Here is a 113,581-nt window from a genome sequence, read left to right on the forward strand (position 1 = left end):
GGTGACGTCGACACTCACGTCCGCCCGGCGGCCGTGCACGCCAGCCGAGCCTTTCACGGCGCGGGCCTGGACTCCGGCGCCCGTCCCCGGGCCGGGCACGGCCTCGGTGGCCGCCCGTTCGGCGATCTTGCGGACCGCCTTGTCCGAGACGGTCGTGGTGCCGCGTCGGCCCGCGGTGGTCATCGACGGCTCCGCTCGAAGCCGTCGCGCAGATCCTGGACGCGTCCCCCGTGGTCGAACCAGTGGCCCGCGGCCCACCCCAGGCCGCCCAGTGCGGCCACGAGAAGGAACGCCCCGAAGCCTCCGAAGAAACCGGCGAAGGCCAGCGCCATCCCTGCGATCATTCCGACGAATGCTCTGGTCACGTCCATGTCCTGTCCTCTTTCACCAACCGGGCGCCCTCTGGTGTGTGGCAGCCGCTCACTCCACGCGGGAGTCCGTCGTCGGCGCCTCGCCGTCCTCCTCGGGCAGATGCACGTCATTGACCGTGACGTTCACCTCCACGACGTCCAGGCCGGTGACGCGCTCGACCGCGGAGATCACGTTCTCCCGCACGTCGCGCGCCACGTCCGTGATGGGGACGCCGTACTCCACGACCAGGTCGAGATCGATGGCCGTCTGCCGCTCGCCGACCTCGACCTTCACTCCGCGCCCGACGTTCGGCCGGCCGCCCGGCACCCGGTCGCGCACGGCGCCGATGGTGCGGGACAGGCCGCCGCCCATGTCGTACACCCCCGGGATCTCCCGGGCCGCGATGCCCGCGACCTTCACCACGACGACATCGGCGATCGACGTCCGCCCACGGTCCGCGGCCGGCTGGTCGGCCCCGGTGACACCGCCGGACAACGCCGTCGTCGACTGTGTCGTCTTGTTGCCCTGCGGGACCGATACGTCCTTCACGGTCGGTGCGGTCTGCGTGGTCATGGCTGTCCTTCTTCCTGTAGCCGGTCAGCTGCTCTCACTTCGATAGACCCGCCGCGGCCACGCCTGTGACGCGGATACCCGGAAAATCTCCGCTCAGCTGTCGAGACCCGCACCCGTACCGCGACCCGCAGCCGCCGGCCCCACCGACGTGTCGTACGGGAATCCCCAGCCGGACGCGAGCCATCCGCAGACGCCCGGGGAACGGATCACTGCGAGGACACTCCTGTCCCACGGGCCGCTGCACGAGATCGCGCGCAACAAAATGCGGCACACGCGTAACAAGAGACGGCGCCGACGTGTCCAACCTGCAGAACCGGACGAGAGGAGCCGCCCAGTGGCGGGGGCCCGCAAAGAGACCGCACCACCGGACATCGAGGGCGAGATCGACGACGCCCTGCTGACGGTCCGGGCCGCGGAAGGGGACGAGGACGCCTTCGCCGTTCTCGTACAGCGCCATGCCCCGGCACTCATCCGGCTGGCCACGCGCCTGCTCGGTGGGCGGGCGGAAGCGGAGGACGCCGTGCAGGACGCGTTCATCAACGCCTGGAGACGGCTGCCGGAGTTCCACAACCGGTCGTCCTTCGGCACATGGATATACCGGATCGTCACGAACCGCTGCCTGAACGTACTGCGCTCCCGCAAACCGGTGGCGCCGCTGGAGGCCGCGGGTGACCTAGCGGCGCCCGAGCACTCGGCCTCCCCGGCCAGGATCGCCGAGGCGCGCGGCGCGGTGAGTGCGCTGGGCGAAGCTCTGGACCTGCTGTCGGTCGAGCAGCGCGCCTGCTGGGTGCTGCGAGAATTGGACGGTCAGTCCTACGAATTCATCGCGGACGCGGTCGGTATCAGCCAGGAGGCTGTGCGCGCCCGTGTCTTCCGCGCACGACGCTGCCTGACACAAGCAATGGGGGCCTGGCGATGACCGCTCACACCGACCCGCCCAACCCGACCACCGGCAGCGTCAGCGACGACGAGCAACTGCCGTGCGGCAGACTGCTCTCCCGGGTCTGGGACGACTGGGAACAGCAGACCGACGCCCCGCACCGGCAGACCTGCCCGCACTGCAGGCAGGCCGTGCTCGATCTCGACGAGCTGGAGTCCGCGGTCCGCGACCTGCGTGACGAGACGGCGGACACCGCCGCCTACGACGCGACGACGCTGACACAGCGCGTCATGGACGTCGTGCGCCTCGAACTGCGTCCCGGCCGCCCCCTGTCCCTCGGCGAACCCGTCGAGGACCTGTGGATCATGGAAGCGGTCGCTGCCCGCACGCTGCGTGCGGCGGCCGAGACCGTGTCCGGTGTACGGGCCGGTTCCTGCCGCCTCCTTCCCCTCACCCTCCCGGTCACCGACACCGACACCGACACCGACGAAAGGCCGGTCTCCGACACCTTCGCAGGGCTGGTCGAGGTCCGCCTCGCCATTCACGCTCCGGCCGGTGTCTCGCTGCCGGAGCTCGCCGAAGAGGTTCGCGGACGGGTCCGGGAGGCGGCTGACCACCAGTTGGGCATGGCCATAGCGGCGGTGGACGTCCGTGTCACCGACCTGATCGACACGATCGACATCACGGGCGGCAACGCCGACAGCGCCGACAGCGCCGACAGCCAGGAAGGTCGTACCTGATGTCTCGCGACACCGCACGCACGGCAAGCACCGATCCCACCGCGCACACCGCACAACCGTCGTTGGCGGAGGAGATCGCCCGGGTCGTGGAGAGCGTGCCAGGGGTGGCTTTCCTGCGGCCCGGGGTGGCCGGGCGGCTGCGCTCCACCCTGGCCCGGCCGTCGCGGCAGCAGGGCAAGAGCGGGCCGTCGGCAGCCGGAGTCCGGCTGACCGGGCCGGACGGCACCGGGCGCCGGAACGTCGAGATACACCTTGTCGTGCTCAGGCAGGCGCGGGCATTGGATGTCGCCCGCGCCGCACGTCGTGGTGTGGAGCTTCATCTGGTCGAGAAGTTCCCTGCGGAGGCCGCACCGGCGCGGGTCACTGTGACGGTCACCGGTCAGGTTTGAGGCAGATCGGGTCTGGCGTCGGGCGGGTTTGAGGCCGATCGGGTCTGGCACCGGCAGGCCTGACGGCGGTCCGGTCGAGCACCGGGCAGGCCTGACGACGGTCCGGAGGCTCGTTGCCGAGACCTTGGGGGCTTGCTTGGTCATGCGGGGAGGCTCAGCAGGGCGAGCGGGGTGGAGGTCGGTTCCTCGGAGCCGCCCTCCGGCTCGACGGTGACCCCCATACCCGAAGCCCCGTCGACGGCGCCTCGCATCAAGACGGCCTGACTGGTGCGTGCGGGGTCCATCAGACCGGCGGAACGCATGGTGCCACCGTCATCGAACCACAGCTGGTAGACCTTGCCCCGAGGCGGCTCGGTCATCCCGGAAGCCATGAAGACTGCCCTGTCACGGCTGTCGGAGACGACGACGGTGCCGGTGGCGCCGCCGGCCAGTTTCACGGTGCGGCTCCTGGCGTCCGGGGCCGTGAGTACGGCCGCGATGCCGGTTGCTCCCCGGTCGGCCCGCCGCGCCTGCTCCAAGGCGTCCTCGGCACGTTCGTGCTGCCACACCGCGGTACCGCCGAGCGCGGCGGCCGCCGCGAGGCAAGCGGCCAGTGCCCAGCGCGACACCGGACGTCCGCGCCGCTTCGCACGTGCGCGGCGCGGCAGGGTCGGGCCGCCGGATGCCTCCTGCCTGACGGTGGTGATCTGCTGGAGTACGCGTTCCCGCACGACGGGGCGGGGCGTCACGGAGACGGCGAGTCCCAGACGCGCGGCAGTGGCGGACAGCTCGGCGGTCTCCTGCGCGCACGGCTCGCACTCCCTGAGGTGTCGCTCGAATGCCTCGCGCTCCTCGTCGGACAGGGCGTGCAGCGCGTAGGCACCGGTCAGTGTGTGCAGATCCGCGGTGCTCACGCGGTCACCCCCAGGCAGTCGCGCAGCCGTATGAGGCCGTCCCTCAGACGGGTCTTGACCGTTCCCAGCGGAAGAGCCAGGACTTCGGCCACCTCCCGGTAGGTCAGCCCCCGGTAGTACGCGAGATCGACGGACTGGCGCTGGATGTCGGTCAGGGTGCGCAGACAGCGGCGCACCTGCTCCCGCTCCAGCCGTGCCTCCACCTGCTCGGTCACCTCGTCGTACTCGGACTTGGGTTCCAGTCGGGCCGCCTTTTGGTCCCGGGCCACCGCGGCCTCCACCGAGCGCACACGGTCGACCGCCCTCTGGTGGGCCATCGTGAGAACCCAGTTGATCACCGTGCCACGGTCGGAACGAAAGCGCGGGGCGGTGCGCCACACCTCCACCAGCACCTCCTGGGCCACTTCCTCCGACTGGGCCCGGTCACGCAGGACCGCGCGGACCACGCCCAGGACCGGGCCCACCACAGCGTCGTACACGGAGGCGAACGCCTGCTCGTCACCCAGGGCCACACGCCCCATCAGCTCCTGCAGATCAGGTTCGGCCGAGTGGTGCCTGCCGATCTGGGCGACTTCGTTCACCGGGGCCCTCCCTCGCTAGGACATGTGTCGAAGGACATCCGTAAAGACATCTCCGGACGTAATCCGATGCCGGGGTCCCTGCGGATTGGTCCCGCCCATCCATGAAATCGCAGGTGAAGCCCGACGGCGCGGGCAGGCGGACGAGAGTGTGAACGGGCGCGTGTGTGAACGGGCGTCCCCTCGGCCTGCCGACCAAGCCGGCGGCCGGTCGGCAACGAATGACCAGTGAGACGCGTTCAGTGAGCGATGGATACGGCGGATGCGGTGGATGCAGCAGCCGGTCTCGACGCGAGCAACGAGAACACGACAGCTCGACAGGCGACAGGCGACAGGCGACAGGCAGGAGTAGGGATGACAGTGCACGAGCAGGCTTCCACCGCTGATCCGGCGGGCGCGCACGCTCCCGCGCTGGCGGTGCGGCATCTCCCGCGCTCACCTCGTGCCGCCGTCGTGTTCCTGCACGGCGGCAGGGCCGACAGCCGGGCCCGGTCCCGTCCCTGGCACCTCGCGGCCCTGCGTATGAAGCCCGTCGTGCGAGCCGTCGCCCATGCGATACCCGACGACGACGTCCTGCTGGCAGAGGTGCGCTACCGCGTACGGGGGTGGAACGGGGGTGACGCGGACTCCCTGCGGGACGCGCGGCGGGCGCTCGATGAACTCCGCCGCATCGCTCCGGATGTCCCGGTCGTCCTCGTCGGCCACTCGATGGGCGGCCGGGCCGCCCTGCGTGCCGCGGGCGCACCGCAGGTCCGCGGCGTCCTGGCGTTGGCTCCCTGGTGCCCCGACGGCGAGCCGGTTGCGCAACTGCGGGACAAGGAGGTCGTCGTGCTGCACGGGGACCGCGACCGCGTCACGGACCCCCGGCTGTCCAAGGCGTTCGTGCACCGTGCCCGTGCCGTGGGCTGCCGGGCGTCGTTCGTGGGCATGGCGGGCGGTGACCACGCGATGCTCCGCCACACCGGGGAGTGGCACCGCGTCGCGGCCTCCACCGCCCTGGAGATGCTGCCGCCCGCTACCGGGGCGTCAGCACACGGAACTCGTTGCCGTCCGGATCGGCCATCGCCACGCCGCTGATGTCACCCGTGATCTCGCCGCTTATCTCACCCGTGATCTCGCCGCTTGTCTCGCCCTGACCCGTGTCGATGCGCTTCGCCCCGAGGGAGAGCAGGCGGTCGACCTCTGCCTCCCGGTCGCCGTGGACGGCCGGAGCGAGGTCGAAGCGCAACCGGTCCCTGCCTGTCCTCGGCAGCAGCGGCGGGCCGCCCCACGTGATCTTCGGTCCGCCGTGCGGGGAGCGGATCGCGGTCTCCTGGTCCTGGTCCCAGACCAGGGGCCACCCGAGTGCTTCGCTCCAGAAGTACCCGACTTCCTGCGAGCCGTCGCAGGCCAGCGCTCCGATGAAGCCGCAGTCGGCGAGGAAGTTGTTGCCGGGCTCGATGACGCAGAACTCGTTGCCTTCGGGATCGGCGAGCACCACATGTTTCTCTTCCGGCAGCTGGCCGATGTCGATGTGTTGTGCGCCCAGTCCCAGCGCCCGCTCCACCGTCTGCCGCTGATCCTCCAGGGACGTACTCGTCAGATCGAAGTGCATCCGGTTCTGGCCGACCTTCTCCTCCTGGGACGGCAGGAAACGGAGTCGGAACCCGGTGTCGTCGCTGGGCAGGAGCGCGATGCCGTCGTGTGGCTCGTCGACCGTCTCCCAGCCGAGAACTCCTGACCAGAACCGCGCGAGGCTCGCGGGCCGACTCGCGTCGAAGCTGAGCGCGAACAGGTGACAACTCGTCGTTCGGTCCATTTCCGGTCCCCCTGACTACCGCTGGCGGCGGGCACGTCGTCAGCCCCTCTCACAGGAGCCTAGGGGCGCGCCTCCGTCACCCGCATCCAGGTTTCGCGGGCGATCAGACCGAAGGACGGGAGGTCGAGCCGACATCGGAGCCAGGACCGGAGCCCGGTTCAGAGCCTGAGCCCGGTTCAGAGCCAGAACCAGGGCCGGAGTCGGAGTCGGAGTCGGAGTCGGAGTCGGAGTCGGAGTCGGAGTCGGTCGAGTGTGCGGCGCGGTCGGGCCAGATGCCCACATGGTCCGGTTCCGCTGTCAGGCGGACGCGGCCGCGCAGACCGTAACGCTCCACGTGGTCCCGGGGCAGTTGGAGGCGCCCGGCGCGGTCCAGGACGGTGTACTCCTCGGCACCCCCGCCGCCGGGCCCGCGCAGTGTCTCCGTCGACGTACGGCCGTCACGGATGCGGACCGTGCGGCGGACCTGCCCGGAGACCAGGGGGTCATGGGTGACGACGAGGACGGTGGCACCGAGTTCCTCGTTGGCGCGGCGCAGTGCCGCGAAGACCTCCTCGCCGCTCGCGGTGTCGAGTTCGCCGGTGGGTTCGTCGGCGAGCAGCACCCGCGGCGCGTTGGCCGTGGCGACCGCGACGGCGACGCGCTGCTGTTCGCCCCCGGAGAGTTCGGCCGGGCGACGGTCGCGGCAGTACGCGACGCCGAGTACGTCGAGGAGTTCGGCGGCGCGCGCGGCACGCTTGCGGCGCGGTACCCGCAGGTACTTCATCGGCAGCGCCACGTTCTCCAGCGCCGTCAGATACGGCAGCAGGTTGCGTCCCGTCTGCTGCCACACGAATCCGACCGTGTGCCGGCGGTAGCCGAGCCGCTCGCGCCGTCGCAGGGCGAGCAGGTCGTGCCCGGCGACCCGGGCGCGGCCCGCCGTGGGCAGATCGAGGCCGGAGAGGATGGACAGCAGGGTCGACTTGCCGGATCCGGAGGCGCCGACGAGCGCCATGCACTCGCCCTCCTCGACGACGAGGTCGAGGCCTTGGAGAGCCTGTACCTCGACCTCGTCGGTGCGGTAGACGCGGACCAGGTTGTCGCAGACGACGAGCGCGTCGTCCGCGTCCGCGTGCGTGCGCCGGGCGTCGCGGGCGCGCTCCTCCAGCCGCCGCAGATCGTTCACCTGCCGCAGATCGCCGAGTTGCCGCAGACCGCCCTCGTACGGGCTCTCGTGCGGTGGATTCCCGTGCGGGTCAGTCACCGTTTCTCCCCAGTCGCAGGACCGCGCCGAGCCCGCGGCGCCGTCCGATCCAGGTCTCCACGCCGACCGCCGCGAACACCAGCGCTCCCACCCCCGCGCCCAGGGCGGCGGTCAGCAACAGGTCGGGGTGGGGTGTGGGGGCGGCGGGCCCGCCCGTGAACTCCCGCAGGTCCAGGGCCGGTCCGAGCAGCGCGGGCAGCGTCAGCCCCAGTGCGATGCCGCCCGTCACGGCCGCCAGCACCATCGGCAGCAGTTGCAGCAGGTGCAGCCCCGAGGTGGCCCGGTCGCCCAGGCCGAGGGTGCGCAGATACGCGGTGGTGCGGCCGCGTGCCGGTGCGGACAGCAGCAGTTCGAGAACCAGCGCCAGCAGGGCGAGGAGTACGGCGAGGGCGGTGCACGTGGTGTGCGCGGCCCGCAGGACGTCGATCATGCCGTCGGCCGCGGCGTCGGCCTGTTCCTCGGAGCGGATGCGCAGTTCGCCGACCGCGGCGTCGTCGGTGACGCGCGGCACCAGGGACCGCAGGGTCCGCACGTCCAGGCCCGGGCCGTACAGCAGCAGTGAGGTTCCCTCGAAGTCGTCGGCCCCGATGGCCGCGAGGTCGCGGTTGTCGGTGAGCAGGAGTCGTTCACGGGGCGGGGTCGTGCCGCGGACGGGGCCGAGCGCCGCGTCCTGGCGTACGTCCTCGGGGAGTCCGCCGACGACACGCAGGCGCAGTTCTCTGCCGTGGGAGGTGATGGTGAGCAGGTCGCCGGTGCGGGCTCCGGTGGCCAGGACCCGGATGTCCTTGCCGGTCCGTGGGCCGGTGAGTCCGGCGGTGTCGAGCGCGCGTGCCGCCGGTGAGTCGGGGGCCGCCGCCCGGAGTCGGGCGCCGTCGACGCCGACGAGGCTCGCGACGCCGTACCGGTTGCCGCTGGTCGCGCTCGTCGGGTCGACGCGCAACTGCCGTACGTCGACCGTGTGGTCCACCCCTCGCACCTGGGCGAGCCGCTCGGCGATGTCGGGGTTGCGGCCCGCGCCGAGGTAGGAGGCGTCGGCTCCGACCTGCCACGCGGCGGCGGTCCGGCGCCCGTCCGCCAGGGTCCCGGCCACCAGGCCGCCGAAGACCGCTCCGGCCAGCGTCACCACCAGGACCAGCAGCGCGAGTGCCCGGGCGGGCGCCTCCTTCGCGGCCCGGGAGAGCGCGACGAGTGTCACGACACCGCGCCGCCTTGCCGACCAGCGCGCCAGGATCCGTACGGGCAGCGGATAGCAGCGCACCAGGACGGCGACGGTGGCCAGTCCCAGGAGCGCGGGCACGGCGGCGAGCAGCGGGTCGGGACCGGCGTCGCCGGCCGTACCCCGGGTCCGCAGCGCGAACACACCGGCCGCGGCGAGAAGCAGTACCGCCGCCTCGGCGACGAGGCGGCGCCCTGCCGCGTACGGGGTCGGGTCGTGCCCGGTGCGGACGGCGCGCTCGCGCAGGGCGTGCCAGGTGAGGGCGGGCAGCAGCAGCCAGACGAGTGCGGCGACCAGCAGTCCTTGCCGGTACGCGGGTGCGGGGTCCGGCAGCGATCGTGCGGCGGCGATGCCCGTCACGACTCCGAGCAGCACGGCCGGCGCGGTCTGTGCCGCCCTCGCCAGCGCGAGACCTGTCGCGGAGGCGCCGCGAGCCCGCTGCAGACGGTGGGCGTCGAGGCCGCGGCGTACCGCGAGCAGCGCGGTGACGGCGGCGGCGAGCAGGCCGACGACGAGCAGCGACGCGAGCGCGAAGGAGATCACGACGCGGCCCTGACGCCATTGCCGGCCGAAGTCGGTGAGGGTCTCGGGCAGGTGTGTGCTGTCCCGCAGTGTGGAGGCGGGGTGCGGGCCGATCTCGCAGTACATACCGCCGAAGTCGGCGATGTCACCGCAGAAGACGGACCGTGCGTCGTCCGGGTAGGTGGTGAGCAGTCGCTGGAGTTCGCGCTGTCCCTGGTCGTCGGCGAACCGCGCGGCGGTGCCGGTGTCGAGGTCCAGGCGCATCCCCCAGGTGGCGGTGAGCGGGGCGCCGGACTGTGCCTGGAGATCGGTGACGGTACCGGGCGCGACCAGGGCGCGGGCCTCCCAGTCGAGTCCGGCGGCGCCGCGCGGCGGATGCCGGGCAGCGCGTGTCAGCGCGGGCTGTTCGCGCCACAGCCGGTCGCTGCCCGACGCGTCGGCGCCCTCCGTCGTGAAGAAGCCGACGACTACGGCGGTGGCCTGCACGTTCTCCAACGCGCCGGGGCTGAGCGGGAGTTGTTGTCCGAGCCGCAGTCTCAGCGCGTCACGGGTGCGGGTGGAGAGGGCGATCTCGACGCGCTGCTCGTCGTGCGGGGCGGGCGGTCGCCCCTCGGTGTAGGCCCGGCGCCCCGGCGCGTCGGAGGCGTACACCAGGCCGAGTCCCACCTTCCCGGCGGCCGTCACGGTGTCGAGGGTCGGCAGGGCGACGCGGGTCGAGTCGTGTACGAGGCCACCGTTCAGGGTGTCGGGGGCCGCGTCGGCGAGTACCTCGGTGACCGGGAGCAGGTCTTCGTCCAGTTCGGTCGCCCAGGCCTCGGAGTCCGTGCTCGTCGCGGGCTCGAACTGCGCACTGAGCTGGATTCCGGGCTCGGCCCGTTGCTCCAGCTCCAGCCGGGAGGCGAGTGCGCGCCCGGCGAGCCGGTCGAGGAGCGTGGGGCCGGCGGCGGCGACCGCGGTGAGCAGCGCCACCAGCACGGCGAGGCAGACCAGCAGCGGCAGGTCGGCGCGTACCTCGCGCACGGTGACGGAGCGGAGCGCTTCGGAGGGGCGTTTCCCCGGTCCGCCCCCGCCGCGCGCTACGACGGAGCGGAGCGCTCGGGAGGCACGGGGGTCCCGTGAGGAGCGGAGGGCTCGGGAGGGGCGGGAGCGTGTCACCGGTCCTCCCCCGCCCGCAGCACCCGTGCCAGGTCGACCCGTCCCAGGAAGCGGGCCGCGACCGTCACCACCGCGCAGATCACGAGGGTCGTCGCGCCCGCGGTGAGCGACACGCGCGCCCACGGCACAGCGGTGAGCAGCCCCGGGTAGACGGGGCTGCCGGCGTCGTCGACGGTGACCACCGGCATGATCGTGGCGGCCAGCAGGGTGCCCAGCAGCGTGCCGAGGACCGCCGCCACCGAGGCCAGCGCGAGTTGCTCCGTCCACAGATACGCGGCGAGCTGTCCGCGCCGTACACCGAGCGCGCGCAGCAACGCGAACTCCCGTGTCCTGGCCCGCGCCGAGAGGGCGGTGTGCAGGGTGAAGCCGACGACGGCGAACGCCGGGGCGAGGACGAAACACAGCGTGAGCGCTCCGCGTGCGCCCTGCCGCAGGGGATCGGCGGCCAGCAGGGCCCGCATCCGCGGCACGTCGATGGCTGTGCCCAGGCGGGGATCGGCGCGGACGGCGTTCAGGGCCGCTGTCGCGTCCCCGTGGTCGGTGGCCACCCACCAGGCGGACTCGGCGGCGGGCAGGGTTCCGGCGAGTACGAACTGGGCGGCCATGGCCCGGGAGTCGGCGAGCAGACGTGGCCGGTCGCGGTCGGCGCCCGGTACGGCATCGATCTCTCCGACGATCCTGATGCGGGCGGTGCCGCCACCGGCGCGCTGCATCGTGATCGTGTCTCCCACGCGGGCCACGCCGGAGGCGAGCAGTCCGCGGTCGGCGAGTGCGGGCAGGGCCGCGCGTCCCTTGGCGCGGTCGGTGCCGAGCCGCATGCTCCAGGTCGGGTACTTGAGTTCGGTGTCCGGGCCGCGCAGCACCGCATCCAGGAGTGTGCCGGGCGCCGGGCGGTCGGAGCAGAGCACGGGGCCCGGGGCGCTCCCGGGCGGTCGGCGCGACGGGGCGCCGGGGCATCCGCCGATCTTCCGGTCGGGGGTGTCGGCGCGCAGGTCGCGCCAGTCGGCGGGGCGGGTGAGGCCCGGCACGCGGTCGACGGAGAGCCGGTAGGTACGGCGGACCGTTTCGCCGGTCATGCTCAGGCCGAGCTGGACGATACGTGCGCCTTCACCGCCGACCGGCACCTTCAGGCGTACGGTACGGGGCTTGCCGCCGGTGTCTTCGAGGACGGCCTCGCTCGCGCGGGTGAGTCCGTCGGCGTCCACGAAGTGCACGGTGAGGGTGACCGGCACAGGGGTGCCGGGCCCGTCGGCGGACAGCCTCACCCGCAAGGGGAGTTCACGCGCCGAACCGCTGAGCGGCAGTCCGTACGCGGGGATGTTCCGGTCGAGCGGGGCGACGAGTTCGGACACCGGCCGGTCGCCGAGGTCGGGGCGCAGGGTGGGTGCCGGGCCGCGTGCGGTGTTGATGCCGGTGACGGTCGTCCAGCTCTGGCCGAGATAGCCGTTCGCGTCGACGACGGGGGTGACGGCCCGGGCGCCGGGCAACGCGGTGTAGGCGGCGCGGCGTTCGGCGGTGGCGAGTTGCCGGCCGGGGTCGATCCGCAGGTCGGCGCCGACCTGGAACACCGCCTGGTCGTGGTCGCCGCGGTCCAGGATGGCGAGTGCGGTGCTGCTGAGCGCGGCGACGGCCAGGGCGAGGGTCACCAGCAGCGCGGGACCGGCGTGCCGCGCCGCTCGCCGGGCGATCTGCCAGCCGCCCAGGGGCAGTACGAGTCCGGTGCCGCGCCGGGCGAGGGGGTCGGTGATCCGGGCGGCCAGGGGCAGCGCCCGCAGTACGAGCAAGGCCGCCGCGCAGGTCATCGCGACGGGTGCGAGCACCAGCACCGGGTCGACGCCTCCGCCGGTGACCGGTGAGCGGTACTGCCGCAGTTGCAGCCAGCCGACCACGGCGACGGCGGCGAGCGCCAGGTCGGCGCCGAGCCGCTGCGCCCCCGCGAACCGGCCGAGGCGCAGCCGGAGTCCGCGCACCGCTTGCCGGTCCCGGACCGTCCGTACGGTGGGCAGCAGCAGGGCGGCGCCGTGCACGGCGACGGCGAGCAGCGCGGCCACCCAGCCCGCTGTGAGGGCCGCCGTCCCAGGTACGTCGCCGGGGATCAGCCCGGCCCGGTCGAGGAGGCGCAGCAGCGGCCCGGCGAGGAAGGGTGCGGCCAGTCCCGCCGGCAGCGCGACTGCCGCCCACTGCAACGCCGTTGCCGAGACCAGCCGGGTGGTTCCGGCGCCTCGGGCGGCGAGCAGCGCGAGTTCGGGCCGGCGGTGCTCGGCGAGCTGGCGCGCGGTGAGCACGAGGGCGGCGGCCGCGAGGGCGGCGAGCAGTGTCGCCGGGATGTAGAGACCTGCGCGGGCCACGGCGATGGGGGTGGTCAGGTCGTCGAGGGCGTTGTCGAGGGTGGCCCTGACGTCGAGGTCGGTCGTGACGGGCGCGCCACGGAACACGGAGAGCGAGACGTCGCTGCCGCTGAAGGCGTCGGTGCGCCGTTGCAGCGGTCCGATGTCGCCGAGCCGGAGTCCGCCGGTGTCCGGCACTCCCAGCCACAGCGCGTCGGCGTCCTTCGCCAGCCCCGGGGTCGCCGCGAGGGTCTGCCGTGGCACCAGCACCAAGGAGTCGGGCGTGGCGAAGGTGGGGCTCAGTTCCGCCCAGACGGCCGGGCTGCGGCCGCCCGTCCGGTACAGCCCGGCCACGCGCAGCCGGACCTGCCGCCCGCTGTCCGGCTGCACCCGCAGTTCGTCGCCCGGCCGCACCGCCAACTCCGCGGCGAACACATCGGTCAGCGCGGCCTCGACGGCCCCCGAACCGGCTGCCCGCGGCCAGCGCCCCGCCACCAACTCGGCGTGCCGCCCCGTCTCCTGGAGCGCGACGAGAGTGGCGAGGGTGTCGTCGCGCCGACGGCCGTCGGCCTCCGTCACGCTGAGCGCGGAGGAGCGGCCGGCCGGGACCCGTAACGCGGACCAGGTGTGATGCGGTACGCCGTCGAAGGCACGGCCGACGGCTGCGCGTACGAGGCCGTCGACTTCACCCGCCCCATCTGGCCGGTACGCTCCGGAGACCTCGACGACCGCTTCCGGGTCGCGGGCGAGCCGCTGCTGTATTCCGCCTTCGACGGCCTTCTCGGTGAGCGCCGCGAGCGCGGCCAGGACGGTGGCGGCGAGCAGCACGGCGAGTGCCGCGGCACCCAGCACCAGTCCGTGGTGCGCGGTTCCACGCACTGCCGTGGGCACACGTCTCCCGCTCAACTCGCCGGCCTCCCCCCGTACGGCCAGCCACAGTATGGGACTGTCGGTACGGGGCCCGCAATCGTCAGGATCATCCTGGCGAGATGAGATCCGTACCGGGTGTGGCCTGAACCATCCGCCGGTACCGGCTTTCCCGACGCCATTGCCGGCGTGGGGCGTTGCGGTGCTCCGGGCGCCGTCGTCGCTGCCGGATCCCGGCTATTCCGGGAGTTCGAGCATGGGTTCGCCGCAGGACTGGCACTCGGCGTAGACGTCGAGCTCGTTGAGTATCTCCGCGTAGTCGGGGTGTCCTTTGAGGGCCGCCATGGCGGCGAGCAGATAGCGGGTCGTGATCTGGTCGTGCTCCCCCGCAGCCAGCGTCTCGGCCAGGAGACCCAGGGCGTCGGGGAGGGCCTGCCGGTAGGCGTCCGCGATGTCGTCGGGCAGGTCGTCGGGCACGTACCCGAGTTCGCCGGAACAGATGGCCACGAGGCCGACGACGTAGAGGTAGTCGTCGCGCTCGGGACCGGCCGGAGGAAGGCCGCGCGCGATGGTGACGAGGTGGGGCACGGCGGCATAGGCGGCCGGCCAGGCGGTTCCCTCGGAACACAGGTAGGGCCACAGGTCGGTGAAACGCTCACCGTCCGTGGGATCCGCCACCAGGTGCCGCAGCTCGTCCGGGACGAAGGGCGCGTCCGGCGCACCCTGCCCTTCGGACCAGCCGCGGTGGTCGAGGGCGGGCCAGCGCGGGTCGTCCAGAGAGATCATGGGCGAGAGTGTAAACGGCGTGCAACTGGCGTGCTTACAAGGGTTTTTGGCACACCAGAAGGGCTCAGCCCGGGGTGGGGACCGAGCTTCCCGCCGGGCTGTCCCTGGAGGACAACCGGCGGGTCGCGCGGTTCCGGGCATCAGGCCGCGGCCGCCGACTTCACCGCGTGGGCGACCTGCGCGCGCAGGTCGACGAACTCACGGGACTCGCGCAACTCGTCCGCGTCGACAGCGCCCCGCGGAAGCGTGATCGGCAGGTCCAGGGCGACGGTCCCGGGGCTCTTCGTCAGCACCACGATGCGGGAGCCGAGGAACACCGCCTCGTCCGCGGAGTGGGTGACGAACACCGTGGTCCGTCCCGTCTCGGCGGTCACCTGCCGTACGTCCTCCTGGAGCCGCTCCCGGGTCAGCGCGTCCAGCGCCGCGAAGGGTTCGTCGAGCAGGAACAGCGGGTTCTCGGCCGCGAGGGCGCGGGCGATGGCGACGCGCTGCTGCTGACCGCCGGAGATCTCCCAGACGCGTCGCCTCCCCGTTCCTTCGAGACCGACGCGCGCCAGCAACTGCGCCCGCCGCTCGGGCCATTGGGACCGGTCGACCCCCGCGTACCGCAGTGCCAGGTCGACGTTCCCCTGCACCGTCCGCCAGGGGAACAGGCGAGGTGTCTGGAACACCACTCCGGCGGTCTCGCCCGGCCGGGGTGCGGCGCCGGAGACACGTACCGAACCGTGGGTGGGCTGCTCGAAACCGGCGATCAGCCGCAGCAGCGTGCTCTTGCCGCAGCCGGACGCGCCGACGAGAACCAGGAACTCGCCGGCGGGGACGGTCAGATCGACCGGTCCGACGGCCGTGACGGTCTCGCCGCCCCGGCCGTACCGGTGGGTGACGTGGTCGAGCCGGACGGATCCGGCCCGTTCGGCGTCCCGCGCCTCAACTCCCTTGCTGACTGTTTCACTTGAGGACATCGGGCAGTCCCTTCAGATAGAAGGCCTTGCGAACGGCGTCCGCGGACGGCGCGGCGTCGATCTGCTTCTGGTCGGCCAGGAACTGCGCGGTGTCGGTGACATAGGTCAGCAGTTCGCCCGGACTCCCCTCTGTGCCCAGCCAGTCGGCGGAGGCGACCTCGTCCGGGGTGAGGAACACCCCTTGTGCGAGCTGGGCCTTGGCGTCCGCCGTGCTGATGCTCAGCTCGGCGGCGACGGCCTTGACCGAGCCGTCCGGGTCGGACTTGAGAAGGCTCAGGGCCTGCGCCTCCACCTTCCGCCAGGTGTCGATCGCCTTCGGGTCCCTGGCGATGAGTTCGTCGGACACGACGGCCAGGTCGAGGGTCGGTTTGCCCGCCGCGCCGATCTCCTTGCTGCTGGTGAGCTGCGTACCGGTCTTGCGCAGCTCGTCCAGGGTTGGCAGCCACACGTATGCGGCGTCGATGTCCCCCCGCTGCCAGGCGGCGATGATCGCCTGCGGTTGCAGGTCGACCAGCTTGACGTCGGACGCCTTGAGGCCGGCCTTCTCCAGCGCCGCCAGCAGGCTGTAGTGCGAGGTCGAGGCGAAGGGGGTGGCGATCGTCTTCCCCTTGAGCCCGGCGACGTCGGATATACCGGCGTCCTTGCGGGCCACCAGAGCCTCGTTCTCGCCCGCCACGTCGAGAACGAACGCGACCTTGTACGGGATCGGTGAACTCCCGGAGATCCCGCGGGCGAACGGGCTGGAGCCCAGTGCGGCGATGTCGAGCGACTTGCCCAGGAAGGCCTGGTTGACGCTGGCGCCGGAGTCGAACTTGATCCAGGTGATCTTGTAGTCCGGAAGCTCCTTCTCCAGCAGCTTCTTGTTCTTCACGAGCAGGTCGCCGCTGGGGAAGGCGAAGTAGCCGATGCGCAGCCGCTTGGAGCCGCCGGACGAGGATGCCTCGCTGTCGGAGGAGCAGCCGGTGACGGCCGCGGACACCGCTGCCAGGGCGCCGGCGAGCAGCAGGCGTCGGGATGGGCCTTGAGGGAGGGAGCGAGACATGGTGAGGCCGTTTCTGTTCAGGGGAGCGGAGTTCCTGCAAGGTGACGGAGGCTGCTCAGGGACGAGAGGGGCGGGACCTAGACGTGCCCGCGCCAGGGCACGACGGCGCGCTCCAGCCGGAGCAGCAGACCGTCGATGACAAGCCCTGAGATCCCGATGGCGATGATGCCGACGAGTACCACCGGGGTGTTGTTGTAGTTGGCGGCGTCCTTGACCATGCCGCCGATACCGGGCAGTCCGTTGACCAGCTCGGCGGCGACGAGGGAGGAGTAGGCGACGCCCACGGCCAGTCGGATGCCGGTGAGTGTCTCCGGCAGGGCGGACGGCACGATGACGTCCTTGACGACGTCCCACCGGGACCCGCCGAGGGCGCGTGCGGCCTCGATCAGGCTCTGCGACACGGCGGTCACCGCGGTGGTGGTGGACACCGCCACCGGCGGGAAGGCGGCCACGGCCAGCAGGGTGATCTTGGGTTCCTCGTTGATGCCCAGCCAGATGATGAGCAGTGAGAAGTACGCCAGCGGCGGCAGCGTACGCAGGAAGGTGATCCAGGGCTCGAAGAGCGAACGGACCCAGCCGACGGTGCCCATGACGAGGCCGAAGACCACCCCGAGGGCGATGCCGATGCCGGCGCCGAGTGCGATGCGCCGCAGGCTGATGCCCAGGTGCTCGATGAGGGTGGTGCCGTTGTAGCCCCGTACTCCGTCGTGGGTCGTGGACACGTCGATGAACGCGCTCCAGACCTTGGCCGGGGGCGGGACCAGCGTCTCGCTCCACGTTCCGCTCGCCGCCAGCAGTTGCCACAGGAGGAGGAAGAGCAGGAGTGAGCCGAAGGGCAGAGCGATGTGGCGGACGCGCGCTGTGCCGCGGCGACGTCGCCGCACCGGCGGCTGGCCGGACGGCGGAGTGAGGTCGGTCTGTGGCAGGGAGGGGATGGTGGACATGGGGACAGGGCCTCCATGGGCGCCGGAAGACGATCGGTTGAGGCCGGCGGGGGCCGGGAAACTCGGAGAACGCACCGAGGTGCGAGAAGGGGTGCGGGAGAAGAGGTGGCCGCCGGGCACATCACCGGACGGCGGAGCGCGTCAGAAAAGCGCGGTCAACAAGACGAACAACAACACGAAACGGGGCATCGGCACAGGTCGATGACCAGGCGTCGCACCAGCGGTTCGTGATTCATGGGGCCCATTTGTACAGCAGCCACGGCGCTTCACCAAGTGGTGTCCCACAACCTGGGACCAAGTACCGCCGCGGGTACGGCCGCAGCGCCGCGGAGGCATGTCGGTCAGTGGGGCTGGTGGGTTCCCGGGGTGGGCCCGAAGATGCGGCGGAAGACGTCGATGAAGGCGCTGGCGGACGACCAGCCGCAGTGGTGGGCCACGACCGTCACGGGGGTGTTCCCGGCCAGCAGGATCAGCGCGTGGTACAGGCGCAGTTGGGTGCGCCACTGGGGAAAGCTCATGCCGAGATCCGCCTTGAAGAGCGGGAGAGGGTGCGGCTGCCCGCCCTGAGCTGGCTGCTGTTCCGCACCCTGCCGGAGCCCACCGCACCGAAGCCCGCGACGGCGAGGACGACGGCCTGAACGCCGTTACACAGCCGCCATACGGTTGTCATGTACGAGCCGGAATGACGGGCGTGAGACCGCCCGTTGCCGTGTATATGACCATCGGAGCAGCACTCTCCCCTCAGAACCGGATCGACAGTACGGTGCGACTCGCGCGAGAGGCTCACGAGGCCGGACTGCACTCCGCGTGGTTCGGGCAGACCTTCGGCTACGACTCCCCCTCGCTCGCCGCGATCGTCGGCCGCGAAGTGCCGGGGCTCCAGGTCGGGACCGCCGCTGTCCCGGTCTTCGGCCGTCACCCGCTGCTCGTCTCCAGCCAGGCACAGACGGCCCAGGCCGCGACCGGAGGCCGCTACCACCTGGGTCTCGCGCTCGGCACGAAACAGCTGACCGAGGCAGCCTTCGGCATCCCGTACGAGCGCCCCATCGGCCGGCTCCGTGAATTCCTCACCGCTCTGCGCCCATTGCTGGAAACGGGCAGTGCCGACTTCCACGGCGAGCTGCTGAACGCCACCACGCCTCTGTCGGCGCGAGTGCCGGGGGCCGAGCCGCCGGTACCGCTGCTGGTGGCCGCCATGGGTCCGCAGTCGCTGCGTGTCTCGGGTGAACTCGCCGACGGCATCCTGCCGTTGCTGGCCGGGCCGCGCGCGCTCGCCGAGCACATCGTCCCGGCCGTCACCGCGGCGGCCGAGGCCGCGGGCCGTCCGTCGCCCCGGATCGTGGCCTTCGTGCCCGGCGTGGTCACCGCCGACGTGGAGGCGGTACGGGAGACCGCGACCGAGTCGCTCGCCTTCTACGAGCAGTTCCCCTCCTACCAGCGAGTCATCGAGCTCTCCGGTGGCACCCGCGCCGTCGACCTGGCGGTCATCGGCGACGAGGAGACCGTCGCCGCCGAGGTGCGCCGGTATCGCGAGGCCGGGGCGACGGAGGTGGTGTTCACGGCGACGGACCTGGGCGGCGAGGCGGACCGGCGGCGTACCTGGAAGCTGCTCGGGGAGCTGGCGACCGCCTGAGACACGTCCGTAGCGGTGAGTCTGTGACTGTTCGTCCCGGCCGTGCGTTCGCCCGCAGCCGTCGGTTCGTGCGCGACCGTCCGTTCGTCCACGGCCGTCCGTTCGTACCCGTTCGCCATAGGGAGCGATGACCAGGAGCGCGTTGGGGCGATACGCCGAGATCCGCAAGATCCCCGGACTCGCGTCGCTGCTCGTGGCGGGAGCCGTCGCACGGCTCGGCAGCGGCATGACGCCGCTCGCACTGCTGCTGCTGCTGCTCGCCGAACGTGCGACCGGGCGGTACGCGTACGCCAGCCTCGCGGTCGGCCTGTACGCCCTGGCCGGTGTGTCGGTCAGTCCGGTGATCGGGCGGCTCGCCGACCGGCTGGGGCCCTCCCCGGTCCTTCTCGTCGCCGCGGTCGCCCATGCCACCGCTCTCGCCGGACTGGTGCTCGCGGCCGACGGGGGCAGCGCGCTGTCCCTGATCTGCGCGACGGCCGCTGCCGCCGGGGCGACCTATCCACCGCTCACCCCTGCCGTCCGCGGAGCATGCGACCGGCTGACCGAGCCGAGTACCGGTTCAGGTGGACTGCGGGGGACCGTGCTGGCCGCGGACACGGCGTTGTACGAGTTCGTCTTCGTCATCGGTCCCCTGCTGGTGGGGCTGTCCGGGATCGTCGCCACCCCGGCCGCGGCGATCGCCGCGGCCGCCGGTGTCACGCCGGCCGGAACGGTCGCGGTGGCCTGCGGAACCGTGATGCGGGCCCGGCGCCCCCGCCCCTCCCACGTCAGGACGAACGGCCTGGGCCCCCTGCGCCTCTCCGGCTTCACCGTGCTCCTGGGATGCGTGGGCGCACTGGGGGCGGGCTTCGGCGCCGTCAGCGTGGCAGTGCCCTCCTACGCCACCGAGCAGTCGGGCCACGACTCCGCCGCACTGGCCGGACTGCTGCTCGGGGTGTGGGGCCTGGGGTCCGCACTGGGCGGCCTCTGGTACGGAGCCCGGCCACCGCGCTCTCCCCTGTCCCGCCAACTCGCGTGGCTGCTCGGCTGCGTGGCCGTGAGCCTTGCGGCGCTCGCCGTCATGCCGGGTCCGGCGGCGCTGGGTGCCGCACTCGCACTCGGCGGCGGCGTCATCGCCCCCTCCCTCACGGTCTACATCTCCCTCGTGGGCCGGATCGTACCGCCGGGCATGCTCACGGAGGCACACACCTGGATCGCCGCCGTCCCCGTCGCGGCCAACGCGGTCGGCGGGGCGGTGGCGGGCACCGTCGTGGACAGACCGGGCGGCGTGACCTGGGCGTTCGTCATGGCAGGGACGATCGTGGCCGTCGCGGCGATGACGACCGCATGGCCGTCCGGACCGATCACCCGGGCGGACAGCCGAGCCGAGAACTCGCGAGCCTGTCGTCGAGGTCGTGCTTCTCCGTCATCCGGCGACCCTTCAGCAGCCTGGCCCGGCGGCCGCCCTCACTGAGTGCGATGCCTGCGTCGTGCGGACAGGTTGGCTGCCAGAAGTGCCACCCACAGCAGAACCTGGCACGCCGACACCGCGACGCTTCCGGTACCGGCTCCGTCGGCCACCCGCCACACGAGGTATCCGATGCTTGTGCAGAGCATCGGCCCGTAGAGTCACGGTCCCCACCGAGTGCCGGGCCTGGCCCACGACGGTACGGCTTCCGGACCTGAACGGTGTGGCATAGCGTCCCCCTGGCTCTTGGCCGGCCTCGGAGCACAGAGAGGGAAATCCCTCAGTCGGCTGCTCGGCCGGCGGCCTCACCTGCCGTACGCCCCAGTTCAGGCGTTGGCGTGACTGCCAGCGGGTGCCCTGCGCGGAGCGGCGTGATGCGCGGGCTTGTCCGCGCCCGTGCCCTGAAGGCGCCGCAGCCACAGGGATGTCACGGCCAGCAGGCCCATGAAGACCAGCGTGAAGAGAGCGGACACCCACATCTGGCGACTGCCGGGATGTTCCCAGCCCACCCAGGCGGCCGACGCCGCCCACAGCAGGACGGCGGCCGCGTAGAAGGTGCGCATCCGGTGCAACTGCCGCACGGCCCTCAGGGACATGGAGTGATCTTTCTTCGGTGCCATGCCGAGCCGTGTACCCCCGATACTCCGCGATTCACTGGTCATGCGCTCTCCTCCCCGAGAGTCCGGGACCCACCACCTGATCGCGGCTGACCGTCACGGCCTTCGAAGGCGCGTCGGACCGCGGCGCCCTCGTCCTCGACCAGCCCGGACGGATCCGGGAGTTCGAGCACGGCTCTGCAGTGCTCGCACACCGTTTCGTTCGCGGCGGGCCTGCTGCCGCACGCCTTGCAACGACGTCCCGTTTCCCGGTCGTCACCGCTGTCACTGTCAATGCCGCTGTCGCTGTCGTTCGTCGTCATGACATCTCCCGCTCGAAAATGGGTCCGCCGGCACTCGTGCGGCTGCCGGGTTCCCTGGCAGCGGGTCATGACTCCTTCGACGTCGTGTTTCGGAGGCGGCCTCGGAACCGTCCGCGCGGCGGGCTACTTGGACTCGACGCGCCCGACCGGGTCCGGGCCCGTCGTCAGCGCGTCACTCGTCGTCTGCCACGCGTCGTCACCGGGCTGGAACCTGGTGCGCAGGTAGGCCGCGGCGAGCCGTCCCACCGCGGCGACCCGCTCGGGGTTCTCGTCCGTGGTCTCGGCGACGTCGTAGCCGGCGATCCCACCGAGCCCGTGCTCGGCGTCGAACAGGGTGAGCAGGGTCTTGGGGCCGGGCGCGAGGCTGTACGGGTCCGCGTGCCAGTCCGGACCCATGTCCGTGAAGTGCCGCGAGTCGTCCTTGTCCCCGGCGACGACCAGAGCCGGTGTGGTCATCGTGGAGAAGTCGACGACCTTGAAGAACGGGATCTCCTTGGCCATGAAGCCGTTCAGTACGTCACCGCCCCTGCCGGGCGCGGCCAGCAGCACACCCGCCTTGATACGGGGCTCGGCGAGGTCCACCACCTCCCCGCTGTCGGGGTCGGTGACGCGGGCTCCCAACAGGAGACCGGCGGTGAAGCCGCCCAGCGAGTGACCCGCGACAGCGACACTCCCGTGGTCGATCCGCCCGGCGAGCTGCGGCACGGCGGCTACGATCACGTCGAGCCGGTCGAGGATGTGCGTCATGTCCTCGGCACGTGAGCGCCAGAAGAAGGGCCCGCCGGGAGCGTCTACGAGCACGCGGCTCAGCGTCCTGGAGCTGAGGTGGGTGGGCTGGAGGACGACGAACCCGTGTGCCGCCCAGAAGTCGGCGAGCGGCGCGTATCCGTGCAGCGAGGAGAGGTGGTTCGAGCCGCCGTGGCCGTGGGACAGGAGGATCACGGGCAGATCGGTGCCGGTCGCCGGTACGGAGACGCGCACCCGCAGGTCCACGGGACGTCCGGGCACGGACAGGACGACGGGGCTGTACGACAGGACGGGAACGGGCGGGCCGAGGACCGCGGCAGCATCGGTGCCAGTGCCGGTGTCGGTGAATGCGCTCATGAGGAACGGTTCCCTTCTGGGGGCCGTGCCGTCACCGGCTCCGGATCGGGCCGGACGACGGGAGGCAGTCGGGCAAGCAGGTGGCCAGACACGCCCGGTCTCGGCTAACCTGAACCGGAACGTTGCTCCACATATTATTCGGAACAGCGCTCCGCTTTGTCAACCGTGGCCGGAAGGAAACCTGGTGTCCACCGAGAGCCCCGCCGGGAAGGCGTCGGCCCGAAGCAAGCGGGCCGACGCGGTGCGCAACCAGCAGACGCTGCTCGCCGCCGCCGCCGAGGTCTTCGTCACCTCGGGCGTCGACGCGCCGATCCGCCAGATCGCCGCCAAGGCGGGTGTCGGGATGGGGACGATCTACCGTCACTTCCCGACCCGGGCGGATCTCGTCACCGCCGTCTACCGCCACCAGATCGAGGAGTGCGCGGAGGCGGGCCCACGACTGCTGGCCGAGGCCGACTCCCCCTTCGAGGCCCTCCGTCAGTGGATCGACCTCTTCGTCGACTTCCTGGTCACCAAGCACGGACTCGCCGACGCCCTCCAGTCGGACAGCAGCCGCTTCACCGCGCTGCACACCTACTTCCTCGACCGCCTGGGCCCCGTCTGCACACAACTGCTCGACGCCGCCGTCGAGTCTGGGGACATCAGGTCCGACACACAGCCCTACGAGCTGATGCGCGGTATCGGCAACCTCTGCATCGGACGCGACAGCGACCCGCGTTACGACCCGCGGCGCCTGATCGAACTACTCCTCCAAGGGCTGCGCCACCCCCGGCCGGCCTGAGCCGGACGGTCCCGTACCCCGCGACCGGACGAACCCGACCGGAGAATCCGGTGAGGTCCCGCACCCGTAACCGCGCCGGTAAGACGTCACGGCACTCCCCGGGACGTGTCACCACATCCCAAATCCCTCTGGACACAACGGAGTTGGGACCTCACCATGGTGCCGACATCGTGGCGCCCGCATCGCGGTGTCGGCGATGCGGTGGGACGACGATGCGGTGACGACAGGTCGGGCGAGCCGGACCGGGGGTGGCTGTGGGATACGAACGATTGCCGCGCGAGTACCGGATGAAGCGGTCCCGAATGCACGCCTTCCTCTGGGTGATCGCCGTCGGCACAGTGGGCATGGTGCTGCCCCTGTGGACCGCCGACGACCTGCCCGCCTCGTTCCGGTACCCCTTCCTCGCGGCGTGGGTGGCTCTCATGGGGTGGCTCTTCCACGCCACGCTGCGCTGCTCGACCGCCGCCGACATCAAGGCGATCCATGTGCGCGGCATGGTCAAGCGCAGACGGCTTGCCTGGGAGGACATCCAGGACATCCGGGCGGAGCTCAATCCGGCCTCGGCGGTCCAGAGCGGTGCCGCCAATGTCCTGGTGCACGCCTACGGCCGGGACGGCAGCAAGGTGTTGCTGCCGTTCGTCGACGACCTCCATGTGAACATCGAGCGTGAACTGGAGCTGCTGATCGGCGCGTGGGAGGAGCTGCGCGGTGAGGACTGGGCTCCCGACCCGCAGGCCGCCTTCCTCATCGACCGGCGTGATGCCCGCCAGGCGGCCCTCATGATGGGGTTCGCCGCCGTGATGCTGGCGTTCATCCCGTTGACCGTACTGATGCTGCTGCCGCTGTTCGTCGACCTGCCGGAGTGGCTCGAGCCGGCCCTGACGCCGCTCATGGTGATGGGAGTGGGGGCGCCCTTGATCTTCCTGCTGGCCGCGACGGCCTCGTACCGCAGCCGCTGGAGCAGCGGCGGCGGAGACCGGCGCCACCGCTGAGGCGACCGACCGCCGAGCGGAGCGATCAGCTGGTCGCGGGCATCGGGAAGAGCAGGCAGCTGCTGGTGGCGTGGGCGAGCAGTCGGTCGGTGGAGTCGAAGAGTTCGGCCTGCGCGAGGGCGGTGCGGCGGCCGCTGTTCAGGACGGTGCCGACAGCACGGACCTTGCCCGTGTCCACGGTGATCGGGCGCAGGAACTTCAACGAGAGGTCGAGCGAGGTGTACGCCGTGCCCTGGGGCAGCACCGACTGAACGGCGCAGCCGGCCGCCGAGTCGAGCAGCGTGGCGTAGACACCGCCGTGGACGCTTCCGATCGGGTTGTAGTGCTCCTCCCCCGGAGCCAGCACGAAGACGGCCCGGCCGTGCTCGACCTCCTCCAGGCTGAAGCCCAGGGCAGACGCGATGGGCGGGGCGGGAAGGCGTCCGGCGACGATGTCGCGCAGGAAGTCCAGGCCCGTGGCCTTTCCCACGGCTCCCGCCGAAACAGCCGGATCCTCCCAGGTGAACGTTCGCGATCTGTCCATGACTCCCTTTTCGCCTCATCCTCGCCAGCTGACTATATTTATCAAAGTTAGATAGTCCCGTTGCTGGCTGTCAATGGTGAAGCTGGCCTAGGGTCGTGACATGGAGTGGGTTGAAGTCAGTACCGAGAACTGCACCGTCCGGCGCACACTGGATGTGATCGGCGAGAAGTGGTCGCTTCTCGTGCTCCGGGACGCCATGAACGGAGTCCGGCGCTTCGACGACTTCCGGCGGCACATCGGCCTTTCGGACGCGATACTCGCGGACCGGCTGCGCAAGTTGGTCGGGGCGGGGATCCTGGACACCGTTCCCTATCAGGAGTCCGGGCGGCGTACCCGGCACGAGTACCGGCTCACGAAGAAGGGCTGGGACCTGTGGCCCGTGATGCTCGCCCTCAAGGGATGGGGAGACAGGTACACCGCCGACCCGGAGGGTCCACCGCTCGACGTCTACCACGCGGACTGCGGCGAACCGGTCCGTACGGTGGTCACCTGCGCCGACAGCCACGGCCCGCTGCGCCCCCAGGAGGCACGCACTCGGCCGGGGCCTTCCGCACAGCCGTTGTCCTGAGCCGCGGGCACAGCCTCAAGTGCGGGCTCAGGCACGGCCTCTGATACTGCCTCAGGCGCGACCTCTGGTACTGCCTCAGGCACGGCGCCTACGTCTCGCTCACGTCTCGCCGATGTCGATGGTGACCGCCGAGCGTGGGCGGCCGACACAGGCCAGGGTGTAGCCCTCGGCCTGTTGCTGTCGGGTGAGGCAGTTCGGCCGGCCCACGTCGACCTGTCCCTCGCGGAGTCTGACCAGGCACTCGCCGCAGTTGCCGACGGTGCACGAGTACGGCATCGGCAGTCCCGCGTCCAGGCCGGCGCCGAGCAACGTCTCACCCGGTTCCACGACCACGGTGCCGATCCGCTGCCCGTTCTCTTCGACGGACATCCGGTGGGGGCCTGTTGCCGTGGCCCCGGAGTCGGTGTGGGCACTGGTGTAGCTCTCGACGTGGGTCCGGCTCTCGGGGACGCCCCATTCCTTCAGGACCTCGAGGGCCGTGTCGGCGACGGCATCGGGACCGCACACGAAGTAGCGGGCACGCAGGGAGGGCGCCAACTCCTTGAGCCAGTGACGGATCGCGTCGGCTTCGAGGCGGCCACGGTCGCCGGTCCACGCCGGTGAGGGGCGGGTGAGTCGGTGTGTGACCGTCAGACGGTCCGGGTGCTGTCGCTGCAGGCGGTCCAACTCCCTCGCGAAGATGGCCTCTTCCTCTGTGCGGTTGCCGTAGAGCAGGGCCAGCCGAGTATCCGTCCGAGCGGCCAGGACCGTACGGATGATGCTCATCATCGGGGTCACCCCACTGCCTGCCGCGATCAGCACCAACTCCCCGTCGGCCGACCGCTGCTGGTCGACGCAGAAGGTGCCCGAGGGTCCGCGGATCTCCAGGGAGTCTCCCGTCTTCAGGTTTTCATGGACATGGTTCGAGAACAGCCCGTCCGAGACGCGCTTGACGGTGACCTCCAGTCGGGGCGAGCCGGGCACCGAGGAGGCCGAGTAGGCGCGCCGGACAGTCCGCCCGGCGACGTCGGTGACAAGGGTGAAGAACTGTCCGGGCCGGAAGTGCACAGGACTGCCGGGACCGACCGCGTCCTCCAACGTGACCGTGAGGGCGCTCGGCGTCTCCCGGCGCACCGCCGTGACCCGCATCCGCCGCTTCGCACCCTCCTGCCCGAGACCCGTGCCGGTGCCCGTGCCGGTGCCGGTGGCGCGCGGGGTGGATCCGGGACGCGGCGAGGAGTCCCCGTAGCCCTCCTTCTCCAGCGCCTTTCGGTATCCGAGGTCCATCAGCCATCGTGTGAATCGGGGGAAGGCGGCGAGCGGCTTGGCCAGGAAGGCGGGCGGGCCGCCCTTGACCTTCGTCGGATTGGCCGCCGCGTGCCGGGAGGCCAGAGCTATCAGGTCCGGCACCGCTCCGCGTTCCACGTGCGCGGCGGGGCTCCACAACTGCGCGCGCTCCACGACCGGGCTGGTGCGCAGGGCTGCGTCGCGGACCCTGATGACGAGTGCCGCCTGCGGTGGCGCCCCGCGCAGGGACATGGTCTCCAGCAGTGCGGGGTCGTCGGTGACGTGGGCGGTGCCGTGCAGGTGCAGCACCTCCGTACGGCCCGGGACGAGGGCGGCGAGAGCGATGCGTTCGTCCTGGAGGAGGTTGTGGAGGGTGTCGGCGCGCTGGTTGCCCTTGCGGTCGGGAAGGACGAGGGTGTGTCCGTCGAGAGCGCGGGCGAACCCGGGCTGGTCTCCGCGAGGGCTGGTGTCACCGCCTCCGGAGCTGTCACCGCTGGACAGGACCAGGAAGGGCGCGCTCCGCAGGAACTGGGCGATGCCCGGCCTGTGCAGCGGCGCCCCGGCCGTCTCCGAGGCCGGACCCGTACCGACGGCCATGTCCCTGGACGAGACCGGACCCGTACCGGCTGTGTCCCGCGCCGAGGCCGGACCCGTACCGGCCGCGGAGGCAGTTGGTGTCAAGGCCGGGGCACCGGCGTGCTGCTGCTGCCAAAGGCGTGAGCGCAGGACGGCCCGCGCGCAGTGCACGTACGCCTCCTGGACGTCGACGACCAGGAAGGCGCCGTCGTACGCGGCCAGGTTCCCGTTGAGCCGCAGCGTCTCGCCGACGCCCGGCAGCAGGAACACGAAGGAGACTCCGCTGTGCGGCGCCGGCCGCTCCGGGCGGTCTGCGGTGGCGAAGGGGACGGCGATGCGGGTCGCGGAGTCCACACGTGCGAAGCCGGGTGCGCCACCGACGAAGGTGGTCCGGCGGTCGCCGCGGCTGTCCTCGTAGCCGAGGCCCGCTATCGGGGCACGCCGGATCACCGTCGTACAGCCCTCGTCGAGCCGGTCGATCTGCTTCTTCATCACCATGGGAGAGGCACGTCCCACGGCCGCCACGACTTCCTCGACCGTCGTCATCCGGCTGATCGACGCCGGTGAGGGCGGGCCGGCGGCAGGACTGCTGTCCGGTGGGGGTGTGGAGGGCATGCGGGCTCCTTGTCACGGCTCACGCTGGCTGGGCACTGCACCGAAGACCCCGCGCCCCAGTGCCTACGCAAGGGGTAAAGGTGCAGCTCATGGCACTATTGTGAGTTCCGGCTCATGTTCTTGGCTACTCGCTTTTCGCACCCCGAAGGAGTCCCGCCGTGCCTCCCGACCACCGGCGTGTCGACCCACGTCGCAAGCCCCGTCAGGTGCGTGCCGAGCTGACTCGCGGCCGCATCCTCGCTGCCGCTGCTCACGTTTTCGCCGAGTACGGATACGCCGCCGGCACGACCAACCGCATCGCCGAGGAGGCCCGGGTCTCCATCGGCTCGCTCTACCAGTACTTCCCCAACAAGGACGCGATCCTCGCCGAGTTGCTGGTGCAGCACATCGGGGGCGGTACCACCGGCGGAACTGCCGACGGTGGCGGCGAGGACATACTCGCCATGAGCCTTCAGGACGCCCTGCGCACGCTCGTCCGCGCGACCATCGACAACCACCGGGGCGACCCGCACCTGCTGCGCATCATGCTCGAACAGGCTCCGCGTTCCTCCGGGCTCGCGGAGAAGCTGGCACGGTACGAGAAGGAGCGCGTGGCGCAGATCCGCGAGCTTCTGGAGAAGCATCCGGACGCCCACGTGCGCGACGTCGACACAGCCGCGGTGCTGATCGTGTCCACCATCGAGTTCGTCACGCACAATCTGATGTCGGAACCCCGACCGGTCGAGGCCCGGCGGCTCGAAGACGAACTCGTGACCATGCTGAGCCGCTACCTCGCCCCGTAGGACCCCGTCAGGTCTGTGGACTCCCTCGGATCTGGACTCCCTCGGATCCGCGGACTCCGTCAGGTCTGTCCGACCGGCGCCGGGCGCCTGGTCCGACAGGCGGTGGACGGCCGGTCGTACACTCGCCGCATGGGACGGACCAGCGACGCCAGGGAGAAGATCCTCGCCGCCGCGCAGTCGCTCATCGAGCTGCGTGGTTACTCGGCTCTGGGTGTGGCCGAGATCTGCAAGGCGGCCGGTGTGCCCAAGGGCAGCTTCTACTATTTCTTCGATTCCAAGGAAGCTCTCGCGCTGGCCGTGATCGACGAGCACTGGGCCGGCCAGAAGGACACCTGGGAACACATCCTCGGCACAGACACGGAACCACTGGACCGGCTGCGTCGGCTGTTCGAGGAGGCGGAGGCCGCACAGTTCGCCGGGCAGGAGAGCTGTGGCAGCGTCTCGGGGTGCCTGTTCGGGAACCTCACCCTGGAGATGAGCAATCAGACCGAGTCGGTCCGCACGCGGTTGCAGGAGATCTTCGAGGCCCAGGTCGACATGGTCGACTCGGTCGTCGCCGAGGCCCTCGGACGTCAGGAGGTCACCGTGACCGATACCCGGGAGGCCGCACGCGCGGTGGTGGCTCAGCTGGAGGGCCAGGTCCTGTTCGCCAAGCTCTACAACAACACGCGGCGGCTCGGCTCCCTGTGGGCGAACTGCCTGGCCCTGCTCGGCGCCCGCACGGTGCGTGAGGTCGCGGCCGGCGTCTGACCACCCGTGGACGGTCCGCGCGGGATCGTCTCCCACCGGCCGGCGCGGGGCCGGAACAGAGCCAGGACGGGGCCGGGGCAGCCACCCGGGCCCGGGTCACTTCACTGGCCGCGCCAGATGTTGTCGAAGGCCGCGTTCTCGATGCTCCGCCGCTGCCGTACGGCCTCCAGTTCCCGTACCGCCTCGTTGACGGCGGCCAGTACGGTCACGACCCTGTCGTCGACGAGGTTCGCGACCTCTTCGGCCGGCTCGTCGTGGACGCCGACGGCCGCCGCGAGGTAGGCGAGAACGGGCTCGCCCGACGCCCAGCGGTCGGCCGCGCGACGGCGGGCCGGTGAGTCGGTCAACCTGGTCGCCTCGCTCCGGAACGGGATCCACTGGTGGCGTGGCTCAGTGGCTTCTCCTTCCGCGCTCAGGGCGGCGAGGTAGACCGAGGACAGGCCGCGGCCCCGGCGCCACAGCCAGTCCTCGACGGACTCGTACGGTGCCTCACGGGTGAGCGCCGATGCCGCCTCGTCCAGCAGACGATCGCCATGAGTCCCCTGCGGGCCGGGCACGATGCGGTCGTCGTCCAGGGTGAGTGCCCGGGCGTCGCCGAGGTCGATCAGTTCGGCGCCCGCAAGAGCCAGCGACAGGTCGCCCTGCCCGACGGGACTGCCGGACGCCACGTCCATGGTGATGATCAGCAGGTCGCGCGGTGTGGTCATGACGGACTCCATGTCAGAGGCATCGGTGTCGGAAGCATCGGTGGTGATACGTCGTCGGGATCCAGCTTGACACCGGCGCGAGGCCGAACGCCGCAGCCGTCGCCACCACCGGCTCCCTTCACTGGGAGGCGTGGCCTCTCACCGACGTAGCATGACGAGCATGGAGCTGCGCCAACTGCGGTACTTCGTCGCGGTCGCCGAGGAGCTGAACTTCGGCCGGGCCGCCGAGCGCCTGCTGATCGCGGGGCCCTCCCTGTCACAGCAGATCAAGGCCCTCGAACGCGACCTGGGCGTGCGGCTGTTCGATCGCGACCGCCGCTCGGTGTCCCTCACCCAGGCGGGTGCGGCGCTGCTCCCCCACACCCGCGCCCTGCTGGAACGAGCCGGTGACCTCCAGCGGCGCGCGGGCCGGCTGGCCGGATCTGAACCGGTACGGCTGGGCTACGTCAACTGGCTCCCACCCGATCTCACCACCCGCGCCGCCGCGGTGGCCCAACTCCACATCGACGCGTGGATCGCGCCCTCGCACACGCAGGCCGCCCGGGTCGCCGACGGCAGCCTGGATCTCGCCGTGTGCTGGGTGCGGACCGAGGACCTGGAACAGCGCGGCCTGCACGCCCGGCTCATCGGCGCCGACCGGCTCTACGCCGTCGCGACCGGCGAGGACACGAGCAGCGTGGCAGCCCGCGACACCGCCGCTCTCCTCGACGACGACACCACCTCCTGGTCGTCCTGGAACGCCTACGCCGAACTATTGGCACGGGACACCGGGGCCCGCGCGGTACGCGTCTCCGACGGCGGCATCACCGGCCCGGCGTTCTTCGACCACGTCCGCCGCAGCAGCCGGCCCGTCATCAACTCGCCCAAGGGCCAGACCACTCCCCTGCCGCCCGACCTGGTCCGACGCCCGGTCGTCGCACCGGAGATCCACTGGACCTGGTCCCTGGTCAGGCGCGCGGGCGAAGAGCGTCCCGCGGTCCTCGCCCTCGTGGACGCCCTCTGCGACAGCGTGGGCGACCTCGGCATCCACGCCCCGGACGCCTGGCTGCCCGAGAGCGACCCGCACCGGTAGCCGGCGCTCCTCCCTGATGCCCCGCCGCACCCCTGACGTGGGCTGGAAGGCTGCGCCTACCACCAGGGAGAAAGCCGGTCCTGGCCGGAGCCCTGTTGACCTTTGACTCCCCTGGTGGAGGCGCCTACATTCCAGATAGTCGACCGGTCGGCTTTTAGATCGGTCAAGCAGCCACCTCACCCCGAAGAAGGTCATCATGAGCTCCAAGGACCAGACCCAGGACCAGAAGGTCGCCGTCATCACCGGTGCTTCGCAGGGCATCGGCGCCGGCCTCGTCGACGCCTACCGCAAGCTCGGTTACGCCGTCGTCGCCACCTCACGCACGATCGCACCCTCCGCCGACGCGGGAGTCCTCACCGTCCAGGGTGACATCGCCGACCCCGCCACCGCCGAGCGCGTGATCGCCGCCGGTGTCGAGGAGTTCGGACGTATCGACACCCTGGTCAACAACGCCGGTCTCTTCGTCGCCAAGCCCTTCACCGACTACACCGCCGACGACTACGCCGCGGTGACCGGTGTGAACCTGGCCGGCTTCTTCCGCATCACCCAGCTGGCCATCGGGCAGATGCTCGCCCAGGGCGGCGGTCACATCGTCAACATCACCACCAGCCTGGTCGACAACGCGGACTCCGACGTCCCCTCCGTGCTCGCCTCACTGACCAAGGGCGGTCTGCAGTCCGCCACGAAGTCCCTCGCCATCGAGTACGCCACCCGCGGGATCCGTACCAACGCGGTCTCCCCGGGCACCATCAGGACCCCGATGCACCCCGCGGAGACCCACGAGGCCCTCGCGGCCCTGCAGCCGGTCGGCCGGCTGGGCGAGGAGAGCGACATCGTCGACGCGGTGATCTACCTGGAGAACGCCCCGTTCGTCACCGGCGAGATCCTGCACGTCGACGGCGGCATGAGCGCGGGCCACTGACCCACCCCGCCCGTCGTGAGCCCGGCCCCCGTCCCAGTGAACAGGAGAAGCCTGATGAACAGCACGACGACCAGTGAGGCGATCCTGCGCGGTGTCCTCGACCGGTGGAAGGCCGGTGTCGACGCACATGAACCGCAGCGGGTGGCCGCTCAGTTCACCGAGGACGCGATCTTCCAGGGACTGCACCCCTACAGCGTCGGCAGGCCCGGAATCGCCGCCTACTACGACTCCCAGCCCATCGGACTGAAGGCCGACTACCGGATCCTCGAAACCCGACGGCCCGCCGACGACGTGGTGCTCGGCTACCTGGAAGTCGACTTCTCGTTCACCGACCGACCCACACTCGGCGTCAACCTCGGTGTGCTGGTGAAGCGCGAGGAGGAGGACTGGTACATCAGCTACTACCAGGTCTCCCGGCCCAGTTGAGTCGGCCTCGGTCGATTCGGCCGCAGTCGACTCAGCCACGGCTGACTCGGCTGTCGGCGCGCAGCAGCAACCTGGCGGCCACCGCCGCCCCGTCGGTACGGACCCTGCCGGCGACGGCGGTGGCGCTCGCGCGTGTCTCGGGGGTCAGGGCCGTCCTGAGCGCGGCCGACAGGGACTCGAAGGCCGGAGTCGGACCGTCGTGTGCCGCGCCGATGCCCAGGTCTGCCACACGGGAGGCGAAGTACGGCTGGTCGCCCCCTTGGGGCACCACCACCTGAGGCGCGCCGGACCAGGTGGCCGTCGTGGTCGTGCCCGCGCCGCCGTGATGCACGACGGCGGCCACCCGGCTGAACAGTGCCTGATGGTTGGCCTCACCGACGACGAAGCAGTCGTCCTGGCCGTCGATCAGGGCCAGTTCGGCCCAGCCGTGGGAGACGATCACGCGACGACCCTGAGCGCGTACCGCCTCGATGGACACCCGGGCCACGTCCTCGGGATCGCGCATGGGAATGCTGCCGAAGCCCACGTAGACCGGTGGTGTTCCGGCGTCCAGGAACGCCGACAGCCCGGCAGGGAGCGGGCGTTCGTCCGGTACGAGCCACGCTCCGGTCTGCACGACCTCCAGATCCGCCGGCCGCTGCCACGGGGCCAGGACCGGGTCGGAGGCCAGCCAGGGGCGGTCGGTGAAGACGTGGTCGCGGACGTTGTCCACGGGTGGCAGGCCGATCGACACCCGGTGGGTGTTGATCGCCTCGCCGAACACCTCTTGTGCGTCACGGGCGTCCTGGTCCCACAGCACCTGGTTGTCGGTCACGTCCGGCGCGAGGGGCCGGCCCGGTCGCGGGATCGGCGGGTGGTGCGGCGACGGCAGGCTGACCGGCTGGTGGCTGACATACACGTAGCGGATGCCCAGCTTCTCGGCCACCGACCGCACACCTGCCACGGCCGGTACCAGGCCGGTCGCGACCAGCACATCGCAGCCCTCGGCCTGCGCCATGACGTTGTCGTGGAAGGCGGCGACCAACTCGGCCGCGCGCCGGGGCACGCCGCCCGCCGTCGGTGGTGTCCTACCGGTCACCAACCGGCGCACCGACCGGCCGGTCGGCACCATCTCCACACCGATCCCGGCCAGCCGCTTCGCGAACTCCTCGTCGGGCGGCGCGCACACCCGCACCTCCGCGCCCAGTTCCCGCAGTCGCACCGCGAGTCCCACCAGTGGTTCGACGCCGCCGCGCGAGTCATAGGCCGACAACACCACACGCATTCAGTACCCCTGTTTCCGCGAATTCCGGCTTCAGCGGGAGATTCTGCGGCACCCCCGGGGCCTTGCCGCAAGCCCCCTGGTGCGCTATACGTTGAGAGTGGAAAGAGGTGATCACTCCCCTTTCCCTGAATCCCTCGGTCCTCTCAGCACGCTCGGTCCTCTCAGCACGCTCGGATCGCTCGTCGCTCGGATCGCTCGAAGTCCCCGGAGCGTCCGCCCCGCCGACCGGTCGGCGGGGTGCCACCGGCGTGTCTCCAACCCCTGATTACTCACGAGTGCTGTGTCACACCTGTGTGCGACTATCGCCTCAACGACCGATGACCCAGGGGGGTTTCATGTTGGACGGCAACTTCCGCCTGTCCGCGAGACGCAGACGGGCGGCCGCGTCACCGGCCGTGTTCGCCGCTCTCGTCGCACTGTTCGCCTCACTGTTGATCCTGCCCGGAGCCGGCACCGCCGTGGCCGCCGGTGCGGTGGCACCTGATGCCGCTGCCGCAGACGAGGAGTGCGCACCGCTCGCGCTCGCGCCCTTCGGCGATCCGGGCAACGCCGTCGGCAAGGCGAGCGTCGCACCCGATTCGAGCGTCTGTTACACCGTCACCATCGAGGCTGCCGGCCTCTATCTGGCCCCGGCGGTCGACGCCGGCGGCAACAAGATGACCAGGGAACTGCTCGCCGCCGACGGCAGTCAGGTCGACTGCCATGGCGACAGCTACACCACGAACGACATGTGCGCGGTGCCCGCCGCCGGCACCTACACGCTGAAGGTGCTGAACACCGGCTGGGAGGACGAGACCACCTCGGTCACCTTGGTACCGCTCGGCTCGACGCGGGGCTGCGCGGACAAGGTCGGCACCGACTGGGACCAGCCGGAAGCCGGCCGTACGACCGTGAGCCCGGTCGAGGTCGACTGCCAGCCCTTCGAAGGGAAGCGCGGCGACCGGGTCCGGCTCACGCACGGCTCCAAGTCGTCCGGCGAATCACTCGCCTGGATCACCGACGGGACCGGTGCCCGCATCTGCGAACGCTTTCCGGAGGACGACGAGGACAGCTGCGTCCTTCCCGGCGACGGCCCCTATCGCGCGATCTCCACCGTCCGGCAGGCGTCGGGCGGCTTCCCCGCCGAGTACGCGGTGAAGGTGCGCCGGCTCAGTGACCCGCGGGGCTGCACCGCGGCCCCGGTCCGCCCTTACGGCCCGCTGGAACAGCAGGACTTCGTCGTCAACCCGTGCTTCACGTTCACGGCCGACGCGGCAGGCCCGTACACCGTGCACTCCGTGGACGAGGAGCGTGAGGTCGGCGTGGCCCGGGTGTACGACGCGGCCGGGCTGAGTGTGTGCCGGTACGGGGCCGACCCGTGCACGGTCAAGACGCCGGGCACCTACACGGCCGTCCTCGACGGCACCTACCCCTTCCGCACCGCCCGTGCCGACCTGATCGTCCTCGACCGGGCTTCCGACGCCGGTTGCCTGTCGGCCGGAACAGGCCTGTACGAGGGCGAGTTGACCACGGCGGGGCAGTACGACTGTCTGACGCTGGACGTTCCGCAGGGCGCCAGGATCGCCGCGCTGACCGCGCTCTCCTCCACCGGAGTGGACGCCGACGTGGAGGTCCTCGACCGGGCCGGAAAGAGCCAGTGCGGCGCGAGCGACCTGGCCGGCGGCTACTGCGCGCTGACCGGTGCGGCGCCCTACCGGGCACTGATGCACACCACGGACAACGGTGACGACGCGACGGGCCCGTACGCGGTGGCGTTCCATCGCACCGACGCGGCGAACGACTGCCCCGTACTGCCCGCGGGCAGCTTCTCGGCCGACGGCGCCAAGGCCACGCTGACCACCGGCGACGGCACCTTCTCGCACTGCCTGAGTGTTCCGGCGGGCGCACACACGAAGTCCGAGCTGTTCCAACTGACCGCCGCCTCGGGCGATGTGGCGGCGAAGTTCTCGGTACTGGACGACACCGGCAAGAAGGTCTGCGAGCGCGCTGCCGGCACCGACGTCTGGACGCTGTGCCCGCTGACCCCGGGCGCGGCCCACACCGTGCTCGTCACCGGCCGCGACCAGGCCGCCACCTACACGCTGGCCAGGCGTGACGTCACCTCGACCGCCTCCTCGGCGGGCTGTGCGAAAACCGGTGCCTCGAAGGTCGGCGGCCCGTCCGTCCTCGGTTCCTACGGCGCCCCCGGCACCCTGAACTGCCACCAGGTCACCACCGACGCGGCCACCGACGTCCTGCACCTCGACGTACGGGACGCTCTGGGCACCGCCAACATCGTCGTCTTCGGCGGTGACGGCGCCGCCGAGTGCTCGTTCCGCAACCGCTCCTGCGCGGCCACCGGCTCCACCACCCACCAGGTCGTGGTGCAGACTCCGGCCACGCTGAAGGCGGCACCCGAGTACCACCTGGACGCCCTGCGTATCGCGACCGCGGACGGCCCGGCACCCGAGTGCGCCAAGGTCCCGTCCGTGTCGTACGGCTACGGGCCCGTCACCGGCACGCTCGACGAGTCGCACAGCGCGGTGTGCGCGGTCCTGCCCACCGCGGGTCTCGACCGCTTCAGCGCCGAGATCACGGACACCACCGGCGCCACCACCACCGCGGTGCCGGCCCTGTACGACAGCGCCTGGAACAACGGCTGCACGCAGTCGTCCTCCGGCAGTCAGTGCTCGGTGGGCGGTTCGTCCTCGGCCGCAAGCCCGACCGTGTTCGTGCTCGGGCTGCCGGAGAAGGCGTCCAGCACCGCCTACAGCGCCAAACTGGTCTGCTCCTACACGCTGTGCGGCCCGGACAGGGTGAGTGTCACGGCGGTCGGCCCTGCCACCGGGGCCACCGGCGGCAAGGTCACGCTCACGGTGACGGGCACCGCGCTGCCCGCGAGCGCCACGGTACGGCTGACCCAGAGCGGCAGGACGCTCACCGCCACGACGCAGTCGGTCTCCGCCGACAACCGGACACTGACCGCGGCCCTCGATCTGACAGGCGCCGCGACCGGCGTCTGGAACGTCAGTGTGTTCGCGGGCTGCTGCGAGTTCCAGCGCGGCACGTTCACGGTCACGGCGGCCGCTAAGTGACCTGACGCGGCTGAGCCGACGGAGGAGGGGGTGGCACCGGGCCGCCCCCTCCTTCTGTTCACACCACAGGCTCCGCCTGTGAACCAGCGCTTCCGTGGCTGCCGCCCATCAGTCGGTACATGCCGATCGAGTCATGTGTGGCGGTGTCGGCGAAGCCGAACTTCTCGTAGAGGAAGCGCGCGGGTCCGTCCGCGATCAGTGAGACGTAGGCGGTGGCGGGTGCCCGGCGTTCCAGTTCCTCGGTGAGCGCGGCCATGATGCGTCTGCCGAGGCCGCGCCCCTGATGTGCCGGGTGCACGCAGATGTCGACGATCTGGAACGCCGTACCGCCGTCGCCGATGACGCGCCCCATACCAATGGGCTCCCCCGCATGCTCCAGGACGACTCCGTACCAGGTATTGGGCAGCGCGAGCGCAACCGCTTCCGGGTCCTTGTCCGAGAGGCCGGCGTCGGTGCGCAGGCGGCGGAAGACCTCGACGGAGGGCACACCCGCACACACCTCGTAAGGGTTACTATCGGTAGTCATGCATTACATGCTAGCGCTCCCCCCACGTGCGCGAGCAGCCTCGAACAGAGCGGGATCGTGGGCGCACACCACCATGAGCCGCCCCTCGCCCCCTTCGCCTTCGCCTTCGCGGAGTGCGGCGAGGCGGGCCTGGTTGGCTCGCAGCGCCTTGATGTCGTGCGCGACGAGGCGCTCCTGGATCCGCAGCGAGGCCGGGACGCGGGAGGCGGCGTCGAGGGTGCCCGGGTGGTAGAACGCGTCTCCGCAGTGCAGGACCCAGTGGTCGCCGGCGTCGACCGCGACGGCGGCGTGACCTCTGGTGTGGCCCGGCATCGGCACCAGCACGATGCCGTCGTCGATCGCGGTGAGCTGCTCGGCGGCGGCGAACCCCCGCCACTGTTCTCCGGTCGCGTCGTGCCGGACCAGTTTCGGATGGTGGGACAGCTGCGTGCGCCTGTACCGACTCTTCTCCAGTGATGTGGCCGGCGACAGGGCCCCACGTGCTTCCGCCGCCGTGACGTGCACCTGTGCGTCCGGGAAGTCCGCGAGTCCGCCGATGTGGTCCAGGTCGAAGTGGGTCACCACGATGTGGGTGACGTCTTCCGCGCGGAAGCCGAGCTGTCCGATCTGGTGCAGCGCCGTCTCGTGGGGGTCGAGAGCCGGGCGGACGACATGGCGCACACCGCCGAGGCGTCGGGCCGGTTCGGCGATGTCCTTCGTCCCGAAGCCGGAGTCGACGAGGACCAGCCCTCTGCCGGTCTCGACCAGGAGGACGTGGCAGACGAGCGGGGCGCCGGGCAGTCGCATCGTCCCGCAGTTGAGGTGATGGACCTTCACCCGAGAGCCTCCTTGCCGAATGCCGCGGGGCGGATCACTTGACGAAGTCCGGCGGGGTGGTGTCGAGAAGCCGCGGATCGGGTGCGCCGCCCGCCATGGACAGGACTCCCTTGACGATGCGGGCCAGCTTGAGCAGGCCGCTCGGCTTGCGTCTGTCGACACCTGCGAGCAGTTGTTTGAGGATGGTCAGCTGGTCGAAGTAGATCCGCTCGGTGACGAGGTTCTCGTTCTCGTCGAAGATGAAGTACGCGTTCATGCGGGTGCGGTGTTCGGCGCCGGTGGGCGGGATCTTGCCGAGGGGTCCGAGGTGTGTCCCCAGCAGCCAGAACTCGACGATGACGGCGTCGGCACTGTGACGGAACGCGATGATCTCGTGGTGCTGGTCGGGAAAGGCGACCCGTGTGTCGTCGTAGTACGCGCGCACGTCCGAGTCGCCGTCGTGCACCTTCATCAGCGCGATGAGTTCGTAGTGCGGGTGCGGGAAGGTGGACAGGGCGGCGTCCCAGTCCTGGGCCACCTCGTCGCGGAAGTGGTCGAGGACGAGTGCCTCCCGGGCGCGGAGCACGGACTCGTCGGGCAGAACGAAGCGGTTCATGTGCGGGGCTCGCTAACGGGTGTGGGTGATGGCGTGATGGCTGAAGGTCGGTTTCGTGCCGGGGTTCGTCCAGGCGCCCGTCAGCTCGCTGGACGGAAAGAACTGCAGGAAGCGCGGGTCCTGTTGGCTCGGGTCGGCGAGCGTCTTCTCCAGGACGACCGAGTTGTACTGGTCGGCCGTGGTCTCGATGGTGTTGGCGTTGAGGACGGCCTCGTACTCCCACTCGCGGCTCCACCTGGCCACCCCCGGGAGCTTCGAGTGTTCCGGCGTCAGGCACTCGGCGGCGATGACGTTCTCGCTGCTGACCCAGATGCCGGTGGAGGTGTTGACGACCAGGCTCTGGTTGCCGAACACATGGCCCGGTGTCTTCACGACGGCGACCCCGGGGCCGAGGACGACGGAGCCCTCGATCGGGAGGAACGCCTCCGGCGGGACGTCCCGGTAGGCGGCGGGCTGGTACCAGGGCCTCTGCAGCGGATGCAGCTCGGCCATGCCCGCGAGCTCGTCACGCTGCACGATGACCTTGGCGTTCGGGAAAGCCGCTTCCGGCCGGCCGCCGAGGTCGTCCTGGTACGTCGTCGTGCCCACCCAGCGCCGTAGATCCTGCGTGTGGAGATGGTCGAAGAGCAGGTAGTCGACGTCCTGCGGCGCGATGCCCAGCCTGGCGAGATGCTCCGGGACCGTGGCGTGCCGGGTCAGCATCAGGCGGGCGACCGCGGCCGGTGTCCGCCGGGCGAGCCGGTCGAAGTACGGGGTGTACTGGCCCAGTTGTACGTCACTGGGCTCGAACAGCAGCACCCGGGCCCGGCCGTCGGTCTCCCGCCAGCGGATGACGAGCATGCGGTTGGTGATCGACAGGAACGGCGCGACGGCTCGGGAGGCCCGGAAGAGACCGAACCGCGTCGGGTAGGGCAGCGTGACCAGATCGCAGGTGGTGATGCTGTCGGGCGTACCCGTCGTCGCGAACTCGCGCTTGAACCTGGCTCCCTCGACGCGGGCCGCGGCCAGCCGTGCTCCCGGCCCTCCGGGTGTCCGGCTCTGGTCGGTGAGCGAGTCGACCGGGGTGCCGATGCCCGGCAGGTCGGCCACGTTCGTCGTGTTCCACGGGAAGGCCCGCATGCCGGTCTCCATCGGTCGCCATCGTCCTGCATCTGCCTGCTTCGGCCTGCACTGGTTAATCCCACGTCGTGGGTATAGCGCAACACGGTTATAGTCCACACCGTGGGTTTACGCAAGAATGAGGCATGATGGAGTCGTGACAACTCGGACGGCACCCGCCGACAGCCAGCCTGGAACCCCGCCCCGGCGCGGCCGGCCCCGCAAGGGCTCCTCCACGCTGACCAGGGACGCCGTCGTCGCGGCCGCGATCTCCGTCATCGACGACGAGGGCGTCGAGGGCGTCAGCATGCGCACGGTGGCCCGGCGTCTGGGGGTCGACCCGAAGAGCCTCTACAACTACGTCGACGGCAAGGACAACCTCCTCGACGCGGTCGCCGAGCACATCCTGGTCGGGGTGGCGCTCCCGGAGCCGACGGGGGCGCTCGACGCGGACCTGCGCGCCATCGGAAGGACGTTCCGAGCCGCCACCCTCGCGCACCCCCGCGCCGGAGCCCTCGTACTGACCCGGCAGCTGTCGTCCTCGGCCGGCCTGCAGCCCGTCGCCACGGTGCTGTCGGTGCTGCGCACCGCCGGCTGCGGACCGGAGGAGGCGGTGCACCTGCTCAGGACACTGCTGGCCTCGGTCATCGGGACCCTGCTGCGCGAGGTCGCCGCGGGTCCGACCTTCGGGGTGGTCGGCCCCGAGGCCACGGCGACCCGGCAGCGCGACCTTGAGGCCTCACAGCTGCCCGTGCTCGTCGAAGCCGCTCCTCATCTGGCCCGGTTCCGTCACGACGAGGAGTTCGAGTACGCGCTCGATCTGATCGTCACCGCCGTCACGAGGAAGGTCGACGAGGGCCACCTCCGATGAACTCTCGCGCGCGTCACGGGTGACGACCGGATCGCGAGTCAGATTCGGGGCGCGAGCCAGGATCGGGGCACGGGTCAGGATCGGGGCACGGGTCAGGACCGGGTCCACGCGTCAGGGCGGGGTCACGCGTGGGGATTCGGACGCGGTGTCACCAGGCCGCCCTGGTGGGCGATGACGACGAGTTGCCCGGTCATGGGCATGGAGGCATGGCCCGCTGGATGTGGCTGCGCATGGTCAGCGGGCTCAGGACGAGCTGTTCGGCGATCTCCGTGTCGGAGTTGCCGTGCGCGGCCGGGGCGGTGACCTCGCGTTCGCGTTCGGTCAGGGCCTTGAGGATGTCGGGGAGAGCCGGGAGGGCGTCGGCGTGCGGGGCTGCCAGGAAGCGGATGATGAGCGACCGCGTGGCGGCGGGCGAGAGCAGGGCCTCCCCGGCGGCCACGGTGCGGATGCCGGACAGCAGGACCTCGGGGCTGACGCCCTTGCCGAGGAAGCCGCCGGCACCGGCGCGCAGGGCCTTGGCGACGTTCTCGTCGTTCTCGTCGCTCTCGTCGTTCTCGTCGCTCTCGTCGTTCTCGTCGCTCTCGAAAGTGGTGAGCACGAGGATGCGGGTCGCGGACAGCTCCGGCCGCGCGCAGATGGCCGCGGTGGCCGACACCCCGTCCACGTTCGGCATGCGGATGTCCATGATGACCACGTCGGGGCGATGGGTCACCGCGAGGTCGACGGCCTCCTGTCCGTCGGCGGCCTCCGCCACGACGGTCATGTCGGCGACCGACTCGATGGTGTCGCGCTCGTCGGTCGCGGTCACCTTCCGGCCGTCGGGCGCGATGAACACGATCTGCGCGGTGGCGCCGTCGGCGGACGAGCCGGGGAAGCGCTCGCCGATCGGCTCGAAGGCCTTCTGCGCCTCGATGCCGGGCATGAAGGAGGTGGTGTCCTCGGATGCCGCGGGAGCCGTGACGGCTCCGGCTCCGGCGGCGCCGACGATCGCCACCCACAGAAGGGTCACCAGCCGGCGCCGCCGAAAGGCGGTCCGGCCCAGCCGACAGAGCAAGGTAGCCACGAGAAACGGGTCTCCGGGTCTGGGTTCGAGTAGGTGACCGGCCTGGTGTGCGGGGGTGCGGCGCGGCATCGTGCGACTGCCGGCGATGCCATCTGGTGGCCAGGCATCAGATGCCGCGTCCGTCTCCTCCTTCAGTAGGAGGGGGCGCTGCTCCACGAGCGTGACCGCGTCCCGCGCCGACGCCGCACAGGGCGCTTTGCGCACATGTGCCGGGGAAAGCGTTTTCATCCGTCGTGGTTCTTCGCGATTCGTCCTTCGTGGGGGCACTTCCGGGGAACTACTGCCGCGCTCCCGGCGTCAAACGTATCGGGCTTGCCACCCCGGCGCATTGCGCCGGATTCTGACGACACCTGAGCACGCCGCGCATTCGCCCTCCCTGCACCGTGCGACGAATGCCCGTTGAGCCGCTGACCATTTGGGGACTATTCGCAGTGACCACCGTAATTGTGCAGCTTTCCGACGCCGTCGTCCGCCACTCCGACGGCCCCCGGCCCGAGCCGCGTCTGGTCCGCCTGAGCCCGGGTCAGAGCGCCGAGTTCGGGCGTGGGAGGCCCGGGACACCGCTGCCGATACCCTTGCGCGACCCCGCGGTGTCGCGGTGCGCCGGACAGGTCACCGCCGTGGAGGACTACTGGCGTCTTTCCAATTACAGTGCTGAGGCCACGTATGTCGTGGAGAACCTCGAAGGGGCAGGGGAACACATCCGCGTCGCACCGGGACGTATTGGTGCACCCGTCCCGTTCGAGCTGTCCCGGGTAATTCTGCCCGCCGTCGAAACTCCCATGGAATTCAAGGTGTTCGCGCCCCAGCACGCGTATGCGGAAGCCGGGTGCGAGACCCCTGCCGGAGAACCGACCACGAGCCCCTTCTCGCTGAACCCCACGTCCAAGTATTTCCTGGTGCTGCTGGCCCTGTGCGAACCGCGGCTGCGCTCCTCGTCGAGCGCGGCCGTCCCCGGCGTGGGCGAGGTTCTCGAACGGCTGCGACCGCTGCCGAGTTGCCAAGAGCTGACCCGCTCCGCGCTCAATTACCACATCGACTATCTCGCCGACACCAAGCTGCGGCTGCGGGAGGGCCCGGGAGGCTCCTACGGCGAGGCGGGTGGCAAGCGCGAACGGCTGGTCAGCCTCGCACTGCGCTTCAATCTGGTCCGCGAAGAGCACTTGGCTCTGCTCCCTCCAGCCGTCAGACGCTGAACCGAAAGGCTCGCCCAGGATGAACCACTCGCACACCACTCCCCCGCTCGACCCGGCGCCGGGGTACCGCATCGCGGACTGGGAGATCACCGCCCTCATAGGCTCGGGCAGTTGGGGCAGCGTGTACGCGGCGAAGAAGGTCGTCGAAACCGCCGTCGGCGGCACCGCCGTCGCCATCAAGCTGCTGCGCACCGACCTGCTGACCCCGGGACAGCGTGCGTCGATGGAGGAACTGGCCCACAAGGAGGCGCAGTTCAGCACGGAAGCGGACCACCCCCACCTCGTACGCACCCACGCGGTCGTGACCCTGAGGGATCCGGAGCGGCCCGAGCTGGACGGCATGACGGCACTGGTGATGGACCGTGCCGAAGGCAGCCTCCAGGATCTCCTCGCGGCGGGCGGGACAGGACGGCCGCTGCCGGAGGCCGAGCGGATCCTCAGCGGGGTGGCCGCCGGGCTGGCACACATGCACACGCACGGCTGGATCCACGCGGACCTCAAACCGGCGAACATCCTCCTCGGGCCCGAAGGAGCGGTGTGGCTCGCGGACTTCGGGCTCACCGTGGAGCTGGAGGGCACGCACGCGTACGTTCCGCCCCTGGGCTCGCTCGACCACGTACCCCCGGAGTGGTGGTCGGAGCGGACCGGTGTCCACGGCACGACCGTGCGGAAGACGGCGGACATCTGGGCCTTCGGTGTGCTGGCGCACCAGGTGCTGACGGGCGGCCTCCATCCGTTCCCCGGCAGTACGGCACGGGCCCGCTCCCTGGCCGCGCAGGCCTACGCCAACGGTTCGGCTCCGCTCCGCCTCGACGACTCCCTGGAGCCGGAGTGGCGGAAGCTGATCGTCGAATGCCTGGCCCCGGACCACGCCTCCCGAGCGGCCCTGGACGCGGCTGAACTGTCGCGCAGGGTCGGCGCGTTGCATGTGGAGCGGCTCCCCAGGCCCCTGTACCGGCGTCCGGCGGTCGTGCTCGCCGCCGGCCTCACCGCCTGTGCGACGGTCGCCGCCTCATTAGTGGCCTTCGCGCCCTCGGACGGCAAGGACACCCCCGAGAAGTCGAAGTCCTCGGCGACCGGGACCGCGCTCGCCGACACCGCCCTGCCCGGGGCCATTCCCGCCGACTCCGATGTGCCCGTCCCGCTGCGGCGGATCATCACGGATGCCGCGAAGCGGTGCACGGACGCGGAGGTCACTCCGGCGTTGCTGGCCGCGATGCTCAAGGCCGAGAGCGGTTTCGACCCGAAGGCGTCCCGGGCCGCCACCGGGGAGCACGGCATCGCGATGTGGACGCCGGCGGTGTTCAAGGCGTGGGCCGTGGACGGCGACAAGGACGGCGACAAGGACTACATGTCGCCTCCCGACGCCATCGCGACCATGTCCGTGTTCACCTGCTGGCTCGACCAGCGTTTCAAGCAGAACGACCTGCGGGAGAACCTGCCCGGGCTGATAGCCGCCGGCTATCGCACGAGCGACCGGACCGTCATCGAGGCCGGTGGTGTACCGAAGGCCGTGCAGCCCTACGTGGACGAGGTCCTCGCCAACCTCAAGGACTACACGCCCTGACACACCGGGCCCGGGGCCGCTCCTGACACACGTCAGGAGCGGCCCCGGGCCACCCCCGCCTAGCGTCGCGGATCATTCCGTCACCGCACGCAACAGGGGGCACATGATCATGCGGCATCTCTCATCCATCCGCAGCGGGCCGAAGGCGGCGCGGCGGGCACTGCTCTCCGTGAGTGCCCTGCTGCTCTGTCTGGCGACAGCGGCCACCACCGCGACCGCCGCTCCGGGCGGCGCGACAGCCGACGCCGAGGGCACGGTGTCCGCCGCGGCAGCCCAGGTGCAGGTCCCGGCCGATGTCACCGCCGGGGTCGCGGTGTACGACCGGCAGACAGGGACCTTCACCGACCAGCTCAACGCGAGCATGCGGTTCCGCTCGGCGTCCGTCGTCAAGCTGCTGCTGGTGCTCGACTTCCTCTGGAACCGCGGTCCCGACTACACCATCCCCGCCGCCGACCGCGCCCTGCTGGAGCCGATGCTCCGCAGCAGTGACGACGACGCGGCAAGTCACTACTGGGAGGTCAACGGCGGCCCGGCGATCGTCACCCGCATGGTCCGCGAACTCGTTCTGAGCGACACCGCCGGTCCACCCGCCGGGTACGAGGGCTACTGGGGTTACACGGCCGTCTCGGCCCGCGACACGGTCAAGATCTACCGCTACATCCTGGAACAGGCACCGGCTCCCGTACGGGAGTTCATCATGTCCAACCTGCGGCAGTCGACCCGCTGCGCCTCCGACTCCTTCGACCAGCACTTCGGCATTCCCGGTGCCTTCGACCGGCCCTGGGCCGTCAAGCAGGGCTGGTCGGGCGACTACGAGGCCGGCACCTGCGGTCCCGGTAACACGAAGAAGACGGAGCCGTCGTCCGCGTCGAAGTCCACGGGACCGAAGGCCGCCGGGTCGAGGGCCGCGGAACCGGTGAATCTGTCCCGGCCGGCCCTGCACACCACCGGCACGGTCGGCGCGGGCGACCGGACCATCGTCGCCGTCCTCACCCTGCACCCGATCGGCACCGGCTACGGCAAGGCCTACACCGACATCGGCAGGCTGACCCGCAGCCTCGACGTGCCCGGCGCGACGAGGCCCACGGGAAAGTGGTACGGCACCTGGGGAACGCGGGTCGGCGTCCGTGACGCGGCGACCACCGCCTCGGGCGTCCGGACGCGCCTGCCCGCCGGTGCGGAGGTCCTCATCAGCTGCCAGAAGCAGGGCGAGACCGTCTCCGTGCCGCCGTACACCAACAACTGGTGGGCGTACCTGCCCCAGTACGGCGGCTACATGTCCAACATCTACGTCAGCTCACCGGACGACAAGCTGCCCGACGTACCGGTCTGCGTCTCCTGACCCTGAGTGGTTCGGCGCCAAAGGGGCGAACGGGCAAGGACTTTGAACACTCACAGTACAAAGTATGGACATGCCAAGTGAAAGCCCCTTAGGTTGGCGGCGCACCGCAGCCACGTCAGAAAGACCGGAACGCAATCCGGCACGGTCCGGTCCCGCTTCATGGAGGACCGTTGTCCCACCATCAGTTCCTGCGTGCCCGAAGACTCCTCACCTCCCTACTGACCGGGGCCGTTCTGACCGGCGGCCTCCTGGCCGCCCCCGCGTCCTCGGCCGCCTCGGACGTCTCGGCGGCGGACATCCCGCCGCAGGAGCCCGGGGTCACGCTGCGCGTGTTCGACGTGCAGACACCGCTGAGCAAGCTCTGCACCCTCAAACCCGGACAGACCCCCAACCACGACGCGCTCAAGTCGACCGTGGACTGGTCCACGACCGATGACTTCGGCGGCTTCTCCGACCGTTTCGTCTCGGAAGTGACCGGCTATCTGGTCGTACCGAGCGACGGCACCTACGGGTTGCGCCTCACCAGCGACGACGGCTCCCGGCTGAGCATCGACGGCGCCGCTGTCATCGACCACGACGGACTCCACGGCGCGGAGCCCAAGGACGCCTCCGTCCAGCTCACCGCGGGCTCGCACCCGCTGCGCATCGACCACTTCGAGCGTGACGGCGGACAGGAACTGCGCCTCGCCTGGCAGCCGCCGGGCGCGAGCGACTTCAGCACCGTGCCGCGCGAGGCGCTGAGCACGGATGCCGGCGTCGTGCGGGTCACGGCACCCGGCCGCAAGGAGTGCGAGGCGAGCGGCGACACCCCCGGTGACGGCCTCCCGCTCACCGACGTACGCCCCGACCTGACCCTCACCGACCTGCGCCCCGACGGCTTCGAACCGCAGGTCACCGGAATGGACTGGCTGCCCGACGGACGGCTGGCGATCAGCACCTGGGGCGGCTCCGACAACGTTGCCGGTGAGGTGTACCTGCTGGACAACGTGACCGGCGCGACCAGCAAGGACAAGGTCACCGTCAAGAAGATCGCCGACGGGCTGCGGGAGCCCATGGGCATCAAGTACGTGGACGGTTCGCTGTACGTCTCGCAGAAACACGAGCTGACCCGGCTCGTCGACAAGAACCGCGACGACGTGGCCGACGAGTACCGCACCGTCGCGACCTGGCCGTACGGAAAGAACTTCCACGAGTTCGCCTTCGGACTCCTGTACCGCGACGGCCACTTCTACGTGAACCTGTCCGTCTCCATCAACCTCGGTGGCGCGACCACGGTTCCGCAGCCCGCGCCGGGCCGCGGGACCACGTACAAGGTCAGCAAGAAGACCGGGAAGATCAGCCCTGTCGCGGGCGGGCTGCGCACTCCGAACGGGATCGGCTGGGGACCCGAGGGCGAGATCTTCGCCACCGACAACCAGGGCGGCTGGCTTCCCTCGTCGAAGCTCATCCACGTCAAGAAGGGCCGCTTCTTCAACCACTACACCGAGCCGTCCGGCCCCTTCGACGCGGCCGAGCCCACCAATCCGGTGCTGTGGCTGCCGCAGAACGAGATCGCGAACTCGCCCTCCACACCCCTGTATCTGAAGAAGGGGCAGTTCGCGGGTCAGATGCTGATCGGCGACGTGACCTACGGCGGCCTGCAGCGCGCGTACCTGGAGAAGGTGAAGGGCGAGTACCAGGGCGCCGTCTTCCGCTACACGCAGGGCCTTGAGGCCGGGGTCAACCGCCTCTCCCTCGGTCCCGACGGCTCGCTCTACGCCGGTGGTCTGGGCGCCGACGGCAACTGGGGTCAGGAGGGCAAGCTCAAGTTCGGCCTGCAGAAGCTCACTCCCAACGGCGGCAACACCTTCGACGTCAAGACGATGCGCGCCGTGCCGGGCGGCTTCGACCTGACGTACACCAAGCCGGTGTCCGCGAAGACGGCCGAGGAGCTGGCCAAGCACTACAAGGCCGAGCAGTGGCGGTACACACCGACCAGCGACTACGGCGGCCCGAAGATCGCCGAAGAGGTGCTCCCCGTGCGGTCGGCCGAGCTGTCGAAGGACAAGCGCACCGTGAAGCTGCGCCTGGACAACCTGAAGCCCGGCCGGGTCGTGCACCTGCGCTCCCCGCGCCCCTTCACCTCCGAGTCCGGTGAGTCGCTGTGGAACACCGAGGCCTGGTACACGCTCAACGCCATGCCCGGCAAGCAGCCGCCCGCCGCCACGCAGTACGAGGCCGAGGAGGCCCGGCTGACGGGCACGGCCGGTATCGCCACGGACCACCCCGGCTACTCCGGCAGCGGCTTCGTCGCCCGCTACAACACGGAGGGCAAGGTCGGCACCACCTTCGACGTGCAGGTCAAGAAGTCGGGCACCTACGACGTCAACCTGCGCTACTCCAACGGCCCGAACCCGTTCCAGGGAACCAAGTCGCTCTCCCTGTACGCCAACGGGAAGAAGCTGCGGCAGGTGAAGCTCGCCTCCACCAGTGACTGGAACTCATGGTCCACCCAGACCGAACCGGTGAAGCTGCGCAAGGGCGACAACACCATCTCCTACCGCTACGAAGCCGGGGACACCGGCCATGTCAACCTCGACCTGATCACCGTCCGCCCCCAGGGCGCGTCCCTCGCGCTCTTCGACGGGACCGCGGCCTCGCAGTCGCAGTGGCAGCACACGGACGGCCGGCGGCTGGAGTGGCCGCTCGCCGACGAGGGCTCGATGGAGGTGTGCTGCGGTGACATCCGGACCATCGACGCGTACCAGGACTTCAAGCTGCACGCCGAGTTCCGGGTCCCGCTGCTGCCCGACGACGTCACCGGGCAGAACCGCGGGAACAGCGGGATCTTCATCCAGGACCGCTACGAGCTGCAGATCCTCGATTCCTACGGCGACACCACGCTGGACACCAACGAGGCCGGAGCCATCTATCTGAAGAAGGCTCCCGACGTGAACGCGGCCAAGGCGCCGGAGACCTGGCAGACGTACGACATCGTCTTCCGCGCCGCCCGCTACGACGACACCGGCAAGAAGACCGCGGATGCCCGGCTGACCGTGGTGTGGAACGGCCGGAAGGTGCACGACGACATCACCCTCGACAGCCCCACCGCCTCGGGCCGGGCCGAGACACCGTCGACGGGAGCGATCCGACTGCAGGACCACGGGAACAAGGTCCGGTTCCGCAACATCACGCTGGAGCCTCTCACGTGACCGAGGTGAGGTGACCCGAAGCGATGTGAGGTGAAGTGACCTGAGGCCGGGTCCGGTTGACGCCGGGCCCGGCTCTCGTACCTGGGGCCTGCCGGGGGCCGGGGGTAGTGCCTGCGGTACCTCGGGGTGGGCAGCGTATGGGTTCGTGACGACCCCGGTGCGCACGGGAATCTATAGCCATGACGCGACGCAAGGCAGTAATCATTCCCTCGGTCCTCCTCACCCTCGGCGCCGTGGCGGTCGCCACCCCCGCCATCGCGGACGCGGTGAAGGGCTCACCCACTCCGGCTCCGGTCCCGGCATCGACCACACTCTCCCGGTCCGCGGCCTCCGGACAGAGCCTGGAGAGTGTGGTCGACGCCATCGAGCGCAGTGCCCGCCCTTTGAGGAGCACCGATCCCGAAGGCGGTCTGCGGGATCTGGACGCGCTGGGACGCATGGTCGGGGACGCCGACGTGGTGGGCCTGGGTGAAGCCACCCACGGTTCGCAGGACTTCTTCCAGATGAAGCACCGGCTGTTCCGCTACCTGGTCGAGAAGAAGGGCTTCCGGACCTTCTCACTGGAGCTGGCCTGGAGCAGCGGCGTGCGGGTCGACGAGTATGTGCTGTACGGCAAGGGCGACTTGAAGGACATAGCCCGCGAGGAGTTCCAGGGCGCGTACCGGATCTGGAACAACCAGGACTACATCGACCTCATCGAGTGGATGCGCGACTACAACCGCACTCACCCGAAGGACCCGGTGCGGTTCATGGGCAATGACATGGGCTACGCGGGGCCGGAGTCGTACGAGCGGGTGACGGACCATGTGGCCCGTGAACACCCTCAGCTACTGGACCAGGTCACCGAGCTCTACCGCGGGCTGGCCCCCACCACCGACGCCGGCACCTACAGCGACGCGTACCTCAAACTGCCGCTCGCCGAGCGCGCGGAGCGGGCCGAGCGGACCCGGAAGGTGTACGAGCTGCTGCGGGACCGGCGTCCGGCGCGCGGCGACAAGCAGGCGCACCTGTGGGCCGTGCAGCACGCCAGGGCCATCCATCAGATGGCCGAGGGTTACTCCCTCGACGTCACCGACGAGGCCGAGGTGACGAAGATGATGAGGATGCGCGACGAGGTGATGGCCGAGAACGTGGCGTGGTGGCGCAAGCACACCGGCGACAGGATCCTCCTGTCGGCGCACAACACCCATGTGTCCTACGACTCGTTCGACGAGCGGTACCCCAAGACCCAAGGGTCCTTCCTGCACGACTCGTTGGGCAAGGAGTACGTCAGCATCGGCTCCAGCTTCCACCAGGGCGCCTTCAAGGCGTTCGGCACCGACGACAACGTGATGCGCACCTACCGGGTGGGTGCCGCGAAGCCCGGCTCCAACGAGGACACCCTGGACAAGGTCCGACAGGAGGACTACATCCTCGACATGCGTACGGCTCCGAACGCCGCCCGTGCCTGGCTGGCGAAGCCGCGCGTCACCTACAACATCGGCGCGGGATGGCCCGACCCCATGACGTACAGGATCGGCCTCGGCAAGGCACACGACATCCTCATCCACCTGAACGAGGTCGAGGCCACCGAGTACCTGGGCACTCCCTGACTCACGATCACACCACCCAGCACCACACTAGTGTCGCCAGAAACTAGCTGTGTATCTTCACCGCACCCCTTGTAGGCCCAGAAGTGTCGACAGTACCGTGCAGTCGAACCTCGCCTGCAGGCCTTCTCCATGGGTTCGCCCGCCGTCCTCGCCGGCGCCGTTCGCGGCGCCGGCGACGGTCGGCCATGCCCGAATGCACTGGAAGACAAGGGAGTTCACAGTGGTACGCAGAAGCAGCACAGGTGCGGACCGGCCGGCCGGGGCGTCCGTGATGGACCAGGACGTCACCTACCGGGCCCGCCCCCGCGCTCTCCTCGTGGCGATCGCCGGTCTCGCGGTCACCCCCGCGCTGACCACCCCGGCCGCGGCACATTCCACGAAGCACACCGCCGCACACGTCACGAAGGGCGGCAGGACCCTCACCGTCGGCTCCGGGGAGACCTTGGAACTCACCGCGACCACCACGGTGAGCACGCTCACCATCAAGGAGGGCGGGGTCATCGCCGCCCCGGAGGGGTACCGCCTCACCCTCACCGTCAACGGCGTGGAGACGGGCGGAAGACTGAGCGAACTCACCGACGGTCACGGCGGGTTGGCCACCGCCGTCGCCCCCGGCACCTACCGGGGCAAGGTGGTCCTGGACGTCGCCGTGGCCAACGACGTCACCTTCAGCGACCTCAGCTTCCCGATCCGGCAGGCCCTCTACGTCGACGCGGGCGGTGTCGACGAGGGCAGGTCGGTTCCTTCCGACGTGCGCGGCGGCACCGTCACCGACACCGCGGCGCGCGACGTCACCCTGCTGTCCGACGGCGAGTCCTTCAACGGCGTGTACGTCACGGGCGGCGGCTCCTACACCCTGACCCGGCCGAAGATCGCCTTCGACGGCAACGGCCGCTGCGACTTCATCGGTTACGGCGCCTCCGTCGTCGGCACCGGAGAGGGCACCAACCTCGTCGTGGACGGGGCCGTCATCAAGAACGAGGGCGTGGTCCGCACCGCGGTCATCGCCGACGCCACCGCCAACGTCGTCGTCAAGAACTCCACACTCCACTGCGCCGACGGCAGCCACGTACCCGCCGAGTACCCGGAGACCGGCACCGGCGACACCCGGTACATGATCACCGTGCCGTGGATGCTGGGCCTGTCGGGCAACGTCCGCACCACCAACCTGCTCGGCGCGAGCACCCGGGCGTCGTACGTCAACTCCTCGATCACCTCGGAGAAATGGGGCGCCCTGTCCGTCGACGGCGGCAGCAAGTGCACCCTCACCGCGATCAACAGCCACATCGGAAACACCAAGGGCCAGGGTTACGGTTCCTACGCCATCGGCAGTGTCACCGAGCACTTCCTCGGCTGCACCTTCGACGTCGGTGACTACGCCCTCATCCACTGGGGTGCCTCGGCCCACTACGGCGACAGCACGAAGGAGGCCGTGGCGGCACTGAACGACTCACTGGAAATCGGCCTCACCAAGGCCGAGTTGAGGAAACTCCCGGTCCGCCCGACCGTCATCGACGCGGGCCGCTTCATGGTTCTCTGGTACGCGGCCGGCTCGGTCACCGTCGACGGCGGCACCCGGGTCAGGACCGGCAGGACCACCTTCATGTGCAAGGCCGTCGCGGCCGAGGTCACCGTCGACGGCTCCGAGGGCGCCACCCTCAACCCGGGCAACGGCGTCATCTTCCAGCTGATGGACACCGACCGGCCCAGCAGCGTCCCGGTCACCGGCAAGCCCTGGAAGACCGAGATGACCGGCACCTACACGGAGCCCACCGGCTCCCCCGCCAAGTCGTCGACGTGGGTCACCACCAGCGCCCAGGCCACCGACGCGACCGCCTCCTTCACCGACATCGACCTGAGCGGCGACTTCTACAACGCCGTCCGGGGCGGCGGCAACGCGAGCCTCCAGGGACAGAACCTGGTCCTGGACTTCACCCGCTCCACCCTCAAGGGCGTCATCTCGGCCACCACCACGAAGCACCGGGTCCCCACCATCACCATCGCCGAGTACCGGGAGATCAGCGAGGTCACCAACACCGTGTCCCCGGTCGTCAACAACGGTGTCGTGGTGACCCTGGGCAGCGGCTCCACGTGGACGGTCACCGGCACGTCCCACCTGAGCGCGCTGACCCTGGCCGCCGACGCCGCCGTCAAGGCCCCGCGGGGCAGGACCGTGACGCTGACGGTCGACGGCGCACCCACCGCCATCGAGGCGGGCCACTCCTACACGGGGGCACTCACACTGACGGTCGCGTGAACCGGATGTGACCGGGCGTGCCCGGACGTGAACCGGCCCCCGGGATGTCACCGCATCCCGGGGGCCGGAGTCCGTTGCCCCGCTCCTATCGGCGTCGGCCGTTCTTCTTCAGGAACGCGACCAGCAGACGGTTCCAGGCGGCAGGCTGTTCCCAGTGCGGGTTGTGGCCGGCCTCGTCCACCACATGGGTCCGCGCCCTGCGCAGATACCGGGCGTTCAGGCGCATGATCGACGGCGGGCTGTACAGGTCGCCGTCGCCGGTGATCAGCTGGACGGGCAGTGTCAGTGTCCCCAGTGCCGCCCAGGTGATGGTGTGCGCGAGGGACTGCGCGAAGGCGTCGGCAGTCCGGGCCCGCGCGTTGACGGCCAGCCAGGCCGCCACCCCGTCGAGGTCTCTGCCCCGGTAGGAGGGCCCGAGTTCCTTGACGGCCACGGGCAGGTCCCCGAACGGGTCCGGCTGCAGCCCCTCGGTCAGCTCCAGGTACTCGGCGTCCTGCACGCCCATGATGCTGCCGGAGACGGTGAGGCTGAGCAGCCGGTCCTCGTGCGAGAGCGCGTAGTCGATGGCCACAGGGCCCCCGGCGGCCGCACCGGAGAGGTGGAAGCGGTCGAGCCCGAGATGGCCGGCGAGCGTGTCGAGGTCCCCGGACGCGGTGTCGGCCTCCGCCTTGGTGCCCGCCACGGAGCGGTACGCACCCCGCCGCGAGTAGCCGATGACGCGGTAACCGGCCGCGGCGAGGACGGGCTGCTGGTACGGCCAGCTCTCCCCGCTGCCCGAACCGGGGTGCAGCAGCACGACCGGTTCACCGCTCCCGCCGGTGTCCCAGCACCACAGACCGCCGCCGCCCGCGACGGGCACCTGGTACTCGGTGACGGGCCGCTGGGCGGGCACCGGAACCGGCTCCCACGGAGGACCGCCGCCGGATGTGCCGTCGGCGGTGCCGGACGCGGCACGGGCGGTTCCCGCTCCGGCGCCGGTCGCCGTCAGCGCGGCCAGGACGGTGGCGCCGCCGACCACGGCCCGTCTGCTGAGGGCCGAGGCGGGTGATGGAGTCCTGCTGTCGTTCTCCACTCTTTTCCTCCCATAGGATTCGTACGGTTCGACTGTTTTTCCGTGCAGGTGTCGACAGGGGGTACCTGATCGCCGCCGGAAGTGATCTCCGTATGCGGTAGTGTCGACACCGTTGAGCCACCTTTGAGATCTCCCGACTGAGATCTCTGGACCCGAAACAGGGGGACACGGCGCATGTCGGATCAGGACACGCACCTGGTGCTGGAGCGGCTGCTGCGGCTACGGGACCGACGGGAACCGCTGGTGGCGCAGATCGCCGAGTGGGTCGGCGCGGGCATCATCGAGGGCCGGCTGCAGCCGGGTCAGGACCTCAACAGCGTCGAGCTGTCCCGCCGCTTCGACACCAGCCGCACCCCGGTGCGCGAGGCGCTGATGCTCCTCGAACAGGAGGGCCTGGTCGAGATGAAGGCGAGGCGCCGCCCCCGCGTGGCCGCCCCCTCCCTCACGGACATCAAGGACATCTACCAGGTACGCCGGCAGCTGCTGTCGATGCTGGCGGGCCTGCTGGTCCAACGGGCCACCGACACCGAACTGACCGAGTTGCGCACCCGGGTGGAGGCGATGCGCGAACTCGCCGACGCCGCCGACGTGGACGCGTACTTCTGGAGTCATGTCCTGCTCCAGGAGCGGATGACCGAGATCGTCGGCAACACCACCCTCAAGCAGATCCTGGACTCGCTCGCCCTGCGGACCCTGATGCTGCGGCACCTGAGCCTGACCCGCCCCGGCCGGCTGGCCTACAGCGTGGACGACCAGGAACGGCTCATCCAGGCCTGTGAGGAACGGGACGGGGAGCTCGCCTCGGCGCTGATCGCCGGTGCGACCGTGCGGGCGCTGCGGGCCGTGGAGGAGCAGATCGAGCAGGACACCCCCGGCAGCGGCAAGGCCACCCGCAAGCGCCGCTCGGCCGACTGACCTGCCCGGCCCCTCACTTGGCGAGCACTCCGCCGTCCACGGGGAAGTTCCCGCCCGTCACCCAGGTCGACTCGTCGGAGAGCAGATAGACCGCGCACCAGGCGATGTCCTCGGGCCTGCCGACCCGGCCCAGCGGGATGCGGGCGAGGAGTGCCTCCTGGGCCGCGCCCTCGTGGGCGCCCGCCGACTCGGTGGCGGGGGTGCGGACCATGCCCGGCGAGATGGTGTTGGCTCGGATGCCCAAGGGCCCGCCCTCCACTGCCAGTTGACGGGTCAGTCCGAGTACGGCGGCCTTGCCCGCACAGTGTGCGACCATCCCGAAGGTGCCGCTGCCCCGGAAGGCGTTGACCGAGGCGAAGTTGACGATCGAACCGCCCCCGGACGCCTCCAGGTGCGGCCAGGCGGCCTGCACCGGCAGGAAGACGACGTCGACCTCGCCCCGCATGGTCGGGGTCCACTGCGTGTCGAAGTCCATCTCGGCCGCGGTGGCCATGTGCGGGGCGATGGCACCGGCGGTGACCAGGGCGTCCACCCGGCCGTGCAGTGCGAACACCTCGTCGGCGAACCGCCGGGCGTCGGCCGGGTCGGTCATGTCCAGAGAGGCGAGCACCTCGACGGCGAGACCGCGGTCGGCGGCGAGCTTGCGGGTGCGCTCGGCGGCGGCCGGATCCACGTCGCAGCCGACCACGGTGGCACCCTGCTCGGCGAAGAGCAGCGCACATCCCTGGCCGATGCCGGCACCGGCGCCGGTGACCAGGGCGACCTTGCCGTGCAGCCGGCCGGTACCGGGCTCTGCCGTGGACCCGGGGCGGGGAACGGTCACGTTGTCCTCCTGAGAACGACATGCGAAAGGGAGTGGGGGAAGGGCGGTGGTGGCGGTCATCCGCCGGTGCCGACCGGCAGTTCCACCTCCAGCGCGACCAGAAAACGGGAGACCATGCTGTACGCGGCTGCCGTGACGGTCAGTTCGACCAGCTCGGCCGGGCCGAAGTGCGCGCGCAGGGCGTCGAAGACGTCTGCGGGGACGTGCACGTCCCGGGTCATGGCGTCGGTGTAGGCGACGACCCGGCGTTGGCGTTCGTCGAGTTCGGGACGGGTGGCGGCGTCCTCGGCGCGGAGCGCGTCGAGGTGCCGGTCGTCGAGCCCGGCGGCGCGCGCCTCGCCTTCGTGGGCGGCCCATTCATAGGGGGCCCGGTTGAGTACGGCGATGCGCAGAACGACGAGTTCGCGGATGTCGGCGGGCAGGGTCATACGTTGCCGGACCGCGCCCAGCAGGCTGTTCCAGCCGTCCGCCACCTGCGGACTGTGCAGCAGCATCCGGTCGAGGGGGCGCAGTGTGCCGCCGCGCCGCTCGCGGATGCGCTCCGCGATGTCACCGGCTCCGTCGGTACCCGGGAGTCGAGCCACGGGCCGTTCCCTTCTGAAGTCTCCAGGTCCGTCCGGTGAGTGACGGACCGTCACGCGGGCGGCGCCGGCCGGCGCAGGACGTCCTGGCGCACGGTGTCGCCGAAGAACATGGCCGGTGAGGTGTCGGGTCCGGTGAACCGCGGCCAGGGCGGCAGACCCGGACCGCCCGGATCGCCCGTGGCGACGAACCGCGCCCAGGTGTCGGCCATCAGCGCGGCCAGTCGCCGGTCGGTGTCCTCCCAGGGCCAGCCGGGCCGCCGGTCGAGATTGTCGAGTACGTACGGGAGTTCAGCGGTGTGGTAGACGCCCAGGTCGGGCCGGTCGGGCGCGTCGGCCGGGCCAGGCGGCAGCGGGGGCCGCCGGTCGAACCGGTAGAGCCAGGTCGGCGTCCCCGTGGCGGCGTGCGATCGCGCCCACTGCCAGACGGGTCCCACGAACCGGGCGTCGCCCACGGCCTCGGCGCTGTCGACATCGAGGGCTGCACCAGGGGCTGCGGAGGCGGCGTACACCGTGCCCTCGTCGCGGTTGGTTCCCACCAGCAGCGGGACGCGGTGCTGGCGGCCGGTGTCGAAGACGGCGTCGGTCGGTTCGGTGAGGATCCTGCCGTCGACGACGGGCCCGAAGTGGCCCCGCACGATCAGTTCGACGCCGGAGATCCTGCGCAGCGTCTCGACGTCCCGGCCGCCGAACTCCTCCGCGTAGGCCAGCCCTCGCTTCTGTGCCTCGGCCTGGCCGGGCAGCGGGCCCTCCGCCCGGCCCACACCCGAGGCGCTCTGGCCGAGGGCCGCCCTGAAGTGGGGACGGGCCGCCGGTGCGGCCATCAGGTGGCAGATGTGGGCGGCGCCCGCGGAGTTGCCCGCGAGGGTGACCCGGTCGGGGTCGCCGCCGAAGGCCGCGATGTGGGCCCGGACCCAGGTGAGGGCGGCGGCGATGTCGAGGAGACCGTAGTTGCCGGAGGCGTCGAGGTCGTCCTCGGCGGCCAGGCCGGGGTGGGCGAGGAAACCGAGGGCGCCGAGCCGGTGGTTGAGGGTGACCACCACCAGGCCGCGGGTGGCCAGGGCGCGGCCGTCGTGGATGTCCTGGGAGCCGTGTCCGTAGCGGTTGCCGCCGCCGTGGATCCAGACCATGACGGGCAGGCCCGCGCCCGGGGCGGGATCGGGTGTCCACACGTTGAGGTACAGGCAGTCCTCGCTCATCACCAGCGCGCGCCGGTCGGCGAAGTTGGTCCGGTACATGACCGAGTCGCTCGGTGGCTGCGGCTGCAGCGGTGCCGGACCGAACCGCTCGGCCCTGCGTTCGCCGTCCCAGCGGGCGGCGGGCCGGGGTGGCCGCCAGCGCAGGTCGCCGACCGGGGGTTCGGCGAAGGGGATGCCTCGGAACACGCCGACCGGGCCGTCCCACTCCCCCACCAGCCGCCCGGCACCGGTGCGCGCCCTGGGAGCGCCGGCGCCCCCGGCCCGTACTCGCGGGCCGCCCGCTGCGGTCCCGTTCGGTCCGGGACCGTTCGCGGGGAGGCTGTTCCCGCGAGGGCCGCTCATGCCGGGGCCGGTCACGCCGGTGCCTTGTGCAGCGAGCCGTTCTTCATGATCGCCACGAGTCGGTCGCGGTCCTGGAGAATGCTGATGTCGTCCAGCGGGTCGCCGTCGACGAGGACCAGGTCGGCGAGGAAGCCCTCCCGGATCAGGCCCAGTTCGTCGCCCATGCCCATCACCTGGCCGCCGTACCCGGTGGCGGCGCGCAGGGCCTCGGCCGGGGTGAAGCCGAACCAGTCGACGAACAGTTCCAGGTCGCGGGCGTTGCGGCCGACCGGGTTCCAGGCGAAGCCGTAGTCACCGCCCGGGACGACACGGATGCCGCGCCGGACGAGTTCGGGGACGACCTCGCGGACCGCCTTCTGGGTGGCCTCGACCTCCATGCCGGGCTCGGGCTCGCTGTCGGCCTCGTGCAGGTTGGCGTAGATGATGCCGGGGGTCGGCGCCACGAACAGCCGGTCGCGCGCGGCCTCCAGCAGGTCGAGGGCCTCCTCGTCGGCGAAGGTGCAGTGGTAGACCGCGCGGATGCCATGGCGTACGGCCATCTTGATCGACTCGGCGGCGTGGGCGTGGGCCGTCAGCCAGACGCCGCGTTCACGGGCCACCGCCGCTGCCGCCGCGACCTCCTCCTCGGTGAACTGCACGATCCGTGAGGTGCCCTGCACCACCGCGCTCTCGCCCGACAGCGACAGCTTGACGATGTCGACACCCAGGTCCGCCATCTCACCGACGAAACGGCTCACCGACCCGGGGTCGGAGGCCCGGCCGTCGATGCCCGGGAAGTCGTACACCCCCGGTTCGACCATGCCCGCGGTGCCCTCCCAGGAGGCCGCCTTGAAGCGCGGGCCCGGCATCCATCCCTCGTCGAACGCCTTGCGGGCGGCCGTCTCGGTACGGGGCAGGCGGTTGCCCCCGGAGTAGGCGCTGGTGAAGCCCTGGTCCAGCAGGACACGGCCCGCGTGGGCCACCAGCAGGGCCTTCTCCTCGTCGGGCTCGTCCCGGCGGCGGGACCGGTGCTCGACGGTGGATCCGAAGCCGAGGTGGGTGTGGGAGTCGACCAGGCCGGGGATCAGGGTGCCGCCTCCGCCGTCCACGACCCGGGCCCCGGACAGGCCGGTGGCCGGGATCCGGGCGGCGACGGCGGTGATGCGCCCGCCCTCGACCAGGACCTCGGCGGGGAAGGGATCCCGTCCCGTCCCGTCGAAGACCCGGACTCCGGTGAAGACGGTCCTGCCGCTGCTCCTGTCGCCGGTCCTGACACTCGTCCTGTCGTCGCTCATCGTGCGCTCCTGAAGGTGTGCCGCATCTCGCCCAGGTCTCCGATCCTGCTGACGAGGGTGTCACCGGTCCCTATGAAGCGCTGGGGGGTGCGGCGGTTGCCGACTCCCGCGGGGGTGCCGGTGAAGATCAGGTCGCCGGGGCGCAGCGGGCAGATCGCGCTGAGGTGGGCGACGAGCCGCGGCACCGGGAAGATCATGTTCGAGGTGCGGTCGTGCTGGACGGTCTCCCCGTTGAGTTCACAGGTCAGTTCCAGGTCGTCGCGGTCGGCCGGTTCGTCGACACTGACCAGGGCGGGCCCCACGGGGCCGAACCCGGGGAAGGACTTGCCGAGCGAGAACTGGGCCGGGCGGCCCGCGAGCTGGACGGTCCGTTCGGACAGATCCTGTCCCACGGTGAGCGCGACGACCGGTCCCCAGCCGTCCTCCTCCGGCACCCGGTAGGCGTCGCGGCCGATGACGGCGACCATCTCCAGTTCCCAGTCGACATGACCGGGCGGCAGGTCGATGGTGTCGTAGGGGCCGGCGAGGCAGCTGGGGAACTTGGTGAAGACCAGCGGCTCGGCCGGCTCCTCGTGACCCGCCTCCGTGGTGTGCGGGCGGTAGTTGAGGGCGACGGCGAAGATCTGGCGCGGCTCGGGGACGGGCGCGCGCAGGTCGGAGTCCTTGTACGGGACGGCCGTCGCCGGGTCGACGGCGGCGGACCAGCGCAGCAGAGCCTCCCACTGGCCGAAGACCGCGTCCGGGTCGGCGTCGAAACCGCCGTGGGACACGTCCACGGCGCCGTCGCCGGTCAACAGGGCCAGGCGGCCGGCGAGATTGACGATCCGCATGCCTCTACACCCACTGTTCGGCGGGCGGTTCGGGTGTGCCGTGCGCGTCCTGCCAGGAGACGACTCGGTTGCGCAGTACGCCGAGCTTCTCGATCTCGGCCTCGACGACGTCACCGGGCTTGAGGTAGTTGGCGAAGGGGTCCTCGGTGCTCGCCGCGACACCGGCGATGGTGCCGGTGGTGATGATGTCGCCCGCGCTGTAGGTCTGCGGGGAGTGGTAGGCGACCAGTTGAGGAATCGACACCGACATACGGGCGGTGTTCGACTTCTGCCGTACGTCGCCGTTGACGCGCAGTTCCATGTCGAGGTCGTGCGGGTCGTCGATCTCGTCCGCGGTCACGATGTAGGGGCCGATCGGGCAGAAGGTGTCGATGGCCTTGGAGAAGGAGAAGACACCCGACTCCATCTCCTTGCGCTGGATGTCGCGCGCGGTGATGTCGTTGAAGACCAGGTAGCCGCCGATGTGCTCGACGGCCTGCTCGGCGGTGAAGAACTTGCCGGGCCTGCCGATGACCACGGCGAGTTCGAGTTCGTAGTCCATCTCCCGGGTCAGGTTGGCCGGGTACACGATCGGCTCGTCGTGGCCGATGATCGCGTCCACGTTCTGGAAGAACACGATGCCCTTGTTGACCGGGTGCGACCAGTCGACCCGTACCAGGTCCTCGTGGTGCTCGCGGAAGTTGCCGGCCGTGTGGAAGAACTTCTTGGGCTCGATCGGCGCGCGCAGCCGGACGTCGGCGAGCGGGAACGTCCGCCCGGTCTCGGCGACCTGACCGTCGCTCTCGAAGAACACCCGGGTCGACGGAACGTCCAGCTCGATCACCGTGTCGCCGTCCAGGCGGCCCACGAGCCCGTCGTCGAACGTCACCAGTTTCATCTGACCTCCTCGTAACTGTCGACACTCAGCCTCCATGGTTCCGGTATTCACGTCAAGAGTAGCGTCAAGTGTGGACACATTGCGCCGAGGTCGATTACGGTCCGGAGCATGAGGACGACCATGAGAACGACATGGAACTTCACCGGCACACGCGCGCTCGTGGCCGGTGCGGGCGGAATCGGATCCGCCGTGACCGAGGCCCTGGCGGACGCCGGAGCGGACGTGGTCGTCCTGGACCGCGACGCCGGACCACTGGCCGAACTCACCCGCACGGCCAGTACGGGCGGTGACGGCGATTCAGGTGGCACCGGCGGCACGGTGCGCGGCCTGAGTGTGGACCTCACCTCCGCCGACGCCTGCCACGACGCGGTCACGGACGCCGTCGGAGCCCTCGGCGGTCTGGACGTCTTCGTGCACGCGGTCGGCACCAACGACCGCAGGCCCGTCCTGGAGACGCCCGACGAGGTCTGGGAACGCATCGTCGCCATCAACCTCAGCAGCGGCTTCTGGCTGGGCCGGGCGGTGGGCAACGTCATGGTCCCCGGCGGCTACGGCCGCGTCGTCTACCTGTCGTCCGTCTCCGGGCTCCTCGCCCACCGCGACCACGCGCCGTACGCGGCGACCAAGGGCGGCATCAACCAGCTCATGCGGGTCATGGCCCGGGAATGGGCGCCCCACGGCGTCACCGTCAACGCGGTCGCCCCCGGCTACACCGAGACCGACCTCACCCGCACCTACCTCGCCAAGCCGGGCATGCGTGCCTCGATGGAGGCGCTGGTGCCCGCCGGACGGCTCGGCCGACCCGCCGATCTGGTCGGCCCCACCCTGTTCCTCTCCTCCGCCGAGGCCGCTTTCATCACCGGACAGGTGCTGTACGCCGACGGTGGCCGGACCCTCGTCTGACCGCCGTCCCGCCCGCACGCGTAAGACCGTGATGCCTGATCCGACACCCCTCCGACCTCGTCCCGACCCCTCAAGGAGCCGTCATGACCAACTCCCAGCGCTTCACCGACAAGACCGTGCTCGTCACCGGCGCCGGTACCGGGTTCGGTGCCGAGATCGCCGTACGGGCCGCCCAGGAGGGTGCCGACGTCGCGATCCACTACCGCACCTCGCGTGCGGGCGCGGCGGCCACCGCCGAGCGGGTGACAGCGCTGGGCCGCAAGGCGCTGCTGGTCCAGGCCGACATAGCCGAGCACGACCAGATCCGGCGCATGGCGGACGAGGTGTGGGCCGCGTTCGGCCGGCTCGACGTGGCGGTCAACAACGTCGGCGACGTGGCCCGCGAGCAGATGTCCTGGCGGGACCTCACCGAGGAGTCCGTGGACCACGTCCTCGCGGTCGACATCAAGGGCACCCTGTTGTGCACGCACGAGTTCGGCGCGCGGATGCTGGAGCAGGAGGGGGGCGGCGCGATCGTCAACATCGGCTCGACGGTGGTGGCCCGGGGCAGCGCGCGGGCACCGCAGTACGCCGCCGCCAAGTACGGGATCATCGGCCTGACCAAGTCGTACGCGCACGCTTTCGCGCCCGCCGTCCGGGTCAACGTCTTCGCGCCCGGGTTCATCGAGACGACCGCGACGCTGGGCCGGGAGGACTGGAAGAACGGGCGCGGGGAGCAGCTGCGCCAGGCGACTCCGATGGGGCGCATCCCGGGGCCGGAGGAGCTGGCGGGGGCCGCGCTGTTCCTGGCCACGGAGGACGCGCACCACATCACCGGCGGCTTCCTCATCGCCGACGGCGGCTACAACATGATCGGCGCGTGACGGGAGGGCGACGCTTCTCCGCCGCCGCCCTCCCGGAACGGTTCACCGCTGACGGTGCACTACTCCACCGTGCGGATCAGCTTCTTGTTGACGAACTCCTCGATGCCCGGCCGGCCCAGTTCGCGTCCGAAGCCCGAGCGCTTGATGCCGCCGAAGGGCAGCTCGGCACCCTCGGCGCCGACACCGTTGACGAAGACCATGCCGGCCTCGATCCGGTCCGCGACGCGCTCCGCCTGGGCCGGGTCGGTGGTGAAGACGTAGGAGCCGAGTCCGTACGGGGTGTCGTTGGCGATGCGTACGGCGTCGTCCTCGTCGGCGGCCTGGAAGACCATGGCGACCGGCCCGAACAGTTCCTGCCGGGCGGCGGTGTCCTCGGTGGTGAGCCCGGTGAGGACCCCCGCCGGGAAGTGGGCCCCCTCGCGCCGGCCGGTGCTGTGCAGGGTCGCGCCCTCGGCGACGGCCGCGTCGACCTGGCGGCCGAGGTTCTCGGCGGCGGCCACGGACGACAGGGGCGCGCCCGTCTCCCCGGCGAGGAGCCGGGCGCTGAACTTCTCGACGAACTGCTCGTACAGGCCCTCGACGACCACGAAACGCTTGGCCGCGTTGCAGGCCTGACCGGTGTTGTCGAGGCGCGCGGCGACGGCGGAGTCGACGACCGCGTCCAGGTCGTCGGTGGACAGGACGACGAACGGGTCGGAGCCGCCGAGTTCGAGGACGACCTTCTTCAGGTGGCGGCCGGCGATCTCGGCGACGGCGGAACCGGCCCGCTCCGAGCCGGTGAGCGAGACACCCTGGACGCGCGGGTCGGCGATCACGTCGGCGATCTGCTCGTTGGTGGCGTACACGTTGACGTACGCCCCGGCCGGGAAGCCCGCCTCGGCGAACAGCTTCTCCAGCAGGGCGGCGGTGGCGGGGCACTGCGGGGCGTGCTTGAGCACGATGGTGTTGCCGATCGCGAGGTTCGGGGCGGCGAACCGGGCGACCTGATAGGCGGGGAAGTTCCACGGCATGATGCCGAGCAGCACGCCCACCGGGCTGCGTCGGATGACGGCGCTGCCCGGCCCTGAGGTGACGTCGAGCGGTTCGTCGGCGAGGAACTTCTCGGCGTGGTCGGCGTAGTAGTGGTAGATCTCGGTGCAGAAGCCGACCTCGCCCTCCGCCTCGGCGAGGGGCTTGCCCATTTCGCGGACGATGCTCGCGGCCAGTTCGTCCTGGTGCTCCGCGTGCAGGTCGCCGAGCCTGCGCAGCAGCGCGGCCCGCTCGGTGACCGAACTGGAGCGGCCCCACGCGGCAGCGGTGTGAGCGGTGTCGACAGCCGCGGTGACCTGGGAGTCGGTGGCGGTCGGGTAGGTCTCGACGACCTCAGCGGTGGCCGGGTCGGTGACGGCGTACATACGAACTCCAGATTGCTGCGTTGCGGTCGGGCGGGGTGCTGCCGGACGGTCCGGGCGGTGGTCCGGTCGGGGTGCTGCTCGGCGGTCCGGTCGGCTGCCGTGCGGCTCTCTCCTCACCGTACGGGCCGGCCGTGCGGTCATGGTTCGAGGATCGTCCGCACTCCGGTGTTCGACCGGAGGTCGTCGAAGGCGAGCGGTGCCTCCGCCAGCGGGCGGACCTTCCCGACCAGGTCGTCCAGCGGCAGGCGTCCGGCGAGGTAGAGGCGGGCCAGCTTCGGGATGTCGAGCTCGCCGACACTGGAACCATAGTTGCAGCCGAGGATACGTTTTCCCTGGTCGGCGAGGTCGAAGAGGTCGAACGAGCCGGTGGCGCCGCTGGCGGCCATGCCGACGAGGACGGCCGCGCCGCCGGAGGTGAGCATGGCGGGGAGCGTCTCGACGACCTTCGGGCTGCCGATCGCCTCGAAGGCGTAGTCCACTCCCCCGAGTGCGTCCTGGCACCAGGCGGCCACGTCGTCGCGCGCCCCGTCGAGGGTGTGGGTGGCGCCGAACCGTTTCGCCGCGGCGAGGCGTTCGGGAGAGAGGTCGACGGCGACGACGGGATCGGCGCCGACCAGGGACAGGCCCATCACCACGGAGAGCCCGACTCCACCGGTGCCGATGACGACCGCGGACTCCCCGGGCCGTACTCCGGCGGTGTTCACGACCGCGCCGATACCGGTGGTGATGGAGCAGCCGAGCAACGCGCCGATAGCGAAGGGCAGTTCGTCGGGCACCTGCACCGCGGCCGTCTCCGGGACGACCAGTCGGCCGGTGAAGGCGCCGAGCCCCAGGTAGGGCCAGATCTCCTCGCCGTCGGCACCGGTGAAGGGGGTCGTGCCGTCGGGGAGGGTGTTGGCGACGGCCTTGGTGCCGGTGCACAGCCAGCCCTGGCCGGCCACGCACTTGCGACAGCGGCGGCACGGCGCGAACCAGGACAGCACCACATGGTCGCCGGGCCGGACCGAGGTGACACCGGGGCCGACTCCGGTGACAACGCCCGCGGCCTCGTGCCCGAGGACGAGCGGGCGGTCGGTGGGCCAGTCGCCGGACACGATGTGCAGGTCCGAGTGGCACACGCCGGCGGCGCGGACCTCGATCTCGACCTCGCCCGGACCGGCGGGGCGCAGGGTGACCTCGCGCGTGCCGAGGCCTGCCTCGGGGTCGAAGACGATGGCTGGGGAGGGCTTCGACGACATCAGTGCGCCTTCTCTTCCTGCGTGGTCGGGCCCTCTGTGGTCGAGGCGTACGGGGTCCGGGATTCCGCGGCCGGACTCGTGGCGGGCAGCTTGGTGTGGGGCCTGGCGACCACGACGTACACGAGGCCGATGACGAAGAGCGCGGAGAAGACCAGGATCACGGCCCAGACCTGCATCCAGCTGCCGCCGACGGGGGCGAGCTCCGCGCGCGGCCAGGCGATGTTGACCGCTTCGAACAGCAGCCACAGCACGGCGAGCACGTTGACGACGAGCCCGGTGCGGCCGAGCCGCAGCTGTCCGGCTGCGGGGTTCCAGCGTCCGGAGAGCCGGGCGACGAGGGCCACGACCGCGACGGCCAGGAAGACGAAGTAGAACCCGCCGGAGCCGAACGCGATCAGGGTGGCCGCCGCGTTGCCGTTCAGCCCCAGCAGCAGGCCGAGCCCGGCGAGGACGGCGGTCGCGATGAGGGAGACGTACGGGATCTGGCGGGGGCCGATGGTCGCGAGGGTCGCGGAGAAGGGCAGCTGGCGGTCGCGGGCGAAGGCGTAGACGGCGCGGCCGATGTAGGTCTGGATGGAGATGGCGCACGCGAAGAACGCGATCAGGACGACGACGATGAACGGCTTCTCGCTCCAGCCGCCGAGCCCCTGGGTCACGGCCTCGAAGACCGGGTCGACGGTCGCACCGGAGACGGCGTCCTCGGGGCGGCGCAGCGCGAGGGTCACGGCGAGGCCGGTCAGCAGGACGGTGAAGGCGACGAAGAGGTAGGCACGCAGCAGGGCGCGCGGGACGCTGCGGCGGGGCTGCTCGGTCTCCTCGGCCACCTGTGTGGTCGCGTCGAAGCCGAGGAACGCCCAGCCCGCGACGGCGAGGCAGGTCAGCAGGCCGGCCGTCACCGAACCGCCCGAGACGTCCTGTGCGCCGAGGGTCTCGAAGAGGATCCCGAAGCCGTTGTGCCGGACGAAGAGGAGGAGGATCAGGCTCACCGCGATGGAGGCGACACCCTCGGCGATGATGCCCGCGTTCAGGAAGTGCTTCACGGGGTTGACCCCGAGCAGGTTGATCCCGAGAGCCACGGCGACGAAGACCACGCCGAGGAGTACGTGGAGGGCGGCCGACGGAACGCCGTCGCCGGCCAGCATGTACAGCCAGGTCGCCCCCAGGTAGGCCACCGTGGTCAGTGAGGCGACGGCCGCGGCGAGGTAGATCCAGCCCACCAGCCAGCCCAGGCGCGGGCCGCCCAGTCTGCGCACCCATTGGTAGACGCCTCCCGTGATCGGGAACTGGGAGGACAGCTCGGCGTAGACCACGGCGACCAGCAGCTGGCCGAGGAAGGCCACGACGACAGCCCAGATCCAGGTGGGGCCCGCGAAGACGAAGCCGAGCTGGACGACGGCGTAGATGCCGACCACGGGCGAGATCGTCGCGAACCCGATCGCGAAGACGGCCCACGCGGACAGGGTCCGTTTCAGCTCCTGCTGATAGCCGTACTCGGCGAGTTCACCGGCATCGGTGCGGGGGTCGTCCACGTTCGTCTCCTGACGCTTCCTGACACTTGCTGACGCTTGCTGGCAGCGATGCGTGTGCGGCCGTCCCGCCGGTGAGGGGCTCGACGAGGGGCGGTTCTCGGACCGCGGCCGACCGTATTCGGACAGCAACGCTTATTGGTCGCATGACCAATTGCTTATTGGTCGCATACTCAATAACATTCGCGGCATGACGTCAAGAGGTCCGGAGAAGCGGGTCCGCAAGGCTCCTGCCGAGCGCCGGCACGAGATCGTCGCCACCGCCGCGCAGGTCGGCCTCGTCGAGGGGCTGGAGTGCATCACCCTGCGCAGGGTCGCGGACGAGCTCGGCGTCCGGCCCGGACTCGTCGGCCACTACTTTCCGGCGGCCGACACCCTGGTGGCCGAGGCCTTCACGGCCGCCACCATGGCCGACCTGGACACACTGCTGCCCGAGCGGCCGGACGGCTCCGGTGACGACTCCCCGCGAGCGGCCCTTCGGCGGTTCTTCACGCTGATGTCCAGTACCGAGTTCGACAACGTGAGTCGGCTCTGGCTCAACGCACGGCACCTCTCGCGCTACCGCCCCGGACTGCGTGACCACGTCGTGGCGCAGGAACTGCTGTGGTGCACGCGCATAGAGGAGACGATCACCGCCGGTACGGCATCAGGGGACTTCACCTGCGCCGACCCACGGGCGGCGGCCGTGCGGATCCTGGTGGCGATCGACGGGGCCAGCGCCTACATCAACACCAGCGCCGGCCGGCGCGGGGCTCCGATCGACCACTTGGCCAGGACCGTCGCGGAGGCTGAACTGGGGCTCGGTGCGGGGGCGTTGGAGGCGGCCTGAAATGGGTGGCTGACGCGGGAAGTTGACGCGGGGCGGTTGACGTGGGCACCTCCGGGCGGGCGGGTGCGGCCCGGAGGGCACGGACGGGCGTGATCACGCGGCCGGCGTGAGGCCGGCCGCGTGATCGTGTACGCAGCGCGGTCAGCGGGACTGTTCGGCCACCGGACCGGTGACAGGGCGCGCGCCGCTCTCGCGGCGGGTCAGCGCGGCGAGGGAGAAGGCGCCCGGGCCGAAGAACACGATGAGCAGGAATCCCCAGCAGAAGAGCACCGGGGCCAGTCCGCCGTTCTGCAGGGGGAAGAGGCCGTCCTGCTGGTGCTCCGTGAAGTACGCGAAGGCCATGATCCCCGAGCTGAGGAACGCCGCGCCACGGGTGGCGACCCCGAGGAGAACGAGGGCGCCGCACACCAGCTCGATCACTCCGGCGTACCAGAAGGGCCAGTCGCCCGCCTCACTGGCCTTGCGGTCCAGCACCCCGAAGACCGTGGCGGCGCCCTCGGTGGTGAACAGCAGACCAAGAACCATACGGAACAGGCCCAGAACGAGGGGCTGGCGCGTCGTCAGCCAGTCGTCGAGGCGCGCAGTGGTCATCGATACTCCTCAAAAATGTCATCACTGATCAGAACTGACCAGACGGAACGAGACGGAATCTGACAGATCGAGGGAGACGTGGACCGCGGAGCGCAGGTCTCAGCCCTCAGATGACCGTACGTGTGCGGGGCACTCCGGGTTCAACGGACTTCTAGGTATTTGTCCCTCCGGCTCGGAGCCCCGGGCATGAGAGCCGCATCACCGGCATGTCGAGTTGACTTCGAGCGCTTCAAGTATCGGAGGCTGTTCGCATGTCAGCGACCGGACGGCAAACAGCGGATCTGACCATTCAGGAGATGGCGCGACGCTCGGGTTTCGCCGAGTCCACGCTCCGCTACTACGAGAAGATCGGCCTGCTGGGCGAGGTCGCCCGCGACGAGTCCAGCGGCCATCGCCGGTACGGGCCCGCGACCGCGGATCGCGTCGAGGCGCTGTCCTGTCTGCGCTCGGCCGGGATGACGGTCAGCGGGATGCGGCGCTATCTGGACCTGCTCGCCCGGGGGGACTCCGCGGCGGCCGAACAGCGGGACCTGTTCGCCGGGCAGGCGGAGGTGCTGGCCGCCGACATCGAACAGCTTCGGCTGCGCCTGACGTATCTGCGGCGCAAGGCGGACCTCTGGGACGCCCGGGTCCGCGGGGACACCACCGCCGAGAAGCAGGCCACCGAGGAGGTCCTGCACGTGATGGACCGATTCCGATTCTGAAGAACCGTCCGAAGAACTGAAGGACTGAGGAACATGAGCGCAGAAGACCGCAATGCCGTCCCCCGGGACCTCGGCACAGTACTCGTCACGGGCGGTACGGGACTCGTCGGCAGCCACTCGGTGGCCCGCCTGCTGCGGGAGGGGTACCGGACCCGTGTGACGGTTCGGGCCTCCGGGCAGGAGGCCGGGGTGCTGGCGGCACTGCGCCGGGCCGGGGTCGATCCGGCGGGCCGGCTGGAGTTCGCCGTCGCGGACCTCGGCTCGGACGGCGGCTGGGGAGCGGCCCTGGACGGGGTCGGCCACGTACTGCACCACGCGTCGCCCTTTCCGGTCAGGCCGCCGGAGACGGAGGACGAACTCGTGCGGCCCGCCCGCGAGGGCGCGCTGCGTGTCATCGCGGCGGCCCGGGAGGCCGGTGTGCCGCGGGTCGTGATGACGTCCTCCTACGCCGCGGTCGGGTACACGGCGAAGCCCGGCGACCACTACTCGGAGACGGACTGGACCGATCCCGACACCGAGGGCCTGCCCGCCTACCACAGGTCGAAGGTGCTCGCCGAGCGTGCGGCCTGGGACCACGTCCACACCCACGGCGACATCGAACTGACGGTCATCAATCCCACGGGTATCTTCGGGCCCCCGCTGGGCGACCGGCCCTCCGGCTCCGTCGGCCTGGTCAAGGGCATGCTGACCGGGCGGATGCCGGTGGTACCGATCATGTACTTCGGCGTCGTGGACGTACGGGACGTCGTGGATCTGCATCTGCGCGCGATGCTGCACCCGAAGGCGGCGGGAGAACGCTTCATCGCCGTCAGTGGGTCGTCGGTCAGCTTCTTCGACATGGCGGGGATCCTGCGCCGGCACTTCCCCGCCGCGGCCGGTCTGCTGCCCGCCGCGGAGCTGACCGTCGAGCAGGTAATCGAGGGGGCGAAGACCGATCCGGCGCTGCGGGACGCCGCGACCCTGCGGGGCCGGATCCCCGTCATCAGCAACGAGAAGGCCCGTTCGGTCCTGGACTGGCGGCCGAGGGACGTCACGGAGACGATCGTGGCGACGGCGGACGCCCTGATCCGGGACGGCCTGACCCTGCCGACGGGCGACGGGCCCCGTGCCTGACCCTCCCCTCGGGGGCCGTGACCGGCCCTCGGGGGCCGTGACCGGGCCAAGGCCCGTGCGCCGGCAGCGGCTTCCGGCTGAACCCTCCTCACCTCTCGTGCCGGGAACAACCGTTGCCCACTTTCCTTCGCTCCTGGCTCGGTTGTCCCGATTGCCGTGGTGACCCGGCTAGCCTGGGGGTTTCGCCATCGAGAGGAGCCGCCATGCCGGAGGAACCGACACCAGGGGGCCCATTGGGCACAGCGATGCGAAAGGTGACGTTCCCGGACGGGTCGCGCGGGATCATCCTGGTGAAGGCGGGCACCTCGCAGGAGGACGCGGATCTGCAGGCCGCCCGGGTGTGGGCGGAACGTGCGAAGCAGGGTTCGGCGGACCAGTAGCGCGGGCGGCTCAGTCCAGTGACGGCCGGTCGAGGAATCGCTGCAGGACGGCGCGGTCGCCGTCCGTGCGCAGGCCGTCCGGGGGGAGACGGCCGTGGAGAGTGAGGAGCACGCCGCTCGCCGAGCCGTGCAGGCGCTCGTCGACCGCTGCCGAACTCGCGAGGGGGCGGGCACCGGTGGGCGAGAGGCCGAGCAGCCAAGTCGTGCCTTCGGTGGTGCACAGAGGCGATCCGGGCGGAGTCGTGCGGCCAGGCACCGTTGGTGCTGTGGGCCACGCCGATGAATTCCGCGATGCGTTCAGTGCGACGGCAGTAAGGAAGACGTCCGAGTCACCATCACGTCCTAGCAGCCGCCTCTGACATGACGGGCCGCGCCCGGCAGCTCCAGTAGTGGCGCACCGGGCGCTACCGGGCTTCCGGTGTCTCCCGTACGCGGGCCTGATGGCGACGGGCCTTGAGCCGGTTTCCGCAGGTCTTCATCGAGCACCACCGCGCGGTGTTGGCACGGCTGCGGTCCAGGAGGAAGAGGCGGCACTCGGGGTTCTCGCACGGCCGCAGACGGTCGGGCATGCGCTCTCCGACCTCCGCCCACGCGAGCACGAGTTCCACGGCGAGTCTTCGTTCCGCCGGCGCCTCCAAGTCCCATTCGATGCCCGACGTGCTGGGGCGCGGGACTCTGTGGACGCCTGCGAGGACTCGGCTCAGACCGGATTCCGCCGGCTCGCCCGCCGTGACCGCCTGGAGAGCGTCGCGGGCGGTACGAAGCCACCGGCGCTCCTCGTCGCCGCCGAGACCCCCGTGCTCCCGCGCCCACCTGTCCACCTCGTGGTCGTCACTCCACAGGTCCTGGCGTCCGCCGTCCACGACAGGGGTGCTGTTCAGCGCCTGCATCAGTGCTTGGTCGTCCAGCATGGGCCCCACCTCACCAACTAACTCCATCGAGACGTTTGACAGGTTACTCCAACAGCGCTCTACTGGACATCGAAAGGTAACCACCATGAGGCACTTAAGGGGTTAGTCATGGTCGAGATCCGCCACCAGTACGCGACAGTGCGGGGACATCGTGTCTTCTACCGAGAGGCAGGGCCCCGCGAGGCACCCACGCTCGTCCTCCTGCACGGGTTCCCCTCAAGTTCGCGCATGTTCCGCCACCTCATTCCGGCGCTGGCCGATCGTTTCCACGTCATCGCCCCCGACCACCTCGGTTTCGGCAACTCCGACACCCCGCCCGTGGACGCGTTCACCTACACCTTCGACGCGCTGACCGACGTCACCGAAGCGCTCCTGGCCCAGCTCGGCGTCACGCGCTACGCCCTGTACGTCCAGGACTACGGCGCACCCGTCGGCTGGCGGCTGGCCCTGCGCAATCCGGATGCGATCACCGCCGTGATCACGCAGAACGGCAACGCCTACGAGGACGGCTTCGTACCGGATTTCTGGAAGCCAGTGTGGGCGTACTGCGAGAATCCGGGTCCCGAGACCGAGCCCGGCGTCCGCGCCGCCCTCTCGCTCGAAGCCATCCGATGGCAGTACCTGCACGGAGTGGACCGGCCCGAACTGGTCGACCCCGACACCTGGGCCGCCGACCACCGTGAGGTCAACCGGCCGGGCAACGACCTCGTACAGCTCTCCCTGTTCCACGACTACGCGAGCAATCCGCCCCTGTATCCCCAGGTGCACGCCTACTTCCGGGAGCGCCGGGTGCCGCTCCTCGCCGTCTGGGGCGCGGGCGACGAGATCTTCGGCCCGGACGGAGCGCGCGCCTTCGCGAGGGACCTGCCGGACGCGGAGATCCACCTCGTCCCCGGAGGCGGCCATTTCCTGCTCGAAAGCCACCTGGACACCGTGGCCGGGTACATCCGCGGTTTCCTGACCGCCAACGGCTGAGGGCGGCCCCCGGGAGGACCGCCCTCAGGAGGACGGGCTGCGGAGGGACTGGCCCCCTAGATCGAGAACCGCTCCTTCGCCAGCAGCGGGCGCACCCTGGAGCCGAAGCCCTTCGTGCGGAACGGCGTCTGGAGCAGGCCGGGGCGCAGGTGCTGGGCGATGGCCGCGGTGATCATGCCCTGGTCCAGGGCGAGTACATGGTCGCTCACGCGGCCGGTCGTCACGTCGACCGAGTCACGGAAGCCGTAGCGGTCGTCGTAGGCACCGAAGGCGCGGTCCAGGCCGCGGAGGTTGGCGAGCGCCTCCTTCGGGGCCTGGGGCAGGGCGAGGAAGGAGGCGTGCGGGGTGACGACGCCCAGGGAGTTGTAGCCGTCCTCCTGCATACCGATGGCGTCGACGCCGTACTCCCGATAGCCCCCTGCGGGGATGGAGGCCGGGGAGAATCCCCAGTAGCCCAAGTCCTCCTCGACCAGGCCGTGTTCGATCTGGCTGCGGACGTAACGCCGGTGGGTGGTGCCCCAGGAGCGGGGCGACCACTCGGACTCGGGCACGAACAGCGGGACCATCAACGCCTCGAACATGGAACCGCCCCAGGTGGGGACGAGCTTCCGGCCGCGGTAGGTGTAGTGGCCCTCCCAGACGCGCACGCCGTCGATCTCGATGTACTCGCCCTGCGGTTCCTGCTCCTGGCCCATGCCGGGCAGCATGGTGCGCAGCAGGTGCCAGTAGTGCTCGCCGGGCAGTGAGCCGTCGGCGATGCCGAGGTAACTGGCCATACGGGGCTCGGTGTTGAGGGCGCCGTAGTGGTGGCCCGTGGGTTCGCCCTTGCCGGGCCTGTCCGGCCAGAAGCCGCCCCGCAGCTGCCCGGGGCCCGCGACCGGGTCCGCCGGGTCGTACGGGGTGTAGTAGTACGACCAGTCGGCGTCGGCGAGGAGGGCGGCGACCCGGGGGCGCAGTTCCGGGGCGGCGTCCGCGGCGATACGCAGTCCTGTCACCAGCCACGCGTTGTCGACGCTGGACAGGAACGGCCGTACCGGGTCGCCGGTCTCCGGCCAGGCCGTCAGCAGTGAACCGTCGTGCGCGTCGTACCAGTTGAACCAGAAACCGTGGGCGCGCTCCAGGCGTTCCACGGCGGCGACCGTGCGCGTCAGCCGGCGACGCATGGTGGCGCCGGAGATGACTCCGAGTCCGGCGGCCGCGACGGTGGACCACAGTCCGCAGCCGATGTTGGTCGGTGAGGTCTGCGCGGACGGCACCGGCGTACCGCTGCCGCTGACGTCTGTCTTGTCCGCGGCCAGGCCGAGTTCGGTCGTCATGGCCTCCATCGAACGGTGGGTCGCCACGAACCAGTCGCGCAGCAGGCGGCGTTCCGTGTCGGTCCGGACGGCCGGGGCGGCGGTGGCCGTCCCGGTGAGGGACGTGGCGCAGGTGGCGGCGGCGGTGGTGGCTGCGGCGGTCAGGAAACTACGACGGTTCATGCGGCTCTGGCTCCTCTGCGGTGAGCAGGCAGGCGGAAGGGTGCGTGTCCGTGGTGCGTGTCCGTGCGTGGGGCGTCGGCGCGGGGGTGGGGCGGGAGCCGGCCGGTGTCAGGTGCCGGCCGGCTCCCGGTCTGGGGGTGCGGTCAGGCGGCGGTGCGCGGCAGAGCCCGGTCCCGGCCGAGACTGCCGAGCCACACGGCGGACGGCTTCGCCGTGCGCTCGAAGGTGTCCGGGTCCACGGCGATGAGCCCGAAGGTCGGCTTGAAGGAGCCCCATTCGTAGTTGTCCAGGGCGCTCCACGCAAGGTAGCCCTGGACGTTCAGGCCGTCCTCGATCGCGGCGGCGACCTCGCCGAGGGCGCCGGTGTAGTAGTCGACGCGACGGCTGTCGTCCGAGGCCGCGATGCCGTTCTCGGTGACGATCAGGGCCGTGCCGTCGCCGATGACCTCGGCGGTGTGGCGCAGGGCGTGACCGACGGCGACCGGGTAGTACTCCCACTGCGTGAGGGTGCGTTCGACGTCGTCGGGCGCCGGTACGGGACCGGTCTCGGCGATCTTGGTACGGGTGTAGGACTGCACGCCGATCCAGTCGTCGCCGCGGGCGGCCTCGATGAAGACGTCCTCGCGGGGGTGACGGTAGTCGGCGGTGACCTGCTCGGCGCCGGGGAGGGCCTGGTAGACCTGGTTGGCGATGGTCCAGCCGACCTGGATGTCGGGGTGACCGGCACGGATGACCTTGACGGCCGCGTGGTGGGCCGCGACGACCGCGCGGGTGGTCTTCTCGTCCGGGGTGGGCAGGCCTGCGGGCGGGAAGCCCTGATCGCCGGTCTTCGCGAGGCCCGCCATGACGGCGATCATGTTCGGCTCGTTGATGGTGCACACGTGCCGGACGCCGTCGGCGATGACGGGCGCGCACTCCTCGACGTACCGCGCGAAGAGTTCGACGGCGCCGTCGGCGGTCCAGCCGCCGAAGTCCTCGAACCACTGCGGGACGGTGAAGTGGTGGAGGGTGACCATGGGCCGCAGTCCGCGGTCGAGGGCGCCCTCGACCATCCGGCGGTAGTGGGCGATCTCGGCGCGCGAGAAGGTGCCGCGGACCGGCTCGATGCGGGCCCACTCGATGCTGAACCGGTAGTCGGTGAAGCCCAGTTCGGCGAGCAGGTCCATGTCCTGCTCCCAGCGGTGGTAACTGTCGCAGGCGTCCAGGCTGGGCTCGGCGATCCCGGCCGCCGGATCGTGCTCCTTGCGCCACCAGTCGCTGTTGACGTTGTTGCCCTCGATCTGGTGGGCGGCGGTGGAGGCGCCCCACAGGAAGCCGTCGGGGAAGGGGGTGGTCGAGTGCGTCATCGTCCGTTTCTGTCTTTCTGGTGTGGGGGTGGTGGCATGGCGACCCGGCCCGGGGGTCGGCGGTGCGGGAGGCCCGGAGCAGTGGGGCCGGGACCGGTGGCGGCCGGGGAAGGGAGCCCGGTGGGGCTACTTCAGTCCCGCGGTGGCGATCCCCTGGGTGAAGTGCCGTTGCAGGACGGCGAAGACGGCCAGGACCGGCAGTACGACGAGGAGGGAGCCGGCCATCAGCATGCCGTTGCCGCCGCCCACCGTGCGGTTGGGATCGTTGGCGAAGGTCGCGAGCGCCACGGGCAGCGTGTACTTGTCCGGGTCGTTGGTGGCGATCAGGGGCCAGATGAAGTTGTTCCAGGAACCGAGGAAGGTGAAGATCGTCAGCGTCGCGAGGGCGGGCTTGACCAGCGGGATCACGATCCGCCAGAAGATGTACCACTCCCCCGCGCCGTCGAGGCGGGCCGCCTCCAGCAGTTCGTCGGGCACGGACAGCGTGAACTGCCGCATCAGGAACACCCCGAACGCGCCCGCCGCGAAGGGCAGCACCAGTCCGGCGTACGTGTCGATGAGGCCGAGGCCGTTCATCAGCACGTACAGCGGCAGGATCATGAGGTTGCCGGGGACCATCAGGGCGGCGAGCACGACCGCGAAGACCTTGGAGCGCCCGGTGAAGTCGAGCTTGGCCAGGGCGTAGCCGAGCATGGAGCAGAACAGCAGGTTGCTGACGGTCACCAGGACGGCGACGATCAGCGAGTTCAGGAAGTACTGCGGCATGTCGAGCTGGTCGAGCAGGGACGTGAAGTTGTCCAGCGTCCAGCGGGAGGGGATCCACACGGGCGGGCTCGCCGTGAGGTCCTGCTTCGTCTTGAACGCGGACAGCGCCATCCACAGGAACGGGGCGGCCATCACCAGCAGGGCGACCGAGGCGATCACGTACAGCAGAGGGGTGCGCGCCCGTCCGGTACGGCGGGGAGCCCGGGCATTGGCGGCCGTCCCGGCCGTCCCGGCTGTCTTGGCCGTCTCGGTGGTCTCGTCCGTCTTGGCGGTCATCGGGTGTTGTCCTTCAGCAGTCGGAGCTGGAGCACCGTGATGCCCATGATCACGACGAACAGGACGTACGCCATGGCGCTGGCATAGCCCATGTGGAAGAAGTTGAAGCCCTCGCGGTACATGTCGAGCGACACGGTCAGCGTGGAGTCGGAGGGCCCGCCCTGCGTCATCACGAAGGGCTCCTCGAAGACGTTGAGGTAGCCGATGGTGGTGATGACCGTGGCGTACAGCAGGGTGGGCCGCAGCAGCGGGACGGTGATGCCGCGCAGCTCCTGCCAGACACCGGCGCCGTCGAGGCGGGCCGCCTCGCGGACCTCGGCGGGGATCGCCTGGAGTCCCGCGATGCACAGCACCATCACGGTGCCGAGGTTGCGCCACACGGCCATGGCGATCAGGGACGGCATCGCCCAGGTCTCCGAGCCGAGGAAGTCCGGTGCGGTCAGGCCCACTTCGGAGGCGAGCGAGGCGATCAGCCCGTCGGAGGGGTCGAGCACGAAGCGCCAGACGACGGCCACGGCGACGATGGTCGTGACGACCGGTGCGTAGAAGCCGACCCGGAACAGGGTGCGGGCCCGGTCGATGCCGTTGTTCAGCAGGATCGCCGCGAGCAGACCGAGGAGGATGGTCGCGGGTACGCCGACGACCACGAAGTAGCCGGTGTTGAACAGGGCCTTGAGGAACTTGTCGTCCTGGAACAGCTGTGTGTAGTTGTCCAGGCCGACGAACTCCGCCTCCAGCGGGCGGGTGACGTTCCGGGCACCGAAGTCGGTGAAGCTCATCAGGAGCGTGGCGACGATCGGGAAGAGCATGAAGACGCCGAACAGCACCAGGAACGGCGTGGAGAACAGCCAGCCGGTCAGGTTGTGCCTGCTGAGCGACCGGTTGCCGCGGCGGGTGCGACCTGACTTCCCGCCGCCGTGGGGGCTCTTGTCGACGGCCGCCGCCTGCGGGGCGGCCGGTCCTGTGGTGAGGGACATGAGGGGACGCTCTCCTACTGCCTTCTACTGAACGAGGCCTTCGATCTCGGACTGGGCCTTGTCCAGCGCTTCCTTGGCGGAGGACTTGCCCTGGGTGACCGACTCGATGGCGGTGTCCACCTTGGAGGTGATCTCGGTCAGCTTGGGCTGGGAGGGGGTGGCGCGGGCGGTGTCCATCTGCTTCCGCCACACCTGCATGGTGGGGTCGGTGGCGAGGTCACCGGTCTTCCAGGCCGCCTTGTTGGCGGGCAGGTCGTTGGTCCGCTCGAACCAGTCGGCCTGGCCCTTGGCGCCGGTGAGGTGGGCGACGAGTTCCTTGGCGGCGGCCTTGTGGTCGCTGTCCGCGGAGACGGCCAGGCTGGAGCCGCCGGCCATGGACACGGACGCCTCGTCGGCGGGTACGGGGGCGATGGCCCACTTGCCCTTGAGGTCGGGATAGTTCTCGTCGATGAGGTTCGTGAGCCAGGGGCCGCCGAAGAACATGGGCACGGCGCCGGTGTTGAAGTCCTTGGTGACGTCGTAGCCGGGGCGTACGGACTTCTCGCTCAGACCCTTGTCGAAGTAACTGCCGTAGTTCTCCAGCGCCTTGACGGCCGCGGCGGAGTTGACGGCGGCCTTGCCGTCGTCGTCGATGATGGTGCCGCCGGCGGAGTACAGGAACTGGTAGAAGCTCTGCACCGTGTCGAGGCCGCCCGGCTGGATGGACAGGCCCCACTTGGTGTCGGCCTTCTTCTGGTACGCCTCCGCGGCGCTCCGCAGTTCGGCCATGGTGGCCGGGGCCGCCTCGACGCCTGCCTTCTTGGCCAGGTCGGTGCGGTAGAAGAGCACGCGGGTGTCGACGTACCAGGGGACGCCGTAGGTCTTGCCGTCGTAGGAACCCTGCTGCCAGGCGGCGGGGAAGTAGTCGTCCTCCTGGACGGTCTTGGTGTCGACGGGCTCCAGGACGCCCATGTCGGCGAACTCGCCCAGGTAGCTTCCGCCCATCTGTACGACGTCGGGCAGCTTTCCGGCGGCAGCGGCGGCGACCAGCTTCTGGTGGGCCACGTCCCAGCCGATCGGGGTGACCTTGACCGTGAGGTGGGAGTGGGACTTCTCGTACTCCTCGGCGACGTCGCCGAGCTTCTCCCCCTCGGTGCCCATCGCCCATACGGTCAGGGTCTGCTCGGCGTCCGCTGCTACGCCCGCGCCACCCGAGCCGCCACAGGCGGTGAGGGTGAGCGCAGACGCGAGGGTGAGTGCGATCGACCCGGTTGCGACGGCGCGGTTCATGGGCGGCTCCTCCTTGAGCTTCACGACTTCGGTGTGCGACTTCGGTGTTCGGCTGCTTTGTGCGGCTGCTTTGTGCGGCTGAGTTTCGCGATGTATGCGCTACCTGTAAGCGCATACATCACTCTGTGGCAGGGGTTCCGGGGCTGGCAAGAGGGGGCTTGGTCACACTCCCGTAACGAGCGGGACATTTGGCGGGCGGGGTTGCCTTTCGGCAGCTGGGGCGCTCCGGACAGTTTGTACGGGAGCCATGCAAAACGGATCATTGCATGGCTAATGTGCGGCGGTTGTGGGGGCTGGTGTTGCGCGGTTCCTCGCGCCCCTGGGTGGGGGTGGCCGGGCCGGGTGTGGGGTGCGGGCCGTGAGGGTTGAGCGCGCCGTTCCCCGCGACCCTGAGGGGCGGGGCGGGTGGGGTGGTGGGGTGGTTACAGTCGCGGGATGTCGTTCATCGGTCACCCCTTCGCTTTTGATCCCGCCCATGGTTACGGGCTTGAGGGGCTGTTGGGTGTGGGGGCGCCGGGTGGGCCGCCGGACTTCGACGGGTTCTGGCGTGGACGACGGGCCGCGGCGGCGCTCGTGGAACCGCGTCCACTGCTGGGCGACGTGGTGGAGGAGCGTGACGGCTTCCGCGTCCACGAGGTTTCCTACGACGCGCTCGGCGGCAGGTGCGGCGCTCTGCTGGCGCTACCGTGCGACGGGCCCGTACGCCACGGGTTCGTGATCGGGCACGGATACGGCGGACGTCACGAAGCCGGCGCCGACCTGCCGCTCCCGCTGCCGGAGTCCGCGGCGATCCTGCCGATCGCGCCCGGACTTCCCGCTCTCGGGCTGCGGCCGGAGGTGCCCTCCACCCCGGACGGGCACGTGCTGCACGGCATCGGCTCGCGGGACACCTACCTCATCGGCGTCTGCGTCGCCGGGCTGTGGGGCGCCGCCTCGGCCCTGCTCGAACTGGTTCCCTCGCCGACGCTCGACGGCAGGCGCCTGGGGTATCTCGGCGAGAGCTTCGGCGGCGGGATCGGCGCGCTGGCCCTGCCGTGGGACGACCGGTTCGCCGCGGCCGGGCTGACCGTGCCGACCTTCGGCAACCACCCGCTGCGGTACACCCTGCCCTGCACCGGCAGCGGCGAGTCCGTGCGCGCCCACCTCCGCGAGCATCCGGAGGCCGCGGAGGTTCTCGCGTACTTCGACGCGGCGACCGCGGCAGCGCGTCTGCGTATCCCGGTGCTGTCCGCCTGCGCCCTGTTCGACCCGGCGGTGCCGCCGCCGGGTCAGCTCGCGGTGCACAACGCGCTCGCCGGTCCACGCCGGCTGGAGGTACTGGAGGCCGGGCACTTTCCCTACCCGGGCGAGGCGGAGGAACGGCGACGTCTGCGGCGGATCACCTCGGAGTTCTTCGGACGATGGATGGGTGGATGAGGGACGAGGGATGGGGGGAGACTCCGGGTCACGGGTTCCAGAAGACGGAGGCGAACGCTCGGTCGAAGCGCCGCGCGGCCAGGTCCGTACGCTGGATCACCCAGTGGACGGTGGCACTCTCCCAGCCGTCCACGTCCATACCGGCCCACCAGTCGGCCAGCAGCACCCAGTCCGACACGTCGCCCGAGACCGGCCCCTCCCACCGGCCCGCTGCCGCCGCCCGCACGGCCCTCGACACGGCATCGACGACCGGATCGGTGTAGATGGCCTCCTCGTCGGCGTACCCCCCGATCTGCAGCGACCCCTCAGGGGCGGCGTCACGCGTGTTCTCCCAGACCTCTACGAGTTCCTCCGCGCGGGGGTGCCCGGGGAGTGGTCCGCTCCCCGGCTTCTCGGGGATCTCGGCCGCGTAGTGGTAGGGCAGCGACACCTCGGTGGTCGCCCGCAGCGGTCCTTGCGGGAACTCCGCGAACATCGCCTCGTAGTCGTCGATGTCGTAGGGGTTCCAGGCGTGTCTGTCGCGTTCCGCCACGGCCGTGCCGACGGGGACGTACACCACGCTGCCCATGGACTCGTAGTCGTCCGCGGTCTCGGGGAAGGCGAACAACAGCAGGTGACCGTCGGGAGGCAGCGGGAGGTCCGTCGCGTCGGCGGGCAGGGCCGCGAGGTCGATGGAGGCGACGAAGGGGTGGGCGGGGTCCGGTATGCCGGCCGGGAGCAGGAGAGGGCCGCCGAACCGGCCCACGACCGGCCCGTCCCCGGCGCCGTCGCACGTCAGCGTCGCGCACGGGCGGGCCGTGGCCGTCCATCGCTCGACGTCCTCGGCCGGGATGCCCCGCGTGCTCGCCTCGGCGCGGAACAGCTGTAACCGGTCCTGCGTCTCGGAAGTCATGGCAGCAGTCATGGGTGAACCGTAGAGGCAGGCACTGACACCGCGGCGGGGGGCCGGTCGTCGACGACGCGGCCCTCAGGCGACCGTCGGCATCACCGTTGTCCCGTCGCAACCGCAGCTCGCCCGGCGGGCCACGGTGACGGGGAGCATCAAGGAGACCGGTTCCTGCGGAGGTTGCCCGCTCAGCCGTCGTACGAGCAGGTCGACGGCCTCCTCCCCCATGCGCACCATCGGCTGGCGCACGGTGGTCAGCGCGGGGCGCACCAGGCGGCTCAGCGGGATGCCGTCGAAGCCGGTCACCACGACGTCCTCGGGTACGCGCAGGCCCCGGCGTTCGAGCGCCTGGAGCGCGCCCACCGCCATCTGGTCGTTGGCGAACACGAACGCCTCGGGCCGCTCACCGCTTCCCTCGCACAGCAGGCGAGCGGCGCGGGCGCCCTCGGCCTGGGTCATCATCGGCATGCGCAGCGTCGGAGCGGCGCCCACCTCGACCCCTGCCTCGACCTGGGCTTCGGGCCCGGCTTCGATCCCTGCCTCGGTCCCGGCTCCTGTCCCCGTCCCGATACCCGCCTCGACGCAGGCCCGGCGGAAGCCGCGGAAACGCGCCTCGACGTCCGGTGAGTCGTCCAGGAGTCCCACGTAGGCGAGGCGGCGCAGACCGTGGTCGTGGATCAGGTGCCGGGTCAGCTCGTACTGGCCGTCCTCGTTGGCGACCTCGACGTGGTCGAGGTGGTCGAGCGAGGGGTCCTTCGCACGGGGGCCGGCCAGCATCACCACGGGCCGGCGCCGGGAGATCGCTTCGAGCTCCTCCGTCGGCACCGTGCGGGCCATCACGGCGAAACCGTCCACCCGGCCGGCCACCTGGGCCACAAGACTCTCCGGGCCCCCTTCGAGGGAGGCCGCGATCAGCAGGGCGTACCCGTGTCGGCGGGCCGCGCGTTCCATGCCCCGGATGATCTGGTCCGAGTAGAGCATCGCGGCGTCGTCGTCCTCGGCGCCGACCGTGTCGGGGTCGGAGTAGTCCGGGAAGCACAGGCCGAGGACGCCGGTCGAACGGCTGGCGAGACCACGGGCGTTGCCGCTCGGCACGTATCCCAGTTCGTTCGCCGCCGCCAGCACTCGCTCGCGGGTGGCGGCGCGTACGGAGTCGGGGCTGCGGTACACCCGGGACACCGTGGCGATGGACACTCCGGAGCGTTCTGCCACGTCGTACACCGTGGGAATCGCGTTCACCGTGCGGCGCCGTTCATGGGTCGGGCCCCCGTCTCGTCTTGGTGCATGCATGTGGATGAAAGCGCATTCACCCTAGGGGCGGGCAGGTCCGTGAGGCAACCGGAGGGAGCAGGGGTGACAGGTCAATGGCCGCGGAGCTTCGACGCGTGGCCGAAGCCGAGCGCCTCAGTGAACGCGGAACGGTTCTGCGTTCGGCGGTTCGGGGGCGGGGTGGTCTCAGTCGCGGTCCAGCAGTTCGATGAGGTTGCCGTAGGGGTCGGTGACGAAGGCCATGCTGGCTCCGGGACGTGGGGCCGGCCGCGGGGGCATGCTCACCCCGGCGCCGGCCTCGACGAGTCGTGCGAACTCCGCCGCCACGTCCTCCACGCACAGGCACATGTGGCCGAAGCCGTGGGTGCCCGCAGCGTCGAGGGCGCTGCCCGGTGCCGGGCCCGGGCGGGCCGAGGGCCGGTGCAGCAGTTCGATGCGGTAGCCGCTGTCGTGCAGGAGCATGACGCCGCGCAGGTCGGTGCCGGGGACGGCGAACACCGGGGCCGCGGTGAGGTCCAGGGCGTCGCAGTACCAGGAGGTGGCGGCCTCCAGGTCGGGCACTGAGATGCCCACGTGGTCGAAGCGGGTCATCGTCAGCGCACCGCCCTTACGGTCTTCTCCCGGGTCGGGCCGCCGTCCCCGGTACCGCCGGTGTCCTCCGAGGGCCGATCGTGGGCCGGTTCCTCGTGCTCGGGTTCTTCGGACGTCGGTTCCTCGGGCGTCGGCTCTTCAGCCGTCGGCCCGGTGCGCGCCGCCGTCTGCGCGGTCGGCGCCTGTGCCTCGCGGATCATGGTCAGGACCCGGGTCCGCAGGTCGGTGAAGCGGTGGTCGGCGCGGGTGGTGATCTGATCGCGGTCGGTGCCCAGGTCGACCTGGAGGTTGTCGACGACCGTGGTGGGACGGCCGCCGATGACGACCACGCGGTCGCCGAGGTAGACGGCCTCGTCGATGTCGTGGGTGACGAGGACGACGGTGATGCCGAGGTCGGCGCGGAGCGAGAGAGTCAGGTCCTCCAGGTCGAAGCGGGACTGGGCGTCGACCGATCCGAAGGGCTCGTCCATCAGCAGTACGGGCGCCTCGTAGGCGAGGCCGCGGGCGATGGCCACGCGCTGCTGCATGCCGCCCGAGAGCTGCCAGGGGTACTTGTCGCCGACGCCCGCCAGGCCGACGGCGTCGAGGCATTCCTCGGCCCGCCGGTTGCGTTCGGCGCGCTTGACCCCCATCCCCTCCAGGGGGAAGGCCACGTTGTCCCGTACCCGCATCCACGGCAGCAGGGAGCCGCGGTAGTCCTGGAAGACGACCGCGATGTCGGAGTGCGGGCGGGTGAGGGGTTCGTCGCCGTAGCGGATCGTGCCCGAGGTGGGCCGGATCAGACCGGACAGACAGCGCAGCAGGGTGGTCTTGCCCGCGCCTGACGGGCCGACGACGCAGACGAATTCGCCGGGGTCGACCCGCAGCGACAGACCCTCGATCACCCGGTGCTCGTCCGCGCCGTGGCCGAACGTCTTGCCGACGTCCTGCACGATCAGGCTGGAGCCGCCCGTGCCCGTCTTCATGTGTCGCTGCGTCATGTCTTGACCTCGCTTCGGGACATGGTCCGCCGGACGCGCGGCGGACGCTGGTGGTACCAGCCGAGCAGCACGTACTCGGCTGCCAGGAGGAGCACGCTCAGGCCGTAGCCGAGGATGCCGATCAGCACGGTGCCGGCCCACGTCTCGGGGACGGCGAAGCCGGAGCCGCTCTGCAGGATGAAGTTGCCGAGGCCCACCGGCGATCCGTAGATCTCGCTGACGACCATCAGGACCACCGCGATGGAGAGGGCCACGCGGATGCCGGCGAAGATCTGCGGAAGGGCTCCGGGGAGCACCACTTTCAGCAGCCGCAGCCGCCAGGGGATGCGGTAGCCGCGGGCGGTCTCGTGCACGGCCGGGTTGATGCCGTGCACGCCGCTGATGGTGTTGAGCAGGATCGGCCAGAGCGACCCGAGGGCGATGAGGAAGATCTTCGGGCCGGAGCCGATGCCCAGGGTCAGGATGATGACGGGGACGAACGCCACCGTCGGGGTGGCCCGGGCGAAGTCCAGCAGCGGACCGGTCGCCTGCCGCAGCAGTTCGACCTCGCCGATGACGAGTCCGGCGCCGACTCCGAGGACCGTGGCGAGGCCCAGTCCGAGTGCGATGTTGCGCAGGGAGAACAGCAGGTCCTCGACGAGACCGCCGTGCAGGAGCTCCCGCCACAGGGTGGCGAGCACGTCGGTGGCCGGTGGGAAGTAGAAGCTGGTGCTGCCCGCGGTGGCGATCAGCAGCACGGCGACGCACAGGACCGGCAGCCACAACTGCTTGAGCAGGGACTGCCACAGGGCGCCCGGGGGACGCGTGGACATGGTGCCTCCCCTCGTCAGTCGGTGTGGGCCGGCGGACGCCAGCGCAGCAGGCGTCGTTCGGCGAACTGGGACAGCAGGTTGATCGAGTAGCCGATCGCGCCCGCGGTGATGATGTAGGCGTACGCCTGTGCCGCCGCCCCGCCCTGCTGTGCCTGGACGACCTCGTGGCCGATCCCCGGCAGTGTGGTGAGCACCTCGACGCCGATGGCCACGAGCACGGAGGTCGTCGCCGCCAGCCGCAGCCCGGTCATGACCGAGGGGGTGGCGCTGGGCAGGATCACCTTGCGGAAGCGCAGGCGCCGGGGGATGCGGTAGCTGTCCATGGTCTCCGAGATCATCGGGGTCACGGACCGGGCGCCGTACTGGGCCTGGAGGAAGACGGGGAAGACGCAGGCGAGGAGGACGACGGTGGTCTTCATCGTCGGCGTGGACCCCAGCACCAGCAGGAACACCGGGAGCAGGGCGATGACCGGGAAGGACCGCAGGACGTCGACGAGCAGCCGGGACGACTGCTCGGCCGCCGCGTAGGTGCCCGTGACCAGGCCCAGCGGTACGCCGATCACGGCGGCGGCGACGAAGCCGGTCACGGCTCCGTTCAGGGTGTCCCCGACCGCCTGCCAGTAGGCGGAGGTGCCGAACAGCTCGGGGAACCGACCGAACACCGACACGGGTCCGGGCAGCGCGGTGGCGCTCACGGGTCCGGCCGCCGCGAGCACCGCCCAGATGACGAGGACGGCGGCGACGGCGGACAGTTGCAGCATCAGGAGCCCGCGCCGCCCCGGGGTCCCGGCCCGGGTGCGGCGGGCCGGGCGCTTTCGGGCCGGGGCCACCGGGCGCCGGTCCGTGGTGGAAATGGCCATGGTGTACCTCTGCCGTCGTCAGCTGCCGGCGGTGACCGTCGGAGCCTTGTCCCAGTAGATGGCGTCGTCCTTCGGGGTGCTGCTGAGCAGGTCGTAGTCGTGCATCTTCGTGATGACGGTGCGCATCACGGTGGTGTCGATCTTCTTGTCGTAGTAGGCGATCTGCGACTTCTCGATGTAGTCGGCGGGCAGCTGGGTGTACTTCTTGTCGATCGCCTTGACCGCGTCGGGGTGCGCGTTGGCGTAGGTGATCGCCTTGGCGACGGCGTCGGTGAACTTCTTCGCGGTGCCGGCGTTCGAGGACAGGTACTTCTGGGTGGAGAAGAGCACGCCTTGGGCGATGCCGGGCAGGTCGTTCATGCCGTTGCCGACGGAGCGCAGGCCCGCCTGCCTGCCGGCCGCGTAGAAGGCGCCGAAGGAGAAGACGGCGTCCGTCTTGCCGGTGGTGGCCGCGTCGGTGAGGGAGGTGGTCGGCAGGGAGACGAACTTGACCTTGCTCGGGTCGCCGCCGTCCTTCTCGACGAGGTACTCGACGATGAACTGGATGGAGCCGCCGAGCGCGGAGAGTCCGACGGTCTTGCCCTCCAGGTCGGCGAAGCCGTCGATGGAACTGCTCTTCTTGACCAGGAGGCCGTCGGTGGGGTCGGTCTTCGTGGTGGCGGACACCAGGCCGGTGGCGATGCGGATCGGCATGTTCTTCGCGGCCCCCTTGAGGAAGCCGGAGCTGTCGGTCATCGCGAACTGGGCTTCGCCGTTGAGGAGGGACGGAGCGTTCTGCGAGGTGTCCTGGGCGCCGGCCTTGATGGTGACGTCGAGGCCCGCGTCCTCGAAGTAGCCCTGCTGCTCGGCGATGTAGAGCGGCTCGAACAGCGCGCCGTTGGAACGGAGCACGGTGATCTTCGCCGACCCGTCGCTGCCGGCCGACGTGGCGTCGCCCGAACCGCAGGCGGTGAGCGGGGCGGCGACGGCGAGCGTCACCAGGCCGACGGCGAGGCGGCCGAACGGGTTTCTCGTGCTTGTGCTGCTCTTCGGCATGAGGGTGTGCTCCTTTGCACGGTTGCGGCGGCCCGTGGATACGGCCCCACGGGCGAATGCGGCTCTCCGGGCGACGCGGTCGCCCGGACGGACAGGTCGCCGCGCGGGCCGTCCGGCGCCCGCACGGGTGCGTACGGCGTTGCGTGCGGCGTTCCTACGGAGGTGCGGGCGGCGTTCGTTACGGCGTTACGCGCGGCCTGCGACCGCGTAGGCGGTGGTCGACTCGGCCGGGGTCATGTAGGTGCGGAAGAGCCCGTCGGGGTCGTGGACCGCGCGGATCTCCTCCAGCCGTGCGGCGTTCTCGGCGCTGAGGCCTAGGTCGAAGCGGTCGGCGAGGTTGTTGTCGGAGAACTGCAGGCCCCGGGACAGGTGCTGCACGGCGGACAGTGAGCCGTGCACCCAGTTCTCGTGCGCGAGGTCCTCTGCCGGGTCGTGCCAGCCGGCGTTGGGCGAGAGGTAGGCCTTGGCCTGGGCCGACCAGCAGGCGTTCGGGCGCGGCGGGTAGTGGCCCCACAGCATCCACAGCACGAAACTGGTCCCGCCGGGGACGGTGTCCAGCACCGGCCGGGCGGCATCGACGATCTCCTCGGCCGTGCCCTGCGCCCACACACCGTCCACGGCCCAGCGCAGACCCTCCGGGTTGAGGCGGTCGGCGATGTCGTACAGCTCTTCGATGGTGGTCGGCTCGCCGACCACCGCTCGCAGGGCCTGGTCGCGGAAGGGTGCGTCCTCCAGCGGGTCCAGGACGTCGGGGCCGTGTGCCGGGGTGCAGAAGGCGGTGGCGGTCAGGGAGATCGCCGGGACGCCGAGGCCCGGGGTGAAGCCGACCTTGGCGGAGAACTCCACGCTGGTGGGCAGTCGTTCCAGGAGGTCGTAGGACCAGGCGAGCACCTCGTCGCGCAGGGCGAGGGGGTAGCTGTGCACGGTCCGCCGGATCTCGGTGGGCCGTTCGTGGACGTCCAGGTGGAAGCGGGTGACGACGCCGAAGAAGCCGGGGCCGCTGCCGCGCGCCGCCCACAGGAGGTCGGGGTGGGTCTCGTCGGTGGCGTGCACCAGGGTGCCGTCGGCGAGGACCACGTCGATCGCCCGGATGCTCAGACAGGCCGGTCCGAGGTGGCGGGAGTTCCAGCCGTAGCCGCCGCCGAGGATGAAGCCTCCGATGCCGACGGTGGGTGCGTGACCGGTCGGGAAGAACAGTCCGTGCGGGGCGAGGGCCCGCTGGATCGCCGGCCCTTTGGCCGACGGCTGGACGGAGGCGGTACGGCGGTGCGGGTCGACACCGATCCCCTGGAGGCGGGAGAGGTCGATCAGCAGTCCGCCCTCCCGTACCCCGTTGCCGACCCAGCTGTGGCCGCCGGAGCGGACGGAGACGCGCAGTCCTTCGGCCCGGGCGAGCCGTACGGCCTCGACGACGTCGGCCTCGTCCTCGGCGACGACGATGATGTCGGGGAACCGGTCCGGCTTGCGCGCGTTCCACACGGCGTCGAGGCGGGTCTTCTCGTAACGCGCGTCGCCACGGCGGACGAGAGCGGCGCCGAGAGCTCCGCCGGCCGTTCCGCGCGGGGACGGGGCAGGATGGGGATCGGACGTCCTGGACAAGTGTGGCTCCTTGGGTGGTGCAGACATTCCGAACGGTACTGTCGACACAAAATGGAGGTCAAGGGGCTGTACGCCGATAATTTCGGCTTTCTGTCGACACTAGTGGTCGCTCAGTCGCGAACACCGCCGTGGCGCCGATGCATGGCCAGGGCGGTGGTGGACTCGTCGGGCGACAGATACGTACGGAACAGTCCCTGGGGGTCGTACCGGCGCCGCAGTTCCTCCAGCCGTGCGGTCTGCTCCGGTTCCAGCCCGTGGTCGGGCCGGTCGGCGGGATTGGCGTCGGCGAACTGGGTGCCGTGCGCGACCGGGGCCATGGCCCGCAGCCCGTCATGGGCCCAGGTCTCGTTGCGCAGGTCGTCGGCGGGGTCGTGCCATACGGCGTTCGGGGAGAAGTACAGCCGGGCCTGAGTGGACCAGCAGGCGTTCTCCCGGAGCGCCTGGCCGCCCCAGAGCATCCAGAGCAGGAAGCTGTCCTGGCCCGGGAGCCCGTCCAGCACGTCACGGCCGGCGTCGAGCACGTCCTGGACCGGCGCGTCCGTCCACACTCCGTCGACCGCGTACCGCCTGCCCTGCGGAGTCAGACCGTCCGAGAGGGCGTACAGGTCGTCCAGGGTCGACGGCACCCGCTCGATCCTGCGCAGCGCGTGGCGCAGGAAGGGTGCCCTCTCCAAGGGCTCCAGCATCTCCGGGCCCTCCCCCGGTGCGCAGAAAGCTGCCGCCGTGATCATCGTGGTGGGCCACGCCGACCCTGCGGTGTGGGCGACCTTGGCGGACATCTCCAGGGAATCGGAGATCCCGGGCACGGCCTCGTACGTCCAGGCCAGCACCTCGTCGCGCAGCTCGTGCGGGAACACGTACGCGCTGCGCAGGATCTGGTCGTACGCCGGATACACTCGCAGGTGGAAGCGTGTCACCACCGCGAAGAAGCCCGGTCCCGAGCCGCGCACGGCCCACATGAGGTCGGGGTGGGTCTCGTCGGTGGCGTGCACCAGGGTGCCGTCGGCCAGGACGGCGTCGACCGCCTCCACGCTGAAGCAGGCGGGCCCCAGCGCCCGGGAGTTCCAGCCGTAGCCGCCGCCGATCAGGAATCCGCCCACTCCCACGGAGGGGCAGTGTCCGCTGGGGAAGACCAGCCCCTCGGCGGCGAGCAGCGCGTTGAAGCGGCTGCCCCGGACGGCGGGGCGGACGGTGGCCCGGCGTCGGGGCGCGTCGATGATGACCTCGTCCAGGGCGGAGAGGTCGATCAGCAGACCGCCGTCCCGTATCCCGGTGCCGATCCAGCTGTGCCCGCCGGAGCGGACGGAGACACGCAGTCCGCGAGCCGTGGCCCAGCGCACACCTTTCTGGACGTCTCGGTCACCGGCGGCCACGAGAATGGCGTCGGGACGGCGGTCGGGCTTGCGCAGGTTCCAGACGGCACCGAGCCGCGCCTCCTCGTATCCGGGGGCACCCCGGGTGAGAAGGGTGCCGTCGAAGTCGCTCGTATCTGCTTCGCGGCTCACGTCTGTTCCACGGCTCATGTCTGCTCCACGGGCGGGTCGGGCGGGTCGGGTGGGTCCGGCGGGTCGGTGAGGGCGATCGGATCCGTCAGGTCGGTCGGGAAGTCGAAGAGTCCGGCCGCGTTGTCGACCATGAGCCGGCGCAGCAGCACGGGGTCGGGGGCGATGTCGGCGAGCAGGTCCACCAGCAGACCGTCGTCCGGAGCGGAGCCCCGGATGTTCACATGCGGGTAGTCGGTGCCCCACACGACGCGGTCGGGCGCCTGCCGCACGAAGGACGCGGCCAGCGCCACGGCGTCCGCGTAGGGCGGCCCCTGCCGGGAGACCCGGTCCACGCCGCTGAGCTTCAGCCAGACGTCGCCGGAGTCGAGGAGGAGGCGCAGGCTCCGCAGGGCGGGGCTGTGCGGTCCGTCGCCGAGGTCGACGCGCGCGAGGTGGTCGATCACCACACGGCCGGGCAGGGAACGGATGAGGGTTTCGTGGTCGGCGACCTCGGCACCGGTGAGGTGGAGTTCGGCCGCCCAGCCGAGACCGTCGACACGTTCCAGCACGGAGTCGATCTCCTCGCGGGTGGGCGCTTGGCGCAGGTGCGGCAGGAAGTTGAGCCGGAACGCGCGGACTCCGGCCCGGTGGAGCTCCTCGATCTCCCCTCGCGTGGTCCGTTCGCCGATGAGGGCGACTCCGCGCAGCGTGCCACGGCCGGCTGTGAGGGCGTCCAGGAGCGTGCGGTGGTCGCTGCCGTTGCAGGACGACTGGACGACGACCGCCCGGGAGAGCCCCAGGTGGGCGTGGAGGGCCGCGACCTGTTCCTTGGGTGCGTCGACGGGGGTGAAGGTGCGCTCGGGCGCGTAGGGGAAGACCGCGGCGGGGCCGAGGATGTGGCAGTGCGCGTCGCAACTGCCGGGCGGCAGCACGAGGGTGGGTCTGCGGGGGGCCGGGTGCGGGGGCGGGCAGCCCGGCGAGGGCGCCGGGTGCGTCGCGTGGAGGGCGGGCTCAGTCACAGCGCGCCGTCATTCCGCCGTCGACGACGATCTCGGTGCCGGTGACGAAACGGGCCTCGTCGGACGCCAGGAAGAGCGCCGCGTACGCCGTGTCCCGGCCGTCGCCCATGAATCCGAGCGGGATACGGGCCTGCCGCTGGGCGAGGAGCTTGTCCACGTCGCCGTCGGCACGCTGATGGGCCAGGCGCGCCTCGACCATCGGGGTGTGCAGCTGGCCGGGGACCACGGTGTTCACGCGGATGCTGTCGGGCGCGTACTGCACGGCCGTCACGCGGGAGAGCTGGATGACGGCGGCCTTGGCCGCCGCGTAGCCCACCTGAGCGGCGCCGGTCCAGCGCAGTCCGGACGCCGAGGCGGTGTTGACGATCGAGCCACCGCCGCCGCGCCGCATGATCGGGACGACGTGCTTGCAGGCCAGGAAGGCGCTCGTGAGGTTGACGCGCAGCTGGCTGTCCCAGTCGTCGAGGGACAGTTCGGCCGCTCCGCCGGCGCGGGAGCCGCCGACGTTGTTGACCACGATGTCGATGCGTCCCGCCTGCCGTTCCGTCTCCTGGAAGTACGCCTCGACGGCCTCCGGTTCGGTCACGTCGAGGAGGTGGGTGTGCGCGGTGCCGCCCTCCTCGCGAACACGCTCCGCGGTGACGTCGAGGGCGTCCTTGTCCCGGTCGGTGAGGTACACGGTGGCGCCCTCGCGGGCGAAGATCACGGCGGTGGCACGGCCGTTGCCCCAGCCGGGGCCGACACTGCCGGCGCCGCTGATGACGGCAACCCGCCCGGCCAGGCGGCCGGGCCGTGCGGAGGGCACGTCCTGGGTCACGGAGGTCTCCCTTGGTTCGAGCCCGGTCCGGGCGTGAGGTGGAACGCCGGCCCGGGCGTGGGTCGAATGGCGTGCGGCCGGCTTTCGCCCCGGGCGGGTGCGGTGAGCGGCACGGAACGCCTCCGGAGAAGCTGCCGACTGTCCGGCAGTCTCACCTAGTGTCGACAGAAAGTAAACAGAGGTGCGGATATGCGCAGCCCAGCACCCATGATCAATGCATTAGTGTCGACAGACAATGGCGAGCGATGCTTGAATGGCACGCAGCCAGACCCGTTCCCGTACGTTTCCGGAGGGATCCATGGACAAGCCGGCCGTCTTCACCGACGAGGAGATCACCCGCTTCCGTGCGGAACTGGCCGACAAGCGCTCGCCGGGCGCGTACGAACCGGGCCGCTGGTCGGTGAGTCCGCTCACCCGCCGTCCCGACGTACGGGGTCCGATGCCCGGGTCGGTGCGGCTGCGGGACGCCACGTTGCGATCGGTGGAGACGCTGCCCGGTGTCGTCGCGTCCACCGAGGCGAAGGAGGCGTATCTGCGCCGGCTCGCCGGGGCAGGGGTCCACGAGGTGGTCACGGCCGGTCTGGCCGGGCGTGACGACAACGCGCTGCGCGCCGAGGTCGAGGTCATCAAGGGCGAGAACCCCCACTGCCGGGCGGTGCTGCCCCTGCTGCGCAGCACCGCGGACATCGACCGCGCCGCCGACGCGGGCTACGACGCCGTGCAGATCTGGGTCCAGGGCCTCGGCGAGGCGTCGCTCATCTACAACCCGGCCGTCTACCAGCAGGCTTGGCGGGGCGAGGACTGGCGCAACCCCGCCACGCCCCACGGACGTGCCGACGTTCTCGCCCGTGCGATGCCCCTCGTCCGGCACGCCCGCTCCCGTGGACTCGGCGCCGTCGTACCGATGTTGATGGTCTCCTACCTCACCGACGAGATCCTCGACGAATCGGTCATCGCGCTGACGGGCGCGGGCGCGACCGAGCTGACCCTCTTCGACGGCCCCGGAGCCATGAGCCCCGAGGCGTACGCCCATCTGGTCGGCCGCACCAAGGAACTCGCCCCCGGTGTCGAGGTCGGCCTGCATCCGCACAACACGTTCGGACTGGCCGTGGCCTGCGCCGTCGCCGCCGTCCGGGCCGGCGCCGATGTCGTCGAACTGTCGGTCAACGGCTACTGCGGCGGCCCCGGCAACGCCGATCTGGCCGCCACCGCAATGGCCTTCGAGGCCCTGTACGGGGTGCACACCGGGATCAGGACCGAGCGCCTCACCGAACTGGCGCGCGCGGGCGAGGAGTTGACGGGCTATCACCTGGCCTGGAACCACCCGGTGACCGGCACCAGCGCCTTCTCCTGGGGCGGGATGGACCTCATCACCCAGGAGACCGCGGTCGATCCCCTGCTGCACAACTGCCTGGAGCCCGCTCTCGTCGGCAACGCGCGCAAGGTCCCCTTCACCCCCGACAGCGGCCCCTACACGCTCGCCGACAAACTCGCCGCGCTGGGTGTCGACACCACGGTCGCCCAGGTCGACGAGATCCTGCGCAGGGCCCGCGACGTCATGACGCGGGAGGCCAGACTGCTCACCGATACCGACCTCGCGGCACTCGCGCACGAGGTGGCCGAGGCGTCCCAGGTGGCCGAGGCACCCGGGCCGGCCGAGGCGCCTGCGGTGGTTGAGGCGCCTGAGGCCGCAGAGCCCCCGGCTCGTACGGAGCGATGACGATGCCCGCGACCCCGCCCGGCAGCCCCGCTCGGCTCCCCCTCCTGCACCCCGACCGCCTCTCCCCCGGCCAACGGCTCCTGTACGAGGAGATCACCGGCGGTCCACGCTCCGACGGCCCCCAGCTGTTCGCCCTCACCGACACCGAGGGACGCCTCAACGGCCCCTTCAACGCGATGCTGTTCAGCCCAGGACTGGGCCGCGACCTACAGGGCCTGGGCGCGGCGATCCGCTACCGCACGGACCTGTCGCCCCGGGTGCGCGAGACGGCCGTCCTCGTCGTGGCCGCCGTCTGGGACAGCGACTTCGAGCGGTACGCCCATGAACCACTGGCCAGGGCCGCCGGGCTCACCGAGGCGGACGTGCGCGCCCTGCGCGAGGGAGCCGATCCGGGTTTCACCGACCCGTTCGAACGCGCCGCGTGGTCGGCCACCCGTGCCCTCGCCACCTCCTCGGACCCGCTCGACGACGACTGGTACGCGGAAGCCCGCACGGCCCTGGGCGAGAGCGCCCTCTTCGAACTCTCCACGCTCGTCGGCTACTACGCCACGCTCGCCCTTCAACTACGCCTGTTCCGCGTGCCGGTACCGGATCCTTCCGGCGAACCGGCACCGCCAAAAGGGGAGTTCCGTCCGTCTACAGGGGAGTTCCGTCCGTGAAGGAGTTCCGTCCGTGAACAAGGTTCACCCGACCGCCGCCGAGGCGGTCCACGACATCTCCGACGGGTCGTCCCTCGCAGTCGGCGGGTTCGGTTTGAGCGGAGTTCCGGACGTGGTGATCGCCGCGCTGCACGAGCGGGGCACCACCGGACTGTCCGTCGTGTCCAACAACTGCGGTGTCGACGGCGCGGGGCTCGGCATCCTCCTCGCCGCCGGCCGCATCACCCGGGTGACCGGCTCGTACGTGGGCGAGAACAAGGAGTTCGCGAGGCAGTACCTCTCCGGCGAGCTGGAGGTCGAGCTGGTGCCCCAGGGCACGCTCGCCGAACGGCTGCGGGCCGGGGGCGCGGGCATCCCGGCGTTCTACACCCCGGCCGGTGTCGGCACCCAGGTCGCCGACGGCGGCCTGCCGTGGCGGTACGCGACCGACGGGTCGGTGGCCGTCTCCTCCCCCGTGAAGGAGACCCGGACCTTCGCCGGGCGGGCACACGTCCTCGAACACGGCATCACCACCGACTTCGCCCTCGTACGCGCCTGGCGCGGGGACGCCCACGGCAATCTGGTCTTCCGCAGGGCCGCCGCCAACTTCAACCCGCTGGCCGCCATGGCCGGCCGCGTCACCGTCGCGGAGGTGGAGGAACTCGTCGAGCCGGGAGACATCGCTCCCGACGAGGTGCACCTGCCCGGCGTGTTCGTCCAGCGGGTCGTGCCCCTGACCACTGAACAGGCCACCGCCAAAGGGATCGAGAAGAGGACGGTACGCGCCTGATGGCCTGGACCCGTGAGCAGATGGCGGCCCGTGCCGCCACTGAGCTGACCGACGGCTCGTACGTCAATCTGGGCATAGGGCTGCCCACGACGATCCCGGACCACCTGCCCCCGGACGTGCGGGTGACCCTGCACTCGGAGAACGGCGTCCTCGGCACCGGCCCGTACCCGTCCGAGGCGGAGGTGGACCCGGATCTCATCAATGCGGGCAAGGAGACGGTGACCGTCCTGCCCGGCGCCTCCTTCTTCGACTCGGCGCTGTCCTTCGGCATGATCAGGGGCGGTCACATCGACACCGCCGTCCTGGGTGCCATGCAGGTGTCCTCGGCGGGCGACCTGGCCAACTGGAGCATCCCGGGGAAAATGATCAAGGGGATGGGGGGTGCCATGGACCTGGTCCACGGCGCCCGCCGGGTGATCGTGCTGATGGAGCACACCGCCAAGGACGGAGCGCCGAAGCTCGTCGACGCGTGCACGCTGCCGCTCACCGGCCGCGCCTGCGTGCATCGCGTCATCACCGATCTGGGCGTCTTCGACATCACGCCGGAGGGGCTGGCCGTCGTCGAGCGGGCGCCCGGTGTGACGGCCCGGGAGGTCGCGGCGCGCACCGGAGCGCCGGTGCGGGGCTGACTCCTGACAACCGGGTTCCGTCGAGTTCCGTACGGGATGGGTTCCGAGACCGGTTCCGGGATGGGTTCCGGGCCCGGCGGTAGCATTCGCCACCATGGACATGCTCAGCGAGGTGGCGCGGGTGGGCGGCACATGACCCACCGCGTCACCCTCGTCTCGCCCGCCACGAGTGCGTCACTGCGTCAGGCGCGCTTCGACGACGGGGGTTCGATCGACGCCGGTGGGGAAGCGCGGGCCCGTGCCGCGGCCGGGTTCCTGCCTGTGGCCACCCGCGTCATTGCCTCCCCCTCCGTGCGTTGCCGGGAGACGGCGGCCGCGCTCGGTCTCGAAGCAGTTCGGACAGCGGAGTTGGCGGGTCTTGACGTGGGGCGCTGGCGGGGTCGTACCCTCGCCGAAGTCGGTGCCGTCGAGCCGGAGGCGGTGGGCCGATGGCTCGCGGACCCCGCGTCCGCGCCGCACGGCGGGGAGTCCGTTGAGGACATCCGCGGAAGGGTGGCGCGCTGGCTGGAGGCCTGCCGGGACTCGGGCGGCCGTACGCTCGCCGTGGTCGAGCCGGAAGTCGTGCGGGCCGCGGTGACGCATGTGCTGGGAGTGCCTTCCGCGGCTTTCTGGCGGCTCGATGTCCCGCCGCTGACGTCCACCACGATCAGCGGACGCAGCGGCCGGTGGAACCTACGCCTCGGGCAACCGCTCGACTCGGCCGGAGCAGCCGCGGACCGGTGAGTCAGGGCGAGTCGGGCCGACCGCCTCGCGGCTCCGGTCTCAGCGCGGGGCAGGTGTCGTCGTGCCCGTGGAGACAGTCGGGGGTTTCGGGTGGAGCAGTCGTTCGGCGAGTTCACCGAAGACGAGACCGAAGGCTCCCCACAGCGTGATCTGCATGGCGAGGGCGGAGAGCCTGAACCGCCACAGCAGGGCTGCCGGGAAGTCGCCGGGAACCTCGTTGACGGTGGGCAGGAACGCGTACGCCGACCCGATCACGACGACGAAGCCGAGGACGGCGACGACGGTGGCGTACCAGGTGCCCAGTCTCGGCGCGAGCCGCTTGCCGACGAGCACCGCCGCGACCGCGAGGAGCACGCTCAGCACCGTCATGAGGAGGTACAGGGTGGTCCGTTCGCCGATGGTGCCGGGGTCGCCGACCGCGGGTGGGTTGGCCGGGTACTTCAGGAACGGCACGACATAGACGGTGAGCAGTGCGACCCCCGAGAGCAGGAGTGCCGTGGCCCGGGGGCCGAAACGGCCGATACGGCCGAGGGCGAAGCAGTAGACGAGGGCGGTGATGCCGCCGAAGGCCACACCGTAGATCAGTACGCCGGTGGCGAGACCGGCGGTGGACTGCAGGCTGCGGGAGACCAGTTCGACCTCGTGCTCGTGGCCGGAGGCGCGGGCTTCCTCGAAGCCGATGGCACTGTCGACGTTCGGTTCACCGAGGAAGTAGGCGACGGCCAGGGCGAGCACGCCGGCGGCCAGGCCGGCGAGCATGCCCCGCACGAGCAGGTTTCTTACCGTTGCGGAGTTCATGGGTGTACGGCGTCCGTCGTCAGTGGCAGGGGAAGCCGAGCAGGTGGCGTGCGTCGTGCACCCACTCGTGGACGTTCTCGCCTGAGACGACGGAGGTGGCGCCCTGTTCGGCGCCGACGAAGTACAGCAGGACCAGCATCAGGATGCCGATGAACACCGCCCAGGGAGCGATGTCCTTCAGCGGCAGCTTGGCGGGCACGACGGTGGTCGTGGTCGGCGGGGCGGCATGCTGCGCCATGGAAGGGCCTCCTCCGGGAACTCGCGTCCCGTCTCGGTGGTGCGGATGACAACGGCCCCGGGTCTGACTCACGCCGCGCTCCCTTCAGGGGAGGCGCACCGTTCACAGTGGCGCGACCGTGCCGGATTCCCACCGGCTTCCGTGCTGCCGTCGTCGATATCAGAGTGACGGTACCCCTCGGCGGGTGCGTGCCCAAGACCGCCGGTGGGCAAGAACCCGCCGACGTCAGAGTCCGAGTCCGCTCTCCCGCCCACCCAGTGGCTCGAAGAAGCGTTCCACGTCGGTGCCGGTGACCTCGGCGAGGCCGGCCGGTGACCAGCGCGGGTCGCGGTCCTTGTCGATGACCTGGGCGCGGATGCCCTCGACCAGGTCGGGCATGGACAGGGCCGCGAGGGAGACCCGGTACTCCTGCTCAAGCACCTGCTCCAGAGAGCCGAGCCGCCGGGCGCGGCGCAGAGCGGCCAGGGTGACCTTCAGCGCGGTGGGCGACCTGGAGAGCAGGGTCTCCGCGGTCTCCTTCGCCGCCGGGTCACCGTGGTCGAGCAGCCGGCGGACGATCTCCTCGACCGTGTCGGCGGCGAAACAGGAGTCGATCCACTCCCGCCGACCGGCGAACTCCCCCTCCGGCGCGGGCCGCATGTGCCGGTCCAGCGCCTCCCGTACGGGCAGTTCGGCGAGGTCGTCGACGAGGCGCGCAAGCGCGTCGGACGGTACGTAGTGGTCGGCGAGCCCACACAGCACGGCGTCCCCCGCGCCGACCGCCGCGCCCGTCAGGGCGAGATACGTGCCCAGCTCGCCCGGCGCGCGGGACAGCAGGTAGGTGCCGCCGACGTCGGGCACGAAGCCGATGCCGGTCTCCGGCATGGCGATCCTGGACCGTTCGGTGACGACCCGGACGTCGCCGTGCGCGGAGACGCCGACGCCCCCGCCCATGACGATGCCGTCCATGACGGCGACGTAGGGCTTGGACCAGCGGGCGATACGGGCGTTGAGCCGGTACTCGTCGCGCCAGAACGCGGCCGAGGCGGTGCCGTCCCCGTCACGGGCGTCGTCGTGAATGGCGCGGATGTCGCCGCCCGCGCACAGGCCGCGCTCCCCCGCCCCGGTGATGACGACCGTCTCCACGGCCGGGTCGCGCTCCCACGCGGTGAGTGCCTCGTCGATGCGCCGCACCATGGCGTGGTTGAGGGCGTTGATGGCCCTGGGGCGGTTGAGGGTGATGTGGGCGGAGCGGCCGGCCGTGTGCAGCAGGACGGGCTCTTCACTGCCGGTCATCCGCACACCTCCGTCGGGCCGCGGGTCACGAGGACGTGCATGGTCTCGTCGGTTCCTTCCAGGATCCGGTGGGCGCGCGGGCCGGGATCCGCTGGACGCACGGGGCAGGACCCGTCGGTCGCCCAGGTCACACGCGATCTTCTCAATGCCGCCCGCGGGCCGGACGGTCCGGGGCAGCGCGACGGCCCCGGGACTCTTCGAGAGTCCCGGGGCCGTCGCGTCGTTCAGAGCTGGTCCGGCTCAGATGTGCGGGCCGCCGCTGCCGTAGTAGGTGCCCAGATCGTCGCGGTAGCCCTGGTCGCCCAGGTGCTTGTCGCGGTCGAACTCCGGAGCATCCTTGATCTGCTGCTTGGTGCGGTCCACGACGATCTTCTGCTCACCCTGGTCGATGCTGACGACCGTGCTGGCGGGGAGCAGAACCTCCTTGCCGAAGATCCACACACCGGTGTCGACCACCAGGTAAGCGTCACCGACCTCGTCGGAGTGCTTGTCGACCTTACCGATACTGCCGTCCGTGGCCTCGACCTTGTAACCCGTAAGGTCTACGCCCGCGAGACGGCCCGCGGTCGACTTGTAACCCCATACATTTTCAGTCACGCGAAAACAACTCCTCCGGTAAACAGAGGACAGCGGGGATCCCCCACTTGTCCTCCCTTTTTCCGTACGTCGTGCACAGCGATTTTCGATAACCACTGACTTTGCTGCGAGTGCCCCGCACCCAGAGCTTCACGCACCCGATTCGAGCCGGGATTCCCTGCGGCTCCCCGGAGGGCGGAACGCTCTTGCGCCGACGCCGGACATCCGTCCGGGCACTCGCCGCCAGACACAGTCTGAACTGGGCCGATGTGTGGTCGGCTACCAGCGGTACCAGCGACCGCTGCCACCCTTCGGGCGGGCGACGAAGCCGATCAGCCACAGGACCAGTACGACGATCGCGACCCACCACAGAATTTTCAGCGCGAAACCCGCGCCAAAGAGGATCAGGGCCAGCAAGAGAACAAGAAGCAGGGGAATCATGTTTGTTAACCTCCGAAACACCGTGTGCCCGGTTGATCTCTGTCCACACACACGAATTCACGAGACACCCACATTTACCTGTGGGCACATGAGTCCCGCGGCACCGCTCAGTTCCCTCGCGGCCCGACTCAGTCGTGGGCGCCGACGAGTCCCACCCGGTGGGCCAGCACGACCGCCTGGACCCGGTCGCGCAGATCGAGTTTGGTCAGGATGCGCGACACATACGTCTTGACGGTCTCGCGGCTGATGACCATCCGGTCCGCAATCTCGGTGTTGGACAGGCCCTCGGCGATCAGTTTCAGCACTTCCGTCTCGCGCGGTGCCAGGGCGGCCAACGCCTGTGCAGCGGGGTGCCGTTGGGGTCGGCGGAGCCGGTCGGCGAACTTGCCGACGAGTTGCCGCGTGACGGCGGGTGCCAGCAGTGACTCTCCCGCGGCGACCGTCCGGATGCCGTTCACCAGGTCGCGCGGGGGTGAGTCCTTGAGTAGGAAGCCGCTCGCGCCGGCCCGCAGCGCCTCGTACACGTACTCGTCGAGGTTGAAGGTGGTGACCACCAGGATCTTCATCGGTTCGACGACGCCGGGGCCGGCGAGCAGCCGGGTCGCCTCGATGCCGTCCAGCAGGGGCATGCGAATGTCCATCACCACGACGTCCGGGCGCAGCCGTCGCGCGGTCTCCACCGCCGTGCGGCCGTCCCCGGCCTCCCCCACGACCTCGATGTCCGGCTGTGCCGTGAAGATGGTGACGTAACCGGTCCTCACGAGTTCCTGGTCGTCGCAGACCAGGACCCTGATCGGTGCCGGGGAACCGAGCCCGGTCATGCCTCTCCCCCGTGTACCGCGGCTCCCCCATGTACTGCGGCTTCCTCGTTGCCCGATGTTCCCTCGTGTCCCGGGTCTCCCTCGTGTCCCGGCGAGGGTATGCGGGCGTGGACGCTGAAGCCGCCGTCCGGCCGGGCTCCGGCCAGGAGTTCACCGCCGAACACGCTCACCCGCTCGCGCAGCCCGATCAGGCCGTGCCCGCCGCCCCTGCCCAGCGGCTTGCGCCGCTGGGCGCTCGCTGTGGCGGGCGTCCCCTCCGTGGTCACCTCGACCTCCACCTCGTGGCGGCCGTAGTGGACCTGGACGAGTGTCCGGTGGCCCGGGGCGTGCTTGAGCGCGTTGGTCAGCGCTTCCTGCACCACGCGGTACGCGGCCAGGTCCACCGCCGTGGCGGGCTCCCGCCGCTCGCCCCGCTCCGCCAGCTCCACGGGCTGTCCGGCGGTCCGGGTCTGTTCGACCAGGTCGCTCAGCCTGCCCGGCTCCGGCGTACGGTCCGCCGCGGTCGCCGTGCTTCCGGGCCCGCCGGTCGCCGTGTCCTCGGACGTGCCACCGGACGCCTTGAGTACACCCAGGAGGTGCTGGAGGTCGGTGAGCGCGTGCCGCCCGGAGTCGCTGATCGCGCCGAGCCCGGTCTCCACCCGCTCGGGCGCGTCGGCGAGCAGGAACTGGGCCGCGTCCGCCTGGACCACCATGGCGGTGACGTGGTGCGTCACCACGTCGTGCAACTCCCTTGCGATACGGGCCCGTTCGCGCGCCATCGCCGCCTCCACGCTAAGCCGTCGCCGGTCCGCCTCCCCTTCCTGCCGCGCCCGTACCGTCCTGCCCACGGCCCAGCACACCACCAGGATCACGTACATGAGGACGAAGTCGGGCACACCCTGGGGCGACCCCCTGTGGTGCAGCCCGAGCGCGAACAGCGCGAACGCCGTGGTCGTGACGGCGACCGCGAGGGCGCGGCGCACGCCCTCGGCGCGGCTTCCGTGGGCTCCCATGCTGTAGAGCGCGACATACAGGCCCAGGCTCGCGCAGGTCTGCGGATAGCCGACCAGTTGATGAACGGCGAACGCGGCCGCGACCAGCGCGAGGCACACACCGGGCCACCGGCGCCGGATCACCAGGGGCAGCCAGAGAGCGGCCGTCACCAGGACGCCCGGCAGGCCGGACGAGTGTTCCGGCAGGTCACCGAACTGTGCGCCGATCGGGGCCGTCACGGGTGCGAACACCACCGGGGCGAGCAGCACGGTGAACACCGCGTCCCGGCTCACCACGCCCAGCGCACCCCAGCGCGCCGCGAGAACAGGCGTGTTCTTCCTCAGAGTTGACCCCGCTGATCCGAGCACAGGCAGAGCCTAGCCTCCCGCCGGCCCCCGGTTGATCCGGCCTCGGAGCCTTACTCGAACAGTGCGGTGATCAGGGCGATGTCATCGTCCTTGTTCTGCCCGAAACGCGCGAGGAGCAGGTCGCTCATCTCCTCCAGATCGGTCGGCCCGTCCGCCACGGCCTCGCGGAACTCGGAGAGTGTGGCGTCCAGGTGCGCGGCCCGTACCTCGACGAGACCGTCCGTCACCATGAGCAGACGGGTGCCGGGCGGGGCGTCCACCACGGTGGGCGGCGGATGCGGGAGACCCAGGCCGATCAGCGGACCGTGGGGGTCGTGGAACCGCGGCCCCTTCTCCGGGTCGATCACCAGGGGCGGGATGTGGCCCGCGTTGGCTATGTGCAGTCGGCGTTCGTCCAGTTCGACCAGTACGAGGCAGAGCGTGACGGTGAGGCCGGGCTGGGACTGGCCCAGCAGCGTTTCCAGGCGGTCCAGTATGTGGTGCGGGGCGTGCCCTTCGACGGCGTAGGCCCGCAGCGCGTGGCGCACCTCGCCCATGACGGTCGCGGCCGTCACCGAGTGCCCGACGACGTCCCCGATGGCGAGCAGCAGGCCGTTGACCGTCTGCACCGCTTCGTAGAAGTCTCCCCCGATCTCCGCGTGTTCGGAGGCCGGGAGGTAGCGGAAGGCCAGCTGGACACCCGGGACGGTCGGCAGTTCCTTGGGCAGGAAGGAACGTTGCAGCGCCAGGCCCAGGGCGTGCTCCTCGTTGTAGGTCCGCAGGGCTTCGAGGGCCAGGGCGCTCGCGTTGGCCAGTTGCTGCAGGAGCTGCTCGTCGTCGGCGCTCCGCAGGGCGTCCGCGGGGACGGCCAGGCAGACAGGGGGACGGCCGCGCTTGGTGCGGGACACCGCGAGTGCGACGTCGCCGCAGAGGTGGTCGCCCGGCAGCATGGCCCGCCACTGTCCGTGCGGGACACGGACGATCGTGACGCCGGTGTCCTGGTTCAGGCTCTGGGCCGCCAGCTGCTTGAGCAGGCCCGGATGTGCGGGATGGATCCGTACGGGGCCCCGCGGGTCGTCGGTCATGCTGTGGACGGCCTGCGTCTGGGGCGAGAGGAACACCGCGCTGGCCGGGCTGTCCAGGACGGCGGCCGCGCCGCCGGTGGCCGCCGACGCGAAGGAGTGGAAGCCGACGGCACTGTAGACGTCCAGTGTCGCCTGGTTCAGCGCTATGAGGCGTTGCGCGAGCTTTTCGGCGCGCTGCCGGGCTCTGGCGTAGCGCAGGGTGGCGGTGACGGTGGCGAGGAGCTCGCCGGGGTCGATGGGCTGGTCGAGGTAGGCGTCCGCTCCCCGTCTCAGCCCTTCCGCGTGGTCGTCGGGGGTGATGGCGGCGGCGGAGATCTGGATGATCGGCAGATGAGCGGTGCGCGGGTTGCTCTTGACCCGCTCGCTGACCTCGAACCCGCTCATGTCGGGGAGCCGGACGTCGATGATCGCGATGTCCGGGAGCTCGCCCGGTTCGCTGTGCAGCCGGGCGAGGCCCTGTTCTCCCGTACCGGCGCTGATGACGCAGTGCCCCGCGCGCTGCAGCCAGCTGGTGAGGACGTAGAGGTTCGTCTCGTTGTCGTCGACGACCAGGACGGTCGCGGGCAGACGCTCCTGGGCACTGTCGGTCACGGCCCGGCCTTTCGGTTCTGCGATCGCTGCGTGTACTCGTGGCCGAGATCCGGCAGGCGGACCTCCACACGAGTGCCGACACCCACGGTACTGGTGAGGGTCAGGGAGCCCCCGAGCAGTTCGGCGAGCGTACGGGCGTAGGGCAGGCCCAGGCCGGTGCCCGGCCTGCCGCTCTGGTGAGGGCCGCGGACCTGGTAGAACGCCTCGAAGACCCGGCCGAGCTCTTCGGGCGGGATGCCGATCCCCGTGTCCGTGACGGTGAACAGCACGGCGGGGGCCGAGGGTTCGGGGTCGACCTCGATGTCGAGGCGCACCTCGCCCCGCTCGGTGAACTTGAGGGCGTTGGAGACGAGGTTGCGCAGGATGCGGACCAGCAGCGTCTCGTCGGTCACCAGGGACGGCTGCTGTTCGGCCCGAGGCGTGACGAGGGTCACCCGGTCGTGGCCGTGGCTGCTGAGGATGAGGCCCCTGAGGTGGGCGACCAGCAGACGCAGATCCACCGGTTCCGTATGGATGTCGAGGTGACCCGCCTCGGCCTTCGCGACGTCCAGCAGGTCGCTCACGAGGGACAGGAGCGTATGACCGGACGAACCGATGAGTTCGACCTGTTCCCGCTGCTCGTTGCTGAGAGCGGGGGAACTGGGGGCCAGCAGCAGGGTGGACAGGGCCACCACGGAGTTGACCGGGGTACGCAGTTCGTGGCTGATGTTCGTCCAGAACCGGGTCTTGGCCTCGCTCGCCTCCTGCAGCTGGTGGCGCTTGTCCTCCAGTTCGGTGTGCAGCGCGAGAACACCGCTGTTGGTGGCCTCCAGTTCCTGCGTCAGCTCGGTGTAGAGCGCGAGGACACCGCGGTTGGTCTCCTCCAGCTCTTCGTTGAGCCGGCGCAGTTCCTCCCGCTGGGCGCGGGTCTCCTCCAGGGTGGCGATGAGGTCGCGCGTCTGGGCGCGGAGGTCGTCCGCCTCGGTCGACCGGGTGCCGCCCTTGAGGACTTCCGCCAGGCGGGCGTGCCGCTCGGCCGTGCTCACGCCTTCCGCGGCGAACGGCTGCGTGACGACGATGCGGCCGCCTGCCCGGCCCATCTCGTGGTCGACCCGTACGAGCTTCGCGGCCAGGTCGAGCGTCTCCTTCGCCGGGGGCCGACCGCCGCTCCAGGTGAAGGTGACGAGGAGGGACGTCGACCTGCCGGGCGGTGCCAGGCTGAAGGAGACCTCCAGCCCGCGGCAGCCGAGCCGGTCCCGACCCAGTTCGCTCAGCGCGGTCGCCAGCCGGACCTGGTCCTGCCGGTCCAGCGACACCGCTGCCGCCGCCTGCTGAGCACTTCGCCGCAGACCGAACACGTCCTGGGCGGAGGACAGGACGAACGACGCCACCGGGTCGGCGGACCTGGCGGCGGGCGGATGGTCGTCGTGGGGCGTGCCACCGCGAGGGCCGGGGTCAGACGTCACGCTCGTCCCGCCCCTCGCTGATCACCAGGCCCCCTTGATCACGACGACACTGGCGTCGTCCCGCCGCACTCCTGCCTCTCGCAGCAGCTGACCTGCCATGACGAGCGGTGCGTGGCGCAGCAGACCGGGCATGGATCCATGGTCCCACCGTTCGGTCAGACCGTCGGAGTGCATCACCAGGGCACTGTGGGGCTGGAGGGGTTCCTCGAACGTCCGCAGCCGCCGCATGTGCGCGCCGACGATACCGGGAGCCGACAGCAGGGCCCTGCGTCCGTCGTCGCTCACGAGGAAGCCGCTGACGTTGCCGATTCCGCAGTACCGCACCCGTCCGGCGGCCGGTTCGATCCGTGCCACGGCGACCGCGCCGCCACGGGTCCCCCGCAGGGCGAGGTGCACCGCGCCGAGGATGCCCTCCGGGCTCAGATCACGTGAGGCGTGGAACGCTCTGACCGCTGCCTGACTGGCACGCGCCGCGAGGGGCCCGTGGCCCAGACCGTCACACAGCATGACCAGGATCGCGGGACTGTTCCCGGCCTCGTCCCCGCCGACGGTCCGCACGGCCCACGCGTCGCCGCACACGGTCTCACCGCTGATGGGCCTGGTCACGCCGCCGGCCGGGAAGGAACCCGGGGAGTCGACGACGGCTCTGCCGTCCGCGGTGCGCGGCCAGAACTGCGCGGTCATGACCGTCCCGCGGCCCGGGACGGAGTGCAGGTCGAAGTGGTCCGCGAGACGGGAGACCGCGCCCAGGCCGATACCCAGGGTGCCGGCACTTGATTTTCCGTCGACCAGGGCGGCGGGGACATCCGCTATTCCGGGCCCCGAGTCGACGGTGAGGAACTCGACACCGGCCAGTTCCCCGGACCGCACCGCACGCAGCAGCACGGCGCCGTCGACGGCGTGCCGTTGCAGGTTCGTGGCGCCCTCGGTGACGGCGATGGCTATCTCGGCGGACCGGTGGCTGCTTAGCCCGAGGCGCCTGGCCAGTGTGGCGGCGGCGCTACGAGCGGTCACGGGCAGCGACTCACCGTCCCGGAACCACACCCCGTCCTCGCTGTCGAGGGTGACGGCGGTCTTCACCGCACCCACTTGATGATGGTCACGGTCGTGCCCTCGCCGGGCGCGGTGACCAACTGGAAGTCGTCGACGAGGCGCCGGGCGCCGCTGAGGCCGAGCCCCAGCCCGCCGCCGGACGTCCAGCCGTCCGTCATGGCCTGCTCGACATCGGCGATGCCCGGGCCGGAGTCCTCGAAGACGGCGGCCACTCCGCGCTTGCCGTTCAGGCTGACCAGTCCGGAGCTGACCGTGCCACCGCCGCCGTAGATCAAGGTGTTGCGCGCGAGCTCACTGGCCGCGGTGATCATCTTCGTCTGGTCGACCAGGGACAGTCGGCACTGCTGGGACAGCGCCCGGATGGCCTGCCGGATGTGGACGAGGTCGCCGCTGCGCGCGATGGGGTAGACCTGCGGCGTTTCCCCCGCGGTCCAGGGCGCGGTCACCGCAAGACCGAACTGGTGGGCTGCCGCAGCTTCGCCAGCCCCTTCTCCAAGTCCAGGGCCGTGTCGACGCCACCGAGGGAGAGGCCCAGCTCGACCAGGGTGATGGCCACGGCGGGACGCATGCCCACCACCACCGTCCGGGCGTCGAGCACACGCGATATGGCGGCCACGGTCGCGAGCATGCGCCCCACGAAGGAGTCGACGATCTCCAGAGCGCTGATGTCGATGATGACGCCCTGGGCCGATTTGGCCACGATCTGCTCGGCGAGATCCTCCTGGAGGTTCAGCACCATCTGGTCCTCCAGATCGAACTGGACGGACACCAGAAGGGTGTCTCCGATCCGCAGGATCGGGATGCGCTCGCTCATCGCTGTCCGCCCTGCTGGGCGACGACGTCCACGCCGGACCGGCGCAGCGCCAGCTTGAGGGCGTCGGCGAGGCTGGCCTTCGTCACGATGTCGTCGAACTCGATGCCCAGCGCGACGATGGTCTGCGCGATCTGCGGGCTGATGCCGGAGACGGTGCATTCGGCGCCCATGAGCCGGGCGGCGACGATGGTCTTGAGCAGGTGCTGGGCGACCTGGGTGTCCACCGCGGGGACGCCCGTGATGTCGATGATCGCCTGCTCCGAGCCCGTGTCCACGAGGGCCTGCAGAAGCTTCTCCATCACCACCTGGGTCCGTGCCGAGTCCAGCGTGCCGACCAGTGGCACGGCGATGACGCCGTCCCACAGCCGCACCACCGGGGTGGACAGCTCCAGGAGCTGCTCCGCCTGCGAGGTGATGATCTCGTCCCTCGTCTGTGTGTAGGTCTCGATCACGAAGAGGCCCAGACCGTCCAGGACGCGGCCGAGTTCCAGGTACGCACGGACCTCGTCGGCGGAACCGTCCTGCAGGACGGGTTCGAGGACCCGCTTCAGCGCGAAGACACTGATCGCGGTCTCACTCGGCGAGAACCCCTGCCGGGCCCGGTTCCTCGACAGCTCCGTCAGCAGGGCACGGATCTCCGACATCTGCTCCGAGTGGACGTCGACGGCCCCCTGGCGCAGCGCGTCCACCAGGGCGTCGTACACCTCCCGGAGCTCGCGGTCGAGTTCCGCAGTACCGACCCGCCCGCCCAGCGACCCCGAGACCTCCCGCGCCCACGCCGCGGCCAGGTCCTGACCCTCGACCGACAAGAGCCCGACCATGTCCACAGCGCTGTCTCGCTTCGCCATTCCGGCGCTCCTTCGATGTTCACATTTACGTGTCAGGGATGACCTGCGAAGCCTACGGCACTTCCCCTCGCGGACAGGCGCGGCCCCGAAACCGCCCCGGACGGCGAACGGGAGCCGAATCTCCCTGTCAGGAGCGGTTGCGCCGAGGAGGACGTCCCACCTACGGCGGCCCGCGCCCTGCCCGGGGCGGCTCCGTCTGTCACCATGTCCCCAGCTCGGCTTGCCGACGCGGCCCGGGCCGGAATCTGCGCCCGAAGCCCGTCCCGACGGCTCGGGCCGCCGTGCCCGGTCGAGCGGTCGATCCGGGCAGGAGCAGCATGTGTCGCGCCAGGCAGGGTAACCGCGCACGGACAACGGGAACGAAGGTGGACAAAAAGTGGAGTCAGTCGGCAGAGACGGCGCGGGGCCGTCGGGGGCCTCTGCGATAACCGCCGCCGTCTCCCTGAACGGAGGCGGCACCTGCATCGCCGAAGCACGGCGCTTCGCGTCCGACTTTCTCGACGGCGCCCGTACGGACCATGGCCTGTCCGTCTCCGCCCGCGCGATGGACCTCACCCAGCTGGTGGTCAGCGAGCTGGTCACCAACGCGCACAAATACGCCCCCGGCCCCCTGCTGATGGAGCTGCGCATCGCGGACGCCGTGGTGGCGGTGACCGTGCACGACAGCGTCAGCGTGCGGCCCGAGGCGCGCTCCGTCGACCCGCGCAGAATCGGCCAGCACGGCCTGGAGATCGTCATGGCCGTCGCCCAGGACTTCCAGGTCGACCTCGAACCGGACGGCAAGCGCGTCACCGCCTCCATCGCCCTGACGCCGTGAACCGGACGCCGGCGTCCGCGCGGATCCGGCTCCCACGCCCTGACACCGTGAACCGGACGCCGGCGTCCGCGCGGATCCGGCTCCCACGCCCTGACTGATCCGCTTACCGGCGCCAGCCGCCGGTGACGCGCTCGCTCAGACCGCCGACGGCGCCGAGGTGCTCCCGCGGACGACGAGGCGCGGCGTCATGGTCGTCTGCACGGCGTGTTCGCGGTGGCCCTCCACCCGCTCGATGAGCAGCCGTGCGGCCGTGGCCCCCATGTTGTGCCCGGCCTGGTCGACGCTGGTGAGCTGCACGGTGGCGAGGTCCGCGATGGCGGTGTTGTTGTAGCCCACGAGCGAGACGTCCTCCGGGACCCGCAGTCCCAGTTCGTGGGCCGCCCGCCAGACGCCGAGCGCGGCCACGTCGGCTCCCGTCATGATCGCGGTGGGCCGGTCCCCCGCGGTCAGCAGGCTCATACCGGCCTTGTGACCGCCTTCGTCTGAGTACGACGTCCGGCAGATCTGTGTGTGCTCCGCCAGCTGGTTGCGGCCCATCGCCTCGGCGTACCCGTTGCTCAGGACGATCTCAGGCGTACGGGCCCACTTGCTCGACCGGGTGCCGGGAGAGGAGACCAGCGCGATGTTGCGGTGCCCGAGGGACACCAGGTGGTCGACGACGAGCCCGGCTCCGGAGCCGTCGGCGTCGACGACGGAGTCATGCAGGTCGGAGGCGTCGTGGTGGCCGATGACGACGGTGGGCGTGGACTGGGCGGTGGACAGCACTTCGGAGCGCTGCGTGCTGGGGGCGATCAGGACGAGGCCGTCCATCTGCCGGTCGACCATGGACCGGATGGTCTTGCCCTGGGTCTCGGCGTCGAAGCCCGCGGCGCCGATGAGCACGGTGTACTCGCTGTCCCGCAGTTCGTCGCGGATGCCGTCGAGGATGTCGGCGAAGAAGGTGTTGCGGATGTTGTCCAGCAGGATGCCGATGGTGTATGTCCGGCCGCGCATTCCACGTGCCGCGGCATGGGGCCGGTAGTCCAGCTCCGCCATGGCGGTCCTGACCTTCTCCTGCATGGCCGCGCTGACCCCGTACGCGTTGCGCATGACCTTGGAGACCGCCGCAGTGGACACCCCCGCGTGACGCGCGACATCCGTGATCGTCACGCGCTTCTTCCGCTGTGATCCCTGCTGCATGCCCACTGCCCCCTGGGGTGCTGTCCTACTGAGGACAACGTTCTACAGGATGAACCAGTTCGGGCGCCAGATGTAGTCGGTTTTCCGGTGGCGTTGCGGCGCGATGTCTTGACGAGGGCTTTGACGGCGTGCACTGTGGTGCGCACTTCGACGTAGAGAACGTTATACACAACTCTCGTCCCGAGACTTTTCGCAGGCCTTCGCCGTGCGCCTCCGTTCAACGATGACAGGGAGCCATGCCGTGACCACCTCCACGACCTCCGCCAGAAGGGCCCGCCTCGCCGGCCTGACCGCGAGCGCCGCCGCCATGGGCGTCCTCGTGTCCGCCTGCGGAGGAACGGGCGGAGGCTCGTCCTCGTCGCCCGAGAACTTCAGCTACCTGAGCGTCACGGAGAACACCACCGTCAAGACGGCGCTGACCACCCTGTCCAAGGGTGAGTGCAGGACCGCCGACGACGCCCTGCCGCTCAAGGTGGAGACCGTGCCGCAGGCGAGCCTGGACCAGAAGCTGCAGTTGCTGGCGGGGCAGGACGCGCTGCCGGTCCAGTTCGCGGCGGGCAACGCCCCGGCGCTGACGCAGCAGTTGTACAGGTCCGGCAAGGTCGCCGACCTGGAGGCCGAGCTCAAGTCACTCGGCGTCTACGACCAGTTGGAGCCCGCCGCCGTCTCCACCGTCAAGGCGCTGTACGGCGGCAAGGTGGAGGTCCTGCCGTACGAGTACAACATCGAGGGGATCTTCTACAACAAGAAGATCTTCAGCGCCAACGGACTGACCGTGCCCGGCACCTGGACCGAACTGGTCGCGGCTGCCGGGAAGTTGGAGGCCAAGGGCATCCAGCCGTTCTCCGCCTCGGGCCAGCAGGGGTGGCCGTTGACCCGTCTCATCAGCGGCTATCTCTACCGCAGCCTGGGACCTGACGCCCTGCAGGCCGTGGCCGACGGCAAGGCCGAGCTGACGGACCCCGCATACGTCAAGGCCGCCCAGGAAGTGGCCGACCTGGGCAAGAAGGGCTACTTCGGCAAGGGTGTCGGCTCAATCGACTACGACACCTCCATGAACGAGTTCCTCAACGGCAAGGCCGGCATGCTCTACATGGGCAGCTGGGCGCTGGCGAACATCGCCGACGAGAAGCAGAACAAGGTGGGGGCCGAGAACGTCGGCTTCATGCCCTTCCCGGCCGTCGAGGGCGGCAAGGGTTCGATCGAGCAGTACCCCTCCAACGTCGGCCTGGGGATCACGCTCGGCGCCAAGTCCTTCGACAGGAAGACCGGCGCCTGGGTGTCCTGCATCGCCGAGAACTACGGCAGCACCGCCCTGAAGGACCAGGGGGCCATCTCCGGCTTCAAGGTCAACACCCCGGTGGAGGACGGCAACGAGGTCACCGGTCAGGTCCGCGAGACCATCAGCGCGTCGAAGCGGAACGTGCTCTGGTTCGAGGCCCTGTTCTCCACCAAGGCGACCACGGTCAGCCAGAGCAACGCGGCCGGCCTGGTCGCGGGCAGCCTGAGCCCCGAGAAGTTCATGCGGACCGTGCAGGACGCCCTGGCCGAGAAGTGAGGCGGACGGGCCCGGTGACCGGGCCCCGCCGACGACAGCCTGACACCTCATGAACTGGACACCCCTCCATGCACCGCGTACTCGGTGACCGCAAGGCGGTCCTGATCCTCCTCGGTCCCGCCCTGCTCGTCTACTCCCTGATCATGCTGGTCCCCATGGTGTGGTCCTTCGGGTACTCGTTCACCAAGGGCAACACCATCGAGGGGTTCACCGGCAACGGCCTGGGCAACTTCGAGCGCCTGTTCTCCGACCCCGCCGTGCGGGACGCCCTGTGGTTCACCGCCAAGTACGCGGTCGTCGTGACCGTCGGCCAGGTCGTCGCCGGCTATCTGCTGGCCCTGCTGTACGTGTTCTTCCTCAAGCGGGCCTCCGCGCTCGTCCGCACCCTGGTGTTCTTCCCCGTCGTCCTGCCCACGGTGGCCGTCGGCCTGCTCTTCCAGAAGTTCTTCCAGGTGGCCCCGCAGACCGGCCCGGTCAACTCCCTGCTCAACGCCGTCGGCCTGGACTCGGTCGACTGGTTCGGCAGCGCGGGACACGCCTTCTGGGTCCTGATCGTCATGGACATCTGGCGCTCCATGGGCTTCTACGCCGTGCTGCTCTTCGCCGGCCTGGTGGACATCCCCGAGGAGGTGCTGGAGTCCGCCCGCCTCGACGGGGCGTCCGGCCTGCGCCTGGTGCGCCACATCGTCCTGCCGATGTCGTTCCCGGTGCTGATGTCGTCGGTCATCTTCAGCGTCAACGGCACGCTCAAGGTCTTCGACTCCATCGTCGCGCTGACGGGCGGCGGCCCCGGCAGCGGGACCACACCACTGACCCTGTACATGTTCCAGACGTCGTTCACCTACGGCGACTACGGCTACGGCAGCACGATCGCGCTGCTGCTGACCGTCGTCTGTCTCCTGGTGACCCTGGTCGTCTTCCGCGTCTCGCGGCGCGACCTCACGGAGGGCTGAACCCATGGCCATCGACACGCCTCTCAAGACATCGGCGGGCCGAGGCGCCGGCCGGGGCTCCACCGGCGGGTCGGCACGTCCTGCCGGACGCCGGGGCCCGGGCCGCCGCCTGTGGGTGAAATCCGTCGTCGCACTGCTGCTGGTCGTCGAGGTCTGTCCGCTGGTCTGGATGTTCCTGACCTCGCTGAAGTCCAACGACGACTACCTCAACAACTCCACCTGGTCGCTGCCCACCACATGGGAGTGGGGCAACTACACCGACGCCTGGACCACCGGGCACATCGGCCTGTACGTGCAGAACAGCCTGCTCGCCGTCCTGCCGGCGCTCGTGCTGATCCTGCTGCTGGGCACCGCGGCCGGGTTCGCCCTCCAGGTCATGGTGTGGAAGGGCCGCAGTCTGACCCTGCTGGTCTTCCTCACAGGCATGATGGTCCCCGCGCAGATGATCCTGCTGCCCCTGTTCACGGTGTACTTCCAGGCCGGTCTGTCCGGCACGCTGTGGCCGCTGATCCTGACCTACACGGGCACCGGTCTGCCGCTGACGGTGTTCATGATGGCCACCTACTACAAGACCGTCCCGCGCGAGCTGTTCGAGGCGGCCACCATCGACGGCGCGGGCATCCTGCGCGCCTTCTGGACCATCAGCCTGCCCATGGTCCGCAACGCGATCCTGACCGTCGGCCTGGTGCAGTTCTTCTTCATCTGGAACGACCTGCTGATCGCGCTGACCTTCACCAACAGCCAGGACCTGCGCACCATCCAGGTCGGCCTGCTCAACTTCACCGGCGACTTCGGGGCCACCCGGTACGGCCCGCTGTTCGCCGCCATCTGCATCAACGTCTTCGGCACCCTGGTGATCTACCTCTTCCTCAACCAGAAGGTGATGAAGGGCCTCACCTCGGGAGCCGTCAAGGGTTGACGGCCGCGCCCCTCCGCACCGGCCCGGCGCCGGCCGTCCACGCCCACATCCATGGAAGGTCCCCCGCCCATGTCCTCTCAGCCTGCCCCGGATCAGCCTGCCCCGGTCACCTTCGAGCACCTGCCGGACGCCCTCGGTATCGGCGTCGCCCGGCCACGCCTGACCTGGCGTCTGCCGCACGGCTCGGTCGTCCAGGACGCCTACGAGGTGGAACTCGACCGAGGCGGAGTCGTCCACCGCACCGGCCGGACGGCCCACCCGGATCAGGTGCTCGTACCCTGGCCCGGCCGGCCTCTCGGCTCCCGCGAACGGGTCGACGTACGCGTACGGGTGTGGGTGGACGGTTCCCCGGAGCCGACCGGCTGGAGCGAGCCCGGAACGGTCGAGGCAGGGCTCCTGAACGCGGCCGACTGGAGTGCCGTACCGGTCGGAGCGGCCTGGACCGAGGACCCCGACAGCGACCGGCGGCCCGCCCGCGTCCGCAGGAGTTTCACCCTCGACGCCCCGGTGCGCCGCGCCCGGCTGTACGTCACCGCCCATGGTGTGTACGAGGCCGAGATCAACGGCCGCCGGGTCGGCGACGACATCCTCTCCCCGGGGTGGACCGTGTACGGCGAGCGCCTGCGCTACTACACCCATGACGTCACCGAGCACCTCGTGCCGGGCTCCAACACCATCGGAGCCTGGCTCGGGGACGGCTGGTACCGCGGCCACATCGGCTTCGACGGCGGCTACCGGAACCTGTACGGCAGCGACCAGTCCCTCCTCGCCCAGCTCGAAGTCACCCTCGCCGACGGCACCACGACGGTCGTCGCCACCGACGGCTCCTGGCAGGCCGCGCCCGGCCCGATCCTCTTCAGCGGCCTCTACGAGGGCGAGACCTTCGACGCACGCCTGCACGACCCCGCCTGGTCCACCCCTCAACACGGCTCCGAGGAGGCCGAGTCGTGGACGGCGGTGGCGACCCGTACCCGCGACCCGCACACCCTGGTCGCTCCCAAGGGCGCCCCCGTCCGCCGCACCCAGGAACTCCCGCCCGCCACCGTCACCCCCAAGGGCGACGGCCGCCACGTCCTGGACTTCGGCCAGAACCTCGTCGGCCGGCTGCGCATCACCGTCGACGGGCCCGAAGGCACGACCGTCACCCTGCGCCACGCCGAGGTCCTCCAGGACGGCGAACTCGCCACCCGCCCCCTGCGCGGGGCGGCGTCCACCGACACCTACGTCCTCGACGGCTCCGGCTCGCAGACCTGGGAACCGCGCTTCACCCTGCACGGCTTCCGTTACGCCGAAGTCACCGGCTGGCCCGGCGAGTTGACCGCGAACGACGTGAC

The 113,581-nt window shown here is 70.6% G+C and carries 108 protein-coding genes and 1 pseudogene (2 of these 109 running past the window's edge); 41 read left to right on the top strand and 68 right to left on the bottom strand.

Features of this window, described 5'->3' with window-relative positions; genetic code table 11:
• The 3 genes in view from OHS59_RS03255 to OHS59_RS03265 are tightly spaced (at most 49 nt apart) and all read right to left on the bottom strand, a layout consistent with a single transcriptional unit that may run on beyond the window.
• Nucleotides 1–183 carry the 5' end (the start) of a DUF6286 domain-containing Asp23/Gls24 family envelope stress response protein gene (locus OHS59_RS03255; RefSeq protein WP_328491853.1) on the bottom strand. 837 nt of this gene lie to the left of the window's left edge, so only the first 183 of its 1,020 coding nucleotides appear in the window; the start codon lies at nt 181–183; the stop codon falls past the left edge of the window.
• Nucleotides 180–371, bottom strand: coding sequence for a hypothetical protein (locus OHS59_RS03260; protein ID WP_328499587.1), 192 nt, complete (start codon nt 369–371; stop codon nt 180–182). The genes OHS59_RS03255 and OHS59_RS03260 overlap by 4 nt, the downstream gene beginning before the upstream one ends.
• A 49-nt stretch (nt 372–420) precedes the next feature.
• Nucleotides 421–924 carry an Asp23/Gls24 family envelope stress response protein gene (locus OHS59_RS03265; protein ID WP_328491854.1) on the bottom strand — a complete coding sequence of 168 codons (504 nt, stop codon included), beginning with the start codon at nt 922–924 and terminating at the stop codon, nt 421–423.
• Nucleotides 925–1,258: 334 nt separating this feature from the next.
• Here OHS59_RS03265 and OHS59_RS03270 point away from each other — a divergent pair, with 334 nt between their 5' ends.
• From OHS59_RS03270 to OHS59_RS03280, 3 genes are read left to right on the top strand one after another with little or no spacing between them, the layout of a single operon-like run.
• A complete protein-coding gene (locus OHS59_RS03270) occupies nt 1,259–1,843 on the top strand; it encodes an RNA polymerase sigma factor (protein ID WP_328491855.1) in 585 nt (194 codons plus the stop codon).
• Entirely contained in the window at nt 1,840–2,544 is a 705-nt protein-coding gene (locus OHS59_RS03275; RefSeq protein ID WP_328491856.1) for an Asp23/Gls24 family envelope stress response protein, read from the top strand. Before OHS59_RS03270 ends, OHS59_RS03275 begins: the two co-directional genes overlap by 4 nt.
• Nucleotides 2,544–2,933, top strand: a complete 390-nt coding sequence (locus tag OHS59_RS03280; protein WP_328491857.1) for a hypothetical protein — start codon at nt 2,544–2,546, stop codon at nt 2,931–2,933. The genes OHS59_RS03275 and OHS59_RS03280 overlap by 1 nt, the downstream gene beginning before the upstream one ends.
• Nucleotides 2,934–3,073: 140 nt before the next feature.
• On the opposite strand, the gene OHS59_RS03285 is transcribed toward OHS59_RS03280, so the two are convergent.
• The gene (locus OHS59_RS03285; RefSeq protein ID WP_328491858.1) at nt 3,074–3,826 is read right to left on the bottom strand and encodes an anti-sigma factor; all 753 of its coding nucleotides are present in this window, start codon (nt 3,824–3,826) and stop codon (nt 3,074–3,076) included.
• Nucleotides 3,823–4,347 (bottom strand): ECF RNA polymerase sigma factor SigK, encoded by a 525-nt coding sequence (gene sigK, locus OHS59_RS03290; RefSeq protein ID WP_328499037.1) that lies wholly within the window; start codon nt 4,345–4,347, stop codon nt 3,823–3,825. Before sigK ends, OHS59_RS03285 begins: the two co-directional genes overlap by 4 nt.
• 411 nt (nt 4,348–4,758) lie before the next feature.
• Between sigK and OHS59_RS03295 the strand changes: the two genes are divergently transcribed.
• Nucleotides 4,759–5,481, top strand: coding sequence for an alpha/beta hydrolase (locus tag OHS59_RS03295; RefSeq protein WP_328491859.1), 723 nt, complete (start codon nt 4,759–4,761; stop codon nt 5,479–5,481).
• Here OHS59_RS03295 and OHS59_RS03300 read toward each other — a convergent pair.
• The 9 genes and pseudogenes from OHS59_RS03300 to OHS59_RS03340 form a co-directional block, all read right to left on the bottom strand.
• On the bottom strand, nt 5,420–6,202 hold the full coding sequence (locus OHS59_RS03300; protein WP_328491860.1) for a VOC family protein: 783 nt from the start codon (nt 6,200–6,202) through the stop codon (nt 5,420–5,422). The genes OHS59_RS03295 and OHS59_RS03300 overlap by 62 nt on opposite strands.
• A gap of 103 nt (nt 6,203–6,305) precedes the next feature.
• Nucleotides 6,306–7,364 carry an ABC transporter ATP-binding protein gene (locus OHS59_RS03305; protein ID WP_443061609.1) on the bottom strand — a complete coding sequence of 353 codons (1,059 nt, stop codon included), beginning with the start codon at nt 7,362–7,364 and terminating at the stop codon, nt 6,306–6,308.
• Between the two features lie 70 nt (nt 7,365–7,434).
• Nucleotides 7,435–10,200, bottom strand: coding sequence for an FtsX-like permease family protein (locus OHS59_RS03310; protein WP_328491861.1), 2,766 nt, complete (start codon nt 10,198–10,200; stop codon nt 7,435–7,437).
• A 131-nt stretch (nt 10,201–10,331) separates the two neighbouring features.
• A complete protein-coding gene (locus tag OHS59_RS03315) occupies nt 10,332–13,553 on the bottom strand; it encodes an ABC transporter permease (protein WP_328491862.1) in 3,222 nt (1,073 codons plus the stop codon).
• A 213-nt stretch (nt 13,554–13,766) separates the two neighbouring features.
• Nucleotides 13,767–14,315, bottom strand: coding sequence for a hypothetical protein (locus tag OHS59_RS03320; RefSeq protein ID WP_328491863.1), 549 nt, complete (start codon nt 14,313–14,315; stop codon nt 13,767–13,769).
• 140 nt (nt 14,316–14,455) lie between these two features.
• Nucleotides 14,456–15,277, bottom strand: a complete 822-nt coding sequence (locus OHS59_RS03325) for an ABC transporter ATP-binding protein (protein ID WP_328491864.1) — start codon at nt 15,275–15,277, stop codon at nt 14,456–14,458.
• Nucleotides 15,264–16,319 (bottom strand): taurine ABC transporter substrate-binding protein, encoded by a 1,056-nt coding sequence (locus OHS59_RS03330; protein WP_328491865.1) that lies wholly within the window; start codon nt 16,317–16,319, stop codon nt 15,264–15,266. The genes OHS59_RS03325 and OHS59_RS03330 overlap by 14 nt, the downstream gene beginning before the upstream one ends.
• 77 nt (nt 16,320–16,396) lie before the next feature.
• Complete coding sequence (locus tag OHS59_RS03335; RefSeq protein WP_328491866.1) at nt 16,397–17,263, bottom strand: ABC transporter permease; 867 nt, start codon at nt 17,261–17,263, stop codon at nt 16,397–16,399.
• Between the two features lie 341 nt (nt 17,264–17,604).
• Nucleotides 17,605–17,825: pseudogene (locus tag OHS59_RS03340) on the bottom strand (helix-turn-helix transcriptional regulator); the annotation flags it as partial.
• 153 nt (nt 17,826–17,978) lie between these two features.
• Between OHS59_RS03340 and OHS59_RS03345 the strand changes: the two are divergent.
• Both OHS59_RS03345 and OHS59_RS03350 read left to right on the top strand, forming a co-directional pair.
• Nucleotides 17,979–18,896: an LLM class F420-dependent oxidoreductase gene (locus OHS59_RS03345; RefSeq protein WP_328491867.1), complete on the top strand. Its 918-nt coding sequence runs from the start codon at nt 17,979–17,981 to the stop codon at nt 18,894–18,896.
• Between the two features lie 127 nt (nt 18,897–19,023).
• Entirely contained in the window at nt 19,024–20,349 is a 1,326-nt protein-coding gene (locus OHS59_RS03350) for an MFS transporter (protein ID WP_328491868.1), read from the top strand.
• A 320-nt stretch (nt 20,350–20,669) separates the two neighbouring features.
• On the opposite strand, the gene OHS59_RS03355 is transcribed toward OHS59_RS03350, so the two are convergent.
• Both OHS59_RS03355 and OHS59_RS03360 read right to left on the bottom strand, forming a co-directional pair.
• Nucleotides 20,670–20,963, bottom strand: a complete 294-nt coding sequence (locus OHS59_RS03355; protein ID WP_328491869.1) for a hypothetical protein — start codon at nt 20,961–20,963, stop codon at nt 20,670–20,672.
• A 422-nt stretch (nt 20,964–21,385) separates the two neighbouring features.
• Nucleotides 21,386–22,366 carry an alpha/beta hydrolase family protein gene (locus tag OHS59_RS03360; RefSeq protein ID WP_328491870.1) on the bottom strand — a complete coding sequence of 327 codons (981 nt, stop codon included), beginning with the start codon at nt 22,364–22,366 and terminating at the stop codon, nt 21,386–21,388.
• Nucleotides 22,367–22,550: 184 nt separating this feature from the next.
• Here OHS59_RS03360 and OHS59_RS03365 point away from each other — a divergent pair, with 184 nt between their 5' ends.
• Nucleotides 22,551–23,147 carry a TetR/AcrR family transcriptional regulator gene (locus OHS59_RS03365; protein WP_328491871.1) on the top strand — a complete coding sequence of 199 codons (597 nt, stop codon included), beginning with the start codon at nt 22,551–22,553 and terminating at the stop codon, nt 23,145–23,147.
• 302 nt (nt 23,148–23,449) lie between these two features.
• On the top strand, nt 23,450–24,139 hold the full coding sequence (locus tag OHS59_RS03370) for a PH domain-containing protein (protein WP_328491872.1): 690 nt from the start codon (nt 23,450–23,452) through the stop codon (nt 24,137–24,139).
• 25 nt (nt 24,140–24,164) lie between these two features.
• Here the strand turns inward: OHS59_RS03370 and OHS59_RS03375 are convergent, their stop codons facing one another.
• Nucleotides 24,165–24,662, bottom strand: a complete 498-nt coding sequence (locus OHS59_RS03375; protein ID WP_328491873.1) for a PaaI family thioesterase — start codon at nt 24,660–24,662, stop codon at nt 24,165–24,167.
• A gap of 100 nt (nt 24,663–24,762) precedes the next feature.
• Between OHS59_RS03375 and OHS59_RS03380 the strand changes: the two genes are divergently transcribed.
• Entirely contained in the window at nt 24,763–25,230 is a 468-nt protein-coding gene (locus OHS59_RS03380; RefSeq protein WP_328491874.1) for a winged helix-turn-helix transcriptional regulator, read from the top strand.
• A gap of 99 nt (nt 25,231–25,329) precedes the next feature.
• Here the strand turns inward: OHS59_RS03380 and OHS59_RS03385 are convergent, their stop codons facing one another.
• Entirely contained in the window at nt 25,330–27,687 is a 2,358-nt protein-coding gene (locus OHS59_RS03385; RefSeq protein WP_328491875.1) for a 2Fe-2S iron-sulfur cluster-binding protein, read from the bottom strand.
• Between the two features lie 158 nt (nt 27,688–27,845).
• On the opposite strand from OHS59_RS03385, the gene OHS59_RS03390 reads away from it, so the two are divergent.
• Nucleotides 27,846–28,469: a TetR/AcrR family transcriptional regulator gene (locus tag OHS59_RS03390; protein ID WP_328491876.1), complete on the top strand. Its 624-nt coding sequence runs from the start codon at nt 27,846–27,848 to the stop codon at nt 28,467–28,469.
• Between the two features lie 129 nt (nt 28,470–28,598).
• Nucleotides 28,599–29,219 carry a TetR/AcrR family transcriptional regulator gene (locus tag OHS59_RS03395; protein ID WP_328491877.1) on the top strand — a complete coding sequence of 207 codons (621 nt, stop codon included), beginning with the start codon at nt 28,599–28,601 and terminating at the stop codon, nt 29,217–29,219.
• 101 nt (nt 29,220–29,320) lie between these two features.
• On the opposite strand, the gene OHS59_RS03400 is transcribed toward OHS59_RS03395, so the two are convergent.
• The gene (locus tag OHS59_RS03400; RefSeq protein WP_328491878.1) at nt 29,321–29,926 is read right to left on the bottom strand and encodes a GOLPH3/VPS74 family protein; all 606 of its coding nucleotides are present in this window, start codon (nt 29,924–29,926) and stop codon (nt 29,321–29,323) included.
• Between the two features lie 151 nt (nt 29,927–30,077).
• On the opposite strand from OHS59_RS03400, the gene OHS59_RS03405 reads away from it, so the two are divergent.
• The 3 genes from OHS59_RS03405 (at nt 30,078) to OHS59_RS03415 (ending at nt 32,346) form a co-directional block, all read left to right on the top strand.
• Entirely contained in the window at nt 30,078–30,998 is a 921-nt protein-coding gene (locus OHS59_RS03405; protein ID WP_328491879.1) for a LysR family transcriptional regulator, read from the top strand.
• Between the two features lie 196 nt (nt 30,999–31,194).
• Entirely contained in the window at nt 31,195–31,920 is a 726-nt protein-coding gene (locus OHS59_RS03410) for an SDR family NAD(P)-dependent oxidoreductase (protein ID WP_328491880.1), read from the top strand.
• A 54-nt stretch (nt 31,921–31,974) separates the two neighbouring features.
• Entirely contained in the window at nt 31,975–32,346 is a 372-nt protein-coding gene (locus tag OHS59_RS03415; protein ID WP_328491881.1) for a hypothetical protein, read from the top strand.
• 31 nt (nt 32,347–32,377) lie between these two features.
• Here the strand turns inward: OHS59_RS03415 and OHS59_RS03420 are convergent, their stop codons facing one another.
• Nucleotides 32,378–33,610 (bottom strand): glycosyltransferase, encoded by a 1,233-nt coding sequence (locus tag OHS59_RS03420; protein ID WP_328491882.1) that lies wholly within the window; start codon nt 33,608–33,610, stop codon nt 32,378–32,380.
• A 335-nt stretch (nt 33,611–33,945) separates the two neighbouring features.
• Here OHS59_RS03420 and OHS59_RS03425 point away from each other — a divergent pair, with 335 nt between their 5' ends.
• A complete protein-coding gene (locus OHS59_RS03425) occupies nt 33,946–36,684 on the top strand; it encodes a Tat pathway signal protein (RefSeq protein ID WP_328491883.1) in 2,739 nt (912 codons plus the stop codon).
• Nucleotides 36,685–36,742: 58 nt separating this feature from the next.
• Here the strand turns inward: OHS59_RS03425 and OHS59_RS03430 are convergent, their stop codons facing one another.
• The 4 genes from OHS59_RS03430 to OHS59_RS03445 are packed head-to-tail and all read right to left on the bottom strand — an operon-like array spanning nt 36,743 to nt 39,740.
• Nucleotides 36,743–37,210: a GNAT family N-acetyltransferase gene (locus OHS59_RS03430; RefSeq protein WP_328491884.1), complete on the bottom strand. Its 468-nt coding sequence runs from the start codon at nt 37,208–37,210 to the stop codon at nt 36,743–36,745.
• Between the two features lie 3 nt (nt 37,211–37,213).
• Nucleotides 37,214–38,026, bottom strand: a complete 813-nt coding sequence (locus OHS59_RS03435) for an MBL fold metallo-hydrolase (protein WP_328491885.1) — start codon at nt 38,024–38,026, stop codon at nt 37,214–37,216.
• A gap of 34 nt (nt 38,027–38,060) precedes the next feature.
• On the bottom strand, nt 38,061–38,621 hold the full coding sequence (locus tag OHS59_RS03440; RefSeq protein ID WP_328491886.1) for an ester cyclase: 561 nt from the start codon (nt 38,619–38,621) through the stop codon (nt 38,061–38,063).
• 12 nt (nt 38,622–38,633) lie between these two features.
• Entirely contained in the window at nt 38,634–39,740 is a 1,107-nt protein-coding gene (locus OHS59_RS03445; RefSeq protein ID WP_328491887.1) for a hypothetical protein, read from the bottom strand.
• Between the two features lie 136 nt (nt 39,741–39,876).
• Between OHS59_RS03445 and OHS59_RS03450 the strand changes: the two genes are divergently transcribed.
• Nucleotides 39,877–40,590, top strand: a complete 714-nt coding sequence (locus OHS59_RS03450) for a TetR/AcrR family transcriptional regulator (protein ID WP_328491888.1) — start codon at nt 39,877–39,879, stop codon at nt 40,588–40,590.
• Nucleotides 40,591–40,780: 190 nt separating this feature from the next.
• Here OHS59_RS03450 and OHS59_RS03455 read toward each other — a convergent pair whose 3' ends face one another.
• Complete coding sequence (locus OHS59_RS03455; RefSeq protein WP_328491889.1) at nt 40,781–41,599, bottom strand: response regulator transcription factor; 819 nt, start codon at nt 41,597–41,599, stop codon at nt 40,781–40,783.
• Nucleotides 41,600–42,084: 485 nt separating this feature from the next.
• On the opposite strand from OHS59_RS03455, the gene OHS59_RS03460 reads away from it, so the two are divergent.
• From OHS59_RS03460 to OHS59_RS03485, 6 genes are all read left to right on the top strand, one after another.
• Nucleotides 42,085–42,849 (top strand): serine/threonine protein kinase, encoded by a 765-nt coding sequence (locus OHS59_RS03460; protein WP_328499039.1) that lies wholly within the window; start codon nt 42,085–42,087, stop codon nt 42,847–42,849.
• A 19-nt stretch (nt 42,850–42,868) separates the two neighbouring features.
• Nucleotides 42,869–44,416: a serine/threonine-protein kinase gene (locus tag OHS59_RS03465; protein WP_328491890.1), complete on the top strand. Its 1,548-nt coding sequence runs from the start codon at nt 42,869–42,871 to the stop codon at nt 44,414–44,416.
• A gap of 109 nt (nt 44,417–44,525) precedes the next feature.
• Nucleotides 44,526–45,758 carry a hypothetical protein gene (locus tag OHS59_RS03470; protein ID WP_328491891.1) on the top strand — a complete coding sequence of 411 codons (1,233 nt, stop codon included), beginning with the start codon at nt 44,526–44,528 and terminating at the stop codon, nt 45,756–45,758.
• 170 nt (nt 45,759–45,928) lie between these two features.
• Nucleotides 45,929–48,949 carry a family 16 glycoside hydrolase gene (locus OHS59_RS03475; RefSeq protein ID WP_328491892.1) on the top strand — a complete coding sequence of 1,007 codons (3,021 nt, stop codon included), beginning with the start codon at nt 45,929–45,931 and terminating at the stop codon, nt 48,947–48,949.
• Nucleotides 48,950–49,128: 179 nt separating this feature from the next.
• Nucleotides 49,129–50,541 (top strand): erythromycin esterase family protein, encoded by a 1,413-nt coding sequence (locus OHS59_RS03480; RefSeq protein ID WP_328491893.1) that lies wholly within the window; start codon nt 49,129–49,131, stop codon nt 50,539–50,541.
• Nucleotides 50,542–50,761: 220 nt separating this feature from the next.
• Nucleotides 50,762–52,798: a hypothetical protein gene (locus OHS59_RS03485; RefSeq protein ID WP_328491894.1), complete on the top strand. Its 2,037-nt coding sequence runs from the start codon at nt 50,762–50,764 to the stop codon at nt 52,796–52,798.
• Between the two features lie 85 nt (nt 52,799–52,883).
• Here the strand turns inward: OHS59_RS03485 and OHS59_RS03490 are convergent, their stop codons facing one another.
• The gene (locus OHS59_RS03490; RefSeq protein ID WP_328491895.1) at nt 52,884–53,870 is read right to left on the bottom strand and encodes an alpha/beta fold hydrolase; all 987 of its coding nucleotides are present in this window, start codon (nt 53,868–53,870) and stop codon (nt 52,884–52,886) included.
• A gap of 174 nt (nt 53,871–54,044) precedes the next feature.
• Here OHS59_RS03490 and OHS59_RS03495 point away from each other — a divergent pair, with 174 nt between their 5' ends.
• Complete coding sequence (locus OHS59_RS03495) at nt 54,045–54,785, top strand: GntR family transcriptional regulator (RefSeq protein ID WP_328491896.1); 741 nt, start codon at nt 54,045–54,047, stop codon at nt 54,783–54,785.
• 13 nt (nt 54,786–54,798) lie between these two features.
• Here the strand turns inward: OHS59_RS03495 and OHS59_RS03500 are convergent, their stop codons facing one another.
• Genes OHS59_RS03500 through OHS59_RS03525 form a run of 6 tightly spaced genes read right to left on the bottom strand, consistent with a single transcriptional unit; the run spans nt 54,799 to nt 60,711 of the window.
• Complete coding sequence (locus tag OHS59_RS03500; protein ID WP_328491897.1) at nt 54,799–55,608, bottom strand: SDR family NAD(P)-dependent oxidoreductase; 810 nt, start codon at nt 55,606–55,608, stop codon at nt 54,799–54,801.
• 56 nt (nt 55,609–55,664) lie between these two features.
• A complete protein-coding gene (locus tag OHS59_RS03505; protein ID WP_328491898.1) occupies nt 55,665–56,192 on the bottom strand; it encodes a carboxymuconolactone decarboxylase family protein in 528 nt (175 codons plus the stop codon).
• 50 nt (nt 56,193–56,242) lie between these two features.
• A complete protein-coding gene (locus OHS59_RS03510; protein WP_328491899.1) occupies nt 56,243–57,730 on the bottom strand; it encodes a carboxylesterase/lipase family protein in 1,488 nt (495 codons plus the stop codon).
• Nucleotides 57,731–57,741: 11 nt separating this feature from the next.
• Nucleotides 57,742–59,004 (bottom strand): amidohydrolase family protein, encoded by a 1,263-nt coding sequence (locus OHS59_RS03515; RefSeq protein WP_328491900.1) that lies wholly within the window; start codon nt 59,002–59,004, stop codon nt 57,742–57,744.
• Complete coding sequence (locus OHS59_RS03520) at nt 59,001–59,834, bottom strand: fumarylacetoacetate hydrolase family protein (RefSeq protein ID WP_328491901.1); 834 nt, start codon at nt 59,832–59,834, stop codon at nt 59,001–59,003. Before OHS59_RS03520 ends, OHS59_RS03515 begins: the two co-directional genes overlap by 4 nt.
• 4 nt (nt 59,835–59,838) lie before the next feature.
• On the bottom strand, nt 59,839–60,711 hold the full coding sequence (locus OHS59_RS03525) for a fumarylacetoacetate hydrolase family protein (protein ID WP_328491902.1): 873 nt from the start codon (nt 60,709–60,711) through the stop codon (nt 59,839–59,841).
• A gap of 108 nt (nt 60,712–60,819) precedes the next feature.
• Here OHS59_RS03525 and OHS59_RS03530 point away from each other — a divergent pair, with 108 nt between their 5' ends.
• Nucleotides 60,820–61,614: an SDR family NAD(P)-dependent oxidoreductase gene (locus tag OHS59_RS03530; RefSeq protein ID WP_328491903.1), complete on the top strand. Its 795-nt coding sequence runs from the start codon at nt 60,820–60,822 to the stop codon at nt 61,612–61,614.
• Nucleotides 61,615–61,697: 83 nt separating this feature from the next.
• The gene (locus OHS59_RS03535) at nt 61,698–62,477 is read left to right on the top strand and encodes an SDR family NAD(P)-dependent oxidoreductase (RefSeq protein WP_328491904.1); all 780 of its coding nucleotides are present in this window, start codon (nt 61,698–61,700) and stop codon (nt 62,475–62,477) included.
• Nucleotides 62,478–62,536: 59 nt separating this feature from the next.
• Here OHS59_RS03535 and OHS59_RS03540 read toward each other — a convergent pair whose 3' ends face one another.
• The 3 genes from OHS59_RS03540 to OHS59_RS03550 form a co-directional block, all read right to left on the bottom strand.
• Nucleotides 62,537–63,871, bottom strand: a complete 1,335-nt coding sequence (locus tag OHS59_RS03540; protein WP_328491905.1) for an NAD-dependent succinate-semialdehyde dehydrogenase — start codon at nt 63,869–63,871, stop codon at nt 62,537–62,539.
• 137 nt (nt 63,872–64,008) lie between these two features.
• Nucleotides 64,009–65,109, bottom strand: a complete 1,101-nt coding sequence (locus OHS59_RS03545) for an alcohol dehydrogenase catalytic domain-containing protein (RefSeq protein ID WP_328491906.1) — start codon at nt 65,107–65,109, stop codon at nt 64,009–64,011.
• Nucleotides 65,109–66,638 carry an APC family permease gene (locus tag OHS59_RS03550; RefSeq protein WP_328491907.1) on the bottom strand — a complete coding sequence of 510 codons (1,530 nt, stop codon included), beginning with the start codon at nt 66,636–66,638 and terminating at the stop codon, nt 65,109–65,111. The genes OHS59_RS03545 and OHS59_RS03550 overlap by 1 nt, the downstream gene beginning before the upstream one ends.
• 187 nt (nt 66,639–66,825) lie before the next feature.
• On the opposite strand from OHS59_RS03550, the gene OHS59_RS03555 reads away from it, so the two are divergent.
• Nucleotides 66,826–67,464 carry a TetR/AcrR family transcriptional regulator gene (locus OHS59_RS03555; protein WP_328491908.1) on the top strand — a complete coding sequence of 213 codons (639 nt, stop codon included), beginning with the start codon at nt 66,826–66,828 and terminating at the stop codon, nt 67,462–67,464.
• A 141-nt stretch (nt 67,465–67,605) separates the two neighbouring features.
• Here OHS59_RS03555 and OHS59_RS03560 read toward each other — a convergent pair whose 3' ends face one another.
• Nucleotides 67,606–68,055, bottom strand: a complete 450-nt coding sequence (locus OHS59_RS03560) for a DoxX family protein (protein WP_328491909.1) — start codon at nt 68,053–68,055, stop codon at nt 67,606–67,608.
• 296 nt (nt 68,056–68,351) lie between these two features.
• Between OHS59_RS03560 and OHS59_RS03565 the strand changes: the two genes are divergently transcribed.
• The 3 genes from OHS59_RS03565 to OHS59_RS03575 all read left to right on the top strand — a co-directional run bounded on the left by OHS59_RS03565 (nt 68,352) and on the right by OHS59_RS03575 (nt 70,252).
• On the top strand, nt 68,352–68,759 hold the full coding sequence (locus tag OHS59_RS03565; protein ID WP_328491910.1) for a MerR family transcriptional regulator: 408 nt from the start codon (nt 68,352–68,354) through the stop codon (nt 68,757–68,759).
• 33 nt (nt 68,760–68,792) lie between these two features.
• Nucleotides 68,793–69,872, top strand: a complete 1,080-nt coding sequence (locus tag OHS59_RS03570) for an NAD-dependent epimerase/dehydratase family protein (RefSeq protein ID WP_328491911.1) — start codon at nt 68,793–68,795, stop codon at nt 69,870–69,872.
• A gap of 245 nt (nt 69,873–70,117) precedes the next feature.
• Nucleotides 70,118–70,252 (top strand): hypothetical protein, encoded by a 135-nt coding sequence (locus OHS59_RS03575; protein ID WP_328491912.1) that lies wholly within the window; start codon nt 70,118–70,120, stop codon nt 70,250–70,252.
• 10 nt (nt 70,253–70,262) lie between these two features.
• Here the strand turns inward: OHS59_RS03575 and OHS59_RS03580 are convergent, their stop codons facing one another.
• On the bottom strand, nt 70,263–70,508 hold the full coding sequence (locus OHS59_RS03580; protein ID WP_328491913.1) for a hypothetical protein: 246 nt from the start codon (nt 70,506–70,508) through the stop codon (nt 70,263–70,265).
• A 148-nt stretch (nt 70,509–70,656) separates the two neighbouring features.
• Nucleotides 70,657–71,163: a CGNR zinc finger domain-containing protein gene (locus OHS59_RS03585; protein WP_328491914.1), complete on the bottom strand. Its 507-nt coding sequence runs from the start codon at nt 71,161–71,163 to the stop codon at nt 70,657–70,659.
• A gap of 108 nt (nt 71,164–71,271) precedes the next feature.
• Between OHS59_RS03585 and OHS59_RS03590 the strand changes: the two genes are divergently transcribed.
• The gene (locus tag OHS59_RS03590) at nt 71,272–72,138 is read left to right on the top strand and encodes an alpha/beta fold hydrolase (protein ID WP_328491915.1); all 867 of its coding nucleotides are present in this window, start codon (nt 71,272–71,274) and stop codon (nt 72,136–72,138) included.
• 56 nt (nt 72,139–72,194) lie between these two features.
• On the opposite strand, the gene OHS59_RS03595 is transcribed toward OHS59_RS03590, so the two are convergent.
• The 5 genes from OHS59_RS03595 to OHS59_RS03615 all read right to left on the bottom strand — a co-directional run bounded on the left by OHS59_RS03595 (nt 72,195) and on the right by OHS59_RS03615 (nt 78,249).
• Nucleotides 72,195–73,616, bottom strand: a complete 1,422-nt coding sequence (locus OHS59_RS03595; RefSeq protein ID WP_328491916.1) for a glucoamylase family protein — start codon at nt 73,614–73,616, stop codon at nt 72,195–72,197.
• Between the two features lie 143 nt (nt 73,617–73,759).
• Nucleotides 73,760–74,962, bottom strand: a complete 1,203-nt coding sequence (locus OHS59_RS03600) for a glycoside hydrolase family 1 protein (RefSeq protein WP_328491917.1) — start codon at nt 74,960–74,962, stop codon at nt 73,760–73,762.
• A gap of 126 nt (nt 74,963–75,088) precedes the next feature.
• On the bottom strand, nt 75,089–76,003 hold the full coding sequence (locus tag OHS59_RS03605) for a carbohydrate ABC transporter permease (protein WP_328491918.1): 915 nt from the start codon (nt 76,001–76,003) through the stop codon (nt 75,089–75,091).
• Complete coding sequence (locus OHS59_RS03610) at nt 76,000–76,980, bottom strand: carbohydrate ABC transporter permease (protein WP_328491919.1); 981 nt, start codon at nt 76,978–76,980, stop codon at nt 76,000–76,002. Before OHS59_RS03610 ends, OHS59_RS03605 begins: the two co-directional genes overlap by 4 nt.
• Nucleotides 76,981–77,004: 24 nt before the next feature.
• Nucleotides 77,005–78,249 carry a sugar ABC transporter substrate-binding protein gene (locus OHS59_RS03615; RefSeq protein ID WP_328491920.1) on the bottom strand — a complete coding sequence of 415 codons (1,245 nt, stop codon included), beginning with the start codon at nt 78,247–78,249 and terminating at the stop codon, nt 77,005–77,007.
• 435 nt (nt 78,250–78,684) lie between these two features.
• On the opposite strand from OHS59_RS03615, the gene OHS59_RS03620 reads away from it, so the two are divergent.
• A complete protein-coding gene (locus OHS59_RS03620; RefSeq protein WP_328491921.1) occupies nt 78,685–79,665 on the top strand; it encodes an acetylxylan esterase in 981 nt (326 codons plus the stop codon).
• Between the two features lie 28 nt (nt 79,666–79,693).
• Here the strand turns inward: OHS59_RS03620 and OHS59_RS03625 are convergent, their stop codons facing one another.
• The 11 genes from OHS59_RS03625 to OHS59_RS03675 all read right to left on the bottom strand — a co-directional run bounded on the left by OHS59_RS03625 (nt 79,694) and on the right by OHS59_RS03675 (nt 91,017).
• Entirely contained in the window at nt 79,694–80,569 is an 876-nt protein-coding gene (locus OHS59_RS03625) for a DUF1963 domain-containing protein (protein ID WP_328491922.1), read from the bottom strand.
• A gap of 63 nt (nt 80,570–80,632) precedes the next feature.
• A complete protein-coding gene (locus OHS59_RS03630) occupies nt 80,633–81,790 on the bottom strand; it encodes a LacI family DNA-binding transcriptional regulator (RefSeq protein WP_328491923.1) in 1,158 nt (385 codons plus the stop codon).
• A gap of 216 nt (nt 81,791–82,006) precedes the next feature.
• Complete coding sequence (locus tag OHS59_RS03635) at nt 82,007–82,411, bottom strand: VOC family protein (RefSeq protein ID WP_328491924.1); 405 nt, start codon at nt 82,409–82,411, stop codon at nt 82,007–82,009.
• A 2-nt stretch (nt 82,412–82,413) separates the two neighbouring features.
• On the bottom strand, nt 82,414–83,391 hold the full coding sequence (locus OHS59_RS03640) for an ABC transporter ATP-binding protein (RefSeq protein ID WP_328491925.1): 978 nt from the start codon (nt 83,389–83,391) through the stop codon (nt 82,414–82,416).
• On the bottom strand, nt 83,388–84,203 hold the full coding sequence (locus OHS59_RS03645) for an ABC transporter permease (protein WP_328491926.1): 816 nt from the start codon (nt 84,201–84,203) through the stop codon (nt 83,388–83,390). Before OHS59_RS03645 ends, OHS59_RS03640 begins: the two co-directional genes overlap by 4 nt.
• 14 nt (nt 84,204–84,217) lie before the next feature.
• Nucleotides 84,218–85,063: an ABC transporter permease gene (locus OHS59_RS03650; protein ID WP_328491927.1), complete on the bottom strand. Its 846-nt coding sequence runs from the start codon at nt 85,061–85,063 to the stop codon at nt 84,218–84,220.
• A gap of 18 nt (nt 85,064–85,081) precedes the next feature.
• A complete protein-coding gene (locus OHS59_RS03655; RefSeq protein ID WP_328491928.1) occupies nt 85,082–86,098 on the bottom strand; it encodes an ABC transporter substrate-binding protein in 1,017 nt (338 codons plus the stop codon).
• A 186-nt stretch (nt 86,099–86,284) separates the two neighbouring features.
• A complete protein-coding gene (locus OHS59_RS03660; RefSeq protein WP_328491929.1) occupies nt 86,285–87,697 on the bottom strand; it encodes an FAD-binding oxidoreductase in 1,413 nt (470 codons plus the stop codon).
• A gap of 110 nt (nt 87,698–87,807) precedes the next feature.
• The gene (locus tag OHS59_RS03665; RefSeq protein WP_328491930.1) at nt 87,808–89,220 is read right to left on the bottom strand and encodes an FAD-binding oxidoreductase; all 1,413 of its coding nucleotides are present in this window, start codon (nt 89,218–89,220) and stop codon (nt 87,808–87,810) included.
• The gene (locus OHS59_RS03670; protein ID WP_328491931.1) at nt 89,217–90,200 is read right to left on the bottom strand and encodes an amidohydrolase family protein; all 984 of its coding nucleotides are present in this window, start codon (nt 90,198–90,200) and stop codon (nt 89,217–89,219) included. The genes OHS59_RS03665 and OHS59_RS03670 overlap by 4 nt, the downstream gene beginning before the upstream one ends.
• The gene (locus OHS59_RS03675; protein WP_328491932.1) at nt 90,193–91,017 is read right to left on the bottom strand and encodes an SDR family NAD(P)-dependent oxidoreductase; all 825 of its coding nucleotides are present in this window, start codon (nt 91,015–91,017) and stop codon (nt 90,193–90,195) included. The genes OHS59_RS03670 and OHS59_RS03675 overlap by 8 nt, the downstream gene beginning before the upstream one ends.
• 298 nt (nt 91,018–91,315) lie before the next feature.
• On the opposite strand from OHS59_RS03675, the gene OHS59_RS03680 reads away from it, so the two are divergent.
• From OHS59_RS03680 to OHS59_RS03700, 5 genes are all read left to right on the top strand, one after another.
• Nucleotides 91,316–92,737: a hypothetical protein gene (locus tag OHS59_RS03680; RefSeq protein ID WP_328491933.1), complete on the top strand. Its 1,422-nt coding sequence runs from the start codon at nt 91,316–91,318 to the stop codon at nt 92,735–92,737.
• Between the two features lie 2 nt (nt 92,738–92,739).
• Nucleotides 92,740–93,396: a carboxymuconolactone decarboxylase family protein gene (locus tag OHS59_RS03685; protein ID WP_328491934.1), complete on the top strand. Its 657-nt coding sequence runs from the start codon at nt 92,740–92,742 to the stop codon at nt 93,394–93,396.
• A 13-nt stretch (nt 93,397–93,409) separates the two neighbouring features.
• The gene (locus OHS59_RS03690) at nt 93,410–94,165 is read left to right on the top strand and encodes a CoA transferase subunit A (protein ID WP_328491935.1); all 756 of its coding nucleotides are present in this window, start codon (nt 93,410–93,412) and stop codon (nt 94,163–94,165) included.
• Nucleotides 94,165–94,794: a CoA transferase subunit B gene (locus OHS59_RS03695; protein ID WP_328491936.1), complete on the top strand. Its 630-nt coding sequence runs from the start codon at nt 94,165–94,167 to the stop codon at nt 94,792–94,794. Before OHS59_RS03690 ends, OHS59_RS03695 begins: the two co-directional genes overlap by 1 nt.
• Nucleotides 94,795–94,926: 132 nt before the next feature.
• Nucleotides 94,927–95,517, top strand: a complete 591-nt coding sequence (locus OHS59_RS03700; protein WP_328491937.1) for a histidine phosphatase family protein — start codon at nt 94,927–94,929, stop codon at nt 95,515–95,517.
• Between the two features lie 39 nt (nt 95,518–95,556).
• On the opposite strand, the gene OHS59_RS03705 is transcribed toward OHS59_RS03700, so the two are convergent.
• From OHS59_RS03705 to OHS59_RS03765, 13 genes are all read right to left on the bottom strand, one after another.
• Nucleotides 95,557–96,315: a CbtA family protein gene (locus OHS59_RS03705; RefSeq protein ID WP_328491938.1), complete on the bottom strand. Its 759-nt coding sequence runs from the start codon at nt 96,313–96,315 to the stop codon at nt 95,557–95,559.
• 19 nt (nt 96,316–96,334) lie between these two features.
• A complete protein-coding gene (locus OHS59_RS03710) occupies nt 96,335–96,553 on the bottom strand; it encodes a CbtB domain-containing protein (protein WP_328491939.1) in 219 nt (72 codons plus the stop codon).
• A gap of 225 nt (nt 96,554–96,778) precedes the next feature.
• The gene (locus OHS59_RS03715) at nt 96,779–97,828 is read right to left on the bottom strand and encodes an enoyl-CoA hydratase/isomerase family protein (protein ID WP_328491940.1); all 1,050 of its coding nucleotides are present in this window, start codon (nt 97,826–97,828) and stop codon (nt 96,779–96,781) included.
• A 240-nt stretch (nt 97,829–98,068) separates the two neighbouring features.
• Nucleotides 98,069–98,425, bottom strand: a complete 357-nt coding sequence (locus OHS59_RS03720; RefSeq protein ID WP_328491941.1) for a PRC-barrel domain containing protein — start codon at nt 98,423–98,425, stop codon at nt 98,069–98,071.
• 258 nt (nt 98,426–98,683) lie between these two features.
• Nucleotides 98,684–98,845, bottom strand: a complete 162-nt coding sequence (locus tag OHS59_RS03725; protein ID WP_210885851.1) for a hydrophobic protein — start codon at nt 98,843–98,845, stop codon at nt 98,684–98,686.
• A 128-nt stretch (nt 98,846–98,973) separates the two neighbouring features.
• Entirely contained in the window at nt 98,974–99,666 is a 693-nt protein-coding gene (locus OHS59_RS03730; protein WP_328491942.1) for a response regulator transcription factor, read from the bottom strand.
• Nucleotides 99,663–101,006 (bottom strand): sensor histidine kinase, encoded by a 1,344-nt coding sequence (locus OHS59_RS03735; RefSeq protein ID WP_328491943.1) that lies wholly within the window; start codon nt 101,004–101,006, stop codon nt 99,663–99,665. The genes OHS59_RS03730 and OHS59_RS03735 overlap by 4 nt, the downstream gene beginning before the upstream one ends.
• 50 nt (nt 101,007–101,056) lie before the next feature.
• Nucleotides 101,057–102,661, bottom strand: coding sequence for a fused response regulator/phosphatase (locus OHS59_RS03740; protein WP_328491944.1), 1,605 nt, complete (start codon nt 102,659–102,661; stop codon nt 101,057–101,059).
• Nucleotides 102,658–104,031, bottom strand: a complete 1,374-nt coding sequence (locus OHS59_RS03745; protein WP_328499040.1) for a sensor histidine kinase — start codon at nt 104,029–104,031, stop codon at nt 102,658–102,660. The genes OHS59_RS03740 and OHS59_RS03745 overlap by 4 nt, the downstream gene beginning before the upstream one ends.
• Nucleotides 104,032–104,127: 96 nt before the next feature.
• Nucleotides 104,128–105,195, bottom strand: a complete 1,068-nt coding sequence (locus OHS59_RS03750) for an ATP-binding SpoIIE family protein phosphatase (protein WP_328491945.1) — start codon at nt 105,193–105,195, stop codon at nt 104,128–104,130.
• Entirely contained in the window at nt 105,183–105,605 is a 423-nt protein-coding gene (locus OHS59_RS03755; protein WP_328491946.1) for an ATP-binding protein, read from the bottom strand. The genes OHS59_RS03750 and OHS59_RS03755 overlap by 13 nt, the downstream gene beginning before the upstream one ends.
• Nucleotides 105,602–105,973, bottom strand: coding sequence for an STAS domain-containing protein (locus OHS59_RS03760; protein WP_328491947.1), 372 nt, complete (start codon nt 105,971–105,973; stop codon nt 105,602–105,604). The genes OHS59_RS03755 and OHS59_RS03760 overlap by 4 nt, the downstream gene beginning before the upstream one ends.
• The gene (locus OHS59_RS03765; RefSeq protein WP_328491948.1) at nt 105,970–106,821 is read right to left on the bottom strand and encodes an STAS domain-containing protein; all 852 of its coding nucleotides are present in this window, start codon (nt 106,819–106,821) and stop codon (nt 105,970–105,972) included. Before OHS59_RS03765 ends, OHS59_RS03760 begins: the two co-directional genes overlap by 4 nt.
• Nucleotides 106,822–107,197: 376 nt before the next feature.
• On the opposite strand from OHS59_RS03765, the gene OHS59_RS03770 reads away from it, so the two are divergent.
• Nucleotides 107,198–107,638, top strand: a complete 441-nt coding sequence (locus tag OHS59_RS03770) for an ATP-binding protein (protein ID WP_328491949.1) — start codon at nt 107,198–107,200, stop codon at nt 107,636–107,638.
• 135 nt (nt 107,639–107,773) lie between these two features.
• Here OHS59_RS03770 and OHS59_RS03775 read toward each other — a convergent pair whose 3' ends face one another.
• A complete protein-coding gene (locus tag OHS59_RS03775) occupies nt 107,774–108,787 on the bottom strand; it encodes a LacI family DNA-binding transcriptional regulator (RefSeq protein WP_328491950.1) in 1,014 nt (337 codons plus the stop codon).
• Nucleotides 108,788–109,058: 271 nt separating this feature from the next.
• Between OHS59_RS03775 and OHS59_RS03780 the strand changes: the two genes are divergently transcribed.
• The 4 genes from OHS59_RS03780 to OHS59_RS03795 all read left to right on the top strand — a co-directional run.
• Nucleotides 109,059–110,375 (top strand): ABC transporter substrate-binding protein, encoded by a 1,317-nt coding sequence (locus OHS59_RS03780; protein WP_328491951.1) that lies wholly within the window; start codon nt 109,059–109,061, stop codon nt 110,373–110,375.
• A gap of 68 nt (nt 110,376–110,443) precedes the next feature.
• Nucleotides 110,444–111,328, top strand: a complete 885-nt coding sequence (locus OHS59_RS03785; protein ID WP_328491952.1) for a carbohydrate ABC transporter permease — start codon at nt 110,444–110,446, stop codon at nt 111,326–111,328.
• A gap of 4 nt (nt 111,329–111,332) precedes the next feature.
• Nucleotides 111,333–112,247, top strand: a complete 915-nt coding sequence (locus OHS59_RS03790) for a carbohydrate ABC transporter permease (RefSeq protein WP_328491953.1) — start codon at nt 111,333–111,335, stop codon at nt 112,245–112,247.
• Between the two features lie 69 nt (nt 112,248–112,316).
• Nucleotides 112,317–113,581, top strand: partial view of a family 78 glycoside hydrolase catalytic domain gene (locus OHS59_RS03795; RefSeq protein WP_328491954.1) — the 5' portion only. It continues 1,351 nt past the right edge of the window; 1,265 of the gene's 2,616 nt are visible here — the first part of the coding sequence; it begins with the start codon at nt 112,317–112,319; its stop codon lies off the right edge, out of view.

The sequence above is a fragment of the Streptomyces sp. NBC_00414 genome (assembly GCF_036038375.1).
Lineage (GTDB): Bacteria > Actinomycetota > Actinomycetes > Streptomycetales > Streptomycetaceae > Streptomyces.

Bases quoted from the DNA above. Each gene is read 5' to 3' on its own strand.
- OHS59_RS03260 (WP_328499587.1), bottom strand. From the start codon at position 371: ATGGACGTGACCAGAGCATTCGTCGGAATGATCGCAGGGATGGCGCTG.
- OHS59_RS03265 (WP_328491854.1), bottom strand. From the start codon at position 924: ATGACCACGCAGACCGCACCGACCGTGAAGGACGTATCGGTCCCGCAG.
- OHS59_RS03275 (WP_328491856.1), top strand. From the start codon at position 1,840: ATGACCGCTCACACCGACCCGCCCAACCCGACCACCGGCAGCGTCAGC.
- OHS59_RS03280 (WP_328491857.1), top strand. From the start codon at position 2,544: ATGTCTCGCGACACCGCACGCACGGCAAGCACCGATCCCACCGCGCAC.
- sigK (WP_328499037.1), bottom strand. From the start codon at position 4,347: ATGGGGCGTGTGGCCCTGGGTGACGAGCAGGCGTTCGCCTCCGTGTAC.
- OHS59_RS03295 (WP_328491859.1), top strand. From the start codon at position 4,759: ATGACAGTGCACGAGCAGGCTTCCACCGCTGATCCGGCGGGCGCGCAC.
- OHS59_RS03300 (WP_328491860.1), bottom strand. From the start codon at position 6,202: ATGGACCGAACGACGAGTTGTCACCTGTTCGCGCTCAGCTTCGACGCG.
- OHS59_RS03320 (WP_328491863.1), bottom strand. From the start codon at position 14,315: ATGATCTCTCTGGACGACCCGCGCTGGCCCGCCCTCGACCACCGCGGC.
- OHS59_RS03325 (WP_328491864.1), bottom strand. From the start codon at position 15,277: ATGTCCTCAAGTGAAACAGTCAGCAAGGGAGTTGAGGCGCGGGACGCC.
- OHS59_RS03330 (WP_328491865.1), bottom strand. From the start codon at position 16,319: ATGTCTCGCTCCCTCCCTCAAGGCCCATCCCGACGCCTGCTGCTCGCC.
- OHS59_RS03335 (WP_328491866.1), bottom strand. From the start codon at position 17,263: ATGTCCACCATCCCCTCCCTGCCACAGACCGACCTCACTCCGCCGTCC.
- OHS59_RS03345 (WP_328491867.1), top strand. From the start codon at position 17,979: ATGACCATCGGAGCAGCACTCTCCCCTCAGAACCGGATCGACAGTACG.
- OHS59_RS03350 (WP_328491868.1), top strand. From the start codon at position 19,024: ATGACCAGGAGCGCGTTGGGGCGATACGCCGAGATCCGCAAGATCCCC.
- OHS59_RS03355 (WP_328491869.1), bottom strand. From the start codon at position 20,963: ATGGCACCGAAGAAAGATCACTCCATGTCCCTGAGGGCCGTGCGGCAG.
- OHS59_RS03360 (WP_328491870.1), bottom strand. From the start codon at position 22,366: ATGAGCGCATTCACCGACACCGGCACTGGCACCGATGCTGCCGCGGTC.
- OHS59_RS03370 (WP_328491872.1), top strand. From the start codon at position 23,450: ATGCACGCCTTCCTCTGGGTGATCGCCGTCGGCACAGTGGGCATGGTG.
- OHS59_RS03375 (WP_328491873.1), bottom strand. From the start codon at position 24,662: ATGGACAGATCGCGAACGTTCACCTGGGAGGATCCGGCTGTTTCGGCG.
- OHS59_RS03380 (WP_328491874.1), top strand. From the start codon at position 24,763: ATGGAGTGGGTTGAAGTCAGTACCGAGAACTGCACCGTCCGGCGCACA.
- OHS59_RS03385 (WP_328491875.1), bottom strand. From the start codon at position 27,687: ATGCCCTCCACACCCCCACCGGACAGCAGTCCTGCCGCCGGCCCGCCC.
- OHS59_RS03395 (WP_328491877.1), top strand. From the start codon at position 28,599: ATGGGACGGACCAGCGACGCCAGGGAGAAGATCCTCGCCGCCGCGCAG.
- OHS59_RS03400 (WP_328491878.1), bottom strand. From the start codon at position 29,926: ATGACCACACCGCGCGACCTGCTGATCATCACCATGGACGTGGCGTCC.
- OHS59_RS03405 (WP_328491879.1), top strand. From the start codon at position 30,078: ATGACGAGCATGGAGCTGCGCCAACTGCGGTACTTCGTCGCGGTCGCC.
- OHS59_RS03410 (WP_328491880.1), top strand. From the start codon at position 31,195: ATGAGCTCCAAGGACCAGACCCAGGACCAGAAGGTCGCCGTCATCACC.
- OHS59_RS03415 (WP_328491881.1), top strand. From the start codon at position 31,975: ATGAACAGCACGACGACCAGTGAGGCGATCCTGCGCGGTGTCCTCGAC.
- OHS59_RS03420 (WP_328491882.1), bottom strand. From the start codon at position 33,610: ATGCGTGTGGTGTTGTCGGCCTATGACTCGCGCGGCGGCGTCGAACCA.
- OHS59_RS03425 (WP_328491883.1), top strand. From the start codon at position 33,946: ATGTTGGACGGCAACTTCCGCCTGTCCGCGAGACGCAGACGGGCGGCC.
- OHS59_RS03430 (WP_328491884.1), bottom strand. From the start codon at position 37,210: ATGACTACCGATAGTAACCCTTACGAGGTGTGTGCGGGTGTGCCCTCC.
- OHS59_RS03440 (WP_328491886.1), bottom strand. From the start codon at position 38,621: ATGAACCGCTTCGTTCTGCCCGACGAGTCCGTGCTCCGCGCCCGGGAG.
- OHS59_RS03445 (WP_328491887.1), bottom strand. From the start codon at position 39,740: ATGCGGGCCTTCCCGTGGAACACGACGAACGTGGCCGACCTGCCGGGC.
- OHS59_RS03465 (WP_328491890.1), top strand. From the start codon at position 42,869: ATGAACCACTCGCACACCACTCCCCCGCTCGACCCGGCGCCGGGGTAC.
- OHS59_RS03470 (WP_328491891.1), top strand. From the start codon at position 44,526: ATGCGGCATCTCTCATCCATCCGCAGCGGGCCGAAGGCGGCGCGGCGG.
- OHS59_RS03480 (WP_328491893.1), top strand. From the start codon at position 49,129: ATGACGCGACGCAAGGCAGTAATCATTCCCTCGGTCCTCCTCACCCTC.
- OHS59_RS03495 (WP_328491896.1), top strand. From the start codon at position 54,045: ATGTCGGATCAGGACACGCACCTGGTGCTGGAGCGGCTGCTGCGGCTA.
- OHS59_RS03510 (WP_328491899.1), bottom strand. From the start codon at position 57,730: ATGAGCGGCCCTCGCGGGAACAGCCTCCCCGCGAACGGTCCCGGACCG.
- OHS59_RS03515 (WP_328491900.1), bottom strand. From the start codon at position 59,004: ATGAGCGACGACAGGACGAGTGTCAGGACCGGCGACAGGAGCAGCGGC.
- OHS59_RS03520 (WP_328491901.1), bottom strand. From the start codon at position 59,834: ATGCGGATCGTCAATCTCGCCGGCCGCCTGGCCCTGTTGACCGGCGAC.
- OHS59_RS03525 (WP_328491902.1), bottom strand. From the start codon at position 60,711: ATGAAACTGGTGACGTTCGACGACGGGCTCGTGGGCCGCCTGGACGGC.
- OHS59_RS03530 (WP_328491903.1), top strand. From the start codon at position 60,820: ATGAGGACGACCATGAGAACGACATGGAACTTCACCGGCACACGCGCG.
- OHS59_RS03535 (WP_328491904.1), top strand. From the start codon at position 61,698: ATGACCAACTCCCAGCGCTTCACCGACAAGACCGTGCTCGTCACCGGC.
- OHS59_RS03540 (WP_328491905.1), bottom strand. From the start codon at position 63,871: ATGTACGCCGTCACCGACCCGGCCACCGCTGAGGTCGTCGAGACCTAC.
- OHS59_RS03545 (WP_328491906.1), bottom strand. From the start codon at position 65,109: ATGTCGTCGAAGCCCTCCCCAGCCATCGTCTTCGACCCCGAGGCAGGC.
- OHS59_RS03555 (WP_328491908.1), top strand. From the start codon at position 66,826: ATGACGTCAAGAGGTCCGGAGAAGCGGGTCCGCAAGGCTCCTGCCGAG.
- OHS59_RS03560 (WP_328491909.1), bottom strand. From the start codon at position 68,055: ATGACCACTGCGCGCCTCGACGACTGGCTGACGACGCGCCAGCCCCTC.
- OHS59_RS03565 (WP_328491910.1), top strand. From the start codon at position 68,352: ATGGCGCGACGCTCGGGTTTCGCCGAGTCCACGCTCCGCTACTACGAG.
- OHS59_RS03570 (WP_328491911.1), top strand. From the start codon at position 68,793: ATGAGCGCAGAAGACCGCAATGCCGTCCCCCGGGACCTCGGCACAGTA.
- OHS59_RS03575 (WP_328491912.1), top strand. From the start codon at position 70,118: ATGCGAAAGGTGACGTTCCCGGACGGGTCGCGCGGGATCATCCTGGTG.
- OHS59_RS03585 (WP_328491914.1), bottom strand. From the start codon at position 71,163: ATGCTGGACGACCAAGCACTGATGCAGGCGCTGAACAGCACCCCTGTC.
- OHS59_RS03590 (WP_328491915.1), top strand. From the start codon at position 71,272: ATGGTCGAGATCCGCCACCAGTACGCGACAGTGCGGGGACATCGTGTC.
- OHS59_RS03595 (WP_328491916.1), bottom strand. From the start codon at position 73,616: ATGAACCGTCGTAGTTTCCTGACCGCCGCAGCCACCACCGCCGCCGCC.
- OHS59_RS03600 (WP_328491917.1), bottom strand. From the start codon at position 74,962: ATGACGCACTCGACCACCCCCTTCCCCGACGGCTTCCTGTGGGGCGCC.
- OHS59_RS03605 (WP_328491918.1), bottom strand. From the start codon at position 76,003: ATGACCGCCAAGACGGACGAGACCACCGAGACGGCCAAGACAGCCGGG.
- OHS59_RS03610 (WP_328491919.1), bottom strand. From the start codon at position 76,980: ATGTCCCTCACCACAGGACCGGCCGCCCCGCAGGCGGCGGCCGTCGAC.
- OHS59_RS03615 (WP_328491920.1), bottom strand. From the start codon at position 78,249: ATGAACCGCGCCGTCGCAACCGGGTCGATCGCACTCACCCTCGCGTCT.
- OHS59_RS03620 (WP_328491921.1), top strand. From the start codon at position 78,685: ATGTCGTTCATCGGTCACCCCTTCGCTTTTGATCCCGCCCATGGTTAC.
- OHS59_RS03625 (WP_328491922.1), bottom strand. From the start codon at position 80,569: ATGACTGCTGCCATGACTTCCGAGACGCAGGACCGGTTACAGCTGTTC.
- OHS59_RS03635 (WP_328491924.1), bottom strand. From the start codon at position 82,411: ATGACCCGCTTCGACCACGTGGGCATCTCAGTGCCCGACCTGGAGGCC.
- OHS59_RS03640 (WP_328491925.1), bottom strand. From the start codon at position 83,391: ATGACGCAGCGACACATGAAGACGGGCACGGGCGGCTCCAGCCTGATC.
- OHS59_RS03645 (WP_328491926.1), bottom strand. From the start codon at position 84,203: ATGTCCACGCGTCCCCCGGGCGCCCTGTGGCAGTCCCTGCTCAAGCAG.
- OHS59_RS03650 (WP_328491927.1), bottom strand. From the start codon at position 85,063: ATGGCCATTTCCACCACGGACCGGCGCCCGGTGGCCCCGGCCCGAAAG.
- OHS59_RS03655 (WP_328491928.1), bottom strand. From the start codon at position 86,098: ATGCCGAAGAGCAGCACAAGCACGAGAAACCCGTTCGGCCGCCTCGCC.
- OHS59_RS03665 (WP_328491930.1), bottom strand. From the start codon at position 89,220: ATGAGCCGTGGAACAGACGTGAGCCGCGAAGCAGATACGAGCGACTTC.
- OHS59_RS03680 (WP_328491933.1), top strand. From the start codon at position 91,316: ATGGACAAGCCGGCCGTCTTCACCGACGAGGAGATCACCCGCTTCCGT.
- OHS59_RS03685 (WP_328491934.1), top strand. From the start codon at position 92,740: ATGCCCGCGACCCCGCCCGGCAGCCCCGCTCGGCTCCCCCTCCTGCAC.
- OHS59_RS03695 (WP_328491936.1), top strand. From the start codon at position 94,165: ATGGCCTGGACCCGTGAGCAGATGGCGGCCCGTGCCGCCACTGAGCTG.
- OHS59_RS03700 (WP_328491937.1), top strand. From the start codon at position 94,927: ATGACCCACCGCGTCACCCTCGTCTCGCCCGCCACGAGTGCGTCACTG.
- OHS59_RS03705 (WP_328491938.1), bottom strand. From the start codon at position 96,315: ATGAACTCCGCAACGGTAAGAAACCTGCTCGTGCGGGGCATGCTCGCC.
- OHS59_RS03710 (WP_328491939.1), bottom strand. From the start codon at position 96,553: ATGGCGCAGCATGCCGCCCCGCCGACCACGACCACCGTCGTGCCCGCC.
- OHS59_RS03715 (WP_328491940.1), bottom strand. From the start codon at position 97,828: ATGACCGGCAGTGAAGAGCCCGTCCTGCTGCACACGGCCGGCCGCTCC.
- OHS59_RS03725 (WP_210885851.1), bottom strand. From the start codon at position 98,845: ATGATTCCCCTGCTTCTTGTTCTCTTGCTGGCCCTGATCCTCTTTGGC.
- OHS59_RS03730 (WP_328491942.1), bottom strand. From the start codon at position 99,666: ATGACCGGGCTCGGTTCCCCGGCACCGATCAGGGTCCTGGTCTGCGAC.
- OHS59_RS03760 (WP_328491947.1), bottom strand. From the start codon at position 105,973: ATGAGCGAGCGCATCCCGATCCTGCGGATCGGAGACACCCTTCTGGTG.
- OHS59_RS03765 (WP_328491948.1), bottom strand. From the start codon at position 106,821: ATGGCGAAGCGAGACAGCGCTGTGGACATGGTCGGGCTCTTGTCGGTC.
- OHS59_RS03785 (WP_328491952.1), top strand. From the start codon at position 110,444: ATGCACCGCGTACTCGGTGACCGCAAGGCGGTCCTGATCCTCCTCGGT.
- OHS59_RS03790 (WP_328491953.1), top strand. From the start codon at position 111,333: ATGGCCATCGACACGCCTCTCAAGACATCGGCGGGCCGAGGCGCCGGC.